Here is a 112,804-nt window from a genome sequence, read left to right as displayed (position 1 = left end):
GCAGGGCGCAGGATTGATCCTGCGCTTGGCTGGCTGCTGGTGCTGGCGCTGGCCTTCCGCATCCCGATTTCGCTGTTCACGGTCTATCACCACGCTGACGAGATCTGGCAGTACATCGAGCCCGCCTATGGTCTGATCACGGGCGACTGGATCCGCACCTGGGATATCCGGCTCGGGATCCGCAGCTGGCTGATCCCGCTGGTCATGGTGGGGCCTGTCTGGCTGGGCCATGCGCTCGACCCGGTGGGCGAGCTGCATCTTGTGCTGCCGCGCATGGGGATGGCGCTGGCCTCGCTGGGGTCCGTCTGGGCGGGGTGGTCGTTAGGGGGACGTATCAGTCGGTCTCATGCGATTGTGGCGGCGTTCGTGGCCGCAACGTGGGTCGACTTTGCCTATTTTGCTCCGCGCACTTCAAGCGACACCTTTTCCGTTCTGGCGATTCTTCCGGGGCTCGCACTGCTGGTGAAGTTCCGTGACAGCGGGCGCTGGGGCACGGCGCTGGCGGCCGGTTTTCTGCTGGGGCTGGGCTTCATCACGCGTTTTCCGCTGGGTCCTGCGCTGGCGATACCGTTCCTGTGGGCGGGGCGACTGGACGTTCGCAAGGCATGGGTGCCGCTGCTGGCAGGTGCATCGGCGGGCGTGCTCTGCGACGTGCTCGCCAACCTCGTCATGGGCCAACCGCCACTGCTGTGGATATACAACAACGTTCTGGCCAATGTCGTCGCCAACCGCAGTCATGCCTATGGCGTGGAGACAGCTGACTGGTACCTGCGGGTGCTGGCGTGGGAGTGGCAGTACATTGCCATCGCGCTGCTGCCTGCCATGTGGCTGGGCGCGCGTCGTTATCCGATGCTGGCGGCAACCGCGCTTGCGGTCATCGCCATCCACTCCGCTATTGGCCACAAGGAGTACCGCTTCATACTGCTTGGGGTACTGTTGCTGTTGCTTCTGGCTGCGATCGGCTCGGTCGATCTGGCCCAGCGGATTGCCGCGTGGCGGGGTAGGTCTTTCGGACGTGGATGGCTGGGCGCGCTCTTGGCCATGTGGTTGCTGGGGTCGGTTCAGGTTGCTGCTACCGAACCTTTTGTGATCAACTGGGGCGTAGGCAAATCGCCGTTGCGCGCGATGCGCACGGTGCGCGCGCAGCTTGGCTTCTGTGGCCTTGCGACCTATCGCATTCACGACGTGCCGTTTGTTTCGCGTGCGGTCCTGAACCGCAAGGCGCAGACCTTGTTGATCGACGGTCCCAATGCAACGGCGGCAGCGGATATTGCTCAGGCGCGCTACAATGTGGCGGTTGCTCCGGCCGAGCACATGGGCGAACTGCCTTCGGCCTATCGCTTCATTGGGTGCATGTCGCCGACCAAGCCGCTTTTCGAGCAGCAGTACTGCGTCATGGCGCGGCAAGGGCCTTGCACCGAGAAAGCCGGAAAGCTGGATTACAACGAAGCTCTTATCCGGATGGACAAGTAACCCCGGTCAGACGCCTTCCAGTGCGTATCCTGCCGAGCGGACGGTTCGCACCGGATCAGCCGCGCCGGGAATGGCGACGGCTTGCCGCAAGCGCCGGATGTGCACGTCGACCGTGCGCAGTTCGATATCGCTGCCGCTGCCCCAGACCGCATCGAGCAGTTGCCCGCGCGAGAACACTCGGCCGGGATGCTCCATGAAGTGTTTGAGCAGGCGAAACTCGGTTGGCCCGACCTTCATCGGCGTGCCGCGACGGGTAACGCGGTGTGCGGTGGGATCTAGCGAAAGGTCACCCACGACGATTGTCTCGCCAGCCAGCGCAGGGCGCACCCGGCGGAGCACTGCGCCAACGCGGGCAATCAATTCGCGGGGCGAGAACGGCTTGGTCACATAATCGTCCGCGCCGATCTCGAGCCCGCGAATGCGGTCGTCCTCGTCCGAGCGGGCAGTCAGCATGATGATCGGAACGTGCGCGGTTTCCTTGTTGCGGCGAAGGCGGCGGCAGACCTCAATGCCGCTGGTCCCACCGATCATCCAGTCCAGCAGGACGAGATCGGGCGCGTCCTCGGCTGCAAGCAGCAGCGCTTCGTCACCATCATCGGTGGTGCGGACATCGTAGCCTTCGCCGCGGAACCGGTACTCGACCAGTTCGGCAAGGGCAGTGTCGTCTTCAACCAGCAGCAACTTTGGAGCAGGCACGCAAACCTCCTTGACGGTGAGCTTGCCAAAGCACGTCTAATGTTACCACCGTATGACGGCGACGCGAAAAGGCCTGTCAGGCAGGTGGCAGGACTTCTTCACGCTCGGGCAGATTGGCACCGGTGGAGGCGTAGTACACCATTTCCGCGATGTTCGTCGCATGATCACCGATCCGCTCGATGTTGCGCGCAACAAAGAGGAGCTGGGCGGCGCTGCTGATCGTCGCTGGATTCTCGACCATGAACGAGACGAGATTGCGGAAGATCGAATCGTAGAAGGCATCGACCTTGGCATCGCGTTGGACGATCTCGGCAGCAGCCACCGGATCGCGCGCCGCAAATGCGGTCAGCACGTCGTGAACCATCTCGGCTGCGAGGTCGTTCATTGCCGGGATCAGCGTCAACGGTTCGAACCGCTTGCGGCCTTCGATAATACCGACGCGCTTGGCGATGTTCTTGGCATAGTCACCGATGCGTTCGATCACGCCGGCGATCTTGAGCGCCGCAATGACTTCGCGCAGGTCGTCGGCCATCGGTGCGCGCAGGGCAAGCACCCGGATGGCAAGCTTGTCTACTTCAGCTTCGAGCTGGTCGATGCGCTTGTCGCGCGCGATGACACCTGCGGCAAGGTCGTGGTCGCCGCGAAGAAGGGCATCCATCGCCTCCGAGACGGAAAGCTCGGCAAGTCCGCCCATCTCCGCGACCAGACCGCGCAGCCGGGTGATGTCGTCGTCGAAAGCCTTGACGGTATGTTCGGCCACCAGTTCGTCCTTCTCGTCGCGTTGCCGTGGCTCAGCCGTAGCGGCCGGTGATGTAATCCTTGGTCCGTTCTTCACGCGGATTGGTGAAGATATCGGAAGTCTTGCCGTATTCGACGACCTTGCCAAGATGGAAGAACGCCGTACGCTGAGATACGCGTGCGGCCTGCTGCATCGAGTGGGTGACGATGACGATGGCAAAGCGTCCGCGCAACTCGTCGATCAGTTCCTCGATGCGTGCGGTAGCAATGGGGTCGAGAGCGGAGCAGGGCTCGTCCATCAGGATCACTTCGGGGTCGACCGCAATGGCGCGGGCAATGCACAGGCGCTGTTGCTGGCCACCCGACAGCGCGGTGCCACTGTCGGCGAGCCTGTCCTTCACTTCGTCCCAGAGACCCGCGCGGCGCAGCGATTGCTCTACGATTTCGTCAAGTTCCGCCTTGCTGCCGGTCAATCCGTGGATCTTCGGACCATATGCGATGTTGTCGTAGATCGACTTGGGGAAGGGGTTCGGCTTCTGGAACACCATGCCGACGCGAGCGCGCAGCTGCACCACGTCCATGCCCGACTTGTAGATGTCCTCGCCATCGAGCAGGATTTCCCCTTCGACGCGGGCATTGGCGATGGTGTCGTTCATGCGGTTGAGAGAGCGCAGGAACGTCGACTTACCGCAGCCCGAGGGGCCGATGAACGCGGTGACATAGCGCTGCGGGATCTCGATCGAGACATCGTCGATCGCGCGCTTGTCGCCATAGAACACCGAAACGTTCTTCGCGCTCATCTTCGAGGGCGCGTCGAAGTAGGGCCTGTCGTCAGCCTTCACTTCAGTCTTGATCGCTTCAGCGTTCATTTTACCACCGTTTTTCGAAGCGGTTGCGCAGGTAGATCGCAAGGCCGTTCATCAGGAGAAGGAAGACGAGCAGGACGACAATCGCAGCGCTGGTGCGCTCGACAAAGCCGCGGTCGATCTCGTCGGACCACAGGAATATCTGCACCGGCAGCACGCTCGACGGTGCGGTAAAGCCAGAAGGCGGACTTGCGACAAACGCGCGCATGCCGATCATCAGCAGCGGTGCAGTCTCGCCCAGCGCGCGGGCCATGCCAATGATCGTGCCGGTGAGGATGCCGGGGAGCGCCAGCGGCAGAACGTGGTTGAACACCACCTGCACCTTGCTGGCGCCAATCGCCAAGGCAGCGTCGCGGATCGAAGGTGGCACGGCCTTGATCGCGTTGCGGCCCGAAATCACGATGACCGGCATCGTCATCAGCGCAAGCGTCATGCCGCCGATAAGCGGAGCCGAGCGATAGTTTGGAAAGAGGCCGAGGAACACCGCCAGACCGAGCAGGCCGAAGATGATCGAAGGAACTGCGGCAAGATTGTTGATCGAGATTTCGATCCATTCGGTCCAGCGGTTCTTGGGCGCGTATTCCTCAAGATATAGTGCCGACAGCACGCCGACCGGGAAGGCCAGGACAAGCGTGATGAACATCGTCAGCATCGAACCCTTGAGCGCGCCCCAGATGCCTACCGATTGCGGGCTGGTTGCGTCCGAGCGGCTGAGAAAGCCCTTGTCGAAGGTGCGGACAAGCTTGCCTTCCCTCACCAGTTTCTTCGCGACCTGCTGCATTGCCGCATCGCCTTCGCCGCGCTGGGCGCTGGCAAGGTCGTCGCTGGCGGGAAGCGAGGCGTGGTAGGTGCCGTTGAGCAGCGAGGGATCATCGATGAGGGCAGACGCCACTTCGCGCCATGCCCCTTGGGCGACAAGATCGTCCGCGTCAGGACCGAACGCTTTTTTTGCGGCGCCTTCGACGACCTTTTCCAGCCCAGCCAGTTCCAGTCCGCCCATGGGATCGGACTGGGTCAGCCGACGCGAATCGATCTGCATCGATCCGGCCAGCGGAATGTCGAAGCGCACTTCGCTGCGCTGGAACCCGGCGACACCCGCCGAGCTCATGTTGACGAGCAGGAAGGCCAGCATCAGCGCGGAGAACGCTACGGCGATGAAGCCAAGCCAGCGGAAGCGGCGGTCGGCAGCGCGGCGGCGGGCAAGAACGCCCGCCATCCGTGTGCGGCGTTGCGCCTGCACTTCGGTAAGCTGCGTGGTGGGAACCGTCTCGGTCATCGCAGGGCTCACTCGTAAGCTTCGCGGTAACGCTTCACCACGCGCAGGGCGATGAAGTTCAGCGTCAGGGTGACAAGGAACAGGACCATGCCCAGCGCGAACGCGGAGAGCGTGGCGGGATGATCGAAGCTGCCTTCGCCGGTCAGCATGGCGACAATCTGGAAGGTGACCGTAGTCATGCTCTCGAACGGATTGGCGGTAAGGTTGGCCGAAGCACCAGCGGCCATGACGACAATCATCGTCTCGCCGATGGCGCGGCTGATGGCCAGCATTACGCCCGCGACGATGCCGGGCAGGGCGGCAGGGACGAGGACCTTGGTGATCGTCTCGGCGGTGGTCGCGCCCATGGCTAAGCTTCCGTCGCGCATCGCTTGCGGCACGGCGGCAATCGAATCGTCAGCCATCGACGAGACGAACGGGATGATCATGATGCCCATGACGAGCCCCGCTGCCACTGCGCTCTCGGTCGATGCGCTGGAGATTCCGATGGCCTGCGCCGCATCGCGCACCATCGGGGCGACGGTCAGTGCGGCGAAATAGCCATAGACCACGGTGGGTACGCCCGCGAGGATTTCGAGCAGCGGCTTCATCACCTTGCGCACGCCGCTGCTGGCGTATTGCGTGAGAAAGATCGCGCTCATCAGGCCGAGCGGAATAGCCACGATCATGGCGATGATCGCGCCGATGTAGATCGTGCCCCAGAACAGCGGAATAGCGCCGTAGTCCTTGCCGTTCGGCGCACCTGAGCTCATCGGGTCGGGTGACCAGTGGGTGCCGAAAAGGAAATCGATTGGCGAGACCATGCCGAAGAAGCGCACAGTCTCGAACACCAAGCTGGCAATGATACCGATGGTGGTGAGGATCGCGACGAGCGAAGCGATCAGCAGCAGCGCCATGACCGCGCGTTCCACGCGGGTGCGGGCGGTGAAATCAGGCTTCAAGCGCAGGAACGCGAAAGCGCCGCCTGCAAAGCCGACGAGGATCGTCACGATCAGCCCGATGGAATCATAGAGCGTGATTGCGGTGCGGTAGGGCGCGATCAGCCCTTGCGCTTCCTCGTTGAACACCCCGAACGCCTTGCCTTCGGCGACGGCACGGGCTTCGGCCAGCATGGTCTCGCGCTCAAACCCGAAGCCGGGCAGGAGCGATGCAGCCGGATCTGCCATGACGTGGGCGGTGATCAGCGTCGAGCTGATGGTATTCCACAGAACTGCAAAGAGCAGCGCAGGCACGCCGATCCACAACGCGACATACCAGCCGTGGAAATTGGGCAATGAGTGCAGCCGGACCCCCGATGCCGACTTGCGGAAGGCCCAGGCACGGGAGCGTGCCGCCAGCCAACCGAAAAGGCTCAGCCCGAAGGCGAGCAGAAGCAGGATGGCTGGCGACATGACTTCGGTATTACCCCCAGTTTTACTTCAGCTGCGAACCGTCAAGGACCGGGAGGTCGTTAACAGCCTTCGCGCTGCCTGCAAGCACATCGTCAGGTGCGACCACCATGCCGAGCTTCGCGAGCGCGCCATCCTTGCCCCAAAGCTTTGACCATTCAGTGACAAATGCCTGCAAGCCAGGAATTGCCTTAAGGTGCGCCTTCTTCACATAGATGTAGAGCGGGCGCGCGCCGGGATAGGTAAAGTCCGAAATGGTGGCGTAGGTTGGCTCCACGCCCTTCATCGTCAGGCCCTTGATGCGGCCCTTGTTCTCTTCGAGGTAGGAATAACCGAAGATGCCGATGGCCTTCGGGTTCGCCTCGATCTTCTGGACGATCAGGTTGTCGTTTTCGCCAGCATCAACATATGCGCCATCATCGCGCACTTCGCCGCAGACCTTGTCGTGTTTGTCCTTGTCGCTGTCCTTGAGCGCCTTCATCTCGGCGTTCTCGTCGCAACCCTTGGTCAGAATCAGTTCCTTGAGCGCGTCACGGGTGCCTGAGGTCGACGGCGGGCCGTAGACGAGGATCGGTTCGGCCGGGAGCGACGGATTGACGTCCTTCCAGGTCTTGGCGGTGTTGGGCTTGCCATAGGGGTTCTTGGCCAGTGCCTTGTAGACGTCTTCCGGCGTCAGCGCGATGCCGGGGCCGCCCTGTGCTTCGGCAAAGGCTACGCCATCGAGACCGACCTGGATCTCGACGATGTCCTTCACGCCGTTCTTGGCGCAATCTTCGAACTCCGACTTCTTCATCCGACGCGAGGCGTTTTCGATATCGGGGAACTGTGCACCGACGCCTGCGCAGAACAGCTTCATGCCCGCACCGGTGCCGGTCGATTCGATGATCGGCGACTTGAGCGAGGGATCAGCCTTGGCGAGCGATTCCGCGACCGCCTTGGCGAAAGGATAGACGGTGGACGAACCTACCGCGCGGACCTGGTCGCGGGTGCCCGCTTCCTGGCTGCCGCAACCGGCAAGAGCGAGAGCACCGAGAGCGGCGGCGGACAGCGAAATCGTACGAATCATCGACATGGGTTCAAGCCTTCATCCCGTTGGCAGGGACGCCAATGCGACGATTACGTGACAGGTTTATGACAGCGATCTGCCGTGTGTGTCAGTCTTCAGCAACATTTGTCTGCGGCGCGAGCGGAATGCGCACGGTAACCGTGGTTCCTACACCCAGCGTGCTGGCGATATCCAGCTTTCCCCGGTGACGTTCGACGATGTGCTTCACGATCGCAAGGCCGAGCCCGGTGCCGCCAGCGGCACGGCTGCGGCCAGGGTCGGTGCGATAGAAGCGGCGGGTGAGGTAGGGAAGGTGATCAGGATGGATACCTTCTCCCTTGTCGGTTACCACCAATTCCGCCTCGCCATTGCGGGCGATCAGGCCGACACGGACCGGTTGCGTCGGATCACCATACTTGAAGGCATTGTCGATCAGGTTTCGCACCAGCTGGTCGAGTTGCTGACGATCGCCCAGCACGATGGCTTCCCCGGCATTCGCTTCCAGCCTTCCTTCGCCCGCAGTAATTTCCGTCTCGCTGGCAATGCTGCCAACCATCTGGCCAAGGTCGATCCTGTCGCGCGGCAGTTCGTGCTTTTCCGCTTCGATGCGTGACAGCGACATGAGATCCTCGACCAGGCTCTGCAGGCGGCGAGATTCGCGCAGGACCGTGGCATGGAACTTCGCGGCAGTGACTTCGTCCACTTTCGCGTCCGGATCAGCCAGAGTTTCGATATAGCCAATGATCGAGGCAAGAGGTGTGCGCAACTCATGGCTGGCGTTGGCGACGAAATCTGTGTGCGCGCGGCTGATGTCGGCCTCGGCAGTGCGATTGACCATTTCGATCAGCGAGAAGCGTTCATCGATGGGGACGCGGCTGACCTGCCAGATTGATCGGGCACCGGTAAGTCCGCGGACCAATGCGCGCCCTTCGGGCTTCTGCAACAGGCGGATCGCTTCGGGGTGTCGCAGCGCGACGCGGGCATCCTGTCCGATGATATGCGTGCCCAGCTCCTCACGCGCGGCGGCGTTGGCGGCGGCGATCCGCTGGCCGTCGAGCATGAGCACGGGTAAGCCGAAGGGTTCTACCAGTTCGATCATGGCTTGGCGTGATACGCTGCCATCGACGCGGTTGAGCGTTTCGACCATGGGTTCGGGACGCGCCAGCCACAAGGTAGCCAGCCAGACGAGGAGGATGGCCAGTGCCATCCAGAAGCCGGAGCCTCCGAGATACATCACGATCGCTGCGCATGCGGCAACGACGATGCTGGGAAGTGGCAGCGACAAACCCTTCATCGAATCACGCCGTGTGGATTGCTCGTGCCTGCGAATCGCCGAACGATGTGTCGGCTTCGTTGCAACGCGGATAGGCGAGAGCAGGCTGGTAACGCAAGCGAACGGCGCGCGTTGTCACATTCGGAGTCCGGCATGTCGCTGAAAAGCCTCACGATGATGCTGGAACTGCCCTTGGTGACCCCTACGGGAATCGAACCCGTGTTTCAGCCGTGAAAGGGCCGCGTCCTAACCGCTAGACGAAGGGGCCACTGGGCTTGCGCCGCTGGGCAGGTCCGCGCCTCTAAGGGGATGATCGCGGGGCGTCAAGCTGCGAATTGCAGAAAAATCTCAGTCGGCGAAAGCGGCGTCCTCGACGTGGAGTTCGGCGGCGGGTCGGCTGCCCCAATCGTCGATCTTGGCGCGACCTGCGAGCCAGAACTGGCGGCCGCGCGCGCCGTGTAGCAGGACCTGCCCCATCTCGCTCTGCGCCGCCCGGAACGCGATGGCCTTGAACGAACGGCCATCGGACCCTGCTGCGATCATCCGCACGTGGTCGGTGCCGACAAGGTCGCACTTCACCAGACGCACGGGCCCCACTGCCACGCGCGGCCCTGGCCAGCCGACGCCGAAGGGGCCTGCCGATTCCAGCGTCTCGACCAGCGCAGGCGTAAGGCCGCCGGGTGCCAGCGACAAATCCAACTGCAGCGACAGCGACGAGCGCGCGCCCACGACTTCGCGGGCAAGGCGCTCATCCAGCCAATCCGCCAGCCGGTTGAGGTGGGCAGGGTCGATGGTCAGTCCACAAGCCATGGCGTGGCCGCCGCCTGCAATCAACAAGCCCGCCTCGCGCGCGGCGATTATCGCGGCACCCAGATCTACACCGGCAATAGATCGGCCAGAACCCTTGCCCTGTCCCGCTTCGTCGGCACCAAGCGCGATGACCAGCGAGGGCTTGCCCGTTTTCTCCTTGATGCGCCCAGCGACGATGCCGATCACGCCGGGATGCCAGCCGTGCCCTGCAAGCACCATCACCGAGCGATTGTGTTGCGCGGCAATCTGGGCCTCGGCTTCTTCCTGTACCACCTGCTCAATTGCCCGGCGCTCTTCGTTGAGGCGGGAAAGCTGGGCTGAAATGTCGCGGGCTTCGTCAGGATCCTGCGTCGTCAGAAGGCGGACGCCGAGCGTTGCCTCACCAACGCGGCCGCCTGCGTTGATCCGTGGCCCGAGTGCAAAGCCGAGATCGCTGCACGTCGGCGCGCGGCTGAGGCGGCTGGCATCGATCAGGGCGGAGAGTCCGATATTCTCGCGCCGGGCCATGATCTTGAGGCCTTGCGATACAAGCGCGCGGTTCAGGCCCTTCAACTGCGCCACGTCTGCCACTGTGCCTAGCGCCACCAGATCGAGCAGGCGCATCAGGTCTGGTGCCTTCCGCGCGTCAAAGTAGCCACGCCCCCGCAATTCGCGCACCGTAGCCACGGCCAGCAGAAAGGCGACGCCGACCGCGGCCAGATGCCCGTGTGCCGCCGCTTCATCGCATTCGTCGAGGCGGTTCGGGTTGATTAGCGCAGCGGCGCGGGGAAGCTCGGGCGAGCACTTGTGGTGATCGACCACGATCACGTCGACCCCGACATCGGCTGCGGCGGCCAGCGCCTCATGGGCCATCGCCCCGCAGTCGACTGTGACGATCAGGTTCGACCCTTCCTGCGCCAGCTTGACCAACGCTTCGCCCGAGGGGCCATAGCCTTCAAGCAGGCGGTCGGGAATGTAATGCCCGGCGCTGACACCAAGATCGCGCAGCAGCAGGATCAGCAGCGCCGCGCTGGTTGCGCCGTCGACATCGTAGTCGCCGTAGATCGTGATCTGTTCGCCGGAGAGCACGGCATCCGCAAGGCGGCATGCTGCCTTGTCCATGTCGCGGAACAGCGAGGGATCGGGCAGGAAGTCGCGCAAGGTCGGTCGACGGTGGCGTTCGAGGTCCTCCGGGCCAACTCCGCGCGAGAGCAGGAGTTGGGTCACGATCGCATCGTCCACGCCGCTGCCACCCTGGGCCGAGCCGGAAAAACCGAGGTCCATGTTCCCGCCGCGCCAGCGCCAGGCCTGTCCTGAAAGGGATTGCGTAATAGCCGTGACCGGAATCATCGCTTTGCGCTATACCATGGCGCAGGCTGCGGAAAGGGCAGGCGGGTGTGCTGTTGCTCACCGCGCAAGAATTGTCCCCCGCGCATAGGGTCGCATCGGTTCCGTAATCCTTGAGGAGGATGCTGAAATGCGCGCGAACGTGGGACATTACCTTGTCGGCGGTTTGATTCTGGCCGGAGCGGGAGCGGGCGTTGTCGCCCAGCAGGCCAGCGCTCCAGTTGCCCGTTATGAAATGCGCGCCGAGACGATGTCAGGGTTCGGTGCCGGCGGGCAGGGCGGTATGGGCGCCACAATGGCCATGGCGATGGGTGGTACGCCAAAGGCGCAGCATACGCTGTGGCTTGACCTTGGCTCTTCTCGCCTAGCCGCTGACGGCAAACCCAAGGCCGAGCACTTCATGCCCGCTGGAGCGAGGCTCGGAAAGTCCGTACTTCTGAAAACACCTGCAAAGCTGCCCGCAGAACCCGGCATGACGGAGTTCCAGAGGCCCAAGGGGCGCATGCTCATATTCTGGGGCTGCGGAGAACATGCGCCCAAGGGTCAGCCGGTAGTCATCGACTTCAGCAAACTGGCAGCGGGGCAAGTGCCGCCCGGACTGTTCACCAGCGCGGTTCCGGTGGATCGTTGGGTTTCTCCATCCTCAAGCCGTACTTACGGGACTTGGCCGAGCGATGATGGCAAGTCGGCCAAGCCCGATTCGTCTCTCATCGGTGCTCACCGCGTGGCGGGCAATTACTCGCCGGACATAGCTTTCAGTCTGGCCAAAGACTTCATGGGGCCGCTCAATGCCTCGAATAGTTCGCAGCCCAGTGGCGCTACTCTGCTGCGATGGGGGGCGGTGCCCGATGCGACCGGTTATTACGCCATGATCATTGGCGGAAAGCAGGCGCCGAAGGGGCAGGATATGCTCGATATCGTCTGGTGGTCGTCCAGCGCATCGCGCCAGTTCGGTGGCGGGCTCTCTGATTGGCTCGCTCCGGCCACGGTGGCGAAGCTGGTCACCGAAAAGACCGTTATGTCGCCCCAGACGACGACTTGCACTGTCCCGGCCGAGGTCAAGGCCGCCGCGCCCGACTACATGTTCGGCACGCTCCACGCCTACGGCCCGGAAGAGTCATTCGCCTATCCCCCGCGACCTGCAGACTCCAAGGTGAAGTGGGCGCCCGAATGGACCGCTCGCATCCGTCACCGCTCCACGACCGGGTTCCTGGTCGGGATCGAAGGCTTCGGCGGGGCTGCCAGTGCGGAGACCCAGGCACCCAAGCCGCAGTGCAAGCCCAAGAAGAAGGGGCTTGGTGGCCTGCTTGGCGGAGCCGTTGGCGGCGCCCTTGGCATTCCGGGAGCAGGCGGGGACGGTTGCTGAAGATATGGCGAGCGGGCTTCTGATTGTCTGGCACAGCCGCACCGGGGCAGCAGAAGCGATGGCTCTCGCTGCGGCAGAAGGGGCAAGAGCCGAGAGAAGTACTGAAGTCTGCAGACTTATCGGTGCGGAGCAGGCGTCTGTGCAGGACCTGTTGGAAGCTGCCGGATACCTGTTCTGCTGCCCCGAAAACCTTGGCAGCATGACCGGGGAAATGAAGGCGTTCTTCGACAGGACCTATTATCCCCTGCTCGGTCAGATCGAGGGCCGACCTTATGCAACGATGATTGCTGCAGGATCTGATGGCACCGGCGCGGAGCGGCAGATCGACCGCATCGTGACCGGGTGGCGGCTGCGCCGGGTCGCGGAGCCCATGATTGCCTGCACTGAGGCGCAGACGTCGGAAGCCATACTTGCACGCAAGAACCTTGGCCAAAACACTCTGGAGAATTGTCGCGCTTTGGGACAGGCAATCGCCGTTGGCCTCGCGCTAGGGGTTTTCTAAGCAATCCTCCGTTATGGTCCGGATCGGGACGTTCGGCACGTCGGGGTGACTCGACGCTTTTCGAACGGTGTGCAACGCTGAGTGATTGCTGAGAGGTGGGCGAGTGGACGCTAGTGACCGGTCTGCAGATTGTGCGCCAGTCGCCGCGTTGCTGCATGAGGCTGAAGGCCTGCCTGCCTTGAAAGATATCCTGCTGGGCCCGGAGCAGGGCCTGCAATACTTCGTCTCGCATGCCCCGGAAGCGACGGAAGGCTGGGCAGAGGTTCTCAGCAACGGATTGACCTTCGACCTTCGCGGCTTGCGCGAGGGGCAAGCCATTTCCGCACCGGACATCGCGAGCGCGGTCGGACTTGCATTGCCCGGACCTGCTCAATCTCGTTGGCTCACAGTTGCTCCGGGACCTCATCTGGCCGGAGCGGAGCACCTGCTTCCGGTGATTCGCGTCGTGTCTACGCTGCTGATGGAGCTTGCCAAAGTCGGTCCGGCAAAGGGAATCGCCTGGCTTCCGGCCCGCCTGATTATTAAAACCGAGCTGTTCGAGCGCGCTGTCCGCCCATGGCTCGAAGGTGGCGCTTTCCCCGCGCCAGCCTTTGTCGCGATGCACCGCGAAACGGACGGTTCACTAAGGACCGAGGGGCTCAATTTCCTGATAGGGCAGGAGTTTTTGCTTCGTCCGGGCGCATCCGGGGATCTGAAGCAGCTACCTTTTGTTGCACTGCGCCTTGTCGATTGGTTGATTGCAAACGGCCCAGTGATGGAATCGGCTAGAGCAGTTCTTGCCGGAACGGGCGCAGTCTCGCTTGAGGCTCAAGGGGGCGAACGTATCCTTGCCCGGTGCGACTGAAACTGGACCATTTCCGATCTGATAGAGGGTGCCTGCCTTTCGGCAGTGTCAATGTGCCCGGCCAATCGGGATACCTGCCGGACCAGCAGCGCCATCACCTGATACCAAGGCAGGTGCTGAACTTCGCGCCGCTGCAGCGGATGATCGGTTCGCTTGGAGCGGACCGTCTTGGCATTCACGACTTCCGTCGCAATGGCCAACTGCTTCCCGCGTCGGAGAGCGCTGCGCTGCGTGCAGGGCTGCCGCTCCATCGCGGACCTCACCGTGCCTACAACGAGATGGTCATCGAGCGGATCGGGCAGATAGAGGCTGATTGGTCACGGGATCGGGAGAAAGGGCGGGGGGCTGACTATGTGGCGCTGATGCGCTTCGACCTGTTGCAGCGAGCCCTGCGTCGAAGGCTGCTCGATCCAAGAAACTGGTCGCGAACGCCGTTAAACGCTCGCGACCCTGCGCTTGATTTCGGTCATCTCGACGAGATGGTCGACTTGTTCTGGTCTGACACGGCTTCTGTCGGCCTCATCGCGAACGCTATTTGAGAAACGGCGCCGAACAGCCCGAAAGAGTTGCAGCGGCCTCGCGGTACTGTGCTTCTAGGCGGTCAACACGCGCCGCAACAGGTTCGACAGCCTTGACCGCGCCAATGCCCTGGCCTGACCCCCAGATGTCCTTCCACGCCTTTACCTCGGTGTTCCCGCCCGAGCCGAAGTTCATCTTGCTGGGATCGCTTTCGGGCAGATTGTCGGGATCAAGGCCGGAACTGACAATCGAGGAGCGCAGGTAGTTGCCGTGGACGCCCGTGAACAGGTTGGAATAGACGATGTCACCTGCACGGCTGTCGACGATAGCCTGCTTGTATGCCTGTTCGGCCCGGGCTTCCTCGGTTGCGATCCAGGCAGATCCGATATAGGCGAAGTCTGCGCCGAGCGCTTGCGCCGCCAGGATTGAACGGCCGTGGGCGATTGCGCCTGAAAGTGCGACCAAGCCGTCGAACCATTCGCGGATTTCCTGCATCAGCGCGAAAGGCGATTGCGCACCGGCGTGGCCACCGGCTCCTGCCGCGACTGGGATGAGGCCGTCGGCGCCCTTTTCGATGGCCTTTCGCGCGAAGCGATCGTCGATCACGTCATGCAGCACAATACCGCCCCAGCTGTGTGCTGCGTTGTAGACGTCCTCGCGCGCGCCGAGCGAGGTGATCAGCATCGGCACCTGCCACTTTGCGCACATAGCCATGTCTTCATCGAGGCGGTTGTTGGTCTTGTGGACGATCTGGTTGACCGCGAAGGGGGCTGCCGGACGATCCGGGTTGTCGCGATTATGGGCTGCCAGTTCCTCGGTGATCTGGTGCAGCCATTCGTCGAGCTGGCTGATCGGACGGGCGTTGAGCGATGGAAACGAACCGACGATCCCAGCCTTGCACTGCGCGATGACCAGTTCCGGACAGGAGATGATGAACAGCGGTGAGGCGATTACGGGCAGGCGCAGGTTGGCGAACAGGGCGGGAAGTGGCATCCGGTTCCAATCCTTCTCGAATGACGGTTAATCGACCAATTAAATGTGCGCTAAGTCAAGCCGCGGCGCTTGTCAAAGGGGATGAGGCCAGCATGTCCTCGATACCGTAGAAGCGCGCGGCGGTGCCTGCAAAGAGCGCTCGCTTTTCGGTCTCGGATGCGCCGTGGGCCAACCGTTTGAACGCATTCCACAGCACGTTGTAGCTCGCGCCCCACTTGTCGACAGGGTAGTTGCTTTCGAACATCGCCCGCTCAGGCCCGAAAGCGTCGATGCAGGTTTCGATATAGGGCCGCCACATTGCGGCCAGCGTTTCCGATGGGAGACCTGCCATCGGTCCCTGCTCAGGTAATCCGCAGAACGACATGGCAAGGCCACCCAGCTTGATCGTGACGTTGGGGCACCGCGCCAGAGTGAAAATGTTCTCCCGCCACACATCGAAACGCTCGTGCAGCTTGCCATGATAGCTTGCGGTTCCGAGCGGTGTGCCGCAGTGGTCGAGGCAGATTGGTTGGTCCGGAAATGCGCGGGCGAGATCGACCGCGTCGGACAGTTGTGGCTCGAGCAGCCATGCGTCGAACGTCAGCCCCAATTCACCAAGGTGCCTGAAGCCCTGCCGGAAGGCGTGCGAGCGATAGAGTTCCGGCGGGGCATGGAATGGGGGGCCAAGCACATCGGGATTTGCATCCCAAGCGCCCTGCTGGCGGATTCCTCGAAAACGTCCGTTGCCCGCTAGGGACAGCGCCTCCAGCACCGGTCGGACACCCTCACCAAGAGTAAGATCCGCATGGCCGATGATCGCGGCGCAGGGGCGGAAATCGCCATAAAGGCCGCTGGCACCCTGCGCCGCTATGCCGTTCACGAATTCGACTTCGCCAACCGGCTTCATCGCAGCGTCTGCCCCTGCGCGATAGAAGGCACCGCATTCCATGTAGACCGTCGCGATCACATTGTGGCCACCCCGTGCGTCGGCCAGAAGTTGGTCGAAGGTGTAATAGGCGGAGTGGGAAAGCGTCTCGACGAACGGATGGCGCGGTTGCGGAAAAGCCGCGATCAGCGGGCGCAAGTCCCACAAGTGGTGGTGCGGATCGATGATCGGCAGATCGGGTTCGAGAATCGCTTCTTGCGCCATAAGTCCTGTCCCGTTGCGTGCCACTTGCGGGCATCAGTTGGACTATGGCGGATCGCCAGACAGCGACAAGGAGGATTTAACTGGCCAATTGAACAGGTGGCCCCGAAGGGCCACCTGCAATGCGATCAGCCGACGGCGTTTGCGGCGCTCAGAACGGCGCGCACGCTGGCTGTGGCAACATCTTCGTCGATACCCACGCCCCAGATGGTACGGCCATCTGCGGTCTTGCATTCGACATATGCTGCAGCCCGGGCATTGCTGCCGGCGCCCATCGCGTGCTCCGAATAGTCGGTAATGTCGATTTCGACACCGAAGCCATCCTTGAGCGTGGCGACGACGGACGAGATCAGCCCGTTACCGCGTCCAGAGACCGACTGGACCTTGCCGTCGACTTCGATCTTGCCAGCAAAGATGCGCGTGCCATCGGGGCCGCGGGCCTCTTCATAGTCGACCAGTTGCAGGTGCTGCGGCGCATCAAGGCGATAGGCCTTGCGGAACACGCCCCAGATGTCGGCGGCCTGCAGTTCCCGGCCAAGCTCGTCGGCCAGTTCTTGCACGTGGCGCGAGAAGTGCGCCTGCATCTTCTTGGGCAGCTTCAGGCCCTGGTCCTGCTCGAGCACCCAGGCGAAGCCGCCCTTGCCGGACTGTGAGTTGACGCGGATCACCGCTTCGTAGCTGCGGCCCAGATCGGCGGGATCAATCGGCAGGTAGGGGATCGCCCAGAGTTCGTCGTTGCGCGTTTCCTGCGCTGCAAAACCCTTCTTGATCGCGTCCTGATGGCTTCCCGAAAACGCGGTGAACACCAGTTCGCCGCCATAGGGATGGCGCGGGTGGACCGGCAGCTGGTTGCAATATTCGACGGTCTGGATGACCTCGTCGATGTCGGAGAAGTCCAGCTCGGGGTCGACGCCCTGGGTGTAGAGGTTGAGGCCAACGGTCACCAGGCAGCAGTTGCCGGTACGCTCGCCATTGCCGAACAGGCAGCCTTCGACGCGGTCAGCACCAGCCATCAGGCCGAGCTCTGCCGCAGCAACGCCGGTACCGCGGTCATTGTGCGTATGCAGCGAAATCACCGCGCGATCACGGTTCGGCAGGTTGCGGCAGAAGTACTCGATCTGGTCGGCGTAGATGTTGGGCGTCGCCGCCTCGACAGTTGCCGGCAGGTTGAGGATGATCGGTTTTTCGACCGTCGGCTGGAGAATCTCCATCACCGCCTCGCAACATTCGATGCTGAAATCGACTTCAGCGGTCGAGAAGGTCTCGGGGCTGTATTCGAAGTGCCAGTCGGTCTGCGGAAAGCGGGCGGCCTGATCCCGCAGGAATTTGGCGCCGTCCTGCGCGATCTTGCGCACGTCGGCCTTGTCCATGCCGAATACGACCTGCCGCCACAGCGGCGAAACCGCATTGTAGACGTGGACGATGGCCTGCTTGGCCCCGGCCAGACTTTCGAAGCTGGTCTTGATCAAGTCTTCGCGCGACTGGGTCAGAACCTGCACGAATACGTCATCTGGAATACGCCCGGCATCGACGAGGCCGCGGATGAAATCGTACTCGGTTGCGCCCGCAGAGGGGAAGCCGACCTCGATTTCCTTGAGGCCCACCTTGAGCAGCAGGTCGAAGAACCGGCTCTTCTTTTCCGCATCCATCGGATCGATCAGCGACTGGTTGCCATCGCGCATGTCGGTGGAGAGCCAACGCGGGGCTTTGGTTATCGTGCGGCTGGGCCACTGGCGATCCGGCAGGTCGATCTGCGGGAAAGGGCGATACTTGGCCGAGGGATTCTTGAGCATGGTCATAGGAGTGCACTCGAATTGTCTGGATTCTGCCGGTTCTGCTTTTCATCCCCTGGGCGCCGTGCGCGCCGGGATGGACCGACGCGTCAGCTCACGCCCAAGGGCGGATAAGTCGCAGGGTAAGGTCCAGTCGAGCGGTCATGCGAGAACCCTATGGTGAATCGCTGCGCGCTTGTCCAGAATGAATGCGAACGGATCGGGAGAGACCGGGCATGAATATTGCGCCTTTCATCGTCGACATACCGCAAAGTGATATCGCGGATCTGCATCGGCGCATCGACATGACTCGCTGGCCGGAAAAGGAAACGGTCGACGACTGGTCGCAAGGGGCACCGCTTGCGGCGCTGCAGGACTTCGTCGCGCACTGGCGCAGCGGCTATGACTGGTACGCCTGTCAGACCATGCTCAACGAGTGGGGCATGTTCGAGACCGAGATCGACGGCGTGATCATCCGGTTCCTTCATGTGCGCTCACCGCACGAGGATGCTCGACCGCTTTTGATGACGCATGGCTGGCCCGGCTCGATCCTCGAGTTCCGCCGCTGCATCGCGCCGCTGACCCGACCGGAGGAGCATGGTGGCAGCGCGTCAGAGGCGTTCCATCTCGTGATCCCTTGCCTGCCGGGTTATGGCTTTTCGGGAAAGCCAAAGGCCAGCGGCTGGGGAGTTCAGAAAATCGCTCAGGCTTGGGGCGTGCTGATGGAGCGGCTCGGTTACCGCACCTGGTTGGCACAGGGCGGAGACTGGGGGTCGATCGTGACGACGATGATCGGCGCGATGAAGGTACCTGGCTGCAAAGGTATCCATCTAAACATGCCGATGGCTGCTCCTTCGGCAGAGGATATGGCCGCGCCGCAACCCGCCGATCTCAGGGCTATGGCGGCGTTGAAGCATTACCAGGACTGGGATTCGGGATATTCGAAGCAGCAATCCACGCGACCGCAGACCGTCGGATATGGACTGGTTGATTCGCCCGTAGGGCTCGCGGGATGGATCTATGAGAAGATGTGGGCCTGGACCGATAACGGCGGCGCGCCGGAAGATGTGCTGAGCCGCGACGATATGCTCGACAACATCATGCTCTATTGGCTGACCGCATCGGGTGCGTCTTCGGCGCGACTCTATTGGGAGAGTTTCGGGGCCATAAGCGGCGTGCAGATCGACATACCGGTGGCGGCAAGCGCTTTCCCGAAGGAGATCATTCCGTCGCCGCGCAAGTGGTTCGAGCGTACCTGCTCACAACTGGTTTACTGGGGCGAGCTGGACAAGGGCGGCCACTTTGCCGCGTGGGAGCAGCCCGAAGCCTTTGTGAAGGAACTCCGGGCCGCCTTTTCCCTGATGCCCTAGAGGCTCACTTCTTCTCGAAGGCCGCGGTGATGTCGAGCTTCACTTCGTCCGACACGAAGGGAATGCCGTACTTCACGTTGAAGTCCGAGCGCTTGATCGTGGCCTTGCCGTGGAAACCGAGTGTTGCGGCCTTGGTGAACGGGTTGGTGCCGGCACCGGCAAAGGTCGCGTCGAGCGTAACCGGCTTGGTCACGCCGTTGAGCGTCAGGTCACCGGTGATCTTGGCGCTCATGCCATCTGCGCCTGGCGCAACGCTGGTCGAGACGAAAGTAGCATCGGCGGGGGTGGCACCGAAGAAGTCGGCAGGCTTGCCGTCAGCGCCGGGCTTGAGGAGGTGGGCGGTGAGGCCAGCATTCGCCGTGACAACCTTGCTGACCGGGATCTTGACCGAAACCTTGGCGGCAGCTGGATTGGCCGGGTCTATGTCGAGGGTGCCCGATACATCGCCGAACAGGCCGAAGTAATCGTTGAAGCCGAAGTGATTGACACGCCAGCCGATCAGCGAGTGGCTGGCGTCGGCTGTGTAGGAACCGGCAACAACGCGAGCCTTGTCGGCCTTGCCCGGCGCTTCCGGCATCTGAGCAACCATTGGAGCGGCGGCGGCGGCGAGGGCAAGCGGCAGGGCAAACATCAGCGCGCGCGGCATGCGGGAAAACTTCTGCATGGGGATCTCCTTGGGGAGGTAAGGAGCGCACTGGATGCCAAAGTGCTGAAAGCGGCACAAGGTGAAACTCCCGCCATACCGGCAGATCGACCACTGTATCGATGCCAGCGATCAGCCGCAGCGCGCGGTCAGAAGCTTACCGTTCTCGTCAATAATGAGATTGAGGCGGTCGTTGCGCAGGTCCTGCGTAATGACGCCACCGGGGCGTATCACCCGAAAACGGTCGTGGCCGACTTCACGGGTCAGTCTGGCGCGAGCTTGTGGCGTCAGGATGGTTCCGGGGAGGCGCAATGCCATGCGCTGGCCACAGGGGTCCGGCGCGGTCTGCTCGGCTCCGGTCCCTGACGCACGTGGGCCTTGAGGAGTGGTACGAGGTGACATCTCTTCGCGCGCCGCGAGGGATTGCCCGGCAAGCAGGCTCAGCGCGGCGACGCAGAAGGGCAACCTTGGCAAGGGACGGCCTCTTGTGATCAATAACTCCGTTATGGAGTGATATAGATCACACTTCTGGCGTCCACTGCATTCGTCGATGCAGACGCGTTGTTAATGGAAAAACCGGTCAATCGAGCCCGGAGCCACGCCAAAGAAAAGGGCGGCCGAAACCGCCCTTTCCGGATAACTGCCCTGATCGGGAGAGATCAGTTCTTCGACTGGTCGACCAGCTTGTTCGCGCCAATCCACGGCATCATCGCGCGCAGCTTGGCACCGGTTTCTTCGATCGGATGACGCTTGGCAAGGCCGCGGGCCGCCTTGAGTTCCGGCTGTCCTGCGCGGTTGTCGAGCACGAAGTTCTTCACGAAGCGGCCGGACTGGATGTCTTCCAGCACGCGCTTCATTTCCTTCTTGGTTTCGTCGGTGATGATGCGCGGGCCGGTGGTGATGTCACCGTACTCAGCGGTGTTCGAGATCGAGTAGCGCATGTTGGCGATGCCGCCTTCATACATCAGGTCGACGATGAGCTTGAGCTCATGAAGGCACTCGAAGTAGGCCATTTCCGGAGCATATCCTGCTTCGACCAGAGTTTCGAAGCCAGCCTGGACGAGGTGTGTCGCGCCGCCGCAAAGCACGGCCTGCTCACCGAACAGGTCGGTTTCGCATTCTTCGCGGAAGTTGGTTTCGATGATGCCCGAGCGGCCACCGCCAACGCCCGAGGCGTAGGCAAGGGCGACGTCATGAGCGTTGCCGGTCACGTTCTGGTGAACCGCGATCAGGCAGGGCACGCCGCCGCCACGCTGGTATTCGCTGCGCACGGTGTGGCCCGGGCCCTTGGGTGCGATCATGATCACGTCGATGTCGGCACGAGCCTCGATCAGGCCAAAGTGGATGTTCAGGCCATGAGCGAAAGCAAGCGCGGCGCCCGGCTTCATGTTGGCGTGGAGGTCATCGGCGTAGATTGCCGCCTGATGCTCGTCAGGCGCGAGAATCATGAGGACGTCGGCCCATGCAGCGGCATCGGCGTTGGCGAGGACCTTGAAGCCTGCAGCTTCGGCCTTCTTGGCGCTGGCCGAACCCGGACGAAGCGCAATCGCCACGTCCTTGACGCCCGAATCGCGCAGGTTCTGCGCATGGGCGTGGCCCTGCGAACCGTAGCCGAGGATGGCGATCTTCTTGTCCGTGATGAGGTTCAGATCGCAGTCTGCGTCGTAATAGACCTTCATGTCGTTCCCAATCTGTTTTGAATCAATGGAATGGCGGGTGAATGGTTCAGGCGGCGGTGGCGCCGCGGATCATGCCGACGATGCCGGTGCGACCGACTTCGACGAGGCCGAGCTCCTTCATCAGGGAGACGAAGCTGTCGATCTTGTCCGGCGCGCCGGTCAGTTCGAAGACGAAGCTCGATGTCGTGGTGTCGACGACCTTGGCGCGGAACACATCAGCAAGACGCAGGGCCTCGACGCGGTTCTCGCCCTTGCCGGAAACTTTCACCAGTGCCAACTCGCGTTCCACGAACGGGCCGACTTCGGTGAGGTCGGTCACTTTGTGCACAGGCACGAGTCGCTCGAGCTGCGCACGGATCTGGTCGATCACGGGCGGCGGGCCGTGCGTGACGATAGTGATCCGGCTGACGTCGTGGCCATCGGTAATGTCGGCCACGGTCAGGCTGTCGATGTTGTAGCCGCGCGCGGTGAACAGCCCTGCGATCTTGGCGAGGATGCCCGCCTCGTTGTCGACAGTGATGGTAAGGACGTGGCGCTCTTGCGCCTCCTGAGCAATGTGCATCATGTCCGGGGTCCTCAAACCAGTGCCTTGGCTTCGTCGTCCATCGTGCCGGCAACTTCGTCGCCGTAGAGGATCATTTCGGTATGCGCAGCGCCGGATGGGATCATCGGGAAGCAGTTGGCTTCCTTGGCAACCAGGCAGTCGACGAAGACGGGGCCATCATGGTCGATCATCGCCTGGATTCCGGCATCCAACTCGCTTTCATCGGTGATGCGAATGCCCTTCCAGCCATAGGCTTCGGCCAGACGGACGAAATCGGGCAGGCTGTCGGAGTACGAGTTCGAATAGCGGCTTTCGTAGGTCAGTTCCTGCCACTGGCGAACCATGCCCATCCATTCATTGTTGAGCACGAAGACTTTCACCGGCAGACGATACTGCGTGGCCGTGCCCATCTCCTGGATGTTCATCTGGATCGAGGCATCGCCTGCGATGTCGATAACCAGTGCGTCGGGGAAGCCCGCTTGCGCGCCGATCGCGGCGGGAAGGCCATAACCCATAGTGCCGAGGCCGCCCGAGGTAAGCCACTTGTTGGGCTTCATGAAGTGGAAGTACTGCGCTGCCCACATCTGATGCTGGCCGACTTCGGTGCTGATGATCGGGTCATGCGCCTTGGTCAGCTCGTAAAGCCGCTCGACCGCGTACTGCGGCATGATCAACTTGGACTTGCGCGGGTAGGCAAGGCTCTTCTTGCCGCGCCAGCCATCGATGCGGGCGTACCAGCCGGAAAGGTCCTGCGCCTTGTAGCCGCGCTCAAGCCAGGCTTCGATCAATTGCGCCAGAACCTTGCCGCAATCGCCGATAACCGGCAGGTCGACACGCACTGTCTTGTTGATCGAAGCACGGTCGATGTCGATGTGGATCTTCTTCGAGTTGGGCGCGAAGGCGTCGAGGCGACCAGTCACGCGGTCATCGAAGCGGGCCCCGACACAGACGATCAGGTCGGCCTGATTCATCGTCAGATTGGCTTCATATGTGCCGTGCATGCCGAGCATGCCAAGCCACGCCGGGTGGTCTGCCGGAAACGCGCCCAGTCCCATCAGGGTCGAAGTGACCGGCGCGCCGGTCAGCGACTGCAGTTCGCGCAGCAGGCGGGTGGCTTCGGGGCCTGCATTGATCACGCCGCCGCCGGTGTAGAACACCGGAGCCTTGGCATTGGCAATCATCTCGATCGCTTCGGCGATCTCGGCCGCACCGCCTTCGGTTTGCGGGGTGTAGCGGTTGCGCTGCTGCGGGGCAGCGCCCGACCATGTCGCCAGCGCGATCTGGACGTCCTTGGGGATGTCGATCACGACAGGGCCGGGGCGGCCCTCGGTGGCAATGCGGAACGCCTCGTCGATCGTCGCAGCGAGCTGCGAAGGGTCCTTCACCAGATAGTTGTGCTTGGTGCAGTGGCGGGTGATCCCGACCGTGTCGCACTCCTGGAACGCGTCCGACCCGATCAGGCCGGTTGGCACCTGGCCAGTCAGCACGACGAGCGGGATCGAATCCATGAAGGCATCGGCAATGCCAGTGACCGCATTGGTTGCACCGGGACCCGAGGTTACGAGAACCACGCCGGGCTTGCCCGTCGCCCGCGCATAGCCTTCCGCTGCATGCGCTGCACCGGCTTCGTGGCGGACGAGAATATGGCGGATGCGCTCGTCGCCGAACAGCGCGTCGTAGATCGGCAGGACCGCGCCACCCGGATAGCCGAACACGAACTCGACGCCCTTGGCGACGAGGCTTTCGACCAGGATTTCGGCGCCGCTGCGCTCGCTTGTCACGTTACTTCATCCTTCTTCGCGTGGGCGGGCCGATAGACCCGTTGCAACGCCGGAAAAACATAAATTTCGGCCCGGCTGCAGCTTTCGCCGCGCCGGGCCGTCTCTCCCTTTCGGGTGCTTGATCGACATGCGAGATGGATCAGGCAATTGACGGCCTGCTACTTGACATAAAAGGTGGTGTCAAGCGGCTATATGCGCAATAAACTTGCTACATGATCGATGTCAATGGAATTTTCGTACGTGACCCTTGCCCAATCGCCCGGATTCTGGTTTCTCAGCCAGGTGTACTGCCGCTTGGCATAATTGCGCGTGGCCTGTTGTCCGAGCGCAATGGCTTCTTCGCGGGGCAGTTCGCCACGCAAAAAGGCTGCAGTTTCCGGTACGCCGATGGCCCGCATCACCGGCAGTGATTCGGGGAGCCTGCGGGTCAGCAGCGCTTCCACTTCCCCAAGTGCGCCGCCTTCCCACATCAGGTCAAAGCGCAGGTTGCAGCGGCGATAGAGCCACGTCCGATCGGGCATCAGCACCACCGGGGCGAGGTCGATGCTTCGGCCAATCCCGCCACTGCGCTGCTGTTGCCAGTGGGTGAGGGGGTGGCCGGTCGAGCGGACCACTTCCAATGCTCGCGTGATGCGCTGAAAGTCGGCCGGACCGAGCCTTGTCGCGCGCTCTGGATCTTCCTTTTGCAGCGCGACGAAGGCATCCTCGACAGACAGAGCCCGCACAACTGCGCGGACCTGCGGATCGATATCTGGCACGGGCGCGATGCCATCGAGCAGGGTGTTGATGTAGAGCCCGGTGCCGCCGACAAGGATCGGCAGTGCGTTGCGAGCATGGGCAGACGCTATTTCCGCGCGGGCAGCATTTGCCCAGTCGGCAGCAGAACAGGGGGTGGCCCCGTCCCAGGCACCAAACAGGACATGCGGTATCCCGCGCATCTCTTCGTCCGATGGGCGCGCACTCAGGACGCGCAGATCGGCATAGACTTGCGCGCTGTCTGCATTGATCACCACAGCGTCGCGGCCTTGCGCTTTCAGCCGCAAGGCGAGATTGACCGCCAGATCGCTCTTGCCGCTGGCCGTCGGCCCTGCGATTAGCGCCACGCGCGGCTTGCCCGCCGTATCTATCGAAAAGGATTCCCCGTTGATCATCGCGCGCCTGATAGCAGACCCGGAGACGCTTGGTGATAATCTCTCGCTCGCGATGGAGATGATCGAGGCGCGCGATTGGGAAGTGGCCGGGGCAGGGATGCTCGACACTTGCGACGAGGTGCTCGAACTCGAAGTGGTGGAGGGCAATCCGGTCGGCATCCGCAAGATTCTCGACCAGTGCTTTCCCGATAGCGACCTTCTACTGTCAAACGGCCTGATTGAAGTGCCTAACCTGTTCGTCTCCGACATGGATTCGACGATGATCGGGCAGGAGTGCATCGACGAACTGGCCGATTTTGCCGGGCTCAAGGACCGTATCGCGGCGATTACTGAACGCGCGATGCAGGGCGAACTCGATTTCGAATCCGCGCTGCGCGAACGTGTAGGCCTGCTCAAGGACCTGCCAGAAGCGGCGATCAAGCAGTGCCTCGATGAACGCATCCGGCCTATGGACGGCGCTCGTACACTGGTTTCCACGCTCAAGGCGCGCGGATGCCACACCGTGCTGGTGACCGGCGGCTTCCATTCCTTCGCCGATCCGGTCGCCGAATTGCTCGGCTTTGACCGCGTGGTGGGCAATCGTCTTGGCCTGCATGAGGGCGTCCTTACCGGTGGACTCGTCGGCGGGATCGTCGACAGCTCGGTCAAGAAGAAGGTGCTTTTCGAAGAAACTGAGCGCCTTGGTGGCGAAGTCTTCAGCCTTGCGACGGGCGATGGCGCCAACGACATTCCGATGATCGAAGCCGCCAGCTATGGCATAGCCTATCGCGCCAAGCCAAAGGCGCGCTCTGCCGCCGATGGCTGGATCGACCGGGGCGACCTTACGGCGATCCTCTCGCTCCTCGGCGTGCCTCGCGACCAGTGGGTCTTCGACTGATCAGGCAAAGCTTGGCTTGCGGTACCGTCGGCGCGCCAGAACGCGCAGGAGCAGGGCAGCAAGAGCAAGCGTCGTCATCGTCATGCCGATCGCGCGCGTTTCCGGTGCTGGAATGCGTTTGGCATAGGCGAGTGTGAAGATCAGCCAGATTACATGAATGCCCACCGTGTGCAGCCGCTTCCAGTTGCGGCCCAGCGCACGCATCGCCGCGTCGCTCGACGTAAGCGCCATTGCCAGAATGAAGATGTAGGCCGTGCCACCGGGGACGAGGGAAGCCAGGGTTCGCGGCTCCGGATCGAAGCGTATCGCAGCGACGAGCGCGACGAGATGGATCGTGTGGCTCGCCGCAAAGCCAAGTCCCCATGAGCGGCGGTCACGCGCCAGCGCCCGACTCCAGGGGGCAGGGGAAAGACGGACCAGCGATGACGCGAGGTAGGTCAGGAGAAAGACGGGAAAGCCGACGCGCGCCGTCCAGCGGGCCGCGAGGTGCCAGCTTTCTTGCGGTGTCGCTCCGACCGTCAGGCCTGCGCCCAGCGCAAGCAGCGAAAGCACTATCCCGAATGCGATCGGCCATTTGCGTGCCATGATCCCGTTCCCCCAAGGTTATTCGCCAAGTTTGCCTTCGCACTTTGTTGCTGGCAAGCACCACCCCGAAGCGGACAATTGACGATCTATTTACAGTACTGTTAGTATGTGGCGGACAAGACAAACGGGAGAAACGCCGTGAATGCCATGACCGGCGCGTTGAGTGCTGAACTGCCAATCTATGACGAGCGGCGTCCCGAAATGCGGATGCAGCCGCTCAAGGCTTGGCATCACTTCCAGAACCTCCTGAAGGACAAGGAAAATACTGAGGAGGTGTTCTACATCTTCGAGGCTCTTCCCTGGCGCAACCTGCGCGGTCGGGCCGAGGCGTTCCTGCGCAGCGAGCGTGGACAGGCCTTGCGGGCGACCGAACCCTACCTCCCGGCGATTCTCGACGATCACGAAGCCTTGCGCCGAACTCCCAAGGGCTCGCTCGCACACGCCTATTGCGATTTCATGGAAGGCGAAGGGCTCACTGCCCAGGGGCTTGTCGACGAGTTCGACCGCTTTGCCGCCAAGCGCGAGCGTTTCGAGGACCAGTTCCTGTGGTATCTCAACCGCATGCGCGATGTGCACGACATGCTTCACGTGCTGACCGGCTATGGTCGTGATGCCTTGGGTGAGGCCTGCGTTCTCGCCTTTACCTACAGCCAACAGCCAAGCCCGGCGCACCTGTTCATCGGCTACATGGCAGGCCTGAATATCAACCGCCAGACCAGGCGCAGTGCCCCGGTTCTGCGCGCGGTGCGTGAAGGGCAGCGCCTCGGCAAGGCTTGCCCGCGTCTGTGCGAACAGTCGATCACCGAACTGCTGCCGCTGCCGGTCGAAGAGGTGCGTGCGCGCCTGAACATAACGCCCGCAGTGCGCTACAAGGAAGCCCACGCCACGTGGAAGGGCATGGGGATCGATCCCTACGACCTTCTCGGCAAGAACGCGGCGAAGCTGGCAGCCTGACGATTTTTGGACCAGTGCCCTGTTTCGAACAGGGGCGCCGGTCCAAAAATCAGCCTTCCATCCAGTCGCGGAAGAACGCTTCGTTAGCCTCGCGCAAAGTCGCAAGTTCGATGCCCGCCACCTGCGATCCGCCAACGGTGCCAAGCTTCGTTGCGCCTTCCAGCACTTCGCCAGCCTTGGTCGTGACGACATAGCGCGACTGATCTTCGCCGAACGCAGTGGCCGTGTTCAGAGCGACGTCCAGCGCACAGCCCTTGCCACCGGCCAACGCCATCTCGGCTAGCGCGACCAGCAGGCCGCCATCGGAAATGTCGTGGACGGCGGTCAGCTTGCCCGCAGCAATCCATTCGCGGACCTGTTCGCCATTGTTGCGCTCCACCGTCAGATCGACCGCCGGCGCATCGCCATCTTCGCGGCCATGGATCTCGCGCAGGTAAAGCGACTGGCCGAGATGCGAACCTTCTCCGCCCACCAGCCAGATCACGTCGCCCTCGTCCTTGAACGCGACCGTGGTCATAACTTCATGGTCGAGCATCAGGCCGACGCCGCCAATCGCAGGCGTGGGCAGGATCGCCGACCCGCCGCCAGTGGCCTTCGATTCGTTGTAGAGCGAGACGTTGCCCGACACGATCGGGTAATCCAGCGCGCGGCAGGCGTCGCCCATGCCGTTCAGCGCCTGGACGATCTGCGCCATGATCTCGGGGCGCTGCGGATTGGCGAAGTTGAGGCAGTTGGTGATCGCCAGCGGACGCGCACCCACCGCGCAGATGTTGCGCCAAGTCTCGGCCACGGCCTGCTTGCCGCCTTCGTAAGGGTCGGCATAGCAATAGCGCGGAGTGCAGTCGGTGCTGATCGCCAGCGCCTTCTTTGACCCATGAATGCGCACCACGGCAGCATCGCCGCCAGACTTCTGCAGCGTATCTGCGCCAACCTGCGAATCGTACTGTTCAAAGATCCAGCGGCGATTGGCGAGGTCCGGGCAGCCGATCAGCTTGACGAGGTCCGCGCCAAGGTCCGCGCTCTCCGGCACCGAACCCAGCGGAGCTACATTTGCCCACTTCTTGTAGTCCGCCAGCGAAAGGGCGGGGCGGTCATAGAGCGGCGCGTCTTCGGCGAGCGGACCGAGCGGAATGTCGCAGACCGTCTCGCCCTTGAACTTCAACACCATGTGGCCGGTGTCGGTCACTTCGCCGATCACGGCAAAGTCCAGTTCCCACTTGCGGAAGATGGCTTCGGCCATGGCTTCCTTGCCGGGCTTCAGCACCATGAGCATGCGCTCCTGGCTTTCCGAGAGCATCATCTCGTAAGGTGTCATGCCCTCTTCGCGGCACGGCACCTTGTCCATGTCGAGGATGATGCCGGCCTTGCCGTTGGTCGCCATTTCAACCGACGATGATGTCAGACCCGCCGCGCCCATGTCCTGAATCGCGACGATTGCATCGGTCGCCATCAGTTCGAGGCAGGCCTCGATCAGCAGCTTCTCGGTGAAGGGATCGCCAACCTGCACGGTCGGGCGCTTCTCGTCCGACTTCTCGTCGAAATCAGCCGAGGCCATGGTCGCGCCGTGGATGCCGTCGCGCCCGGTCTTCGAACCGACATAGACGATCGGATTGCCGAGGCCCGTGGCCGCCGAATAGAAGATCTTGTCGGTATCAGCCACGCCAACAGTCATCGCGTTGACGAGGATGTTGCCGTCATAGGCCTTGTGGAAGTTGGTCTCGCCGCCCACCGTCGGCACGCCTACGCAGTTGCCGTAGCCGCCAATACCCGCGACGACGCCCTGCACGAGGTGCTTCATCTTGGGGTGATCGGGACGACCGAAGCGCAGCGCATTCATGTTTGCCACCGGGCGAGCGCCCATCGTGAAAACGTCGCGCAGAATGCCGCCAACGCCCGTCGCCGCACCCTGATAGGGTTCGATGTACGATGGGTGGTTGTGGCTTTCCATCTTGAAGATGGCGGCCTGTCCATCTCCGATGTCGATGACGCCTGCGTTCTCGCCGGGGCCGCAGATCACCCAGGGCGCCGAAGTCGGCAGCTTCTTCAGGTGGATGCGGCTCGACTTGTAGGAGCAGTGCTCCGACCACATGACCGAGAAGATGCCGAGCTCGACAAGGTTCGGCTCGCGCCCGAGCGCGTTCAGGACGCGCTGGTACTCTTCCTCGGACAGCCCGTGGGCGGCGACGACATCTGGCGTGATTTCGGACATGGCGCGCGCCTTAGCGATGTGACGCGCGCTAGGCTAGTCCTGTCAGGCAAACTTGAGCGCGATCCATGTGGCGGCGGTGGCAGCTACAGTGGTGGCAAACGTGCCCCAGATCACGTCGATCACGGTCACGTGAACAGGCCAGCGCGCCAGCACGGCCTGGCTCGTCAGGTCATAAGTCATGTAGCACATCGCGCCAAGGATCGCGCCGTTCAGCGCAGCTGCGCCCAGTCCCTGCGACAGGCCCGGCCGCACCGCAAACCACAGCATCCCGGCAAGGTAGAGCACATAGAACACCAGCGCCGGAGCCGCGCGGAACTGGGGGGCAAGCAGATCGCCAAGTGCAGGCCGGTAGAGCTTGGATCCAGCCCAGCCGAGCCATAAGGCATCGAGCGCGCCGAACACGACGGCAGCCGCTACATAGGCGATCACGTATTGCATGGGCCTGCTCTCCCGGATTGCTGTTGATCGAAGCTTGACCACGCGCCAACGCCCCGTCAATGCTGCCCCTATGGGAACCGGACCTGAAATCGCGAGCCTGAGCTTTGAAGAGGCGCTGAAGGAACTCGAGAACGTCGTCAGGCGGCTCGAGAGCGGGGATGCGCCGCTGGATGAATCAATCGATCTCTATGCCCGTGGCGACGCTCTAAGGGCGCACTGCCAGGCTAGGCTTGATGCGGCGCAAGCGCGAATCGAGGCTATCGTGGCCGATCGTGACGGCAAGCCACAGGCCTTGCGCGCCTTTGACGAAGCCCAGGGTTGAGCGAGGCAGACATGGCGGCTGACACCGGTCTGCTGAAGCCCGCGCTCAAGGCCATTGCAGAGGACATTGACCAGAGCTTCGACCTGCTCCTACCGCTTCCCGGAGACCCGCGTGACCGGCTGGTGGAAGCCATGCGCTATGCCACCATCGGCGGAGGCAAGCGGGTAAGGCCGCTGCTGGTCTGCGCCACGGCCAGCCTATTCGGCGTTTCGCGCGAAGCTGCCATCCGCGTCGGCACGGCAATCGAAGCAATCCACGTCTATTCGCTGATTCACGACGATCTGCCCTGCATGGACAATGATGCGCTGCGCCACGGCAAGCCCACCGTGCATCTGGCGTTCGACGATGCCGCAGCGGTCCTTGCAGGCGACGCGCTGCATGATTTCGCATTCGAGATTCTGTCCGATCCGGCCACCAGCGGTGATCCGTTCACCCGCATCGAACTAATCCGCACGCTTGCCACGGCCAGCGGCATGAACGGAATGTGCGGCGGGCAGATGATGGATATCGTCGCCGAGACTTCGAGCTTTGATCTGCCGACGGTGACCCGTCTCCAGCAGCTGAAGACCGGCGCGCTGCTTTCGGCTTCGGTCGAGATGGGCGCGATCCTTGGCAAGGTTCCGCCAGAAGGCCGCACGCATCTGCGAGGATATGCGCGCGATATCGGCCTTGCCTTCCAGATTGCCGACGACCTGCTCGATGCCGAAGGGGACGAGGCTGCTGCCGGCAAGGCGCTGCGCAAGGACGAAGCTCAGGGCAAGGAAACCTTCCTGTCGCTGCTCGGCCCGGAACGTGCGCGCGAACAGGCAAGAATGCTGATCGATCAGGCCATAGAACTTCTTGCCAGCTACGGTCCCGAGGCCGAACTACTCCGCGAACTGGCGCGCTTCATTGTCGAGAGGAACCACTGATGGCGCAGCGCATCGGCGTCTACCCGGGCACGTTCGATCCGATCACGCTCGGTCACCTCGACATCATCCGGCGCGGGGCAAAGCTGGTCGACAAGCTGATCATCGGCGTGACCACCAATCCCTCGAAGAATCCCATGTTCACGCCCGACGAGCGCATGGCAATGGTCGTGCGTGAAGTGGCAGACCAGGGCATCGACAATGTTGAAGTTGTCGGTTTCAACGCTCTTCTCATGAAGTTCGCGCGGGCCCAGGGCGCAAGCGTCATCGTGCGCGGCCTTCGCGCCGTCGCCGACTTTGAATACGAGTACCAGATGGCGGGCATGAACCAGAAGCTCGACGCCGAAATCGAGACAGTGTTCCTCATGGCCGATGTCAGCCTGCAGCCGATTGCCTCAAAGCTGGTCAAGGAAATCGCGCTGTTCGGCGGCGAGATTGCCGACTTTGTTACCCCCGCGATCCGCGAGGAGGTTGCAGCCCGGGTTGAGAAGATCGGCCGAATGGGCGATTACTGAGCAGGCCTTGCTGACACACAGTGGCAATCGTTCATTGCAGCGACAGCGCGAGACGCCTATCGGCGATCAAGATTATCCGGAGTTCTTAAGGTCCATGGTTTCGCGCTTTCTCACCGCCTTTGCGCTTGGCGCTGCCCTGATCGTGTCGCCCGCCGTGGCGAAGGACAAGAAGGAAGAGGCTCCGGCCCCGGCCCCAAAGGTCCTCACCTATTCCGTAAACGCCGACCAGTCGGTCGATCGCGAGAACATTCTTTATCTCGATCTGTCGAACGGCGGACGCGTGGCGATTCGGCTCGTGCCGGAATGGGCGCCTGCACATATCGAGCGGATCAAGACCTTGACGCGCGAAGGCTTCTACAACGGAGTGATCTTTCACCGTGTGATCGATGGCTTCATGGCGCAAACCGGCGACCCGACTGGTACGGGGCAGGGAGGTTCGAAGCTTCCAGACCTGACCGCAGAGTTCAATGCCGTCCCGCACGTGCGCGGTTCGGTCTCGATGGCGCGAACCAACGAGCCCAACACCGCCAACAGCCAGTTCTTTATCGTGTTCTATCCGCGCTTCGCGCTGGATCACAAGTATACGAACTTCGGCCGCGTCATTGCGGGCATGGACTATGTCGATGCGGTTGTACGCGGCGAGCCGCCAGCAAACCCGACCAAGATCGTCCAAGCGTCGATCGCGGCTGACAACAAGCCGGTGCCGGCCATGGAAGCGCCTGCCGCTCCCAAGGCGATCACCGCGGACATGCTCAGCAATTCTTCGTCAAACTGAAGGGGTCGAACCTCGCCGCTTTTGCGGCTAGGGCGCAGCCATGCGCGTTGACCTTTTCGATTTCGAACTTCCCCAGGAAAACATCGCCCTGCGCCCCGCAAGGCCGCGTGATTCGGCGCGCCTGCTTGGTGTCGGGCATGAGGGTCCGTTTCGGGACCTGACGGTGCTGGACCTGCCTTCGTTGCTCAACCCGGGCGACGTTCTGGTTTTCAACGACACCCGAGTCATCCCGGCCCAGCTCGAAGGCCAACGCGGCCAGGCGCGGATCGGCGCGACGCTGCACAAGCGCATCGACCTGCGCCGCTGGCAGGCCTTTGTCCGCAACGGCAAGCGCCTCCGCCAAGATGACGAGATCCGCTTCGGCGCTGGCGTTACCGCCTATGCCGAAACCCGACATACCGATGGCAGCTGGACGCTGTTCTTCCCTGGCGAGGAGCCAGTCGAGGTCCTGCTGGAGCGTGCGGGACAGATGCCGCTACCGCCCTATATCGCGGGCAAGCGACCAACCGACGCGCAGGACCGCGAAGACTACCAGACCATGTTCGCTGCCAAGGATGGCGCAGTTGCCGCGCCCACCGCTGCGCTACACTTCACCCCGCGTCTGATGGAGGCACTTTCTGCGCGTGGCATCCTCACCGAAACGCTCACCCTGCATGTCGGTGCGGGCACGTTTCTGCCAGTAAAGGCCGAGGACACGCAGGACCATCAGATGCATGCCGAGTGGGGTACGATCGATGCCGCTACTGCAGACCGGCTCAACGCCGCCCGTGCCGCCGGCAATCGCGTCATCGCGGTCGGCACCACCTCTCTGCGCCTCCTTGAAAGCGCAGCAGGCGACGACAAGGTGATTCGACCATTCGAGGGCGATACCGCGATATTCATCACCCCTGGCTACACCTTCCGCGCCATCGATGGGCTGATGACCAATTTCCACCTGCCCAAGTCGACACTGTTCATGCTGGTCTCGGCGCTGATGGGCCTCGATCGCATGCAGGAAGCCTACGCCCACGCCATAGGGGCAGGCTATCGCTTCTACTCCTACGGGGATTCGAGCCTGCTCCTGCCATAAAGCGCAGTTTCGGTATCGCCTGTGCCCGGTAGCCTTCTCCCAAATACATCTGGGAGCAGGACATGACACCGGCACACGTTCCGTCCGACCGCGTGGTCAACTTCGACATCTTCAATCCGCCGGGCGTCGAGAGCGACTACTTCGCGGCATGGAAGACCCTGCTCGATGGGCCGGGGCTGGTCTGGACGACGGCCAACGGCGGGCACTGGATTGCAGCGCGCGGTGATGTGGTGCGCGAACTTTGGGGCGATGCCGAACGGCTTTCCAATCAGTGCCTTGCGGTCACCCCCGGCCTCGGCGAAGTCATGCAGTTCATTCCGCTCCAGCAGGACGGCGCGGAGCATAAGGCCTTCCGCACCCCTGTGATGAAAGGCCTCGCCTCACGCTTCGTCGTCGCGCTCGAACCCAAGGTGCGCGAGGTCGCGCGCGAACTGATCGAAGGCCTGCGCCCGCTGGGCAAGTGTGATTTCGTCAGCGACTTCGCGGAAATCCTGCCGCTGAACATCTTCCTCACCCTGATCGACGTCCCCCTCGAAGACCGCCCACGTTTGCGTAAATTGGGCGTCCAGTTGACGCGCCCCGATGGCTCGATGACGGTCGAGCAACTCAAGCAGGCCGCCGACGACTACCTCTGGCCCTTCATCGAAAGGCGCATGGCCGAGCCGGGCGACGACCTGTTCAGCCGCATCCTGTCAGAGCCAGTGGACGGTCGACCTTGGACCGAGGATGAGGCGCGCCGCATGTGTCGCAATCTCCTGTTCGGGGGACTCGATACTGTTGCGGCGATGATCGGGATGGTCGCGCTGCATCTCGCGAGGCATCCCGACGACCAGAAATGGCTGCGCGATCACCCCCGGGAGTTGCCCGAAGTTGCCGATGAGTTGATGCGGAGATACCCGACAGTTGCCGTGAGTCGCAATGCAGTTGGAGATATCCATATTGACGGCGTCACCATCCGCAGTGGAGACCTCGTCTATCTCCCCAGCGTGCTGCACAACCTTGATCCGAAAAGCTTTTCTGCCCCCGAAGAGGTCCGCTTCGACCGCGGCCTGACGCCGATCCGCCACACCACCATGGGTGTCGGGGCGCATCGCTGCGTCGGGGCGGGGCTGGCCCGCATGGAAGTGATTGTCTTTCTTGAGGAATGGCTGGCTAGGATGCCGGAAGTCAGCCTTGATCCCGAACGGCCCGTGACCATGAAAGGCGGCAATGTCGGTGCCTGCACTTCAGTGCCACTGGTCTGGAATCCCTAGGAAAACCAGCCCCAAATCAACCGCACCGTCAGCCCGATACTCACCACCACGAGCAGCGGGCGGATCACCTTGGCGCCAAACTTGGTGGCGTAGTGCGAGCCGATCCATGCTCCCGTCATAGCGCCTGCGCCCATGCACAGGCCGAGAATCCACATTGCCTGTCCGCCAATGGTGAAAACGATGACGCTGGCTATGTTACTGGTGACATTGAGATATTTGGTCAGGCCCGTGGCTCGCGTCAGGCCCATGCCGCGAAAGCCGACCAACGTGGTCGCGAAGAACTGCCCAGCGCCAGGCCCGAAGAAACCGTCGTAGAAGGCAACGCCCGCGCCCACGGGCATGTAGCCGCGCTCGGACAGGTGGCCATGGCGGTCCTCGTCGGTCATGCCCGGTGAAAGCACGGTGTAAAGGGCGACTGCGATCAGGAGCACCGGGACGACCAGCTTCAGCACGTCGGCGCTCAGATGCTGGATCGCCAGTGATCCACTGAGCGCCCCAACAAAGACCACGGCAGCCGTCGGTGCGCTCTTGCGGAAGCTGAACAGTCCAGCCCTGTGATAGCGCCACGTGGCCATCGAGGTGCCGCACATCGACTGGATCTTGTTGGTGCCCAGAACCACATGCGGGGGCAGGGGCGTGGAAAGGAGGACCGGCATCATCACCAGTCCACCGCCGCCTGCGACCGCATCGATGAAGCCCGAAAGGACCGCCACGCAGGTGAGCGCAGGATAGAACCAGAGATCAAGGTGTACGGGGTCAAGCATTTGCGCGCTTTGGCGATTGCGCCTAAGGGCCGCAACATTCTTTTTTGCCGAGATTGCCGCACAATGACCCGTTTCGCCTTTGATATTCACGCAACCGACGGAAAGGCGCGCACCGGCACGATCCGCATGATGCGCGGCGACATCCGCACGCCGGCGTTCATGCCGGTCGGTACGGCCGCTACGGTCAAGGCTATGAAGATGGAGGACGTGCGCGCCTCGGGCGCCGACATCATCCTCGGCAATACCTATCACCTGATGCTGCGCCCCGGCGCGGAACGTGTGGCGCGTCTGGGCGGTTTGCACAAGTTCGGCGGGTGGGACCGTCCAATCCTGACCGACAGCGGCGGTTATCAGGTGATGAGCCTGTCAGATTTGCGCAAGATCACCGAGGAAGGCGTGACCTTCGCCAGCCACCTCGATGGTTCGCGCCACCTGCTCAGCCCCGAGCGCTCGATGGAAATCCAGCGGCTGCTCGGGTCCGACATCGTGATGTGCTTCGACGAATGCCCGCGTGCGGACCAATCGCGTGACGTCATCGCCAAGTCCATGGAAATGTCGATGCGCTGGGCCAAACGCAGCCGCGATGCTTTCGACGCTGGTGGTGAACATGCCGAGCGATCGGCGCTGTTCGGCATCCAGCAGGGCGCTCTGGACGAGGGCCTGCGCAAGTACAGTGCCGATGCCCTGACCGAGATCGGGTTCGACGGGTATGCCATTGGCGGCCTTGCGGTTGGCGAAGGGCAGGAGGCGATGTTCGCCACACTCGACTTCGCTCCGCAACAACTGCCTGCGGACCGTCCGCGCTACTTGATGGGGGTCGGCAAGCCCGACGATCTTGTTGGCGCAGTGGAGCGTGGAGTCGACATGTTTGATTGCGTCCTGCCGACGCGTTCGGGGCGCAACGGGCAGGCCTTCACCTGGAACGGCCCGCTCAACATGCGCAACGCGCGCCACGCGGAGGATACCGGGCCGCTGGACGAACGGTGCCCGTGTCCGACCTGCACCAAGTACAGCCGCGCCTATCTCCACCACTTGCACAAGGCGGGCGAAATGCTTGGCGCTATGCTGCTCACCGAACACAACCTGTGGTTCTACCAACGACTGATGGCAGGAATGCGCGCTGCGATCAGCGAAGGCCGGTTTGCAGCGTTTGCCGCCGATTTCCGGCGGGATTACTTCGCGCGCTAGGCGGCGAGATCCTCAGTACCTGAAGGCATGACAGCTTCCTGCGTCTCCATTCGCGTGTGTTTATATGCGTAGAAAACGCCGGTACGCTCATCCAGAAATCCAGCGCCGATGGCGAATGCCTGCCGTTGCGCAGTCAGGAGATCGGGATACCATTTTCCGGTGCGATGCGGGGTGACGAAGCGATAGAGGCACATGCCGTTTCAATGGCCATGTCGTGTGTCGGTTCCCTGACAAGTGAGAGATTTTGGCGCGAGAACGAAACGTAACGCCCTGTTTGCAAATGCGAAAAAGGCGGAGCTTGCGCCCCGCCTCTTCCTTGATCTGCAGTGGTTGGATAACCGATCAGCGCGAATAGAATTCGACGACCAGGTTCGGTTCCATCTTCACCGGATAAGGCACTTCATCAAGCGTCGGCACGCGGGTGAAGGTGACCTTGTCGCCATCGGCGGCGACGTAGTCAGGCACTTCACGCTCGGGCAGGGTCTGCGCTTCGGCGATGAGGGCCATTTCCTTGGCCTTCTTGCCGAGGCTGATCACGTCGCCGGGGCGAACGCGACGCGAGGCGATGTTGCACTTCACGCCGTTGACGTAGATGTGACCGTGCGAAACGACCTGACGGGCCGAGAAGATGGTCGGCGCGAACTTGGCGCGGTACACGACCATGTCGAGGCGCTGTTCGAGCAGGCCGATCAGGTTCTGACCGGTATCGCCCTTCATCTTCGACGCTTCCTGGTAGGTGCGCTTGAACTGCTTCTCGGTCACGTCGCCGTAGTAGCCCTTGAGCTTCTGCTTGGCGCGGAGCTGGATGCCGAAGTCCGAGACCTTGCTCTTGCGGCGCTGGCCGTGCTGGCCCGGACCATAGGAGCGACGGTTCACCGACGACTTGGGACGACCCCAGATGTTCTCGCCGAGACGACGGTCAATTTTGTACTTTGATGCCTTGCGCTTGGACATGCGCTGCCTTTCAATCTGCATTGCACCGGCAAACGCGCCGATGCTTCAAGTCCCGGACCCGCACCATTCTGCCATTTGCAGAATGCGGCCACCGCTTCACCGGGAGTGCGAGGCCAATTGCGAAGCGCGGCCAAGAACAGACAATTAGGGCTTTGTCAAGGGCACCGGCCATAGACAGGCCGACGAAACTGGAGTGCTATCGCCAATGATGCACGAGAGGCCGCCTCGTCCCGAGCAATGCGAGTCGCTGGAAAGCCTTTCCAGCGGGGTGGAGGCGATCGACCTGCAGATACTTGCGCTGCTTTCTCAACGGTTTGGCATGTCACGCGATACAGCCGATCCGCTCGTTGTCGGAGATGAGGAAGAACGCAAGGCGCAACTCTCGGTGATTCGCCGCAAAGCTTTCGAGCTTGGCATCCCAGTCGGGCTGGTGACCGATTTCTGGGACCGCTTGCTCGATGCCTCCGAAGCAATGCAGGCACAGCGCGGCAATCGCGCCATCAACGAATAGCTGATCAGTTGCGCGGCTCGTCGCCGGGTTTCGATCCCGGCTTGCGCCGCAGCGCGCTCAACACGCCACGCATCGTGCGTACCTCGAGATGGTTCCAGCCCGGCTTGGTCATCATCGTGCGCAAGGTGCGGCGGGTGGCCGCAGCACGTGCCTCTGGCTCGAAGTAGCCACGTGGCTCAAGCAGGGTGCAGAGCTGTTCGAACATGCCTTCGAACTCTTCCTGCGGCGCTGGGGGCAAGAGGTCCTCGACTGTAGGCTGCACCAGGTCGACGTGCTTCGACCATTCGTAGGCACACAGGATCACCGCCTGGGCAAGGTTCAGTGAACCGAATTCCGGATTGATCGGCACGGTAATGATGGCGCGGGCGAGGGCAACGTCATCGGTCTCGAGGCCGGAGCGTTCAGGCCCGAAGATGATGGCGCTGCGACCTGGTGCAACGATGATGTCCCTGGCGGCCTGTTCGGGCGTCAGCACGGGCTTGGTCACTCCACGCTTGCGCACGGTGGTGGCATAGACGTGGCTGCAGTCGCTTACAGCGTCAGCGAGCGTTTCGAAGACCTGTGCCTTTTCAAGCACGATGTCGGCACCGGCCGCAGCGGGGCCCGCCGAAGGATTGGGCCAGCCATCGCGTGGCGAGACCAGCCGCATTTCGGTCAGCCCGAAATTGAGCATGGCGCGCGCTGCCTTGCCGATGTTCTCGCCCAATTGCGGGCGCACCAGCACGACGACCGGCTGCCGCTGGGCATTGTCGCTGGAGCTCACGTCAGGCCGCTCATTTCCTGAACGCTTGAGGCGAATTCCTCGAAGTCCCGCGCTTCGGTGAAGTCGCGATAGACGCTGGCGAAGCGGATGTAGGCGACGCTGTCGAGCTGGCGCAGGCCTTCCATGACCATTTCGCCGATCATCTTTGACGGCACTTCTGCATCGCCCATCGTTTCGATCTGGCGCTGGATGCCTGACACCAATTGATCGAGGCGTTCCTGAGACACCGGTCGCTTGCGGCATGCGAGGGAGACCGACTGTTCAATCTTGGAGCGGTCAAACGGCTCGCGGCGTTCACCACTCTTGACCACGACGACCTCGCGCAATTGGACGCGTTCGAACGTGGTAAATCTCGCCCCGCAGCCTTCGCACTGACGGCGCCGGCGGATCGAGGTGTTATCCTCGCTCGGCCGGCTGTCCTTTACCTGGCTATTGTCGTGGGCGCAGAACGGGCATCTCATGCTGTCAGCGCTTGATCCGCTGCCAGAATGCGAAGCCCGCACCAACGGCAAGGCCGAGCGGAAGTGAGACGACAGGGAGGAGCGCGCCCGCAACAGCACCAATCGCGGCGCCGGTCAGTACCGGCTTGGTCGACGGGTGGGCAAGGCCCTGCTTTGCCATGCCGGAGATCTCCTCCTTGGCGCGGGCGGCAATATCGTCCTGGTCGTTCATTGGCTTAAAGCTCCGGATAGATCGGGAACTGAGCGCAAAGCTCCGCGACGCGATCGCGCACGCGCTGTTCGATCTGACCATCGCCCTCTTCGCCATTGCGCGCAAGGCCGTCGACCACTTCGACGATCAGCTTGCCGATGGTGCGGAACTCTTCCTCGCGGAAACCCCGGGTCGTGCCGGCAGGTGTGCCGAGGCGGATGCCCGAGGTGACGAAGGGTGAGCGCTTGTCGAAGGGAACGCCGTTCTTGTTGCAGGTGAGCCAGGCGCGATCGAGCCCCTTTTCGGCGGCCTTGCCGGTCACGTCCTTGGGCGTGAGGTCAACCAGCATGAGGTGGTTGTCGGTGCCGCCCGAAACGATTCCGAGCCCTGCATCCTTGATGCTTTCGGCCAGAGCCTTGGCATTGCTGACGATCTGGTGAGCATAGGCCTTGAATTCGGGGCGCAGCGCTTCACCAAAGGCGACGGCCTTGCCCGCGATCACATGGACCAGCGGCCCACCCTGCATGCCGGGGAACACGGCCGTGTTGAACTTCTTGGCCAGATCCTCGTCGTTGGTGAGGATCACGCCCGAGCGGGGGCCGCGCAGCGACTTGTGCGTGGTGGTGGTGACCACGTGGGCGTGCGGGAAGGGCGAGGGGTGCGCGCCGCCGGCGACGAGGCCAGAGATGTGCGACATGTCGACCAGCAGCCATGCGCCGATTTCGTCAGCAATGGCGCGGAAAGCGGCCCAGTCCCAGGTGCGCGAATAGGCGGTGCCGCCGGCGATGATCAGCTTGGGCTTGTGCTCGCGCGCTAGGCGGGCAACTTCGTCCATGTCGATCAGGTGATCGTCGGGGCGAACGCCATAAGGGATGACGTTGAACCACTTGCCGCTCATGTTGACTGGCGAGCCGTGGGTAAGGTGGCCGCCCGAATTGAGGTCAAGGCCCATGAAGCTGTCGCCCGGCTGAAGCAGGGCGAGGAACACGGCCTGGTTCATCTGGCTGCCCGAATTGGGCTGGACGTTGGCGAAGTTGCAGCCGAACAGCTTCTTGGCGCGATCGATCGCGAGGTTCTCGACGATGTCGGCGTATTCGCAGCCGCCATAGTAGCGCTTGCCGGGATAGCCTTCGGCGTACTTGTTGGTGAAGACCGAACCGGTGGCTTCGAGCACGGCGCGGCTGGTGATGTTTTCCGACGCGATCAGCTCGATCTTGGTCTGCTGTCGGTGCAGTTCACCTTTGACCGCTGCGAAAACTTCGGCGTCTGCCGTTTCCAGATGCTCTGTGAAGAAGCCGGCTTTGCGGATTTCCTGCGCTGCTGTGGCGGTGGTCATCTCTGGGGGCTCCTTCAAACGGTAGGGTTGGAAAGCTTCTCGACGCGGCCGGCATGGCGGCCTCCGCCGAAATCGGTGGCGAGAAACGCGTCGAGGCAGGCCTTGGCCATGTCGACGCCAGTCAGGCGTGCACCCATCGCGATCACGTTGGCATCGTTGTGCTCGCGGGCGAGCGATGCCGAAAGCGGCTCGGAAACAAGCGCGCAGCGGCAGGCTGCGTTGCGGTTGACGGCGATGGAAATGCCGATGCCCGAGCCGCACAAGGCGACGCCATAGTCGGCAATGCCCTCGGCGACGACACCGGCCAGTTTGTAGCCATAGTCCGGGTAATCGACGCGGTCGGCAGTCTCGGGACCGAGGTCGGCAACTTCATGGCCGAGGCCGATCAGATACTCGCGCAATTCGGCCTTGAGGTCGACGGCGGCATGATCGGAAGCGATGGCGATACGCATGGGGGATCGTGTCTCGACAGCGGTTTTACGGGATTCGTTGGCGCGCCCATAAGCGCTTGCAGCGCAACAAGCCACCGCAAATCGATCTGCGAAATCTGCCCTATGGGGCTCATCCTAACAGCTGTGATTGTCAATGCGGTTGCGGCACAAGTTCCCCGCGCGTAAGGGCGCGGCGTTTGATACAGGACGGGACGGACTAGGAATGCCGCAGGAACACGTGCTCATTGCCGGTGGCGGCATTGGCGGTCTGGTACTCGCGCTGACGCTCCACCAGATCGGCGTTTCCTGCACGGTGTTCGAATCCGTGCGTGAACTGAAGCCGCTTGGCGTAGGCATAAACCTTCAGCCCAATGCCGTGCGCGAACTCGAAGACCTCGGCATCGGGGAGGACGAGATGGACGCTGTCGGCATCCCTGCGCGCGAATGGGCATTGGTCGGGCTGAACGGCCGCGAGATATATGCCGAGCCACGCGGAAAGCTGGCAGGCTACAAATGGCACCAGTACGCTGTCCATCGCGGCGAGTTTCACATGCTGCTCTATCGCAAGGTGATCGAGCGGCTGGGGCCTCAAGCGGTTCGATTGGGCAGCAGGGTCACCGGGTATCGCAAGGAAGCCGATGGCACCGTGACCGCGCTTGTCGAGGACCGGGCAGGTATGGTCGAGGAAGTGGCCGGAACCTTGCTGTTCGGAGCCGACGGCATTCATTCGGCCATCCGTGCCCAGATGCATCCAGACCAGCCGCCGATCCACTGGGGCGGCACGATCATGTGGCGGGGGACGGCCAAGGGCGTGCCGATCCGCAGCGGGTCCTCGTTCGTTGGCCTCGGCACGAGCCGTCATCGCGTCGTGATCTACCCGATCTCGCACCCGGATGCAGACGGCCTGGCGGACATCAACTGGATCGCCGAGCAGACTTACGACACCGACCATGACTGGACGAAGTCCGGCTGGTTCCGTCCGGTCGAACTCTCGGAGTTCGCGCGCGAGTTCGACGGTTTCGTCTACGACTGGCTGAATCTGCCGGAACTTCTGGCCAAGTCCGACATCGCCTACGAGAACCCGATGATCGACCGCGATCCGCTGCCGACCTGGGCTGATGGACCAGTCGCCCTGATCGGCGATGCGGCGCATCCGATGTATCCGACCGGTTCGAACGGGGCATCGCAAGCGATTGTCGATGCGCGCCAGATCGGCCGGATCATGCTCGAAAGCGGGGTCACGGCCGATGCGCTCGCCCGTTTCGACGCCGAGTTCTGTGGCCCCATTGGCCAGGTCGCCATGCGCAACCGTGGGGCAGGGCCGTTCGGACTGCTCAATATGGTGGACGAGCGCTGCGGCGGGCAGTTCGACAATATCGACGATGTCATCCCGGCGCAGGAGCGCAGCGCATTTATGCTGGCATACCAGCAGGCGGCAGGCTTTGCGAAGGACAAGCTCAACGCCGCGCCGCGTACCATTCCAGCGGGCGCCAGGGTGCAGAAGGTTCCGGCATGACCATCGCGCTGACCCACGCAACCGATCTCGTCGTCGAGCTGTCGCGACCGCACGAGATGGGCGACTGCCCAGCAGGCACGCGGCGGATCATTCCGATCGTGGGTGGCACCGCGCAGGGACCGCTGCTCACCGGACGCATCTTGCCCATCGGGGCGGACTGGCAGACAGTGCTGGCGGGCGGCATTGCCGATCTGGACGCGCGCTACGCGATCGAGACAGACGATGGTGCAGTCATCGAAGTGCTGAGCCAGGGCATCCGTCATGCCTCTGCCGAAGTCCATGCGCGGATTGCGGGTGGAGAACAGGTGGACCCGGCCGAATACTACATGCGCACCGCGATCCGGCTGGAAAGCGGCCACCCTTCCTACGATTGGGTCAACCGCGCCCTGTTCATCGCGCGCGGCGGCAAGGTCGGGAGTACGGTGCGGTTGTCAGTCTGGCGAGTGGACTGAGCGAACCTCTCAACTCCCGGACGAGGCTTTGGGTGGGTGCTTCGCGAAGTAATCGGTAAGATCGCGAACGATCGTTTCCCGCATCTTATCGATCGTGGGCATGAGATCACGCATGTACGCTTCGTTAGCTGCGCGAAAGCTCGGATCACTGAGGACAGCGGAATTGCGAAGGAAAAAATGCTGGCCCGTCGGTGTATTTGCGAAAGTGTTGAGTTCGGAGAGTTCTGCTAGAGAGAATTCGCGGGAATAGGCCTCAGCCATTGCATCCATGAGCGAGGGAATGTGGCCGTTCAGGATGCGCTTGCTCTCGGAAATGAAACTTTCGAGCTTGCCGTTTACAAGTTTTTCGGCGCCGGGGTCATTCTTCAGCGAAGACATCATCGTTGAGCGCATCTGCACGACCATAGCGTCAATTGCGTTGCTGAAGATCGCTTCGCGCTTCTCTAACGGATACCCGGTTTCGATTATCTGCCGCGCGACCGCAACCTTGGCCGGATCGAGTTGATCCGACGATGGCGCAGTTGATGCAACAGGCTCGGCTCTTGCAGGAGCACAAACGACAATGGCCGACAGCATCAAGCTGCCGACCATCGAAAAAGCTTTGAACAAGGTCATCGCCGAAGCTGGATCACTGATCCAGGAACGAGCGCATTTTCCGCGACCGGCTCGGGTGCTTGAGCTTCCTCAACGCCTTGGCTTCGATCTGACGGATACGTTCGCGCGTCACCGAGAACTGCTGACCGACTTCTTCCAGCGTGTGATCGGTATTCATGCCGATGCCGAAGCGCATGCGCAGCACGCGTTCTTCGCGCGGCGTAAGGCTGGCAAGGACACGGGTGACCGTTTCCTTGAGGTTCGCCTGGATCGCCGCGTCGACCGGGATGATCGCGTTCTTGTCCTCGATGAAATCGCCGAGATGCGAATCTTCCTCGTCACCGATCGGGGTTTCGAGGGAAATCGGCTCCTTGGCGATCTTCATCACCTTGCGAACCTTTTCGAGCGGCATCGAAAGACGCTCGGCCATCTCTTCCGGCGTCGGTTCGCGGCCCTGCTCGTGCAGGAACTGGCGGCTGGTGCGGACCAGCTTGTTGATCGTCTCGATCATGTGGACCGGGATGCGGATCGTGCGGGCCTGATCCGCGATCGAGCGGGTTATCGCCTGCCTGATCCACCAAGTAGCGTAAGTCGAGAACTTGTAGCCGCGGCGGTACTCGAACTTGTCGACCGCTTTCATCAGGCCGATGTTGCCTTCCTGAATGAGGTCGAGGAACTGGAGCCCACGGTTGGTGTACTTCTTGGCAATCGAGATCACGAGACGCAGGTTGGCCTCGACCATTTCCTTCTTGGCGATACGCGCTTCACGCTCGCCCTTCTGGACCATGTTCACGATACGGCGGAATTCGCCCAGTGACATGCCGGTAGCGGAGGCGATGTCTGAAATCTCGGCGCGGATGCGTTCGACTGGCACGGATTCGTTGGCGGCAAAGGCAGCCCAGCGCTTGTCGCGCGTGGCAAGAGCCTGAAGCCAGCCATCGTCCAGTTCGTGCCCGACATACATGTCGAGGAAGTCCTTGCGCGGCACCTTGTGGCGCTCTGCAAGACGCAGCATCTGGCCGCCAAGTGTCGTCAGGCGACGGTTGAAGGCATAGAGGTTGTCGACGAGGTATTCGATCTTCGACGCGTGGAACTGCACCGATTCCACCTGCGCCGTCAGGTCTTCGCGCAGCTTCTGGTACTGCGCTTCCTTGGCCGGCGGGAAGTCGTTGCCCATGCCAAGCGAATCCAGGCGCTCGGCCTGAATTTTCTCGAAGGCCCGGAAAAGCGAGGTGATCTCGGCAAACCGCTCGAGCGCGGCTGGCTTCAACTGGGCTTCCATCTGGGCGAGGCTGAGGGTGTTGTCCTCTTCCTCTTCCTCAGCCGGACGCGCGCGGCGCTCGCGCAGTTCGTCGTCCTCGTCATCAGAAGCGACTTCTTCCTCGACGTCCTCTTCTTCCTTGAAGGTCGGACCTGCAGTGGCTTCGCTGATTTCCGGCTCGCCGGTTTCCTCGCCGTCTTCCGAGAGGTTCTCGGGCTGCGGTTCCTTCGAAAGCATCGCGTCGAGATCGAGGATTTCGCGCAGCTGCATTTCGCCGGCGTTGAGCGCGTCAGACCACTGGATGATCGCGTGGAAGGTGATCGGGCTTTCGCACAGCCCCATGATCATCGTGTCGCGACCGGCCTCGATGCGCTTGGCGATGGCAATTTCGCCTTCGCGGCTGAGCAGTTCGACTGCACCCATTTCGCGCAGGTACATGCGCACGGGGTCGTCGGTCCGCTCGACCGTTTCCTTGCGCTTGATGATGTCGGGCCGGTCCTCGGTGGCTTCTGCCTCGTCGAGTTCGTCGTCCTGCGCCTTTTCCTCAGGATCTACCGCGTCTTCGTCACTCTCGACGATGTTGACGCCCATTTCCGAGATCGCGGCCATGATGTCCTCGATCTGGTCGGCAGACATCTGGTCCTGGGGCAGCGCTTCGTTAAGCTCGTCAACCGTGATGATGCCACGGCGCTTTGCGCGGGCAATCAGCTTCCGGATTGAAGCATCATTGAGATCAATGAGCGGAGCGTCGCCATTGTCGGTCTTGTCGTTCGAAGCCATTTAACCCAGGTACCACCATCTGAGAGCCGGGCCTTGGCAGACCCGGGTGCGCCTATTGCTATAATTATAACGCAGCACGAGCACGGCCCATTTGCCCCAAACGGGCAAGCAATGCCAGCCTTCGCTGCAACAATCTCTGTTGTTCGGCGAAGCTTTCGTCGGAAAACTCCGTTTCGTGGCGTTTGGTAGCCTCACCAAGCGCCTCTTCAACGGCCGGTAGCTCGACCAGCAGGGCAACTGCCTCGGAAAGCTCGTCGCCCGCCGAATCACCACCGCTGGCAAGAAAGCCGAATCGCATTCCGGCGTAATCCTGCGCCGACGGGAGCCGAAGCCCTCGTTCAAGCAATATGGTGGCAAGACCTGCGCTTTCAAGCGGTTGCCCGGCATCGGCGACCACCAGCAGCGCGTCGATCAGCGCCGAGGCATCGGGATCGTCCGGTTGAAGCCGCGCCAGCGAATCAGCATGGCGGCCAATGTGCTGCGGATGACCGACCAGCCCGGTCAGCACGGCGGCCAGCAGAGCGGTGCTTGGTCCGGTGCCGATCCGCAGCATTTTCGCGCGATCCTGGTCAGCCAGCGGGGCTGGTGCAGGCTTCCACGGCTGCCCCTTGCCGCGCTGCCCGCCACCGCCCTGCCGAGGCTGGAATGGCGCGCGCTCCTTGCGAGCGAAAGCCAGTTCGCCGAACCGCTCAGTCAGCTCGCGGCGATAAAGCGATTTGATGTCAGGGTGCTGGATCGTCTCGCAATGCGCGAGCAGCCGCGCCTTGAGTCCCGCCTTGTCCTCGGGCGTGGCGAGTGGGGCGGCATCGCGCTCGGCTTCCCACAACACCTCGACAAGACTGCGTGCGCCCTGCAGCAGGCTTTCCATCGCCGCCGGGCCCTGCTTCTTGACCACGTCATCGGGGTCCATGCCCGCGGGCAGGGTAGTGATGCGCAGGGAATGGCCGGGGCGGAGCAGGGGCAGGGCGCGGGTGATCGCCCGCATCGCGGCGCGCTGGCCAGCGGTATCGCCATCGAAGCATAGAGTCGGCGTCTCGACCAACCGCCACAGCCGCTCGATCTGGTGCTCGGTCAGCGCGGTGCCAAGCGGAGCCACTGCCTCGCCGATGCCAGCCGCTGCCAGTGCCACCACGTCCATGTAGCCCTCGACAACGACCACGCGCCCGTTCTGCCGTGATGCGGGGCCTGCGCGGTGCAGATTGTAAACCGTGCGGCCCTTGTCGAACAATGGTGAGTCGGGCGAATTCAGGTATTTCGGAGCATCGGTCTTCTCGGCGCTCAGGATTCGCCCGCCGAATGCGATGACACGGCCTCTGGGGTCGAGAATCGGCAGCATCAGGCGGCCCCGGAAGCGATCGTAGGGTTCCTTGCCTTCGACAACGATCCGAAGGCCTGCCTCGATCAGCATCTCATCCGGAAAGCTGGATAGCGCCTCTTTCAGGGCGGTCCGGCTATCCGGCGCGAAGCCGAAACCGAATTCGCGGACGATATTGGCCGGAAACCCGCGCGAGGCGAGATAGCGCCGTGCCTCGCTCCCGCGCTCCTCGCCAAGGCAGCGCACGAAGAAGTCCTGCGCCGCCTGCATCACGTCGTGGAGCGACTTCTGCTGCTCGGCCTTCTGCGCGGCGCGCGGATCGGGGGCAGGAACTTCCATCCCCGCCTGCAGCGCCAGTTCCTTGACCGCATCCATGAACGGCAGGCCCTGATGGTCGGTCATCCAGCGGATGACGTCGCCATGCGCGCCACAGCCGAAGCAGTGGTAGAAGCCCTTTTCGTCGTTGATGGTGAAGCTGGGCGTCTTTTCGTTGTGGAACGGGCAGCACGCCTTGAATTCCCGCCCCGCCTTGGTCACACGAACGCTCCGCCCGATCACGCCCGAAAGCGAGATGCGGGTGCGGAGTTCGTCCAGCCACTGCGGGGTGAGGGCCATCGTCCGATCAGGCCGAAAGCGCCGCCTTCACCAGCCCGCTCGCCTTGCTCATGTCGAGCTGGGTGCCGTGCTTCGCCTTCAGCGCCGCCACGACTCGGCCCATGTCCTTCATCCCCGCAGCGCCGGTTTCGGCGATAAGCGCGGCGATGGCGGCCTTAACGTCATCTTCGCCCATCTGTTGTGGCAGGAATTCCTCGATCACGGCGAGCTCGGCTTTCTCGACGTCGGCCAGTTCCTGCCTGCCGCCCTGTTCGTAGAGCGTGATCGATTCGCGGCGCTGCTTGGCCATCTTCTGCAGCACGTCGGTGACGAGCACGTCGTCGTCCGGCACGGCCGAGGCGGTGCGCAACTCGATATCCTTGTCCTTCAGCTTGGCGAGGATAAGGCGGACGGCGGCGAGGCGGGGCTTGTCGCCCGCCTTCATGGCAGAAATCTGCGCGGCCTTGATGGTGTCGCGGATCATGTAATCGTATTTCCTGTGAGGTTGTCCGCGGGAAAAAGCGGAAGGCCGCCAATGTAGGCCAAACTTTCAGACTTCGCTAGGTTGACGCTGCGGCAATGCAGGTCTAACCGCCGCCCCTTAGCAACATCGCCAGAACCCCTGCCAACGGAGCGCCCCATATCATGGCCGACCCCGCACTTTCGCACGCGCCTCAACCAGACGGCGCGACGGGAGTCCTCGTACTTGCCGATGGGTCTGTTGCCTGGGGACGTGGTTTCGGTGCTGCCGGTCTGGCCGTGGGCGAGGTGTGCTTCAACACCGCGATGACCGGCTATCAGGAAGTGATGACCGATCCGTCCTACGCGGCGCAGATCGTCACCTTCACTTTCCCGCACATCGGCAACGTCGGCACCAACCCGGAAGACATGGAAAGCCATGATACGCCCGGTGCCGTCGGCTGCGTGGTGCGTGAGGATGTGACCGCGCCTGCCAACTTCCGCAGCGCCGGCACCTTCCAGCAGTGGATGGAAAAGCAGGGCAAGATCGGCATTTCGGGGCTTGATACCCGCGCGCTGACCCGCCGCATCCGCATGAGCGGTGCGCCCAATGCGGTAATCGCCCACGATCCCAAGGGCGAATTCGACATTCCCGCGCTGCTTGAGCGGGCGCGCAACTGGCCCGGCCTTGAAGGCATGGACCTCGCCCGCGTCGTCACGCGTGACGGGCAAGAGGCTTGGGAAGGCTCGGTCTGGCATCTCGGCAAGGGCTATGGCCGCTCTCCCCATGACAAGCGCCCGCATGTTGTCGCCATGGATTTCGGCGCGAAGGACAACATCTTCCGCAACCTCGTGGCGGCAGGCGCGGCGGTGACGGTGGTTCCGGCCGAGACCTCGCTGGAAACAATCCTCGCCCTCAAGCCCGATGGCGTGTTCCTGTCGAACGGCCCGGGCGATCCGGCGGCGACCGGTGCCTATGCCGTGCCAGTGATCCAGAAGTTGCTTGAGATGGACAAGCCGGTGTTCGGCATCTGCCTCGGCCACCAGATGCTGGCGCTGGCTGCTGGTGCCCGCACTACCAAGATGCACCAGGGCCACCGTGGCGCGAACCACCCGGTCAAGCGCATGGAAGACGGCGTGGTCGAGATCACCTCGATGAACCACGGCTTCGCGGTCGACAACGCCCCCGGCGCGCTGGGCGAGAACGTGATAGAAACCCACGTCTCGCTGTTCGACGGCTCGAACTGCGGTATCGCGGTCAAGGGCAAGCGCGCGTTCGGCGTGCAGTATCACCCTGAGGCATCGCCGGGACCGCAGGACAGTTTTTATCTGTTCGAGAAGTTTGTGGGGATGTTGGGGTGAACAATCAGCAGGTCATCCTGACGACGGTGCTCACAGCTATTCTGTCAGGATATACCGGCTGGTTGTACGCGCGGAAAGTGGATCCTTATTCCCATGGCACGATCCAAATTCACGGCCTTGCACGAATGGAAGTGCCACCCAGTCCCGACGGTACTGAACTGGAGCAACAAACTCCAACCATGGCTGTTGCGAAGTGCAAATTAAAGAGATTTCAGATCGATTCAGCGACGGATGGAATGGAGCAGGCGGTCGTCCGACTTTCGGACATATCGGCTCGCGAATTTCAATGTTTGCTCGACGAAGCACAGGTTGAAGTAAGCGGTGAACCTCAACCAAACCCGCTTTCGAATAGGGCTTCCGGGCCTTCGTACCGCCCACTTTATATGACTTTTGAGCCGGTGAACCAAAATGCCCAAACGCACTGACATCTCCTCGATCCTGATCATCGGCGCTGGGCCGATCATCATCGGCCAGGCTTGCGAGTTCGATTATTCGGGCACGCAGGCGGTGAAGGCGCTCAAGGAAGAGGGCTATCGCATCATCCTGGTCAACTCGAACCCCGCGACGATCATGACCGATCCGGACATGGCGCACGCGACTTATGTCGAGCCGATCACGCCCGAAATCGTCGCCAAGATCATCGAGAAGGAGCGCCCCGATGCGCTTCTTCCGACGATGGGCGGGCAGACTGCGCTCAACACCGCGCTGGCCCTGTTCAACGATGGCACGCTGGAAAAGTACGGCGTCCAGATGATCGGCGCCAATGCCGATGCGATCGACAAGGCCGAAGACCGCCAGCGCTTCCGCGAGGCGATGGACAAGATCGGCCTCGAATCCGCGCGCTCGGGCGTTGCCCACACCATCGATGAAGCGCTGGCGATCCTCGAACGCACCGGCCTGCCTTCGATCATCCGCCCCAGCTTCACGATGGGCGGCACCGGCGGCGGCATTGCCTACAACAAGGACGAATTCGTCAAGATCGTGAAGGGCGGTCTTGAAGCGTCGCCCACCACCGAAGTCCTGATCGAGGAATCGCTCCTCGGCTGGAAGGAATACGAGATGGAGGTCGTTCGCGACAAGAACGACAACTGCATCATCATCTGCTCGATCGAGAACGTCGATCCGATGGGCGTCCACACCGGGGACTCGATCACTGTCGCGCCAGCGCTCACGCTGACCGACAAGGAATACCAGATCATGCGCAATGCATCGATCGCGGTGTTGCGCGAGATCGGCGTCGAAACCGGCGGCTCGAACGTCCAGTTCGCGGTGAATCCCGCCGACGGTCGCTTGATCGTGATCGAGATGAACCCGCGCGTGTCGCGCTCGTCGGCACTGGCATCGAAGGCCACCGGCTTCCCGATTGCCAAGGTCGCGGCCAAGCTGGCCGTTGGCTACACGCTCGACGAGATCATGAACGACATCACCGGGGCCACCCCGGCGGCGTTCGAGCCGACCATTGACTACGTCGTCACCAAGATCCCGCGCTTCGCCTTCGAGAAGTTCAAGGGCGCAGAACCGCTGCTTGGCACCGCGATGAAGTCGGTCGGCGAAGTCATGGCGATTGGCCGCAACATCAAGGAATCGATGCAGAAGGCCCTGCGCGGGCTGGAAACCGGCCTCGATGGTTTCAACCGCGTCGTCGGCCTCGAAGGCGCCAGCCGCGACGAGATCACCGCCGCGCTCGCCCGCGCCACACCCGATCGCCTGCTGGTGATCGCACAGGCGCTGCGCGAGGGCCTCTCGGTCGACGAAGTCCACGCCGTCACCAAGTACGAACCCTGGTTCCTGCGCCACATCGCCGAGATCGTGGCCGAGGAACAGAAGATCCAGCAGGATGGCCTGCCCAACGACGCTGCCGGGCTGCGCCGCCTCAAGGCGATGGGCTTCTCGGACAAGCGCCTCGCCACGCTCGCCGTTCGCGGCATCGGCGTTGCGGGCGGCATGGGTGAGACCCAGGCCAAGCGCTCGGGCCTGCTCCACGATGCCTTGCGCGCGATGGCTGGTGCCACCAGTGAGGCAGAGGTTCGCGCCCTGCGTCACAAGCTCGGCGTGCGCCCGGTGTTCAAGCGCATCGACAGTTGCGCCGCCGAGTTCGAGGCCGTCACGCCCTACATGTACTCAACCTATGAAGGCACGCTGTTCGGCGAACCCGAGAACGAATCTGCGCCGACAGACGCTAAGAAGATCGTCATTCTCGGCGGCGGCCCGAACCGCATCGGGCAGGGCATCGAGTTCGACTATTGCTGCTGCCACGCCTGCTATGCGTTGGGCGATGCCGGGTTCGAGACCATCATGGTCAACTGCAACCCGGAAACCGTATCCACCGATTACGACACCTCGGATCGCCTCTACTTCGAGCCGCTGACGGCCGAAGACGTGCTGGAAATCCTCGCAGTCGAACAGTCGAGGGGCGAACTGGTTGGCGTGATCGTGCAGTTCGGCGGGCAGACCCCGCTGAAGCTGGCGCAGGCGCTGCAGGATGCAGGTATTCCGATCCTCGGCACCTCGCCGGACTCGATCGACCTTGCCGAAGACCGCGAGCGCTTTGCCGCGCTGGTCGCCAAGCTTGGCCTCAAGCAGCCGATGAACGGCATTGCCCGCAGCCGTGACGAGGCCGTCGCGGTCGCCAGCCGCATCGGCTACCCCGTGTTGATCCGTCCAAGCTATGTGCTTGGTGGCCGCGCGATGGAAATCGTCGACAGTCAGGCCCAGCTTGACGACTACATCGCCACCGCCGTGCAGGTCTCGGGCGACAGCCCGGTGCTGATCGACCAGTACCTGCGCGATGCGATCGAATGCGACGTCGATGCGTTGGCAGACGGCACCGACGTGACCGTCGCGGGCGTCATGCAGCACATCGAGGAAGCGGGCATCCACTCGGGCGACAGCGCCTGCACGATCCCGCCCTATAGCCTCTCGGCCGAGATCATCGCCGAGATGGAGCGGCAGGCAGTTCTGCTGGCGCGCGGCCTTGACGTGCGCGGCCTCATGAACATCCAGTTCGCAATCAAGGATGGCGAGGTTTACCTCATCGAGGTGAATCCCCGCGCCAGCCGCACAGTGCCCTTCGTTGCCAAGGCCGTTGGCACGCCCATCGCCAAGTTCGCCGCGCGTGTCATGGCAGGCGAGAAGCTGGCCGATCTCCCGCCGATCAAGCGCGAGATCGACTACATGGCGGTCAAGGAAGCGGTGTTCCCGTTCGCACGCTTCCCCGGCATCGACCCGGTTCTTTCGCCGGAAATGAAGTCGACCGGCGAAGTCATGGGCATCGATAGCACCTTCGCCGTGGCATTCGCCAAGTCGCAGCTCGGCGCAGGGACGAAGCTTCCGCAGGGTGGGACGGTGTTCGTATCGGTCAAGGATTCGGACAAGCCGGTAATCCTGCCGGCCGTGCGCAAGCTGACCGGGCTTGGTTTCAAGATCGTCGCCACGGGCGGCACGGCACGCTATCTCAAGGATGTGGGCGTGATCGTCGAGCGTGTGAACAAGGTGGCCGAGGGCCGTCCGCACATCGTCGACCGCATCATCGATGGCGATATGGCCTTGATCTTCAACACGACCGAGGGCTGGCAGAGCCACAAGGACTCGCAATCGATCCGCGCCTCGGCGCTCAACTCGCGCGTTCCGTACTTCACCACGGCAGCCGCCTCGGTCGCCGCCGTCGAGGCCATCGAAGCTCTGCGTTCGGCCGAACTTGAAGTGCGTTCGTTGCAGGACTATTATGGTTGAACCTAGGTAGTCCCCCGGCCTCGTGAATATGGTGGTCCGGCCCTGTGCATTCGGTGCAGGACCGGCGGGGACAGGTTTTCCCGTGGATGCCGTAGCGGCAAGACGGGCGTGTGACAGGAAAGAGGCTTAACGGATGGCGAGTGTCGAAAAGCTGCCGATGCTTGCGGGGGGCTACGAAAGGCTTGTCGCTGAGCTGAAGGCACTGCGCGAGGAGCGCCCCCTGATCGTTGACGCGATCGAGGAAGCGCGCGCGCATGGGGATCTTTCGGAAAACGCCGAATACCACGCCGCCAAGGAGCGTCAGGGCCAGGTCGAGGCGACGATTGCCGATCTCGAAGATCGCATGAGCCGCGCCCAGATCATCGATCCCTCCACATTATCGGGCGACAAGATCATCTTCGGCGCAACGGTGACGCTGCTCGACGAAGACGACAAGCCGGTCAAATACCAGATCGTCGGCCCCTATGAGGCTGACGCAAAGAACGGCATGATCAGCTACAACTCACCGTTGGGCAAGGCGCTGATCGGCCGCAAGGTGGATGAGGAGATCGAAGTGACGGTTCCCTCGGGCGACAAGTTCTATCTGGTCCAGAAGATCGAATTCATCTGATCTGACGCCAAGCACCAACAAAAAAGGCCCCGGAGCGATCCGGGGCCTTTTTGTTTTCCTGCGGGCTCAGGCCTTGGGCAGCTCCGGCTCGAGCAGGCGGTGCAGATGCACGATCACGTAACGCATTTCCGCGTCATCGACCGTGCGCTGCGCCGCACCGCGCCATGCTTCTTCGGCGCTGGTGTAATCGGGATAAACGCCCACGACATCGATTGCCTTGAGGTCGACGAATTCGAGGCCCTGCGGGTCCTTGACCCGCCCGCCCATAACGAGGTGCAGCTTTTGCATTGGCGACTATTCCTTTGGGGAGGATTCGTAAGCGCCACTGACAAAAAGCACGGGTCCGCGCAAGTGAGCGATAGTCGTATTCGGCAAGCTTATCGCGGTTTGTGCTTCAATGCTTCATGCGCGAGGTCAGTTCATTGACCTTGCGCAGGGCGGCCTCGCTCGCTTCCATCGCGGCGGAACGGACGATCTCTGAAAGGTCGATAGCCTTGCGACGGGCATCTTCGGTGCTGCCGGCAATCTTGCCGCCAACGGTTTCCGACACTTCCTCAACCTTGTGCAGGCCATCACGGCCAGCTTCGCGAGCCCGTGTGGCGTAGTCGATTGCCAGCTTTCCTGCCACGGAAGCCAACCCTGCTGCGCTCTTGCGCAGGCCGGCAGCGGAATCCTTCGCCGTTTCGCTCTTCCCGCCGATCCGAGGCAGGGCACGTGCCACCAGCGCGCCGAGCAGGATGCCCGCGGCGACCGAGGCAACCGGATGCTCTTCGATCAGGCCCTTAACTGCCTGTACCGACTTGGAACTTTCCGTACGTGCGGCGAGCCGGGCCTTTGCGGCGTCAACCTTGTCGCGCAGGGTTTCGGCTTCGGGCGGGGTCAGGTCGTCTTGCATGTCAATCTCCAGGTCGGACCAGATCGGCTCCGCGCTTCACCAACTGCTGCAACGGTTCGCGCAGGAACCATGCGAGCAGTGCGGTCAGCGTCGCGCCGATCACGGCCTTGTTCTCGCCCGCAATTGCGCGGGCTGTGTCAATCATCTCAACGGCTTCACCCAGCGCCCGTTCCTTGACGCGGCTTGGGGATACCTCAAGTTTGGCCATGTCGAGATCGCCCTTGAACACCGCGAGGGCGTCATCACGCAGAGCACGGGCTGCCTTTAGGGTTTGCGGATCGCTCATGGCTGCGAAGCGCCGCCAAGCGCTTGTTTGGCCAAGCTCATTCGCTTGACTGCCCGCATGAGGCAGACAGCTGCCAGAATTCCCAACACTCCCCCAACTATCCCTAGCGAAGCCCAGACTCCCACGTAACTCGCGAGGGCCAGGAGCAAACCCACGACCAGCGCGAGCAGCGTGAAAAAGGCAAAGGCGAGGCCCAGCAGAAGCAGCACGACGATCGACTTCGCTTCGCCCAGACCATAACTGGCCTGCGCCTTGCGATAGGCAATCTCCGCTTCGACAAGCGTCTGCCCGTCCTCGATCAGCGCCTTGATCGCGCCGCCGATGCCTTCATCGGCGGCGCTTTCGGGTGTGGTTTCGATGGTTTCCGTCTCGCTCATCGGACGCGGGCCTTCCGGGCCAACGCCGTCAGTCGTCCGATCCGCCCGAGAGCAGGCGCGCGATGGCGAAGCCTGCGATAGCGGCAACGCCGATGGCGACGCCGGGGCTCTTGCGAACGAATTCCTTCACGTCGTCGCCCAGCTCGCCAAGATCCTTGGCTTCGAGCTTCGCGGCGGTTTCCTGGATCGAGCGGGCGGCGCTGCGGGCATAGTCGCCGTATTGCACGCCGAGCTTTTCATCGATGGTGGCGGCCGTTTCCGAAATGGTCTTGCCGAGCGTGCCCAAGGCATCGCTGGCGCGGGTCTTGCCTTCAACGGCAAGGGCTGCGCCCTTTTCCTTGGCCTGGCCCGCATAGACCTTGGCTTCGTCGACCCAGTCAGAGGTCGTGCCGCTGACTTTCGCCTTGTACGCCGCGCCCTTTTCGAGCGCCTCGCCCTTCAGCGCCTCGGCCCCTGCCTTGGCATCTTCGATCGCCTTGCTGAAACGACCCTTGGCCGTTTCCGCCGCCGTCTCGGCAGAGGCCGTTGCCGCCATCACCGCGTCGTCGATCTTCTTTTTGGTGCTGCGCTTCTTGGGAGCGTCTGCGGGGGTCATCGTGGTCTCGGCCATGTCTCGTATCCCTTCGGCTGTTCGCGCGGGTTGTGAACCCTCGATATGGGCGGTCTTCGCCATCTTGCTAGACCCTTGGCGATCATTGCAAGAGCCTAGCTCTCAATGATCGCCCCGGATAGGTATGTTGCACTGCAAACGCGGCTTGCCTGCCACGGTTCCAGCCGATAGGAGCCGCGCCAAACCTTGGCGCCTCATTATCGCCAGCCAGCAGGGAGCAGACCATGACTGCGATCATCGACATCCATGCACGTGAAATTCTCGACAGCCGTGGCAATCCCACGGTCGAAGTCGACGTTCTGCTGGAAGACGGCAGCTTCGGCCGCGCCGCCGTTCCTTCGGGTGCCTCGACCGGCGCTCACGAAGCGGTGGAACTGCGCGATGGCGACAAGTCGCGCTATCTCGGCAAGGGTGTCACCAAGGCCGTCACCGCGGTGAACTCCGACATCGCCGAATGCATTCTCGGCCTCGATGCTGAAGACCAGCGCGACATCGACCTTGCCATGATCGAACTCGACGGCACCGAGAACAAGAGCCGTCTCGGCGCAAACGCGATCCTCGGCACCAGCCTGGCCGTGGCCAAGGCCGCAGCCGATGCGCGCGGGTTGCCGCTCTACAGCTATGTCGGCGGCGTTGCTGCCCACGTTCTTCCGGTGCCGATGATGAACATCATCAACGGTGGCGAGCATGCCGACAATCCGATCGACTTCCAGGAATTCATGATCATGCCGGTCGGCGCGCCCTCGCTCGCCGAGGCCGTGCGCTGGGGCGCGGAAGTATTCCACACGCTCAAGAAGGGCCTGCACGAAAAGGGTCTCGCCACTGCCGTGGGTGACGAAGGCGGCTTTGCCCCGAACCTTGCCAGCACGCGCGATGCGCTCGATTTCGTGATGGCCTCGATCGAGAAGGCCGGGTTCAAGCCGGGCGAGGACATGATGCTCGCGCTTGATTGCGCCGCGACCGAGTTCTTCAAGAACGGCAAGTACGAGATCAGCGGCGAAGGCCTCTCGCTCTCGCCCGATGCCATGGCCGATTACCTCGCTGCACTGTGCGATGCCTATCCGATCATCTCGATTGAGGACGGCATGGGCGAAGACGACTTCGAAGGCTGGGCAGCGCTCACCGCGAAGGTTGGCAAGCGTGTGCAGCTGGTCGGTGACGACCTGTTCGTTACCAACCCGAAGCGCCTCGAAATGGGTATCGGCAAGGGCCTGGCGAACTCGCTGCTGGTCAAGGTCAACCAGATCGGCTCGCTGACCGAAACGCTCGAGGCCGTCTCGATCGCGCAGCGCAACGGCTATACCGCCGTGATGTCGCACCGTTCGGGCGAAACCGAGGACGCGACAATCGCCGACCTCGCGGTTGCCACGAACTGTGGCCAGATCAAGACCGGCTCGCTTGCCCGTTCCGACCGTCTTGCCAAGTACAACCAGCTCATCCGCATCGAGGAAGAGCTTGGCGTCTCGGCGCGCTACGCCGGCAAGGCCGCGTTTGGTCGCCTCGGCGCCTGAGAATTCGCGTTATGTGAAAAGGGGCGGCTTCCTTTAGGAGGCTGCCCCTTTTTTGCGTGCCCTTCGTACGTTGAGGGCTTTGACCAAATTGGTATTACTGTGCGACCCTCAGGGAAGGTGACTCCACATCTTCTTCGCTGCGCATGTCCCCGGCGACATCCGAGAAGTACGCGACCATCTTTTCGTATCCATCGGAGGAAAGGCGCACGAAGACTCGCCGCGCGTCGCTCATGTCGTTCTCGCGCACGATGAGCCCCTTGTCCTCGAGCACCGTAAGCCAGCGAAGCGCCGTGGTGGCAGGTACCGCCGCGCCGATGCAGGCGCTTGTCACTGGAAGACGCTTGCGTTCCTTGGCCGCGATGAACAGATCGAGCAGCATGTCCCAGGCCGGTTCGCCGAACAGTGTCGCATCGCGAAAGATGTTCGCCCGCCTGCGTCTGTCACGATAGGCGGTACGGGCAACCTCCGCCCAGACCGGACTGTCCTTGACGCTGTGCGAGCTCGCCACTTCGTCCACGCGCCCGTCGCCCTCGGTGAGTTCGAGTTCATGTGCGATGGCCAGAAGTTCATTGGCTGTTGCAATGAGCCGCCGTGCCTTTGATCTCAGTTGTTCCTTGCCCATTTCTGCACCCCTATCGCGCAACCCCTATTGCGCTGTCTTGACCGGCCGCAGATCGGTCATGACGGGAAAAGCATCGGCCAGGCTTAGGGCAATAGCCATCCGGGATTACCCTTAGTGATCTATCCTATTTCAGTTTTGGGGGTGTAAAAAATTCAATGAAAGCAGTGCCTTGGGTTGCATTAGACTGTTGTTTTGTCTGACTATTGCGCCGTTGCGGAGCAGTTTTGTTGTTTCATGGATGAAGTTCACTCCAATCTGGATTTAACAGCTGTCGTTGGAAATCTTGGTGATTGATTGCCAGGAGGCTGCTGTTCCGGATCGTTGGCGACATTGTCGGACTCTGCGCGCCACAGTGACCCAGGAATTGAAATCTGCCGTGAACAGGTAGGATCCCCGTCCCGACCAACAAGGCACCATTTTTGCTGCTATCCCTGCGCCAGCGATGATCGAGCCGAATGCCGCGATCCACGAAGTCGGCCTGTTGATTCCGATGAATCTTCTCGCTGAATCTGATCCGAACCGATCGCTCGCGCTGCCCTTTGTTCCGGCGCCTGTTGAGTTAATCGGTCATTTGAATTCCTCTTCCAATGGCCTGCCGTCTCTGTCAGCCTAGGCACGGGAGACAAGAGATGGCTGATTTTCCGACGCGGCCGGACGAGGTCGATGCGGCGTGGCTGGAGGCGCAATTCGCCCGTGGAGGGCTGCTCGGTGATGCCCGGATCCGGCACATGGAGTGGACTTCGATCGGGACTGGACAAGTCGGTGATACGGCGCGCTTTACTTTGACTTACGATGGCAAGACGAGCGGAGCACCGGCGTCGGTCGCCGCCAAGTTCCCCTCAAGCGATCCCACCAGCCGCCAGACGGCTGCCGCCTTCTCGCTCTATTCGCGCGAGGTGATGTTCTATCGCGAGGTCGCCTCTCTCACTGGCATGCGCGTGCCGAAGGTCCATGCGGCCGAGCTCGACGCCAACGGGTGCGATTTCGTGCTGCTGTTCGAAGACCTGGGGCCGTGTGCGGCCGGAAACCAGCTGGCAGGCTGCACCCTTGCCGAGGCCGAACAGGCCATACGCCAGGCCGCTGCCCTCCATGCTCCAACCCGCGATCATCCGGTGCTGGACGCCAAATGGCTGCAACTCGATACGCAGGCCAGCTCTTCGCTGCGGGCGCTCTATCCCCAGGCCCAGGCCATCTTTCGCGAACGGTACGCCGAGGCGCTCGAGCCCGAACTCATGGGCGTTTGCGAGGCGCTGAACGACAATCTCGACCTCTGGTTCGACCGCAGGCAATCCAGCCGCTGCTTCCTGCATGGTGACTTTCGGCTCGACAACATGCTGTTCGGGATCAGGGGAGGGTCAGAGCCGATCGCTCTGGTCGACTGGCAGACGTCGGCCGTTGGCTGCGGGCTGACCGACATTGGCTATTTTCTCGGCTGCGGCATCGGCTCGGAATTGCGCCGCCCCAATGAAGCGCCTTTGCTGGACCTCTATTGCGCCGAGATGACGAGGCTTGGCGCCCCGCTCACGCGAGAGGACGTGTGGGACGATTACCGGATCGGTGCGCTGCACGGCGTTTCCACCGCAGTATTCAGCGCTGCTTTCGTGGTGCGAACCGAGCGTGGCGATGCGAACTTCCTGTCAATGGCGCGTGGTGCCTGCGAACTGGCGCTCGAACATGACAGCCTTGGTGCCTTGAGGCGCCGGATGGAGCACGTCTGATGTTGACCAAAGGTGACGATTTTCCGCTGCATCAGACACCCGAACCGGTCGCCTATGCCGGAACCGACCGGAACTTCTACGACCGGTATTTCTTCAACGGCTATGCGCCTGATGGCTCGGGCTTCTTTGCAGTTGCCTTCGGAATCTACCCGCACCTGAACGTCGCCGATGCGCATTTCTCGTGCATTCGTAATGGTGTGCAGCACAATCTTCATACCTCGCGCGAACTCAACATGGAGCGCTTTGACCTGACCGTGGGGCCGATCAGCATCGAGGTAGTAGAGCCGCTGAAGGTCTTGCGGGTAAAAGTGTGTGGGGAAGGGCTCAGCGCCGAACTGACCTTCACCGGTCGTGCCTTCCCGATCGAGGAGCCGCGCTTTACCTACCGGATCGGACCGCGCACGTTCATGGATTACACGCGCCTCACCCAGAACGGACACTATACCGGCTGGATCGAGATCGACGGTCAGCGCATCGACCTTGCCCCCGGCACCTGCGGGACGCGCGATCGCAGTTGGGGCGTGCGTCCGGTCGGCACGTCCGATACCCAACCGCACGGGCACGGTGTGGTCAGCAGTTTCTTCTGGCAGTGGACACCGGTCAACCTGCCCACGCGCAGCCTGTTCTTTCACATCAATGCGGACCGGCATGGTGCACCTTGGAACACGCGGGCCGTGATTGCGCCGGATGGAGCAGGGCACGATGGTTTTTACGAGACGCCGTCATGCGCGATGACATCTCCGATGCAGCCAGGCACGCGCTGGCCCGCGAGCGGGACGCTGACCGTGCAGCGACCGGAGGGGCCGCTCGAACTGACGTTCGAACCGATGCTCCGTTTCCAGATGCGCGGGCTGGGGTACACCAGCCCGAAATGGGGCCACGGGTTGCACCACGGTGCGCTGGCCGTTGAGCGAGAGGATTTCCTTCTCGCCACGCTCGATCCGATGGCGCCGGGCCTCGAGAATCTGCACGTACAGATGATCTCGCGCGTTACCACCAGCGATGGCGAGACAGGCATTGGCGGTTTCGAGCAACTGGTGATCGGCCCGTATGAACCATGGGGGCTCAAGGAATACTTCGATGCCGGTTAGTAGCAGGTATTCCGCAATCAAGCTGGCAGGCGTCGTCACGCTGGGCCTGATGGCGGGCGTGGCATCTGCTTTCGTTTCGATGAAACACCTCGGCATGGGCAGTGAGGAGCACATGGGCTGGTCAGGCAGTCGCGTTACGGGGTCAACCGAGGCTGGCCCACTGTTGCGCGCACGCGTGGCGTTGACGGGGCTGCTTGCGCTAAATCGCAGCCAGGCGATCTACTTTACCCGCAAGGTCGACGATCTGGGCGAGCCCTTGCGTGAGGGGTGCCACTATCGCCTCTCGGGTGGGCAGCTTCCGGGGCGATGGTGGTCGATCACGGCCTATGCTGCGGACGATTACCTGCCACAGAACAACGACGATGCATTGTCGGTCGATGCGTCGGAAGTCCGTCCGGATGCGACCGGTGCTTGGCAGGCCCAGGCTGGACCGAGTGGCGATCCGGCGATGCCCTGGCTTTCCACACGCAATGCCGGCGAGTTTGACCTGACCTTGCGCATCTATAACCCCACACCCCATGCACAGGGTGATTTCGGCTCAATCCCGTTCCCGCGGGTAGAGCGCGTCTCTTGCGGAGATCCGCAATGAAGCCTGCGCTGCGCTACATCCTCGTTTTCGTCGCAGCGGTCGGGATCGGGCATGTGGGGACGATTTTCCTCGCACCGCATGCGATCATGCATCTGGCCATGACGAGGCTCTCCGAAGGCGGGAAGCTGGTCAACGCCTTCCGCTTTTCCGATCGCACGACGTCTGCGTCGCGCTGGGTGGTGCGGCCTTCGCCGGACCTGGCCTATGCCAGCTGTGTCTATGATCTGTCGAAGGGGCCGATAATGGTCGACGTTCCCGCCACTCCTGGCGGTGGATACGTTTCGGTCTCGGTCTTTGCCGGGAACACCGACAACGTTGCCGTGATGGATTCCCTCCGCAGTCCCGCGGGAATACGCTTCATCCTTCAGAAAGAACGCAAGCTGGTGCATCCCGGCAACGAGCCCGTGATCTACACTCCGACGACCCGTGGCATCATCCTCGACCGTCGCCTCGCGCCGACTGAAGCGGCGTTCGACGCGGCGGACAAGGCGCGCCGGGGGGATACCTGCGCGCCTTTGGGCTAGGCGATCAGCCCCAGCGTTCGCGCAGGGCGAGGAGAGCCATCGCCGCCTTCGCCGCTTCGCCGCCCTTGTCCTTCTGCGCCGGGTCTGCGCGGACCAGCGCCTGAGCTTCGTTCTCGACCGTGAGAATGCCGTTGCCGATGGCCAGGCCGTCCATGGTCAGCGCCATGATGCCCCGCGCGCTTTCGCCGGCGACGATTTCGAAGTGGTAGGTCTCACCCCGGATCACCACGCCGATGGCGACGAAGCCGTCATAATCTTCAGACTGGTCTGCCATCGCGATAGCGCCGGGGATTTCGAGCGCTCCGGGGACGGTTACGACCTCGACCTTGTGGCCGGCTGCCTTCAGCGCCGCCTTCGCGCCTGCCACCAGCATGTCGTTGAGGTGGTCATAGAAGCGGGCTTCGACGATCAGGAACTTGGCCATGGAAAACGGTCCTCGGGAAAAACTTGGGAAGCGCGGTGCGCGCGGGGGAGCCTTACAACTCTGCCCGCCCGATTGCTACGGCGGAGCACGCTGTTTTGGCCGGTGAATGGTGTCGGTTGCAGAAATGATTCGGACATGGATCCGGCGTGATGGTGAGCTGATTCGTCATTTATCACATCATGATGTGCCCGGCGAGCCACCTAACTCATCACGATGTTGTAAATTTTTATGCAATCGTTGCGCAATTGGTCACTTCTGCAACGACCTTCCCTTACGGAAACCCGCACTTTTAATTATCCGGTTGACAAAGAATCGCTGAAGTTATGTCCTGTCCTTCAGGCAACCCGCGGTCAATGACGGGTGCCGCTGGAGAGAGAGGTCTGACTATGAGGGGCAAGCTTTCCCTGCTTGCGGGCGTGTGCGCTGCAGCCGTCGCTACACCGGTTTTCGCCCAGAGTGCGTCGCAATCGGCCGACGATAATGTTGGTCTTGAAGAAATCATCGTTACCGCGCAGCGCCAGGCACAGTCGCTGCAGGACGTGCCAATCGCTGTCTCGGCATTCTCTGCTGAAAACCTGACCAAGCAGCAGATCCAGAACTCCTCCGACCTTCAGCTCTCGCTGCCGAACGTCACGTTCACTAAGACGAACTTCACCTCTTCGAGCTTCACCATCCGCGGCATCGGTGACCTTTGCGTCGGCGTGTCGTGCGACGCGGCCACCGGCATCCATCTCAACGATATGCCGATGGTGTCGAGCCGTCTGTTCGAAACCGAATTCTTCGATCTCGAACGCATCGAAGTGCTGCGCGGACCGCAGGGCACCCTGTTCGGACGCAACGCGACCTCGGGCGTTGTCAACATCATCACCGCCAAGCCCGATCTTTCCGGCTTCGGTGCGGCTGGCGAAGCCGATTACGGCAAATTCAACTCGGTCCGTCTCAAGGGCATGGTCAACATCCCGCTGGGCGAGACGCTCGGCGTACGCGTTGCAGGCATGTACAACCGCCGCGACGGCTACACCTACAACATCGGCAGCAACAGCCGGATCGACGGTCGCGACATGTACGCGTTCCGAGGATCGCTGCGCTGGGAGCCAAGCCCTGACACCACGATCGATCTCTCGGCTTACTATTTCCGCGAGAACGACAATCGCAGCCGTATCCAGAAGCAGCTCTGCCATCGCGACCCTACCGGCGTGCTTGGCTGCTTGCCCGACAAGCTCGCCAACGAAACGACGAATGCGGACTCGACGCTGGCTTCGCTGCTTTCCTCGCGTGAATTCTTCGGCGTCGCCGTGTCGCCCACCTTTGCCGCGCTCGGCCTCGGCAGCATCTATGGCAATGACGGCGACGCCAATACGGGCGTCGTGAATCCGGCGGACGTGCGTACTGTCAACATCGACTTTCTCCCGACCTACTTCGCGCAGGAAGAAGTCTATCAGGGCAAGCTGCAGCAAAGCCTCGGAACCGGCCTGACGTTGAACGTCACAGCGGGGTTCTCGCGCAACTCGGTACGTAGTCGGTCCGACTACAATCTCGCCACGCAGCGCAGCCTGGTTGGTAATGCTGGTCTGGCCGCTCTTGCCGCCTTCGCTCAAAGCCCGACGCTCGGTTTTGCCTTCGCGCCGATTGCCGCGCGGTTGATCCCTAACGGTCCTACCGGCAAGGTCTGCCAGTCTGACATTGATCCGAACAATGTCGGCGTCTATGGTGCGGGCAACAAGGCGATCTGTGCGAACACCTCTCTCGACTTTGATGAATCGAGCCAGGAGTACAAGCAGTACGCTGCCGAAGCGCACATCGACTCCGATTTTGACGGGATGTTCAACTTCCTGATCGGCGCCAATTATCTGCGCGGCGTGACGACGAACAACAACTACTACGTCAATTCGTTCGGCCTCGATTACGCTTCCGGTATACTTGGTGCGGCAGCAGCGGCGTCCGGGGCATTCGGTCCGCAGGCCGTTTTCCGTCCTTCGCCGTTCTTCCGAAGCAACACGGCACGGGGTACGCTCGACAGCTACGGCATCTTCGGCGAATCCTACTTCAAGTTCAACGACCAGGTTAAGCTGACCCTCGGCCTGCGCTACAACCACGACAAGAAGTTCACGCGTGCACGCACAACGCTGCTCAGCAACGGCCTGTCCAGCGAGTTTGCCGGCGGTGGCGCGCTCTACGCTGTCGTGGGTGCACAGGCGCTCGAGAACGCCCTGAACTACGCGACGGCTGGCGATTTCGACAAGGGAACGGCAGGCGTCCAGCCATTCCAGGAACGTTCCGTAAGCTTCGGTCGCTTCACGGGCCGTGCGGTGCTCGATTACCAGATCACGCCGGACAACTTGGTCTACTTGTCCTATTCGCGTGGCTACAAGTCGGGCGGCATCAACCCGCCGCTTTCGGTTGGCTCCGTGAATGACTCGTTCAAGCCGGAATCAGTCGATGCGTTCGAAATCGGCTCGAAGAACCGGTTCGGTGCACTGCAGCTCAACCTTTCGGCGTTTTACTATCGCTACAAGGACTTGCAGCTCAGCCGCATCACGGCGCGCACGTCGGTCAACGACAACATCGATGCCAATATCTACGGTCTCGAAGCCGAAGCGATCATGGCGCCGACCCGCAACCTCCTTGTCAATCTGTCGGCCAGCTACCTGAAAACCAAGGTTGTCGGCGACCAGTTCTTCGTCGACACACGCGATGTTTCTGCGGGCCGTTCGGACACGGTCATCATCAAGGACATTACGCTCGGCTCGAACTGCGCCGTGACTGGTGTCAGCGCGGCTGCTGCAAACGGGTTCGTCAATGCCGTAAATGCTGGTGTTGGGTTGCGACCGACAACTCCAATTCCGGGTACCAACACGACTGGCGCCTTCTCAATTTGTGGTGCTCTCGCGGGCGCTGCAGCTGGGCCAGCAGGCACCGCCTTTGGCGGCATTCGCGTCAGCTCGGGCATCGAGAAGAACGTCCGTGGAAATCAGCTGCCGCAGGCGCCTGAGTTCAAGTGGTCGGCCGGCATCCAGTACACCCTGGAAATGGGCGACATGACCATCGTGCCGCGCTTCGACATCAACTACACCGGCGAAAGCTACGGCACGATCTTCAATGGCAACATCAACCGGATCAGGGGCTATGAGGTCATGAACGCCCAGATCCAGCTGAACGGGAAGGATGACCGCTGGTATGTGCGCGGCTACATCCAGAACATCGGCAACAACAACGCGACGACCGGCCTCTACGTGACCGACCAGTCGTCGGGCCTGTTCACCAACATCTTCACGCTGGAACCGCGCCGCTACGGCGTGGCTGCTGGCTTCAAGTTCTAAGCTTCGACGTCGAACCAGACGCGAAAACCTTGCGCCGGGACCCTTGGGGTTCCGGCGTTTTTTCTTGGCTCAATCGAATTCGGCGCGAGGAACGCCACTACCATCATAGACCGGCTGCTTCTGCACGACCCGATACTTGTCGACCTCCGCGCCTGTCATCCCGGCTTCGGCAAGGTATCCGGCCATGGCGCGGTACAGCGGTCCTTCCAGGTGATCGGCCAGCGCGTCGACGCTATCCCATTCCTCGAACACCCAGATCCGGTCAGGCTTGAGCGGATCGGCGTTCCACACATAATGGACGCAGCCGCGTTCCTCGTAGGTCGGCAGTATGAACTGCGCGCCGCCACGGACGATGGCAGCCGCATCCTTGCCTTCGAAGTCGATCCAGCCCCAAAGTGTCACCCGCTCCATGCCCGTTCTCCTTGTTCGCGCTGGCAAGGAACTAGGCGCATGAAAGCTGTGCCGGAATTGGCGTTTCCATTAGGTCTGGAAAATGAGGGGTGGTGGACGCACTAGGGCTCGAACCTAGGACCCGCTGATTAAGAGCCATGATCAGAGGGTCCTAGCGCGTCCGCATGGGTCCAAGAATGGCGGAAATCTGCGATTCATAGTCCGCATTGTTCTTGAAATGTTCGCCAGTATCCACTACAAAAAGCTACCTAAGGTAGCAGGTGCATATGGCGAACAAAGTAGGTTTGACGGATGCGAAGATCGCAGGGCTGAAGGCGCCGACTGCGGGTCAGGTTGAGCTCGCCGATGGTATCGTACCCGGCCTTAGGCTCCGCATGGGTGCCAGTGGTATCAAGACGTACATTCTGCGCAAGCGGGTTCAGGGCAAATGGTTGAATGTGACAATCGGACGCCATGGGCCAAGCTTTACACTGGCCCATGCCCGAAAGAAGGCGCGCGATCTGCTTGTCGATGTCGAGCAGGGCAAGAGCATCGCCAGAAAGGCGGGGGCAAAGAGAAAGGGATCAAAAGGGGTCGGGACAGTCGCGGAACTCTACGAGACGTACCTTGCTCAGCAGATCGAGGGCAAAAAGCGGAGCGCGAGGGAGTTCGATCGAGTGTTCCGAAAATACATCGAGCCCGAGATTGGAGACCGGCTCGCGGACTCCATTACCCGAAGTGACGTGAGCCGCTTCGTTGAGAAAATTGCGTTCGAGCGGGGCAAGGAAACCCTGACGATGGCGCGCATCGTGTATCGCCATCTTTCGACCTTCTACACGTGGGCGCTCACCAGACTTGAGCATATGCCAGCCAACCCCTGCCGGGATGCGTGGCGCCCGAAGCGGAATGAGCCTCGCGACCGTGTACTCAGCGACCGTGAGCTTGCTGCGCTGTGGCAATCTGCGGTCGAGGATGGCTATCCGTTCGGCTATCTCGTGCAGATGCTTATTCTTACGGCTCAACGCAGAGGTGAAGTGCTTGATGCGGCGTGCGATGAGTTCGACTTCAAGGCGAAAGTCTGGACAGTTCCGGGCGACCGAGCGAAAAACGGCAAAGCGAATGTGGTGCCGCTATCCGCCCAGGCCCTGGCAGTCATCACCGAGATATTCATGGCGGCTGGCATCGACCCTGACGAGGCCCACAAGCAATCCCAGATCCTGTTGGCATCGAAGGTCACCAATACGAACAGCGTCAGCGGACTATCGAAGGCCTGGAAGCGCATCAGGGCAAGCGTGGACGAAAAGCTCGGCTATGAGGCCGGTCACTTCACAATGCATGATATTCGACGGACGGTGGCAACTGGTCTCCAGCGTCTTGGCATACCCTTGGTGGTTTCTGAGGCGGTGCTCAATCACCAGTCAGGATCAGCTATGGCTGGCGTCGCTGGCGTCTATCACCGTCACCAGTATACCAACGAGAAACGGGAGGCGTTGGCGCTGTGGGGTAAGGAGGTAATGCAGATTGCAGCCAAGTATCCAGTCGAAGTCAAAGTCGGCTAATCTCACAGGGGTTCGCAACCGCAACGAAACCGCCCAGCTAGAAACCGCAGGATGATGGGCCGTGCTATGGCCATCGTGGGTCGATCTTTAGAAACGCCATTGTCGAAGGACCTCTTGGACATATCCGGGCGTCTCGCCATTCCGGGGAATGCCGCCTGCGCGTTCCACTGCGCCGGGACCCGCATTGTAGGCAGCCACCGCGAGGTGAACCACGCCGAACCTGTCGAGCATCTGCCGCAGATACCGCGCCGCGCCGAAGATGTTGGCCATAGGATCGAAGCGATTGAAGACCCCGAGTTCTTTTGCCGTGGCTGGCATCAGCTGTCCAAGACCTGCTGCGCCTGCAGGGCTGACGGCGAAGGGGTTATATCGAGATTCTGTCCATACGAGCGCATCGAGCAGGCCCGCGGGCAATGAGTACTTCGCTTCCGCCGCATAGATGTGGGGAAGGTAGCTTGCTCGCCTGAAGTCGGAGGGGCCAGGTTTGGCCTTGGGTTCGTATCTGTATGGCAGGTTCACCCGGCCATTTTGTGGTACAATGAGACCCGATGCCGGGCCGGCCTGACGGGATGACCACAGCCCATGCTCGACCAGCTGGAAGCCGTTCGATGTTTCAGCAATCCGGATGCCTTCGGAGTGACTCGCGGGGGCTTCGATTGTGGCTGGCGCGGACAAATCTTGGGCTCTGGCGGATGTAGCAGAGGTGATCGCGAAGCCTGCGACCAAGATAGCTTTCATTGTCATTTCTCGATCCTTCTATAGCCGAATCGAGTGAGAACATATATAGAACAAGTGGCGTAGGAAATTGGTTTGGCGCGAGTGCAGAGTGGAGGCTGCACGGGGAGGGCACCTCAACCGGAGAAGGTCGATGCCCCCGTTAGACAAACCTCATCAACTCGAACGCCGCGCCCGCGCGATCGTCGAAAGCCTTCGGGGTACATGGAGTCGGGGCAAAGGCATGTGCTGCTGCCCGGCGCATGATGACCGAACTCCCTCTTTGAGCGTGACACTGGGAAGAAAGGCGATCCTGTTTCATTGCTTCGCGGGATGCTCGAACGAGGAGGTCATAGCAGCACTGGACCGCCAGGGTGTTCGCAGCCGTGACCTGTTCGATGGCTCTAGTGCCGTGGTCGCTGATCGACAGGAAAATAGGGCCTTCGATTCCAACGCGCGGCGTTTGTGGCAATCGGCGACGGCGATCTCCGACAGCCCTGCCGAAGGATACCTCGCGCAGCGCGGGATCCTGCGTGCCTCTGATCAGCTCCGTTACCTCGAGCGCACGCCGCTCGGACCACGTGGCGCGGTCCAGTTCCTCCCTGCAATGTTGGCGAACGTCACGACTGACATCGGCACAATAGCGGTGCACAGGACGTTTATCGATACTGCGAGCGGCAAGTTGGCGGGTTTCGAGCGTCCCAAGCGTGCGCTGGGAAGCCTCAGCTGTGGTGCTGTCAGACTTGCCCCGCCAGCCGCGGGCCGGTTGGGCCTTGCCGAAGGTATCGAAAGCGCCCTGTCAGCCATGCAGCTGTTTGGGATTCCTTGCTGGGCAACGCTCGGGAACGAGCGGTTCGGCCTCGTCGCGATTCCCGAGAGTGTGCGCGAGCTCCACTTGTTCATCGACAATGATCCGGGAGGCGAGCTCGCGGATCAGCGCGCACGAAAGGCCTATTCTACATCAGGCCGTGTGATCCACTCGCGAGCACCAGCGTCGACCGGTCTCGACTGGAACGATGAACTCAAGGCAAGGCTCGCTCGGCAAACCTGATCAGCGAGCCAGAGGGGAGGGGGCCTTCGGCTGATTGAGGCCTGCGAGGCGCAGGACCTCGTCAGGAGGTTTCCCATGTCCAACACTTCCCTCGCCTTCGCATTCGATCCACCATCTCCGCCGCTTGTCGTGACGGCAGCCAAAGCAATGGCGTTGCAATTGGCAGCAGGCAGCGCGCTTTCGCGCGGCGACATCAACCGCATCATGACGGACCACTTCGGCGGAACCGATGCACTCGGGGCATGGTCAGTCCGTGATGCTCACGCTGCGCTCGAGCTGGCGCAGGTTCAACATCTGCAAGCATCAGATCAAGTCCAGCCCACGAGCCCGATCGACGAGGCGGAACAGTTCTTCTGCGGTCTCGATGCCCGAGTTCCGACCCAAACCAATCGCAGCGACGAGCAGATCGAATGGCAGCAGTTTGCAACGCCGCCGCGGTTGGCCTGGCTTGCCGCACGGGCCTGCGGACTGATGCTCAACGAGCTCGTGCTCGAGCCCTCGGCCGGAACGGGGATGCTTGCGGTCTGGGCCGCCAAAGCCGGCGCCCGCCTAGTCCTGAACGAAATTTCACCGCTGCGCCGCGACTGCCTGACTGCGGTATTCCCGGAAGCCCGCGTGACTGGACATGATGCCGAGCTGATCGACGAATTGCTCGATCCGGCCATCAGCCCCAGCGTCGTGCTGATGAACCCGCCCTATTCTCACGGGATCGAGCGGGGCCACGATGGCCGCACCGGGGCGAGGCATCTGCGATCGGCCTGGAACCGGCTTGCGCCCGGCGGGCGGCTTGTCGCGATCATGCCTGAATGGTTCGACTGCGGGAGGTTTCTAGCCGGCGTGAAGGGGCCAGTTGCGCTGCGGCTCAATGCCGCAGTCGAACGCGCATTTATCAAGAGCGGCACCGGGATCACCACGCGGCTGCTGGTACTTGATAAGGTGGAAAGCTCCAACGAGCCTGTCGCGATCCGCACAAACGACTTTCGCCAGTTGGCCGATCTTGTCGATGCCTTGCCGGCTCGCGCCACCCTCGAGGCCGCTCCCGAGAAATCTAGCCTTCCGGCTCGCGCTCCATTTCGTCTGGTCACCGCGCCGCGCAGGCCGATGCCGACACCAGCAAGGATCACTCCTGCAGCCGCCGCCATCAAGCCGCTCACCTACCAGTCGCTTGAAACCCCGGCGCCGGTCGCCCCTCAGGTCGGCCACTATCTGCCCTATCGCCCGAGCAGAATCGTCATCGATGGCGCAACCGGGCATCCGACGCCGCTCGTCGAGTCCGTCGCCATGGGGTCGATCTCGGCACCCAAGCCCGACACAGTGCCGCAGCTGCCTGACGGGCTTATCGCCAAGGGACTGCTGTCGGCCGCCCAAGCAGAGACCCTGATCTATGCTGCAAGCGCCCATGCCCGCGACTTACCCGGCCGGTTCGAGCCAGACGACAAGGGCTGTTCACTCAAGGCATCCGCAGAAGGCCAGACCTACCGGCAAGGCTATTTCCTTGGGGACGGAACAGGTGCCGGGAAGGGCCGTCAGGTTGCGAGCGTCATTCTTGATCGATGGGTGCGTGGGGAACGCCGCCATCTCTGGATATCGAAGAACGAGGCGCTGCTGGAAGACGCCCGCCGCGACTGGGCCGCCCTTGGCGGCCTCTCGATCGACATCCAGCCGCTGGCATCCTGGAAGCTGGGCACCGCCATCGCCATGCGCGACGGGATCCTTTTCGTCACCTATCCGACCCTGCGTTCGGGTCGAAACGACGCAACGCGCCTTGACCAGATACTCGCCTGGGCCGGCGAAGATTTCGAAGGCGTGATCGTGTTCGACGAAGCGCACGCCATGGCCAACGCTGCTGGTGGCGAAGGCTCTCGCGGCAAGGTCAAAGGATCGGAGCAAGGCATTGCCGGGGTGCGCCTGCAAATCCTCCTCCCCCGGGCAAGGGTGCTCTACGCTTCGGCAACTGGTGCGTCCGACGTCAACAACCTCGCCTATGCGACGCGCCTCGGGCTCTGGGGGCCGGAGACTGCCTTCGCCAATCGCGAGGCTTTCGTGGCAGACATTCGCGATGGCGGCATCGCCGCGATGGAGTTGGTGGCGCGGGACCTCAAGTCGCTCGGACTCTACACAGCCCGGGCCCTTTCATTTGCCGGTGTCGAATATGAGATCCTTGAGCATTGCCTGACCGAGGATCAGATCGCGATCTACGATGCCTACGCCGAAGCCTGGGCGATCATTCACGCCAACCTGCGCGACGCGCTGGAGGCGACGCGGATCGTCGACTGCGAAACCGGAGGGACGCTCAACTCTGGTGCCAAGTCGGCAGCGCTGTCGATTTTCGAGGGAACGAAGCAGCGCTTCTTCGCGCAGCTGCTTCTGTCTATGAAGCTCCCCAGCTTGCTGCCCGCGATCAATACGGCGATTGCCGATGGTCACGCTGTGGTCGTCCAGCTGGTCTCGACGGCAGAAGCCATGCTCGACCGGCGGCTTGCCGACCTCTCCGACGAGGAGCGCGAAGCGCTGGAGATCGACCTCTCCCCACGGGAATATGTGATCGACTATCTCGCCAAGAGCTTTCCTGTTCGCCTGATGGCGGTGTTCACCGACGAAAACGGCAATCCGCGCTCTGAGCCGATGAGCGACGAGCATGGCGCACCGGTGCTGTGCCGCTCAGCGCTCGCCGCGCGCGACCGGATGATCGAGCAGCTCTGTGCCTTGCCGCCCATCGCGACCGCGCTCGATGCCATCATCGAACGCTTCGGCGTCGACCAGGTTGCGGAAGTCACCGGTCGCACGCGTCGGCTCATCGTTGGCCGCGATGGTCGTCAGAAGCTCCAATCCCGCTCGCCGCGCGCCAACGTCGCTGAGACCCAGGCCTTCATGGACGGCGCCAAGCGCATCCTGGTGTTTTCTGACGCTGGGGGAACGGGGCGCAGCTACCATGCCGATCTCGCGGCCAGGAACCAGGCTCGCCGCGTCCACTTCCTGCTCGAGCCGGGCTGGCGGGCCGATGCCGCAATCCAGGGACTTGGTCGGACCAATCGAACCAACCAGGCATCGGCCCCGCTGTTCCGGCCCGTGACCACCGATGTGCGTGGCGAGCGGCGGTTCATTTCGACGATTGCGCGGCGTCTGGACAGCCTGGGAGCTCTGACGCGCGGGCAGCGCCAGACCGGCGGGCAGAACCTCTTCGATCCCGCCGACAATCTCGAGAGCATCTACGCCAAGGAGGCGCTCGACCGCTGGTTCGGTTTATTGTTCACGGCAAAGCTCGAAGCGGTCAGTCTCGGGCGCTTCCAGGAGTTGACAGGCCTTCAGATCGAAGGGCCCGACGGGTCGATGGTCGATGACCTGCCATCAATCCAGCGCTGGCTCAATCGCATCCTGGCGCTACCCATTGCCCTGCAGAACGCGATCTTCGATGAGTTCATCGGGCTGGTCGAAGCGCGCATTGATGCCGCCCGTCAGGCCGGCACACTCGATCTCGGCCTCGAGACCATCGTAGTCGAGGACTTCACGGTTCTGTCCGACACGCTGCTGCGCACCGATCCGGCATCGGGCGCGACTACCCATCTGCTGGAGCTGGAAATCGCCAGAGCCCTGAAGCCGCTGACGCTGAAGCGGCTCGAGGAGCTTCACTGCCTCGCTGGGCAGCGGCAACGGCCGGTTCGAAATGCTCGCTCAGGCCGGGTTGCCTTGCTCGTGCCTGCCCGCAGTATTCTTGCCGATGACGGAACGCGGGTGGCCCGCTTCGAATTGCTGCGGCCCTTGAAGCGCAGCCACATCACCGAGGATCAGTTGGCAGAAAGCGGGTGGAAGGACATCTCAGTCGATGCTTTCCGCGATGCCTGGTCAACCGAGGTCGAGGAAGCGCGGACCAGCCACAAGCGCGAGCGCCTCTATCTTGCGACGGGCCTCCTGCTGCCGGTCTGGGACAAGCTCCCTTCGGATTTCGTGAGGGTGAGCCGCATCTCGGCGGCGGATGGCCGTTCGCTCCTCGGCCGCGAGGTTCCCGTTCATTCTGTTCCGGAGCTGTGCCGGGCGCTGGGTCTCGAGCGCGAGCTGACGCTGTCCGCCGATGAAATCGTGCGGACCGCTCTTGCGACTGGCCGGGCCATGGAATTTGCGGGCCGCGAGCAGCTCATGGTCAAACGCAGCCTAGTCAATGGTTCGCAGCGACTTGAACTCACGGGATGGAGCGCTGCTCGGCTCAACTGGTACAAGGCGCAAGGCTGCTTTACCGAGATCATCCGCTACCAGACCCGGCTCTTCGTGCCGATCGAGGGCGCAGCGAGCGTGATTGCCACATTGGCAGCGTAGGCACAACTTATTGCCAAATGGCATTATTGAGCGTATATGATGCCATATGGAGAACTGCCATGCTGGCTCTGCAACCCGTTGATACTGCCGTTACCGCATTCCGTCCCGATCCGATTACCCAGGTCGAGGCCGCTGCCATGTTCCGGGCGGCCCTCAATCTGTTCGGCAAATGGGAACTGACCGACGAGCAGGCGGCAACCCTGCTCGACATGCCGGTTCGTTCCTATCGGCGCTGGAAAGCGGAAGGCCCCGGGCGCATCTCGCGCGATGGGCGTGCGCGCCTCTCCAACCTCATGGGCATCCATAAGGCGCTCAGGATCATTTTCTCGGAGGCGACCCGCGGCTATGTCTGGATCAGGGCGGCGAACGATGCGTTCGGCGGATCCAGCGCGCTCGAGGTGATGATGGGAGGCGAGCTCACCGACATCATGCGGGTGCGTCGCTATCTCGACGCCGAGCGCGGTGGCTGGTGAGCGGAGCGGCAGATATCCCAGTTTCTCGAGTTGAGTGGAAGGGCGCTGTCAGGATCATCCGCAGTGCTTTTCCACCGATCGACCTGTTCGAGGACATCGCTGATCCAGCTGACTGGCCTCTGTTGATCTCGGCCGAGCAGAAGACCAATCCTCGCATCATGGCGACGATTGGCAATCTCGACCTCGTTCCAGTCGATCGGCGCGTCGGCGGCAACGGCGCCTCCTACCTCATGGCGCCATTCACCCACGTCAGCACCGACCGGCCAAGCCGATTTACCGATGGCAGCTACGGCGTGCTCTATGTTGGCGACCGGTTCGAAACCGCGTTGTTCGAGACGATCCACCATAATGCCCGCTTCATGGCGCGAACGAGGGAGGCGCCCGGCTGGACCTCGCAGTTCCGGGAGATCGTCATGTCGGTCGATGCAGACCTGCATGATCTCCGACCTCAGGCAGGGGAGCCGGTTCCGGCGCTCGATCCCGACAGCTATGCAGCATCTCAGGCGCTCGCGCAGTCCCTCAGGACCGCAGGATCGGACGGGATTGCCTACCCGAGCACCCGGCATACGGGTGGGGAATGCGTTGCGCTCTTCTACCCAGACTGCGCGTCAAGCCCCTTGCAGGGGCGCCACCTCGATTATCACTGGGATGGGGAGCGCGTTGACCTTGTCCGTGATGCCGGCTCAGGGGCTGTTTTCCGGATCGTCGACTTACCCGCCGCTCCTGTCAGACCGCCGAACTGAGTGGCAGGCCGGCAAGATTATCTCTGCACACTCGCTCTGACGAGTTCTTGAACAACTTTGTCTCGCGAAATCAGGGCTTTGTACAGCGGGCCACATGGTGTCTCTGCTACCCGAAGATGACTGCTAACAGCATGCGCTGATCGCTTGCGGAGTCAGTAAACTGGTTTCAATCGGTTCGTCGACGAGGGCGCCCCAGCCAGTCCGCATCTTTGCGGGTTTTGGCTGACTTCTCGCCACGGGCATTTTTACTCTCAACATATTCACGACCCAGCCAATCCTCGGCCTTGCGGCTGGTAGACTTCACATTTCCCGTGGTATCGCGAGTTTCTTTGTACTCGCGGCCCAGCCAATCTTCACGATCACGCGTAAATCCCGTGGTAACACCTTGGCTGCTTTTGTGGCGTCTGCGATCCCGACCGAGCCAATCTTCTTCATCGCGGGACTCGCTGAGCAGGTCGCCTCGGCTGTTGTAGGTGCGAAAAACTCTTCTACCGAGCCAGTCCTCTTCGGTTTTTGTATAGAATGGCTTATGCTTGAAAAGCTCCCGGCACGCATGGCATTTGTTGGGTAGTTCCCAGCCTCTTTCGGCGCACTGAATTTGCGTACCAGTTGAAACTTCGAAATGCTTAGAACAGTGAGTGCAAGTCTCCGATCTGGCACTAAACCGGGACTTACAGCCGTCGCAGAATTTGGGTGGATTTTGCCATGATCTGTGCGCCCGAATTCCGGTTCCGCAGTGGCTACAAGCCACCGTCGTCCAAGTGCAGTCCTTGTGATAATCGGGAATTTTTTTCCAGTCGGCATGATATTTGAGATCTTTGCCACAATGAGCGCAAGGCTTAACTTGCCATTCAGCCTTTCTCTTTTCGATACACTCTCTGTGCGCACTTGGAGGATTGTCCCACCCACGGTGGACACTCATTGATCGCCCGCAGATATCGCACTTCGCATCGTACCAAGCGCAGTCCTTGTGATAGTCTGGCACTTGTTCCCAGTCTTGATGATACTTTAACTCGCGCCCGCAATGGCGGCAGGCTTTGGCATGCCACTTCGCTGCCTGTTCGGCTTTGCATTCTTTGTGCGCAGTTGGCGGATTATCCCAGGCGCGGTGAATTCGCATGGAGCGTCCACAGATGTTGCAATTCGCTTCATACCATGCGCAATCCTTATGGTAGTCGGGTATTTCCTCCCAGTCTTCATGGTACTTCAGTTCGCCGCCGCAGTGGTTGCATGACTTGGCATGCCATTTGGCAGATCTCTCCGCCTTACACTCTTTGTGCGCTGTGGGTGGATTGTCCCAAGCGCGGTGGATTTGCATGGAGCGACCGCAGATATCGCAGTCGCTTTCATACCATGCACATTCTTTGTGATACTCAGGCGGGTCGCTCCAGTCTTCATGGACTGGCAAGTCGTCGCCGCAGTAGCGGCACGCCGTCACTGTCCAGCCAGACATAAGCCCTCCCTGGAAACAACCTCATTCTCTGCCAATATATGGACGCGCGCAGCGTTTTCAAACCCTACGTAGTGCGACGCTTTGAGCAAAAAATTGCTTGAAACGGCCATCACCTAAAGCAGGTCGATAAGACCCATTTCAGCACGCAAGGAAGTTAAGCGACTTATTCCTTTCCCCTGGCCGCTAGATGCTCGCATCACGGAGCGATGGCATCCACGGTCAGAGTGTGTCCAAGATGTGTGCGGACAGTTTCGGCTGCAATCGCCGGTGGAAGATGGCCAATCTGGTTGGCGTGGACTTCGATAGGGTCAACGAAACCGGCTCCCAATAGGACCTCCTCGAGCGATACCCAATCATAGATCATCTTATGGTCGAACATGACGGAGACGCCGAGTCGGCGGCTCCACGTTTTTGCACGCGAGAACCAAGGTTTGGCGTATCCGTATTCGGTGTAGAACGATCGGGGGTCATCGAGGTAAATGCGCGCGATCTTTGTGAAGTCGGGCACTGCAACCCTAAGGACTCCCCTGCTCCGCAGGACGCGAAGGCATTCCGCGAGGAACTGTTCGCACTCGTCGAAAGGGTCGAGGTGTTCTAAGAAGTGGCTCGTATACGCCCAGTCGACACTCGCGTCAGGCAGGGGAATGCCATCACGGAGGTCGACCACTATATTTTTAAGCGCCAGTGAATCCGGCTCAGGTTCCAACTTGTCCAGATTCGTCCAGCCATGGCCAAAGCGAACAGGACCGCATCCAAGGTTTATCTTCATCTGAACCATTCCAAAAGTTTTGGCGGCGGTCCCTCTACCAAAAGCGGGATCTCGACAATCCGGCGCTTGAGTGTGATCAACCACGGCGCGCTTATCATTCCGGCACCCTCCTGTAGTTGTCTGTCCGACGGGACGGGGCGCCGAAAGTCAAATCGCGTCGCGCCAAGGGTCAGGCGTTCTGGCAATTCGGAAAGCGGGCGACGAAACGAAAGCGCCTCGGCACGGTGTTTGAACTGTTCCTCAATGATCAGTATTTTCACGATGTCGAGTAGCGCCACCTCAACTGCCTCCTCACAGGCCGATGCGGCCGCCGAAGCCGCATAGAAGCAACCTTCTGACGCTCTGATTGCGATGACCACGACCGCCTGCGGAGCAAGCTCTTCGGCTGTCCACGACACGAGGATTTCCAGGGGAAATGAGGAAAGGAACTCCTTAACGCCAGACCTCTCCAGATCTGCGGGGAGCAGGCGGTGCACAGTCAGCGCGCCGCCAAGTTCGCACTTGGTGCCCCACAGCCAGAGGTGTCGGCGTTCTACTGCCTCATTGGATGCGGCGCGAACGGCGCTTTCAAGATCAATATGGCATGCGGATGCAGTCCAGCCCTTTTCTGCCCTCAGAGGCCGTACACTTTCGATCACTTTAACGACTGGTGACGTCAGCGTGCCGGAAATGCTTATTGGTGTCGCATTGGCCATTGAACGGGCCGGTGTGGAGAGGGTGAGTCTCTCGATGGCCTCGGAGACCGCCTTCGCCTGAGCGATTTCCGGCACCGGAGAGATCCCAGCTCCCAAGGCAACGATCGGATCTTCACCGTTTTCGAGGATAGCCCGAACGCGACACAAGAATAGTCCGGTGCCGGACGGGAGTTCTCTTAGCAGTTCAATGCGCAGTGTCGATGTCAACACGGCGGTCCAACGTGCGGCGCCAAGGCCATCTCCAAGAAGCCTTGCTTGACCAGCCACGAGACGCAAAACCGGGTGTCCGCCATTGGACCAAGGTGGGCTAGGGACCCGACCGAGTTAGGAGCGGTGCGGAATGCCTCGAGCACAGCCATTAACAGGTCGACCGGCAGCATATCCTTAAGATCCGCGAGCAATGGCAGCACCAAGCCGCCTGCCGCTATTCTCCGACCAGATGGGGTCAGTTGGTAGGGTGCCTCGTCCGAGAAAATCGATGTCGCATAGTGACTGAACGTTGCAAAATAATCAAACGAGGTTTGTATCGACTTCTCTGTTAAAAAGCTCGTTTCCGTGACGTCTTGCCAAGCGATCTCATACTTTTCGATTACTTTCTGCCAGCCGAACTGCTCAACGGCGAGCTTCCTCGCAGCTGTTGCCATTCTTCGACCCAAGTTCGGGGATCCGGCAACTTGGCGGCAGATCCTTAGGACTTCGAACGCGTCAATAGATACACTTTGCGATAGAGCGAGGTGAGACTTTCGGAAGTCCGAGTGCCAACGAAACCTATCCCACACGGCGCTGTTGTTTGAGAAGGTGGTTGGTATGCGATAGCCGGTGAGTTCGTTCACAACAGTCTCTCGGTATCCGTTCCAATCCGAGACGATAGCCGGCAGCCCGCAGGCCATGGCTTCAATTGGCGTGATTCCGAATGTCTCTTGGACGCTGTCGGCGGGCGAAACGAAGAGATCGGCGCAACGCAGGATTTGAACGATTCGATCACGGTCATTCACGACCTTGACCTGGACTATTTCACAGAGTCCAAGCTCGGCAATATACCGCTTGAGCAAGCGCACGTAGCCCTTGGCGCCCCTGTAATCGTCGCCTCCGAGTAGCACGAATCGAAGCTTGCCACCGTCATGCGACGCCGCGCAAGCAAGCAGGAGCGGGATGAGGTCCGCCTTGTCGGACGGCGAGAAGCGAGTGAGTACGACTGCGATGTAAGAATCGGCTGGCAAATTCTCAGCGGCGCGGATTCTAGACCTATCGGCACTGGAGCAGGGAGTGAAGCGGTTGATGTCAACACCCACCGGTATGACTAGTTCTCTGGTCCTGCCGTTCGGTCGTAGGCCTCCGGCCTCAAGCTGCTCGCGTATCGATTGGCTGGCTTGGCGGCTGCACTCGGATGGGTAAACATCGGTGTCATGGGTAGTCTTCTGTACCATAACTTCGAGCGCGTGTTGGCCCATCTGATCTTCGTAGCTGAGCGCAGGGAATACTGAGGTGAAGATCGGGGACGCAATTGAGCCGCGCGCTGGAGCCAATTTGGCGGGTCCCAATCCGACATGGTGAAGTAGCGTGATCTCACCAGCCTGCACGTCTCGCGCCAGAGACGTGGGGCTTCGCCATTCGACGCGTTCAAGGTTTATGGTCGGAGGAAGATCAGTTTCGCTCCAAACGATTATCCTGTCCCAGCTGCTCTGAGTGGAAATAGCCTCTAGCAGCCCAGAAGCGGCCTCGATGACTCCATAGCGGCCGCCTCCGCGACTGGCCGGTGAGAGAAAGCCGAGAGTCCTAGGTCCGTCAGAATAGCGCGCAGGCATAGATCGGGACTTGGTGTGTACGCAGGTTGCAGGCTTCGCACACTTTAGGATGTGATAGGCTCCCTATACACCGGGATCCAATTCCGAGGGCCGTCGCCGCTAGTGTGAGGTTCTGTGCTGCGTGCCCCGCTTCGAGAAGCGCGAAATCCAACCCGCGAGCGCCGTATTTCGGGGAGTTCGTCCTCGTGTCGTACACAAATGTTACTTGCGCACGGGCGTCGCGGACGGTGGCCTGGTCATTGCATAGATCGGCAATTGTCGCTCGTTGACGGGAAACGCCGTCGAGAAAATCGTCGTCTTCGCAATATTTGTATGTTTGAAGCGACGTCGACTCGGCTAAGTGCACGAATAGCTGTAGGCTCCGCAAGCCGCCGGCTGCGGGAGCCGGTCTTCTGTCTTTAGTCTTGAAACCTGACCATGGTCCGTAGGCATGGCGAAGCAAGGTCCGCAGACTTTGTTCGTCAAATGCGACGGACGCTTGGCGATCAGCCGAGGATCGTGCGAGCAGCAAATCCGTTAGCCCGCCTGCCAAATTGTCTGGTGGGCCGAGCGCCTCGCCTTCGGGCGGGTCGAGCGCTGAGGTGAAAGCAGATTGCGAGTAAGGTCGCCGATGACGCGCAGAGAACGCAGCGACCGTGTCAGACTCACTTTCGAACCGAGCAAGAAATCCCCTTTCTAGCATCAGTCCGAGGAGTTCGGAGGCATCCTGTCGCAGTCCGTCTCGGATACTTTCAAACCGGTCCTGCCTGACGGGCGTACGCAGGCATTCGAGCAAGGCTTTCAACCACGTGGGAGGCGAGTTGATCTCCACCGCCATTCCGCATCTCGCGACGCGAAGCGTCATTGACGATTCGGTTAGCGCGACATCAGTTTCAAGACAGAGATAGGAGTGCGGCGACCCTCATCTCCCCACCATTGCACGCGCCTTAAGCACCGAGTCAACCGTTTGAGCAATTCCTGGCCATGGCCAGTTCGCCCTCGCTGTCGTCGTAAATCTCTACGAATTCTACCTTCAACGGTGCATCTTGATTGCTCGTATCGGCGTTGGTCTCGATGGCTTCGGCATGAAAATCAACCTGCATGGTTCTTCTCCTTGCGCTCCAAGAGCGGCAGGCAGGTTATACGGCCAAAATGAAATTGCAATCGATCTCTTAATGGGACCGTGTTTTGATGGGAAGCCTTGCATAGCATCGAAGGCGCCAGACGCATGATGACAGTCTTCGAGGCATCGATCAGTTAACGGCAGATTTTGGCCTTCAGGCAGGTTCGCCGGCACAGCTATGGCCACGATGTCCGCCATCCTGATCGTCGCTCGTGAAAGGAACCGTGTCGGATTGTCCAACGCCTTAGTCATTCGTCCTCAACCGGGGCTGTCGGGCGAATTGCTGCGAACGGATCAGAGGGGAGTGGGCTTTGCCCTAATTGAGCCATCAGGGCGTCGATGGTCGATGCGCCGGGCTCACAATCAGGAGTGCTGTCCCATGATCAAATCGATCCCGCTGAACAAGCTCGTTCAATCTCCTCGCAATGTCCGCCGTCACAGTGATCCGGCAGCAGATGCTGAGCTTAAGGCCAGCATTGCAGCCCATGGGCTGCTGCAGAACCTCATTGTTCGGCCTGCCGCAAAGGGCAAGTTCGAGGTCGAAGCCGGCGAGCGCCGCCGCCGCGCGATGCTTGCGCTCGCGGACGACAAGATCCTCGCGCGTGATCACGAAGTCACGTGCCTCGTGCTCGAGAACAGTGCTGAAGCGGCGGTCGAGACCAGTCTCGCGGAGAACTTCCACCGCCTCGCCATGAACCCAGCCGATGAAGCCCAGGCCTTTGCCGCGCTCGTGGTAGGCGGTGCGACCGTCGAAGATGTTGCGCGCCGCTTTGGCCTGACGGTGCGTTTCGTCGAGGGGCGTCTGCGTCTCGCGACTCTTGCGCCCGTCGTGTTTGAGGCACTGGCCTCAGGCCAGATCACTCTCGACATCGCCAAAGCCTTCGGCGCGACCTCTGACCAGGACATCCAGGCCCGCGTCTTCGAGCAGGTTTCCTCAGCCTACTATGCGCCCAATCCCGACAGCATCCGGCGCATGGTCCTCTCCGGGACCGTCCGGGGCAGCGATCCGCGCGCCCGCCTTGTCGGTCGCGACGCCTACATCGCTGCCGGCGGCCAGATCGAGCGCGAACTGTTCGACGACGACGACAGCGAATCCTGGGTCGATGTCGCCTTGCTCGAAAGCCTCGCCGCCACGAAAATGGAAGCGCAGGCCAAAGCTCTCGCCACCGAGCAGGGGCTCGCCTGGGTCAAGCCAACGCTTGATCCCTATGCCAGCCACGATCTGGTCGAGGGGCTGGTCCGGCTTCCCGCCGAACCGGCGCCGCTCACCGAAGCCGAATTGGCGAGGCTCGACGAACTCGATGCCTCCTATGACGAGCATGCGGCGATCCTCGAGGATGAGGACAGTGCCGAGGAAGCCGTGGCGGCAGCCGAAGCGGCTATCGAGGCCATTGAACGCGAATGCCAGGAAATCCGGGCCCGCCCGCCGGTGATCGCGCCGGAACTGAAGGCCGAAGCGGGCATGGTTTTGGTGCTTTCGCGTGACGGCACGCCGGTTCTCCAGCCGGTTTTCTACGGCGAGCGTCAGGCTGAACCCGTCGAAGCCGACGATGGGATCGAAGTCGTTGCTGGCGAGGAAGGTTCTGACAAGCGCCGGACCACCTTGTCCAAGCGTCTGGTCGACGAGCTCGCGATGCAGCGCCGCGATGTTTTGGCCCTGCACGTTGCATCCGACCCCGGGCTGGCGCTCGACATCATGGTCTTCACGCTCGCCGATGCCGACACCCACGACTGGCGGGCGCGGTCTGCCTCCACGCTGCGTGCACCTGTTCCGGCCGGCCCGATCATCGGCTTCGAAGCCAAGGATGCGCCTGCGAGCAGCGCGCTTGCCGAACTCAGGTCCAGTCTCGACGAAAGCTGGCGCACTGGAGATGATGCGACGTCCCGCTTCGATCTGTTTCGGGCGCTGCCCGATGAAAGCCGCGCCGCCTGGCTCGGCTATGTTGTAGCCCGGTCCCTTGAGGCGAGCCTCAACATGGCCGGTGAGCGCCAGCTGCCATTTCAGGATCATCTCGGCAGCCTGATCGGCATCGACATGGCGCAGTGGTGGCGGCCGACGGCGGCCAACTACTTTGACCGGGTATCGAAGCAGGTGATCCTTGACGCGCTGACCGATGTCGGCGGTCTCGAGCTTTCCTCGCGCTTTGCCTCGGTCAAGAAGGGTGACCTCGCGATGAGCGCCGAACGCGTCTTCGCTGGTACCTACATCACCGAAGTTCAAGTGCGCGATAAGGCTCTGACCTGGGTGCCTGAGGTCATGCGCTTCACTTCCGCTGCGCCAGAGGCTGGCCAGCCGGAGATTGACGCAGCTGACGCTGAGCCTGGTGTCGACGGCGAAATTCATACCCCCCGCGAGCTGGCCGCCTGACCTCCTCCTGACAGGCAAGGCCACTCGTACCTCGAGAAGCGGTCCTTCGGCTCACGCCGGAGGGCCGCTTCCTTTTTGGGAGAAGAGCAGAGGGGGCTCGGGACCCTGTGGCACTGACCGGCGAACCCGTCGCCGATTGTCCAGATGCCGCAATCAGGAGAACCATCATGGCCTATCGCAAGGAGCAGGGCGGCGGCCTGTCGCCCGCCACCCGTATTACCCAGGAAATCATCGCCCGTCTGGAAGCTGGCACAAAGCCGTGGATCAAGCCGTGGCGCGGTGTCCCGGTCTCCCAGCCCTTGCGGGCCTGCGGGATCCCGTACCGCGGCATGAATGTCTTCTGGCTCTGGATGGTCGCCGACATGTGCGGATACGCCTCGCCATTCTGGATGACCTACAACCAGGCAAAATCGCTCGGAGCCCAAGTCCGCAAGGGCGAGAAGTCGACCATCGCGATCTTCTACAAGAGCTACACCAAAGAGGTGGAAGCCCCCGATACCGGCGAAAAGACCGACGAGGCCCGCCGGGTACTGAAGGCCTATCCGGTCTTCAATGCCGACCAGGTCGAGGGTCTGCCCGAGCGCTTTCATCCGGCCGCAACGCTGGAACTGATCGAGCCGGAAGGCCGCGAGGCTGACCTCGACGCCTTCTTCGCCGCCATCCCCGTCAACCTGCGCCATCAGGGCTGCGAGGCCTATTACGAGCCGACTGCGGATCGCGTGACGATGCCGCCGGTCAGCCTGTTTGGCGGTTTCGATCACTATTACGCCACGCTTGCCCACGAGCTATCGCACTGGACCGGCCATGCCAGCCGCTTGGGACGGGATCTCAAGAACCGTTTCGGAACGGCAGCCTATGCCGCCGAGGAACTTGTCGCCTTATCTGGACAGTCTGCACCGTGCCTGACGCACCATCGAACGGTATGTTCTTGGCACAACGCAGGGGGCCATCAGGCCGGATGAAGCGCTATCCATAAGCTGGCGTAGTCCGGCCTGATGGCCACCGTCCCGCAGCCGCGCAACGTGCGCGATCTGGAGTCGGGAGGGGGTCCGGGGGAGGGACTGGCAAGCTGTGGATACTTCAGACACGTCGATCGTCATTCATGAACGCCGGGCGGCGGATGGCTTGGATTCCTACGTCCCGGTGATCCTGCGAGGTGGAGAGATCTACGATCCAGACCTCGACCGCTACTTTCTTGATCTGCCGTTGAGCGGGGCGCGGTCTCGCCATTCGCTACGCGCCCACGGCTATGATGTCCTGGTCTGGGTTCGCTTCCTCGCCTCAGTCTGTGGCAAGTCTGTCTGGCAAGCCGATACCGATGATGTCAGTGCTTATCATCGGGCACGTCGGCGTAGTGACGCTGAGTTCCGGGTTTCGACGTCGACGTGGAACCGGGCGATTGCCTCGCTCGACAAGCTTTATCGATGGGCCGAGCGGGAGGGCCTGATCGAGCGCACCCCATTTACCCACCGTCAGGTCTGGCGAAGTTCGCACGGAGGGCGTCGAGCGGCCGTCACGGGCCGCAACGACGCCTATGAACGCGCGGCCCGTCGGTCAGATGTCCGCTTCATCGATCTCACCGATTACCACGCCTTTCGCGAGGTTGGCCTGCGCGGCCTGACCGTAGAGGGAACAGAGCGTCCTGGAGCACGTGACCGCAATGGCGCGCGCAACGCGCTGTTCGCCGATCTGTTGGTCACCACTGGCCTGCGCCTGGAAGAGGCATCTCACCTGCTCACTGCCGAGATTCCGGTTGGCGGCGCCCGCGCGGAACGGCAGCGGCGGGTCGAACTTCCGGCGGCACTTACCAAGGGGGATAGGGGGCGTGGCATATTGCTGCCGCGCCGTTTGTTGCCGATGTTTGACGCCTATATCGCCGTGGAGCGAGCCGCAGCCGTCGCCAAGTTCGCAAGGCGCCGTGGCTGGGAAGCCATTGACCGCCCGATCTTCATACACCGCCCCTCATTCAGGCTGCGCGCATTGCAGCTGGTTGGCGGTGGCACGATGGATATGGAGGTCGTCACACCGGATGAACGCGCAAGGCTTGTAATTTGCGCCGACGATGGAACGCCTGGCGAAGCGGCGGTGCTCTGGCTGACCGAGGTCGGGCATCCGGTGCTCCCCAACTCGTGGGAAGCGATCTTCGCGCGGGCGAGCCGCCGTTGCACGGATGCCGGCATCCCGGTCCGGGTCAGCCCCCATCAACTCAGGCATTCCTTTGCGGTCCACATGCTGGCGATGCTGATCCAGCGCCGCCTTGCCGAGGCGGCGGCACCGGTGGGTGCCATGGAAGGGTATCGCCAGTTGGTCGGCGATCCGCTTCAACAGGTTCAGCGATTGCTTGGCCATTCAAGCCTCGCCACGACCTCGATCTATCTCGATCACCTCGCCACGCGTGCCGATACCGTCGATGCGGCGGTCGAAGAGCTGTTGGCACTCGTACCGGACTATCTTCCATCATGACCGCTGCTCCACGCAAAGGGCGCAAGGTCAGTTTCGAGGCCGCCGCGACTGCGCCCGAGGCCGATCCATGGTCGCAGATCAGCACGCTGCGCTTCATGATCGATCCGCCATACGGCGGCGAGTTGCTCGTGGATTTCACCAGCTTGCGGCCACGAGGCCTGGCTCTCGCCTTTGCACGGGGCCTGTTCATGCTGGTTGCCCCGCGCGGCCCCATTTTGGTGCGTTCGTCGATCAAGACATACGTGACGCAGTTACCGAGCTTCTTTGCCTATCTTGCCGGGACAGGCGACCGGATCAACGGGCCGGCAGACCTTCGCACCGACCATATCGACGGGTTCGAGAGGTGGCTCGCCGCGCAGGGCAAGTCGCGGACACACGCGCCGACCTATGTCGCCAAGGTCGTCTCGGTCCTTCGCCGCATTGCGGCCGATGGTCCCGAGCTTGTCGATCCTGGCTTGCGGGAACGGCTGCGCTACGTCAGCTCGCACCCCCACGTTCGCCCCCGTCCACGCGATGCCTACAGTCCGTATGTCGCTCGCCAACTCCGCGATGCGGCCCGCGCCGATCTTGTTGCGATCGAGGCGCGCTTGCGGTCGGGGCCGCGTTTCGATGAGGTGCCGGAGACAGAAGGTGCTTACCGCGAAGCCCACGCTGCGATCGACGCGCGCGGTGTGCTGCACTACCGTGACCCCGCATATCAGAGCCTGTATAAGCTGCGGTGGATTCGCGAACTGAGCGGCGCAAGGTTCAACCTGAGCCTCCATGCTGCCCACTACCTTACTGCACACGACGTCGTGCCGCTTCTCGTTCTGCTCTCGCTGGAGACGGGGCTCGAGCTGGAGTGTTGCAAGTCGCTCACCATCGATTGTTTGCGCAATGCTTCGGGCGGTACCGTCGATGTCGCCTATACCAAGCTTCGCGCCCACGGCGCCGAGCACAAGACCATCCGGGTCCGTGATGGCGGCTCATCGACACCGGGCGGCCTGATCCGGCGGATCATCGCACTCTCCGCCAAGGCCAGGGTGCATAATTCCAGCGACAACCTCTGGGTCTATTATCAGACCAACGAGATCACCGCTGGTATCCGCCAACCGCGCATGACGATCGACGCCTGGACGCAGCGTCACGGCATTGTCGATGACGCCGGTCGACCGCTATTCCTGCGCCTCTCGCAGCTACGCAAGACGCACAAGGCCTTGTGGTACCTTAAGACCGAAGGGCACATGGCCCGCTTCGCCGTCGGCCATACCGCCGAGATCGCGGCACGGCACTACGCCGATATTCCGGCACTCAGACCGCTGCACGAGCAGGCCGTGGCGGATGCCCTCGAAGAAGCGCTGACCGGTCCAAGGATACTTCCTCCCTCGGACGAGGAGCGGCTGCGCAGGGAGTTGGCGAGCCCCGCTCCGGATGTTGAAGGCGTCTCGCGCGCACTTCTCGACGGCGAACAGGACGTCTGGCTTGCCAACTGCGGTAACTTCTATTCCAGTCCCTTTGCATCTGCCGGTACCGCGTGCCCCACGCCGTTCTGGGGTTGCCTCGATTGTCGCAACGCGGTCATCACCGCGCGCAAGCTGCCCGCCATCCTCGCGTTCCTCACCTTCGTCGATGATCAGCGAGCCGGTTTGAGCGCGGCCGAGTGGGCAGCCAAGTTCGGCCATGCCCGTGACCGCATTGTTCAGCAGATCCTGCCCGCCTTCGGCGACGACGTCGTGGCAAAGGCCCGGGCGCAGGTCGCGGTCGAACCTCCCACGGTCTATCTGCCACCCGAGGCCCGCGCATGACCCCTCTCCAGCTGCTCGCCGACAGCTGCAATGAACGTGACGCCCTCCCGGTGCTCATCTCCGCACCGCTCCGCCCTGGGGTCGATCGCGCGCATATCTCGCGATACGGCGATCCGGTCTGGGATCTGGCTCCCGGCGTGTTTCGCGACAACGCCCGGCGCTGCCATATCACGGTACATTTCGATGGTATCGACGACCCATCCATCGCCGATGCCCTGCGCCAGATTCTTCATGCGCGTCTCAATGTCGATCTACCCGGGCACCGTTCACGGCTTGAGCCGGCGGGGGTGCGCGGTGAGGCCAACCGGACCTTGCGCTTTTTCGACTTCGTGAAGGCTCAGCTGGGTCGTTTCGATCTCGGCCGGGTCGATCAGTCGTTGGCTGATCGCTACGCCCGCTCTTTGCGCCTTGCCGGACTGCGTCCGGTTGCGGCGGCAGCGCTGCTGCGGATAATCTTCGACCTGCATGAGTTGCGGCACCATCTGCCGACTGCGCGCCTGTCCTTTGAACCGTGGCCGGGGCGCAGCCCTTTCTCGGTTGCGGGAGCAAAGTACGTCGCCGGAGAGAACCGGACGCCGCGCATTCCGGAAGCGATCATCACCCCGCTGCTCGCCTGGTCGCTGCGCTACGTGACCTGCTATGCAGATGACATCCTCGCCGCGCGGGCGGAACTCGACCGCCTCGAAGCAACGCGCAACTGTCTGATCACCGCTGAGGAAGGGCTTGATCCCGCTGCTCGCCGTTTTCGGCAACGCCAACGCCTCATCGCCTATGTGGCAGCTTTGCAGCGACAAGGTCGCGGGATTCCGATCTGGACCACCCCACACAACGGCACAACGCGGACAGATCCGCACACCGGGGAAGTCACGCCGCCCATCAACTACCACCTGATCCACCTCCATGCCGGCATCGACGCGCAGGCCGAACCGGCCATGCACCTTGGCCTGACCACCGGCGCGCCGGACCTCATCGCCGCCGCCGTAGCAGAACTCGGCACCGAGATTGGCGGGATGGATACGGCCATTTCGGCCGATCCCGATACCGGCCTGCTCTGGCGTACCCGCTTCGATGCCAAGGTCCTGGCTCTCGAAGAGGTCATGCTGCAGTCGGCAGCCTACGTCGTCTGCGCCTACCTCTCAGGCATGCGGGACAGCGAGATCCAGGCGATGAAGCAGGGATGCCTGTCCATCACCAGATCAGAAGACGGTGCGATCTTGCGGCATGGCATCAAGTCCACCGCTTACAAGGGCAAGCGCGGCGGCGGCGAGGAGACCGAGTGGGTCACGATCGCGCCGGTCGCCGAAGCCATCGCTGTCCTCGAACGCCTGTCCGCGCGGGCGGGGCAAGCGCGCGGGACAACGACTTTGTGGCCGGTCCTCGCGCTTCGGGCCAACACCAAGACGCACATTTCTGCCGAGATCGTCCGGCAACTCAACCGGTTTCGCGATCATCTCAACGACCGGTTCGGAACGGCTGAGGCACCGATCATTCCTGCCGGACCCAATGGCGCGCCCTGGCGGCTGACCACACGCCAGTTTCGCCGGACCATTGCCTGGCACATCGCCAACCGGCCCTTTGGGACGATTGCCGGCATGATCCAGTACAAGCACGCCAGCGTTGCGGCGTTTGAAGGCTATGCCGGCAGCAGCCGGTCCGGATTTCGCGGAGAGATCGAAGCCCAGCGCGCGCTTGGCCAGATCGACGATATCCTCGTCTACTTCGACGAGCGGCAAGGTGGTGCGCGCCTTGGCGGACCTGCCGCGAACAGGATCGGAGCCGCACTCGATACTGTTGGCCACGAGTTGGCGCCGCTACCTGCCATGATTGCCGACCGGCCCCGCCTGCGCACGATGCTCGGCAGTCTCGCGCGGACATTGCATGTCGGCCCGCTGGCCGATTGCTTCTTTGATCCGGCAACTGCCCTGTGCCTCAACCGCATTTCGGAACCGGGTGCCACCGGACCAATGATCGCCATGTGCGAGCCGGTCCGCTGCCCCAATGCCTGTATTGTCGAACGGCATCGCCCGGCCTGGCAGTGCGGAGCTGACGAGGCGCGGCTGTTGCTGCGCGAGAAGCGGCTTCCAGAACCGCAACGGGTGACGCTTCAGGCCGAGGTGGCAAGGATCGAGAGGATCCTGTCGCAGATCGGTCCCGAAGCGAAGTAAGGCTGATAATCCCCCGCAAGCGTCCAGGGGAAGCCGTCCTGGTCTTGCGGCGTCGACATTCCAGCTGGCGGCCGCAGCCAGCGTGAAGGCTACAGATTGGCGGACATGGTGGCCAGAAGTCGCTTGAACACGGCAACTTCATCGCCCGATATGCCGGCGAGCAACCGTTCATAGACCACATCGGCTTCCGCTCTGAGCGCGGGCAGGATGCCGATCGCCTTAGGACGCAGGTGCAAGGTCCACACCCGCCGATTGCCTTCCACAGCCCGGCGCTCGACGTAATCCGCCTTTTCGAGTTGGTCGATGACGTGACCGACGCTGGCGCGTTCCAGTTCGAGGCATTTGGCCAGCTCGGTCTGGGTCAGACCGGGCGTGCGGAAGATATAGGCGAGAGCGCGCCATTGGGTTCGGGTCAGCCCGAACTTCGCGGTCGAGGAATCGAACACGCGGCGCAGCTTGCGCGGAACCTCCTCAACCAGGAACACCAGCCCATCGGCCTCGGTGAGGTAGCTCTGCTGGTCGGACGTGTTCGCCATGCCACAGCTCATAGCTTCCGATTGACCAAAAGGACAGCCTTTACTGTAAGGCATCATACAGTAAGATAAAAGCATGTCGAATCCGCCCGTCACGCTCTCCGGCCATTCCGGCCATGCTATCGCCGCCCTGATCGAAGGCCCTGAGCAGGGTATGCCGGTGCTGCTCGCCCACGGCGGCGGGCAGACCAAGCGGGCGTGGAAGCGGGTGACGGCGATGCTGGCCGACTGCGGCTTTCGCGCTATCGCGCTCGATTTGCGCGGTCATGGCGACAGCGCTTGGGCCGATGACGGAGCCTATGACATTGTCGATTTCGCGGGCGACCTGATCGCGATTGCCGGGTCGCTCGACCGCAAGCCCGCACTGATCGGGGCGTCGTTAGGCGGACTTGCCGGGATCATGGCCGAAGGCGAGGTCGCTCCCGGCAGCTTCGCCTCGCTGACCTTGGTGGACATCACACCGCAAATGGAGGCGGGCGGTGTTACGCGCGTAGTCGGGTTCATGGCTGCCCATGCCCGCGAAGGCTTTGCCTCGCCCGAGGAAGCGGCGCGCGTGATCTCCGAGTATCTCCCCCATCGTCCAAGCCGCAAGGCGTCGTCCGGCCTCGCCCACTATCTGCGGCAGAAGGGCGACGGGCGCTATTACTGGCATTGGGACCCGGCATTCATCGACGGCATCATGCGGCGCCATGCCGAGCGCGGCGACAGCAGCGACTTTGGGCGCACAGAATTGGGCGAAGCCGCATCGCGGCTTGCGCTTCCGGTCCACCTGATCAGGGGCGGATCGAGCGATCTGGTGTCACCGGAAGCCGTGGCGCATTTCCGCGCGCTCGTGCCGCATGCCGCTTACAGTGACATCGCCGATGCGACGCATATGGTGGTCGGCGACCAGAACGATGCCTTTGGCGACGCGATCCTCGATTTCCTTGTCCGCACGCACGGAAAGGCGGTCGCGGCATGAACGATCCGGCAGCAAGCATGGACCTCGACCAGCTCCGTTCGATGTTGCTCATTGCGCCGTTCCACCAATGGCTGGGGCTGGATATCGCCGAACTGACAGACGACGCGCTGATCCTTGAAATGCCGTGGCGCGACGAGATCGTCTCCAACCCGATGATCGGATCGGCGCATGGCGGCATCCTCTCGGCGCTGATCGACCTGACCGGGCTTTACACGATCAACGCGCTCGGCGGATCGGCGCGCGCCACCGCCGATATGCGGGTCGATTTCCATCGCCCTGCGACCTCAGGTCCGCTGCGCGCGATTGGGCGGGTGGTCAAGCTGGGCAAGCAGATCAGTGTCGCGGAGACCCGCATCGAGGATGCCGAAGGGCGATTGCTGGCCAGCGGGCGGGGTGCCTATGTCGGCTAGGTTCCGAATCTACGGCGGCGCAGCGTTGGTGCTGGCTCTGGCCGCGTGCGTCCCGGTTTCCCATCCCGGAGCACGGCCCGCGTTGCGCACTGCCGAGACGACCGAGGCGGGGCAGACCCTCGCCGCGCGCGGCAACACGGCCTGGCCGCCGGACCAATGGTGGCGCTTGGCGGGCGATCCGCAACTGACCGCGCTGATCGAGGAAGGCCTCGCCAATTCACCGCAGGTCGCGGTGGCGGTGGCGCGGGTCAGGCGCGCGGAAGCCGAGGCGCAGCGGGTCGGGGCCGCACGGCTCCCCTCGATTGGGGCCGAGGCCGAAGGCGGCCTGCGCCGCCAGAGCGGCAACAACGGCATTCCCGCGCAGTTTCTGCCCGATGGCTGGAAGGATTACGGGCAAACTTCGCTGAGCTTCGGCTTCGACCTCGACCTGTGGGGGCGCAACCGGGCGGCCCTTGCGGCAGCGACTTCGGATGCCCGAGCGGCGGCGGTCGATGCGGCGCAGGCCCGCCTGGTGCTGTCGGTTGCGATAACCGCCGCTTATGCCGAACTCGGTCGCCATTATCGCGAGCGCGACAACGCCGCAGCCATGCTCGCCAACCGCCAGGCGATGCGCGACATTGTCGCCCAGCGCCAGCGCAACGGGCTCGACAACCTCGCCAGTCTGCGCCGCGCCGATGCCGAGGTCGCCGGAGCAGAGCAGGATCTAGCCGCAGTTGACGAGAACATCGGCATCCGGCGCAATCAGCTGGCCGCGCTCCTGGGTGCTGGCCCCGATCGGGGGCAGTCGATCACCCGTCCGCCACTGGCGCCTTCAACGCCCGGCGGGGTTCCCGCTGGTGTCACCACCGACCTGCTCGGCCGGCGTCCCGATATCGTCGCCGCGCGCGAGCGGGTCGAAGCGGCGGCAAGCCGGGTCAAGGTCGCGCGGGCCGGGTTCTTTCCCTCGATCAACCTCAGGGCGCTGATTGGCCTGCAGGCCCTGGGTCTCGGCAATCTTGTCGATTCCGGCTCGCTGTTTGGAAGCGTCGGCCCGGCAATCAGTCTGCCGATCTTTCAGGGCGGCGCGCTCAAGGCGCAATATGGCAGCGCCGAGGCAGCCTATGACGAGGCCGTCGCAAACTACAACCAGACTGTGGTCACCGCCTACCAGCAAGTTGCCGACGCGGTGACCCAACGCGACGCGGCGGACAAGCGGCTTCGCGCGGCCCGCACCGCACTGGCCGCCAACGAAGATGCACTCGGTCTGGTGCGCACACGCTACGAGGCCGGGCTTGCCAGCTATCTCGACGTGCTCGCGAGCGAACGCGGCGTGCAGGACCTTCGCCTCGCCGTTATCGGCCTTGAGACATATCAGCGCGGCGCGACGCTGGCGTTGATCCGCGCGCTGGGCGGCGGGTTCGACGCGGCCACTACCCAACCATCAGGACAGACCGACCAATGAGCGATACCGCGACACAAGCTGCCGAAGTCGATCCGGAACTGTCCGCCTTTCGCAAGACCCGCCGGACGATGTGGCTCAAGCGCCTGGCCATCGCGCTGGCAATCGCGGCGCTTGCCTGGGGTGCGTGGTATGTGCTGGTCGCTCGCAACTATGTCAGCACCGACAACGCCTATGTGAACGCGCGTATGGCGCAGGTCACCCCGCTGATTGCAGGATCGGCCATCGAGGTGCTCGTCGAAGATACGCAGCAGGTGAAGGCCGGGGACGTCCTGGTCAGGCTCGATCACGCCAACGCCAGGATCGCCGTCGCGCAGGCCGAGGCCGATCTTGCCGCTGCTCGCCGCAAATTCGGCCAGACCGTTGCGACCAACAGCGCGCTATCGGCCCAGATCGATACCTCAAGCGCCGGTCTCGTCCAGGCCCAGGCGCGGCTTCGCACCGCGCAGGCGGAATTCGAAAAGGCAAGGATCGATTTGCAGCGCCGGGAGGCAGTCATTGCCAGCGGCGCGATCTCGGGCGAGGAACTGACACAGGCGCGCAAAGCCTATTCCGCGGCAAGTTCTGCGCTCGAAGCAGCACGTGGCGGCATCTCGGAAGTCGCTTCAGCCCGCCGGGTTGCGCAAGGGCAACTCGCGGCCAACGATGCCCTGGTGCGCGGCTCCAGCGTGGACACCGATCCAGCGGTTCAGGCGGCCAGGGCCCGGCTTGACGCGGCCTTGCTCGATCTCCAGCGTACCGAGATCCGAGCACCGGTCTCCGGGGTGGTGAGCCGCCTGCAAATCCAGGTCGGCCAGCGCCTGAGCCCCGGCCAGACGATCATGACCATCGTTCCGATCGACAAGCTCTACGTCGATGCTAACTTCAAAGAAGTTCAACTGGGGCGCGTTCGCCCCGGCATGGCTGTGACCCTCAAGTCCGATCTCTACGGCGGCGATGTCGTCTATCACGGCAAGGTCACCGGCCTCGCCGGCGGGACCGGCTCGTCGATGGCGATCATTCCCGCGCAGAACGCGACCGGGAACTGGATCAAGACCGTTCAGCGCCTGCCGGTGCGGATCGAACTCGATCCTGCCGAACTGCGTCAGCACCCTTTGCGCGTCGGGCTGTCGGTGGAAGTCGAGATCGATGTCTCGGGCCAGTGACCTGCAATGAGCGAACCCTCACCCCCAAGCGCGGGGATCTCCCCGTCGCGGCAAATGGTCGCAGGCCTGGTGCTGGCTTTGGCCAATTTCATGGTCATCCTCGACCTGACCATCGCCAACGTCTCGATTCCGCACGTCGCGGGCAATCTCGGTATCACGCTCGAACAAGGCGCCTGGATCATCACCTCCTATGCGGTCGCCGAGGCGATCTGCGTCCCCTTGACCGGATGGATCGCCGGTCGCTTCGGGTCGGTGCGCACCTTCCTGTTCAGCATGGTCGGGTTTGGCATCTGCTCCTTTCTCTGCGGCATTTCGGTGACCTTGGGCATGCTCGTGGCAAGCCGGATCGGTCAGGGAATCTTCGGCGCTTTCTTGATGCCGATGTCGCAAACCCTGCTGCTCAGCGTGTTCCCGCCCGAGAAGCGCAATATGGCGATGGGACTATGGGCTGTTACACTGCTGATGGGACCTGCTCTTGGCCCGATGATCGGCGGCTATCTCACCGAAAATTATTCCTGGCATTGGATATTCCTGATCAACATCCCTGTTGCAATTTTGTGCATCGTCGTAGGATTTTCTCTGCTCAGGCCGATCGAGACCGAGCGGCAGATACTACCCATCGACTTTGTCGGCCTCGCCTTGCTGATACTCTGGGTCGGCTGCCTGCAACTGGTGCTCGACCTTGGTCGCAACCACGACTGGTTTGCCGACCCGATGATCGTGGCGCTGTCGATTGCATCATGTGTCGGCTTCGTTGTGTTCGTGATCTGGGAGTTGGGCGAGGATCACCCGATCGTCGATCTTCGAGTCCTCAGGCACCGGGGGTTCAGCGTTGCCCTAACGGTGCTGTCGCTCGCCTTCGCAGGATACTTTGCGGGATTTGTCATTGTTCCCCAATGGCAGCAGGCCTGGCTCGGATTTCCGGCGACCGCCGCCGGTCTGTCCTCATCGTTTTCGGCCATGGGCGGACTGATCACCGCGCCGCTTGTGGCCTATCTGATGAGCCGTCACGACCCGCGCCTCCTCGTTTCAGGCGGCGTTGCCTGGATCGCAGCGATGGCCCTTCTGCGCACGACCTGGACGACGGATTCGGACTTCTGGACCCTCAGTCTGCCGCAGTTCGTTCAGGGACTCGGCGTCACCTTCATGATGCTCCCGCTCATGACCTTGACGCTCAACACGGTTGATGAGAACGAGGTGGCATCGGCTGCCGGCCTTCAAAGCTTCATGCGCACGATTGCGACCGCCGTGGCGACCTCGATCACACTTTCCTACTGGGGTGATACCCAGCGCCTCGCGCGTAGCGACGCGGTCGCAGTCCTGCAGCCGGAAGCGGCGCAGGCAAGCCTTGCGGGACTCGGCTTCCCGCCTGACCAGGTGCGGCAGGTGCTCAGCAATATGGTTGACCTGGAAGCGACAACCATGGCGCTCATCCACACTTTTTGGGCGACCACCGCAATCCTTATCTTTGCCGCGTGTCTTATCTGGCTTGCCCCGCGGCCCGCGAAGACTGGCGGGATGCCGATCGGGCATTGACGCGCCGCCATTCATGAGCGCTGGTTCATCCAAGCAGCATTCGCCCCGCCTCAGGCGGGGCGGGAGAGGTAGAGGAGGCGTGTAGCGGGTGACGGGCTGAAGGAGCGGAAGAGAGTTTCCCTCCGCCCGCCATGGAGACCCGCCATGTCCCGATCCCACCCTGCGACGCCGCGAGCCGACGTCTATTCGCGCATCACCACCGAGATTGTCTCTGCCATCGAAGCCGGTGCCGGCGACTGGCGCATGCCTTGGCACCATGATGGCGCTGCCACGACGAGGCCGCAGAACGTCACCTCCCGCCGTCGCTATCGCGGTGTCAATGTGCTGGCGCTCTGGATTGCCGCTGAAGCCAGCAGCTATTCCAGTGGTCTTTGGGGGACCTATCGCCAGTGGGCAGCTCTTGGCGGACAGGTCCGCAAGGGTGAGCGCGGAACCACCGTCGTGTTCTGGAAGCAGGCCGCATCGCGCGCCGATGACGATCATGACGACGGCGAAGCCGGCCCCGGCCGCATGTTCGCCCGGGCCTTCACCGTGTTCAACCTCGCACAGGTCGAGGGCTATGAGCCCGCTCCTGTCGCGGTATTGCCCGAGAGCGAGCGGTTCGAACATGCCGAGGCATTCGTCGCGGCTCTGAAGATTCCGATCACCGAAGGCGCCTACGATGCGCACTACCGGATCGATCTTGATCACATCTTCATGCCGATCTTTGCCTCGTTTCGGGATCCATCGGCGCAGATGGGCACCCTTCTGCACGAAGCCGGCCACGCTACGGGCGCAAAGCACAGGCTCGACCGCAATTTTGCCGAGAGGTTCAAGCGCGACAGTCTGGCGATCGAGGAGATCTGCGCCGAACTGACAGCTTCGTTCGTGCTCGCCGACCTCGGGATCGCCCACCATCCGCGCGCCGATCATGCCGCATACGTGGCATCGTGGTTGCGCGTGCTGAAGGACGACCCTCGCGCCATCTTCACCGCCGCCAGCAAGGCACAGGCCGCAGCCGACTGGATGCACGCCCAGCAACCCCAGCCCGAGGAGCTGGCGGCATGACGCGCGTCCGGAAAATTGGCGTCGGAAGTCAGATTGGGGCTGGACTGTCAGGATATGTAGCCGAACTTTCGAGCGCCATGCTCGGCGCCGAGCTGGGGCTGCCGGTCACGCACCTCGACAGCCACGCAAGCTATATCGAGCATTGGCTCAAGCTTCTGAAAGACGATGACCGCGCCATCCTGACCGCTGCAGCCAAGGCCGAAGAAGCCGCGAGCCTGCTGCTGAAGCTCGGCGGCAGGGTCACCCTCGCGCAGTTCGACGACGCGTCAGACGACGCTGCGCTCGCGGCCTGAGGGAGGATATCATGGGCCGATCGGTCAGCTATCCCAGCGGCGCAATCGTCGCCTTCACAGTGCTTGAGGTCGAAGCCGAAGACGATTGGGAATTCGAGTATGAATGGCTGCGTGACCATCTGTGCGAGCGGGCCGCCAAAGCCTTCCCTTCGCTGATCCCGCATGACGGCTGGCGAGGAAGGGAGGACCGGATCCTCATGCGCAATGCCTACGCAGATTTCGGTGTATCGGTCTACGGCGGGCTGGTGGCCGTCTGGATCGCCCAACGCGATGACGGGGCCTATTGGGACGCCGATTGGCGCACGGCCCGCTCACCGCGGGCACAGCGCTGGCTGTCCCCGATCGCATCCCGTTTCGATGCCTTGTTTGGCGACTACGATTGCCTCGGGCACATGTCGAACGGCGAGGGGATCTACACCAAGCGCGCAGCTTGAGGCCTGCGAGTTGGTTCGTCGCGGCGCTGGGTGGCCATCCCTGACTGCACTTTGCCAGCCGCTCATGGTCTGTCGCCATGCGAGAGAGGCCCTGGGCCAGCCGCCAGTCTTGCGCAACCCGGCTTGGGCGGGCCCGTGTTGGCCTTGGCCCTTCGGGCTCAAGGCCTGCCCGCGCCAGCCCGCCAAGACGGGTTCCCCCTTACGGGTGCACAATCCTGCCTGAAGCTGGCCCTGACGGGCTCTCGCTGGCGCAGCCATGAACGGGTGCGTCGGCCTCACGCCAGTCAGGAGGACTTCCCCATGCACACGTCATTTGCCGATCAACTCGCCGGGCTCGATCTTGCCGGCTTCTCGATTGGACCCGCTCCCCTATCGACCAACGATTTCCCGGTCCGGGAGGCGGTCGTCCAAACTCTCGAAGCGGTCTGGTCCGATCTTTTCGCCATGGTGTCCGGGACCGCGCTTGAAGCCGACGCCGAAGATCTTGGCTGGGCCTTCGTCAACATCTTTCACCGCTCCGCCGAACGCAAATCGACGGCCCTTGACCGGGCGACCGACGAGGTCCGCGCGCTGATTGCTACGGTCGATGGATCCGAGGTCCACACCCATGACCTGGAGACCCAGGTCGAGCGGGCGCAATGCGCCGAAAGTGCGATGCTGGCGCTCGAGGAGATGCGCGAAGTGGCGGCAGCCCTTTACCTCAACGAGTTCGGTTCCTCCTGGAAGCCGGTCTCCAGTTCTCGCTTCAATCACAGCGTCATGCTGACTTCCGCACTCGTCGAAGGGCGCGACTTCCTGCGCGCCCGTGCCGAGGCCAAGCGCCGTGCGGCGGTGCCCGAAGGAACCCCTGTCGTTTTCGCTGGCGGGCGCACCCGTCATGCGACCGAGGACGATGCACTGACCTTCGGCAACAACGTCTGGGCAACGCTCGACAAGGTCCGCGACCGCGTACCCGACATGGTGCTCATCCATGGCGGCGACACCAAGGGCGTCGACCGCCTGGCATCGAGCTGGGCCGAACGGCGCGGCATCCCGCAGGTCACGTTCTCGCTCGACATGCGGCTGGGCGCTCGTGCTGGGTTCAAGCGCAACGAGCGTATGCTCTCCCTCGATCCGCGCTACGTCATCGCCTTTCCAGGCAATGGCGTGCTCGAACGTCTGGTCATCGAAGCCAAGGCCCGGCGGATCACCGTGGTCGATCGGCGCGGGCCCCTCGGCACCAATCCGAAGAGCACTTCGGCAGGCACTGACTGAGGTCATGCCGGTCCTCGCGCCAGCGCCGGGTCGGCGCTGGCGTCGTCCGTCAGTGGAAAGGCGCGCGCCTGTGGTTTGGAGCCAGCGAATGGTCGATGGCTCCTTTCTACAGGAGGTATTCCATGATCGATATCGAGGCCGTGATGGCCGACTTTGCCGTTCGCCAGGCCGAGCGGCAGATGCAGGTTGCGGAAGAGGTTCAGCAGCTCAAGGTCGCCATTCTTCCGCGCTTGCAGGATGCCGGCATCGCCCGTGTCGAGATCCGCTTTGATGGCTGCGGCGACAGCGGTGCCGTTGAAGAATGTGCATGCCTCGATGCAGCCGGCGCGGGGATCCCGTGCCCGGATGTGACCCTCTTGGAAGGCGAAGCAGACAGCGTTGATCGTACCGGTTCCAGAGAGCCGCAATCACTCGGGCGGGCACTCGAACAGCTGACCTACCTGGCGCTCGAACGTCACCATCCTGGCTGGGAGATCAACGACGGTGCCTGCGGCGAACTGGTGATTGATGTGGCTGAGGCGACTTTCGTGCTCGACTGCAGTCTGCGCTTCATCGCCACCGATGATCATTCGACCGAGCTCTAGGAGATCAAGCATGGCGCACTGCTACTACCACGCTCTCTCGTCGGTCCGGAAATGGGGCGGCACGGTCGATGACTATCTCCCGCTTCACCAGTGGTTCGACCAGTCCAAGGCAATCCTGGCAGACCAACGGCACCGCGCGCTGCGGCACCATGCCGAGGGGATATTCATGCTCGAAACCCTGTTCGGCGAGACCCTCGTCAATGCCGATGGCCGGGTCGTTCCGGTGCGTCTGGTCGGCGAACAGCACGTACGCGAAGACCTGGGCTCGATCCCCTCCTTTGCGGACTGGGCGCGCTTGATCACGCCGCAGACCTGGATGCTTCGAGGCAACCCTCTGGACGGCGCTGAAGGGGTGACGATCGATATGCCTCTCCCCGGCGAAGCAGTTTCGTCCAGGAATGAGCCATCGGTTGGAGGAGCGGTTAGTACCGTGATCTAGAATGGGGTTCTCCGGTGGAAGGTCGGGCATGGATGATCCGGCCAGGACCGGAGGGAAACGGGGCAGGGCAAACCTGTTCAAGGCATCCAGCTCCACCCGGCTTCGATGCAAACCTGTCCCTGAATCACCCCCCGTCGAGACGCGCAACCCGGATCAGGTCCGACCGAGTTGCCGGGCACGATTTTGCGCATCGCTGGTGCCGAAAACCGGTTCCCACTTTTCGGCGCGATGCTGCGTGCCCGACTGCCCGCACCACCCGAACCAGTTCCGGGTTTCCCTTCGGTGCGCTTCGCCGCGGGGCGCTTCTGCTCGGGTTTTGCAGCCGGGATGGCCCCGGATTGCTCGATCAGGAGAAAGCCCATGACCAATCTCGTTATCCTCGTTGGCCGCATCGCTCGCGACCCCGAAACCCGCACCACCCAGGGTGGAACCAGCATCACATCGATCTCGGTCGTGACCGACCGTCCCGCCCGCAAGGATGGCAAGACCTACAAGGACGAAAACGGCTACACCGCCAAGGACAGCGAATTCCATCGCATCACCTGCTTCAACGGCCTGGGCCAGAATGTCGCCAAGTATTGCACCAAGGGCCAGCTCGTGACGGTCGAAGGTCGCATCCACTACACCCAGTGGGAGGATCAGAGCGGCACCAAGCGCTACGGCTGCGAGATCATCGCCGACAAGGTCGACTTCCTCACCAAAGGCCGTTCGGGCAGCAACGAGGGCGCTCCCGATATCGATGAGGACTGAATGTCCTTGCCTCATGAGAAGGCCCCGGTGGCACACGCCATCGGGGCCTTTTCTTTTGCTCTGGGGCTATGCGGCGGCGCGGGGCATCGAACCCCTTGCCGCCGCGGAGCGGACTTTACGCGGGAGCAATTCGCTTCAGTGTTTCCTCGATCCCGAGCGCCATCGATGCGCGAACGATCTGGCGCAACTGTGCCGGTTCGATCGTCTCCGCGCCGCACTCGATCAGCAGCTTTCCGAGTTCGGTCGCTGCTTCTTCGCGGAGACGTGCCTCCTCGTTCTCGAGTTGGGCACGCTGTTCACGCAACTTCTTCAAGGCATCTCGTGCAGTAGGCTTGGACCTGGCCATAGTGCTTCCTTCTTGCTGGCCGTTGGTCCCCTCCGCTCCCGATCTTGGCACTGCGGGCGCATGTAGGAAAATGGTTTGTGGGGCAGGCGTTGCGCTACTGCGCAGGCGTTGGAGAGGTCTCTCTCGCAGAAAGACCAAGTGTGATGCGGGCTTTGGGGCTGCGTCAAGGACGACGGGGCCCCACCATTTTTACCGGGCAAGCCCGGCAAAAATCGTTGCCCCCATCGCCGCTTCGCGGCCGCTATCGCGGTCCCTGACCCAGCCCGTCACCCACATCCTTCGCAGCTCCTGATGCGACGCATCGAACATCAGGAGGAAAGATCATGTACGCTTCACTGAACATTGCCGCTGCTGGTCCCGCCGCCGATCAGGCAGCCTTCGTTGCTGCCCTGGATCAGGCCCATGCCCGGTCCCTTCACAGCTACTTCACACAGTACGTCCTGCCCGATGACGAGGCAGGCTATATCGCGGTCGATGAAGGAGATTACGGCGCCTTGCCCAAGGCCATGCTGGACCGTGTCATCGACACCGTGCCGGGCCGTCTCAGCGATGAATTCTGACCCGCCGGTTTGGGAGGAAGTCCGTCAGGGCTTCCTCCTTTCTTTTTGCTCGCAGACCGTTCCGGCATCCCTCGGCCGGTACGGGGAGGCGGGTCGACGGCGTCAGTCGGGGGTATCGGGACGGTCGAGATCGGCGAGCCGCTCCGGCATACCCAGAACCTTCAACGCCGCGGCCTCAATGGCTTCTGCCTGTGTCGGGAAAGCCTCGGAGGAACTGATCGACACCCCGTTCGGGTAAGTGACCGTTGCCTGGAAACCATTGCGCTTCGGTGTCGCACTCAATGTGACCTGGCCAATGCCGCGCTTCCTTGCTGCCCGCATTTGTGCCTGCATCATAGGCATAGATACCGTCTGTGCCTATCGGGATCCGAGGGCCCGGCAACCTGCCCGGCGCCCCATAGAATGGGGATGGCAAACTGCATCATCCGTTACAGGCTCAATGGCTGGTTCTTGTCCTCGCAGCTGGGGACTTAGGAGCACACCCTACGCGACTGGTCGCTGTAAAGACGGGCAGAAAAAATACTCAGTTTCAGAGGAATAGATCGAATTTTGTGAAATGGCAGCTTCTCCGTCAAAAGTGACGGGGGCCAGGGGAGTTACGTGGATTTGACCAAGGCGAGGCCGAGAATGGCGGAATTCCGCAGTCCTATATGTTCTTGACATGTTCTTAAATCTGACTTAGCTTCACTTCCGCCTTTCGCAGTGTGAACCGGGCTCCTGACCAAAAGGAGTCCGTGCATGACACGGCCAATCTGTCTCCAGGTTTACATCTCCAGCGAGCTCAGCTCGCTGATCCGCAGGGCTGCCAAGGCCAAGGGGATCAGCATGAGCGAGTGGGTTCGCGCCTTGCTCGCCAATGCCTGCACCGAGGACGAGCTTGCCTCGCGGCTCGACGCTTCCATTGAACGCATTTCCCGTCGCTCGGTGTTCCTCATGGTCGGGGTTGATGCGCTGCTGGCGGGCCACCCCGACCACGCGCTGCGCGGTCGGGCTCACCAGGCTTACGTGCGCAAATGCAAGGAACTCGGTCTTTCCACAGCTGCTGGCGAAGGAGGCTCCGATGAAGCGTAATCTCGTCAACTTCACGCGTGGCAGCCAGCTGCTCGGACACTTCAGCTTCATGTTCGCGGCGGGTCTCAAGGGCCCATTGATTGTCGCCGCGCTCGTGATCTCATGGACCTCATGGTGGACCATTTCGGCAGGCCTCACCGATCACGAAGTCTATCTCGTTTGGATGCGGATCTACGCTGCCATCTACGGCTTCATGGAGTTCGACCCCGCCAAACGGATCACCTTGGAAACCGCCTTTGGCGCGACCATCCAGTTTCCGATTGCCCAGCTCGACCACTACCCCCCGGTGGACGATGCGTGGGAGAAGCTGATGGCGCTTCTGACCAGTGCCTTGTGGCGGTCCGGTTTCCTGCTGGTCCCCGCTTTTGCCATCTTCTACTGGTTCGCCGAGCGGTTCGGTGGCCGCTCCAAAGAGCGCAAGCATGAGCGCGGCGCGATGCTCGTTACGCTCCCCGAACTCGTCGATGAATTGACCGCACACAACCGGCGCGAGCGCACCCGTGAGCTTGATACCGCGCTGGGCTGGAAATGGCGCCTCAGTCTGCCGCGAGAGATCGCCCGGGTCTTTCCGTATCGGCCATCGCACATCGCAACGGTCTCCTATCCCTGGCGGCTCGAACAAAGCCATGCGATGCTCATTGGCACTACCGGTATGGGCAAGACCGTGGCGATCTCCGACATGATCGCGGAAGCAAGAGCCAAGGGTCAGCGCTGCGTGGTCTTCGATCTGACCGGGGCCTTTATCGAGCACTTCCATGCTGCCCATTGCGACATCATTCTGAACCCGCTCGATGCGCGCTGCCCCCAGTGGAGCCTGTTTGACGAATGCCGCTCCGAAGGTGAGTTCTGGGCCGCCGCGGACGCCCTCGTCCCCCATGACGGGGGCGGAGAAGCCCAGTTCTGGGTGATCGCTGCCCGCGCGCTGTTCGTCGAATTCTGCCTCAAACTTGTGGCCGAAGGCAGAGCGACCAACGACGCCCTGGCGCGGGAGCTGATGACCGCGGACCTCTCGCGCGTTCATGCCATGATGCGCGGAACGATCGCCGATCCGCTGACCGCGCCGGAAGCCGCACGCATGGCGGAATCGATCCGTGCCGTCTTCAACGTGAACGCCAAGGCGCTCAAGCTGCTGCCCACTGCCGGACCTCGTTTCTCGGTTCGCCAATGGATCGAGGACGGGACCGCTAGCGCCAGAGGCGAATGCTCGATCCTGTTCATTTCGGCTCGCTATGTCGACATGAGCGTCTGCGCGCAGCTGCTCACGCTCTGGCTCGATACCGCCATGAATACGCTGATGACGATGCCTCGCACCCGCGATCTCAAGTGCTGGTTCTTCGTCGATGAGCTGGGTGCATTGCACCGCCTGCCGGCGCTCGAGAAAGGCTTGCAGACAGCGCGCAATTTCGGCGGCGCGATTGTCCTTGGCCTTCACGCCTATGCCAAGCTCAAGGAGGTCTACGGCGAGAACATGGCAATGACGCTGGCATCGCTCGCCCGGACCAAACTGATCCTTGGAACCGCCGACCGCGAGACGGCCACCTGGTGTTCCGACTTCATCGGCCATCGCCAGGTCAGGGACATGGAAGAGGGCTACACCTATGGCTACAACAATGCCCGCGATGCGGTCAGCCTCACCCCGCGCAAGCACATCGAGCCGCTCTTGCTGCCCGACCAGCTGATGAACCTTCCGCGCCTGTCGGGGTACATCAAGTTCCCTGATGGCTTTCCCGCCGCACCGATCAAGCTGAAGCCCGTCGACCGACCCAAGCGGGCGGAAACCTTCATCGCCAGGGTCAAGGACAGCCCGAAGGCAAGGGTCACGGAGATCCATCCGGCGGCGGAGCAGGCAGAGCAGAAGGCAGCGCCGAAAGGCGGCGAGCATCCCTCGTCGAACGACGACGGCGCCGGCAAGCCGGTCGTCCCGAAGCAGGGCGAGCTCGCCTTCGACCAGGGTGCGCGAGCTGCCTCGAAAAAGGAGCCTGAAGCGCCTGCCAAGGATCTTGGGCGAGCAGTGGAACGCACACCCGGCAAGACGTCGAAGGAGCGAGAACCGGCAACTCGTTCCGGGCAAGACAAGTCGGGCAAGGCCAAGACGGACCGGTCGAATACCAGAACCGATGCTCCGCCGCGAAAGGCTGGACCTTCCGCCCGCCCACTTCTCCCGACAGGCGAAGCCGCAGCGGCGCGGGATCAGTCGGCTGCTGCAAAGGGCGCTGCTCGGCCCGGCACGCCCGACGCGAAGGCGCTGCAAGAGGGCAAGCCGGGCAACCCGAAGAGCCAAGGCTCCAGCGATGCCGCCGCGCGCAAGCTGATGATCGAGGATGGTTTGCGGGAGCACGAGCCTCCGCCGATCACTGGTCCCGATCTTGGTGACATGGAGATGTGAGCATGTCGCTGACTGCCTTGGCGTGGGGGACCGATCGATGCTGTCGGTAGCCAATGTCCGCACCGCCGGCGGCGCGGCCAACTACTTCGCTGCCGACAATTACTACACGCGAGCGGATGCCGATCGCTCGGGTGAATGGCTGGGGAAGGGCGCTGCCGCGCTCGGGCTTACTGGTTCCGTCGACGCACGGCAATTCGAGGCGGTCCTTAAGGGACTGCTGCCCGATGGTAGCCGCGTCGGCAGTGACAACCGGGCGCACCGGGCGGGGACCGACCTCACCTTTTCGATGCCGAAAAGCTGGTCGGTCCTTGCTCTGGTCGGCGGCGACAAACGGATCCTCGATGCCTATGCGTCGGCCGTCCGGGAAACCCTGCGCTGGGCCGAAACGAACCTTGCCGAGACCCGGATGGAGGTTCGCGGAAAGGAGCGTACCGTCCAGACCGGCAACCTTGCGATCGCGCTGTTCCAGCACGATACCAATCGCAACCAGGAGCCCAACGCCCACTTCCATGCCGTCATTGCCAATGTGACTAGAGGGGCCGACGGCAAATGGCGGGCGCTGCGCAATGACAAGCTCTGGCAGCACAATACCTTGCTCAATGCCATGACGATGGCGCGGTTTCGTCTGAGTGTCGAGAAGCTCGGCTACGAGGTCGGTGAGTTCGGCAAGCACGGCAATTTCGAGGCCGTCGGTGTGCCCAAGGCGGTCCGGGATGCCTTCAGTTCCCGGCGAGCGGAAATCCTGGAAGCGGCCGCCCAGATGAACTTCTCAGGGCCAGGCGTTCTTGATGCTGCAACCTTGATGACCCGGGCCGACAAGGGGCGGATCGAAGATCGCGATGCGCTGACGCAGCAGTGGCAGGAAGCGTCCGCGAGGCTGGGCTTTGATCCCGCCACGGTGATTGCCAGAGCCAATGCTCGCAGTGCGCAGGAACTTGGCAATGTGACCGGCTTGAGGCCAACCATGCGCGCGCTTGTCCGCAATGTTCAGGACCTTGCAACCTCCTTTGCCGAGCGCCTTGGCCTGCGCGAAGGTGACCCACTGATACCTGCCCGGCTGAGCAATCACAGTGTCGAGCAGGTCGCCGCAATTCATGCAGTCGCCTCGGCTGTGCGGCATCTGGGCGAGCGGGAGGCGGCCTTCAGCCGGGCCGAAATCTACCGTGCAGCGCTTGGCTTTGCGCTCCCGACTTCGCTCGCTGACATCGAGCACCGCGTCGACCAGCTTCTCCGCCAAGGGCATCTGGAGAAGGGCAGGGGCGCCGACCGGGAACTGCTGACGACACGCGATGCCATCAGTCTCGAACAACGCATCATCGCCGGGGTTGAAGACGGGCGCGGCGCTGCGCCGGCGATTGTTTCTCCCGACCTTGCCGGGTCCCGTCTGCAGGCCCTGTCCCAGATCAAATACGGGCTGACCTTGAACGCCGGACAGGAAGGGGCAGGGCGTTTGCTGCTTGGCTCGAACAACCGCATCGTCGCGATCCAGGGCGTCGCGGGCGCAGGCAAGAGCACGGTCCTCAAACCCGTCGCCGATATCCTGCGCGAGGAGGGCAGAGCCGTGCTCGGGCTCGCGGTGCAGAACACGCTGGTCCAGATGCTCGAGCGCGACACGGGTATTGCCTCGATGACAGTGTCGCGGTTCCTCGCCCGGCACCGCGATCTCCTTGAAGGGGCCGATGCGGACCGTCTCGCCGAGGCGCGGGCCGACATGCGCGGCACCGTCGTGCTGCTCGATGAGGCATCAATGGTCGGCAATGCCGACAAGGAGAAGCTTGTTCGGCTGGCAAACCTGCTGGAACTCGGCCGCTTTGCTAGCATCGGGGACCGCAAGCAGCTCGGTGCAGTCGATGCTGGAAAGCCGTTCGATGTGATGCAGCAGGCCGGGATTGAGACGGCCGTCATGAACACTAATCTCCGCGCACGGGCAGAAGGCCTTCGAATGGCACAGCAAGCGGCGCAAGAAGGGCGCATCGACGATGCCATGCGCCATTTGGCACCGCAGGTGATTGAGGTTGGGAATGATGCTGCTGTCGAAGCTGCCGCAGCCTGGCTGTCCCTGTCGACAGCCGAGCGCGAGGCAACCGCAATCTATGCCTCAGGCCGAAACCTGCGCAGCGCCGTGAACGATGCGGTGCAGACCGGCCTCAAATCCAGCGGCGAGCTTGGTCCTGACACCATGCGGCTCCAAACCCAGTCCCGCGTCAATGTAACCCGCGAGGAGCTGCGCTATGCGAGCACTTATGCCCCCGGCATGGTGGTCGATGTCGCGCGGCGTCAGCGCAGCCAGGGCCTTGCAGCAGGCGAATACCGGGTGGTCGGAACCGATGTGGCGCGCGAGCGGGTCACGCTGGAGAACGCGCGTGGCCGCCAGTTCGAGTTTCGTCCCGGTCAGATCAGGCCGCAAGGTGAGCAGGATCCGCTGCGTCTGTTCGAAGTCCGCGCCCTCGACATTTACACCGGTGACAAGATCCGGTGGACCGAGACCGATCACCAGCGGGGCCTGCTCAATGCCGACCAGGCCCGGATTGTCGCAGTCGACAAAGACGCTGTCGTGGTGAAGACATCCTTGGGCGCAGAGCACAGGCTCGAGCAGGGCGACCCGATGCTGCGACGTCTCGATCTTGCTTATGCGCTCAATGCCCATATGGCGCAGGGGCTGACCTCCGATCGCGGCATTGCGGTGATGGACAGCCGCGAGCGTTATCTGGCCAACCAGCAGACGTTCCTGGTGACAGTCACACGGCTGCGCGATGGCCTGACCCTCTATGTCGACAATGCTGGCAAGCTTGAAGCGGCGGTCGAACGCAATGCCGGCATGAAGCGCTCGGCGTTGGAAACGGTCGATCTCCTCCGCGATGCGGCAGCCAAAGGGCAGGCCAAAGATCGTGTCGATCCTGCACCGGAACGCACGCCGCCAGAACTTGACCGGTCGATCACCAAGCCGTTCGAGATCGGCATCTAGCGTCCCACTGTCCTCATGCGTCCGCACATGGCCGGTTGACGCGAAGTTCTTTATTTGTTCTCATTGACCCATGCCCCGAATCTCCGATGATATCCTCCTTACCCATCTCGAAGTCGCACTGGCCGTTGCGCCGGAGCACACGCTTGTCCGTCTCAATTCCGATGATCCGCGCGCCCAGCGCAGCGCCAGGGTCGATCTGGCTCGCCATTTGGTCGAACGCATGCGCGGCTTCACCATCGAAGGCGACAGCCATGGCGGCCCGGGCGCGCAATCGTGTCTGTTTACGGGCGATCTGTCGCCGATCAGATGAACTGGTAGTCTTATCGAGGAGGGTTACTGTAGTGGCCGGTCCGGGGCGTTGGAGCTCAGCTGGATAATCCGCTCGGCGATAGCCTGCCATGTCCGAATGCCCGCCTCGTCGCCAGCAAGTGCGAGCGCCCCAATCTGCTCGGCGACGTACAAGGGTGCCTTGTCGCCATGAGTTTGCAGGACATGGTTGGCGCAGGCCCAGAGCTCCCAATCGCTGAGCATCAGCCGAGCGCGCTGATGGCCGCGCCGACCGTCGCGTAGAGACCATAGGCGACGAAGGCAGCGGCAAGGAGGAATTCGAGCCGGAGTTTGAATGCAGTCGGTCGAGGCTTTCCAGCAGGCCATATCTGGTCGCAGGCAAATCCGTTGAACCCTGAACGCTCCCCGACCACTTCGACGCGGGCGCCGATGAATTTCCGTACCTGGCGGGTGTTGTCGAGTTCCCAAGTCCCGCCACCGTCAGTTCGCAGCACCGGTCCGTTGGCCGACCATTCGACGAAGCCGGTCAGATGCGTGGTGCTGCTCACCGGCAAGCCGGGCCTTTCCAGTAGCGATCCCAGCGCAGGACCGTGCCGGTCTTGATCATGGCGCATGACAGATCAGCACCTGACGGCAGACGGCACCAGGCAGCGGTCCTGTTTCCGCCAGCGGCCCCCTCGGATCGGCATGTCAGCCGCGGACCTCTGACCACCACATGACCGGTCGAAATTGTTCCCTTCGCGCCGCCCATCAGCCGTACCAGCGCATCGCGCGCCTCAATTGCGGTGGCATCGGGGCAAGGCTGATTGGTGCGGCAGGTGCCGTCCATTTCCCGGGCCGCGATGCCCGCGATCCTCAGGTGAGGGCCTTCCGCACACCAGACTGGACCATCACCATCCCAGACATGAGTGGGCGTGCAGTTAAATGTCTGCCCGGAAGCGACGATCGAAGCGGCAAGGAGGCCAAGCATCAGAGGACCACCTTAGAGCGCCCGTCCGAACCAGAGAACCCGTCCGACGATATTGAGCGTGCGTTTCTCGAGGCCGCGCCAGCTTGGATAGGCAGGGTTGTCGCTCAGGACCGACGCGCGCTTGCCCTGCGGTTCGAGGGCAATGCGCTTTACGCTCAGCATGTCGTCCATCCGCAGGACATAGATCCCATCTCTCAGCCGCGACTGGCCATCCCCGAGATCGACCATAACCTCGTCGCCATCATGCAGGGTGGGCTCCATGGAGTCCCCATGGACCGCGATAATCGAGAGGCTCGATGCCTTGCTCGCGGTCAGTCGGCGAAGCCACTTCTCGTCGAAGCCGAACTGCGCGGATTTGGCTTCCATTTCGGCCAGAGCGCCATGGCCGGCTGATGCCTCGACATTGAGCAAAGGTACATGGACCAACTCTACCACCGGGCCTGAGCGGCGGGCAGGGGCTCCAAGGACCTTCTCATCGACTCCGAAAAATCGCGCCAGGACCGAGCGATCCTGCTCGTCCAACTGCCGCGGACTGCCGCGCCGAATATACTGCTGGATGTAAGCGGCATTGCGCCCCAGCAGGCGCGAAACCGAGGAGTAATTCACCCCTCGTTGCTGGATCAGTTCGTCCAGGGCTCTGCGTGCGTCGTCCATGACTGCCAGTCCTATCGCGGGCACCTAGGAAAATCGATCCTAGACTCTAGGAAGCCTTCCTAGTAAGAACATAACAAGAACGCAAGCTTAAAGCGAGTCTATGGCGATGGAGCTATTGGAGCAGATCGAGGCATATCTGGCGCAAACACGGACGTCGCCGAGCACCTTCGGTCGGCACGTCGTGGCAGATCCTCGCTTCGTTCAGGACCTTCGGGATGGGCGCAGGCCGCGCCGCAAGACCTGCCAGAAAGTGTCGGAATTTCTTGCGAGCTCAGAGGCAGTTAGCCGCAGGTAAATTAGCGAAATCCGGGCAAGCAGCTTTCCGAATCTCGTTGCCTCGCCATCAAGCATCCACTACGCTTACCCATACAGAAACTGGTTTAGCCCAGTTTCTTGGGGGATCTGGCGATGGACAGCGATTCGGGATTGCGACGCGGGGTTGAGAGCCGCCTCGAGTTCATCGAATTCAGGCTCTTCTGGGAAGGGCATGTCAACCGGAGTGACCTGATCGAAGTTTTCGGCGTTTCGATCAACCAAGCTTCGACGGATCTGAACAGATATCTCGGCCTGGCTGAAGCCAACATGGTCTACGACAAGAGCGCCAGGACTTATGTTCGTAGCTCGACATTCACGCCCGTATTTCACCAGCCCGACGCATCCCAATATCTCTCCCAGCTCAGATCGCTCTCGGATGGGATCATTGCCGCCGACGACAGCTGGATCGGAGGTTTGCCGAGTTTCGCCTGTGTCCCGACTCCCGCCCGCGGTGTCTCGTCCAAAATTCTGAGGGCCATCGTAACGGCGATCAAGCGGCACGAGGCGATCGAGGTTTTCTACCAATCGATGTCATCCCCTGAGCCCGCTTGGCGGTGGATCGAACCTCATGCCTTGGTGTTTGACGGCTTCAGATGGCATGCTCGGGCGCATTGCCCACGCAGTAGCGCCTTCAAGGATTTTGTTCTCTCGCGCATCACCGATACGCGTTCATCAAAGCCGGCAGAAGCTAGGCCTTCCGGCGATCGCGAATGGGAGGAGCATGTTGAGCTGCAGATCGCGCCTCATCCCGCGCTGAGCGCTGGTCAGCGCAAGGCGATCGAGCTCGATTACGGAATGGAAAGGGGCGTGACGACCATCCCGGTGCGGCGGGCTCTCCTCTACTACGCATTGAAGCGCCTTGGATTGGATACCGATCCGGCAGCACGTAGCCCCCAGGACCAGCAGATTGTTCTATTGAACTGCCGCGACATCGACATCGGTTCGAAGGGTGTCATCGAATAGTGCTATACATCGGATTTTTGTTTCGGATTTCTATTAAGTTTCCGCCATTCTAATCTGTGTCTGGTTCGAGTTTGTGTAAAGCTGCCTCGCATCGGTTTGAAGTTGGACAGTTAGGCTTTGGAGAGCTGCAGATGAGTATGGGTTACAATATTCCTTTGGTCACCTCTCTCTGCGACATCAGCCCGGACGTGTTCTCGATGAGCCGATCCGAGCAAGTGGAGCACCTCTCATCGATTGGCGACGCTGATATTTCGACTGCGCGTGCCTTCTACGCTCGCAACCACGTTACAAGCGGAATGTCCGAGTTCCTGCGTGGCGCTATGCGGCGCCTGTCCGGTCAAAGCCAACAGGCGGTCTTCGAGCTTCGTCAGGCGATGGGCGGCGGTAAGACCCACAACATGATCGCCCTCGGCCTCTTGGCTCGGTTTCCGGAGTTAAAGGATCAACTTCCAGACACGATCACGGCCGGGATGGGTGACGAGCCTGCTGTAATCGCCACCGTCAACGGGCGGGACGTTCAGAACTTCATTTGGGGGGACATCGCCGAGCAGCTTGGTCGGGCGGAGGCGTTCCGGGACCACTGGGTCAACGGGCCGAAGGAGATGAACGAGGGGGATTGGATCCGGCTCATAGGGGACCGGCCCACCCTGATCATGCTCGACGAGCTCCCCCCGTACCTCGCCATGGCGCACACAAAAACGGTCGGTCAGGGGACCCTGCTGGACCTTCTAAAATACTCAATCGCAAACCTTTTCTCCGCCGCGATGAAGCTCAAACGCTGCGTGGTCGTGGTCGCCTCCCTCGACGCCGCCTATGACGAGGCGCGCCGGATCTTAGGCGGGCAGCTCGCGGACCTCCAGAAGGAGACGAGCCGCGGCGCGAAGTCGATCACCCCGGTCGACCTGAACACGGGCGAGATCTACGACATCCTGCGCAAACGCCTCTTCACCCGACTCCCGGACCCGGACGGGGCAGAGGTGGACAGAGTGGCGCAGGCCTATCTTGCCACCTACCAGGAGGCGATTCGGGGCCGGGCGCTAGCGAAATCTGCCGAGCAGATGGCTGACGAGATCGTCGCCTCCTACCCGTTCCACCCGAGCTACAAGGACATTCTCTCCCTTTTCAAGGAGAACGAGAAGTTCCGTCAGACCCGGGGCTTAATCCAGTTCACCGCGAACCTGATGCGCGGGGTCTGGGGGAGAAAGGACCAAGAGGAAGTGTTCCTGATCGGGGCGCAGTTCCTCGACTTCTCCGACCAGGAGACCCGAGATCAGGTAAAGGAGATCGAGCG

Annotated in this window: 112 protein-coding genes and 1 tRNA gene (2 of these 113 cut by a window edge); 58 read left to right on the top strand and 55 right to left on the bottom strand. The window is 62.2% G+C overall.

The features are described 5' to 3' along the window. Positions 1-1,473, top strand: the 3' portion of a protein-coding gene (locus IQ25_RS00830; RefSeq protein WP_158637642.1) for a glycosyltransferase family 39 protein. It extends 33 nt beyond the left edge of the window; 1,473 of the gene's 1,506 nt are visible here — the last part of the coding sequence; the start codon falls outside the window, past its left edge; its stop codon occupies positions 1,471-1,473. Between the two features lie 6 nt (positions 1,474-1,479). Here the strand turns inward: IQ25_RS00830 and phoB are convergent, their stop codons facing one another. From phoB to recJ, 9 genes are all read right to left on the bottom strand, one after another. After that, positions 1,480-2,169 carry a phosphate regulon transcriptional regulator PhoB gene (phoB, locus tag IQ25_RS00825; RefSeq protein ID WP_144901307.1) on the bottom strand — a complete coding sequence of 230 codons (690 nt, stop codon included), beginning with the start codon at positions 2,167-2,169 and terminating at the stop codon, positions 1,480-1,482. Between the two features lie 76 nt (positions 2,170-2,245). Beyond that, positions 2,246-2,932, bottom strand: a complete 687-nt coding sequence (phoU, locus tag IQ25_RS00820; protein WP_144903028.1) for a phosphate signaling complex protein PhoU — start codon at positions 2,930-2,932, stop codon at positions 2,246-2,248. Positions 2,933-2,960: 28 nt separating this feature from the next. Next, positions 2,961-3,776, bottom strand: a complete 816-nt coding sequence (pstB, locus tag IQ25_RS00815) for a phosphate ABC transporter ATP-binding protein PstB (protein WP_144901304.1) — start codon at positions 3,774-3,776, stop codon at positions 2,961-2,963. Position 3,777: 1 nt separating this feature from the next. Further along, complete coding sequence (gene pstA, locus IQ25_RS00810; RefSeq protein ID WP_407070575.1) at positions 3,778-5,049, bottom strand: phosphate ABC transporter permease PstA; 1,272 nt, start codon at positions 5,047-5,049, stop codon at positions 3,778-3,780. Positions 5,050-5,057: 8 nt separating this feature from the next. Next, the gene (gene pstC / locus IQ25_RS00805) at positions 5,058-6,440 is read right to left on the bottom strand and encodes a phosphate ABC transporter permease subunit PstC (protein WP_144901302.1); all 1,383 of its coding nucleotides are present in this window, start codon (positions 6,438-6,440) and stop codon (positions 5,058-5,060) included. Positions 6,441-6,462: 22 nt separating this feature from the next. Beyond that, positions 6,463-7,503, bottom strand: a complete 1,041-nt coding sequence (locus IQ25_RS00800; protein ID WP_144903022.1) for a substrate-binding domain-containing protein — start codon at positions 7,501-7,503, stop codon at positions 6,463-6,465. An 88-nt stretch (positions 7,504-7,591) separates the two neighbouring features. After that, positions 7,592-8,776: a sensor histidine kinase gene (locus IQ25_RS00795; RefSeq protein ID WP_144901300.1), complete on the bottom strand. Its 1,185-nt coding sequence runs from the start codon at positions 8,774-8,776 to the stop codon at positions 7,592-7,594. A 172-nt stretch (positions 8,777-8,948) separates the two neighbouring features. Then, positions 8,949-9,023 (bottom strand) — tRNA-Glu (locus tag IQ25_RS00790). Between the two features lie 80 nt (positions 9,024-9,103). Beyond that, positions 9,104-10,894, bottom strand: a complete 1,791-nt coding sequence (recJ, locus tag IQ25_RS00785) for a single-stranded-DNA-specific exonuclease RecJ (protein ID WP_144901298.1) — start codon at positions 10,892-10,894, stop codon at positions 9,104-9,106. Positions 10,895-11,021: 127 nt separating this feature from the next. Between recJ and IQ25_RS00780 the strand changes: the two genes are divergently transcribed. The 4 genes from IQ25_RS00780 to IQ25_RS00765 all read left to right on the top strand — a co-directional run bounded on the left by IQ25_RS00780 (position 11,022) and on the right by IQ25_RS00765 (position 14,142). Further along, positions 11,022-12,257, top strand: a complete 1,236-nt coding sequence (locus IQ25_RS00780; RefSeq protein WP_246415410.1) for a hypothetical protein — start codon at positions 11,022-11,024, stop codon at positions 12,255-12,257. Between the two features lie 4 nt (positions 12,258-12,261). Further along, complete coding sequence (locus IQ25_RS00775; RefSeq protein WP_144901296.1) at positions 12,262-12,759, top strand: flavodoxin family protein; 498 nt, start codon at positions 12,262-12,264, stop codon at positions 12,757-12,759. Between the two features lie 103 nt (positions 12,760-12,862). After that, the gene (locus IQ25_RS00770; RefSeq protein ID WP_144901294.1) at positions 12,863-13,603 is read left to right on the top strand and encodes a hypothetical protein; all 741 of its coding nucleotides are present in this window, start codon (positions 12,863-12,865) and stop codon (positions 13,601-13,603) included. A gap of 53 nt (positions 13,604-13,656) precedes the next feature. Continuing rightward, positions 13,657-14,142 carry an AHH domain-containing protein gene (locus tag IQ25_RS00765; RefSeq protein ID WP_258536917.1) on the top strand — a complete coding sequence of 162 codons (486 nt, stop codon included), beginning with the start codon at positions 13,657-13,659 and terminating at the stop codon, positions 14,140-14,142. On the opposite strand, the gene IQ25_RS00760 is transcribed toward IQ25_RS00765, so the two are convergent. The 3 genes from IQ25_RS00760 to leuA all read right to left on the bottom strand — a co-directional run bounded on the left by IQ25_RS00760 (position 14,135) and on the right by leuA (position 18,040). After that, a complete protein-coding gene (locus tag IQ25_RS00760) occupies positions 14,135-15,115 on the bottom strand; it encodes an NAD(P)H-dependent flavin oxidoreductase (protein ID WP_144901292.1) in 981 nt (326 codons plus the stop codon). The two genes, IQ25_RS00765 and IQ25_RS00760, sit on opposite strands and share 8 nt — an antisense overlap. A 55-nt stretch (positions 15,116-15,170) precedes the next feature. Next, positions 15,171-16,244: an amidohydrolase family protein gene (locus tag IQ25_RS00755; RefSeq protein ID WP_144901290.1), complete on the bottom strand. Its 1,074-nt coding sequence runs from the start codon at positions 16,242-16,244 to the stop codon at positions 15,171-15,173. A 125-nt stretch (positions 16,245-16,369) separates the two neighbouring features. After that, on the bottom strand, positions 16,370-18,040 hold the full coding sequence (gene leuA / locus IQ25_RS00750) for a 2-isopropylmalate synthase (protein ID WP_144901288.1): 1,671 nt from the start codon (positions 18,038-18,040) through the stop codon (positions 16,370-16,372). A 209-nt stretch (positions 18,041-18,249) separates the two neighbouring features. On the opposite strand from leuA, the gene IQ25_RS00745 reads away from it, so the two are divergent. Then, the gene (locus IQ25_RS00745) at positions 18,250-19,383 is read left to right on the top strand and encodes an epoxide hydrolase family protein (protein WP_144901287.1); all 1,134 of its coding nucleotides are present in this window, start codon (positions 18,250-18,252) and stop codon (positions 19,381-19,383) included. 4 nt (positions 19,384-19,387) lie between these two features. On the opposite strand, the gene IQ25_RS00740 is transcribed toward IQ25_RS00745, so the two are convergent. The 6 genes from IQ25_RS00740 to miaA all read right to left on the bottom strand — a co-directional run bounded on the left by IQ25_RS00740 (position 19,388) and on the right by miaA (position 25,181). Next, a complete protein-coding gene (locus IQ25_RS00740; RefSeq protein ID WP_144901285.1) occupies positions 19,388-20,047 on the bottom strand; it encodes a YceI family protein in 660 nt (219 codons plus the stop codon). 111 nt (positions 20,048-20,158) lie between these two features. Next, on the bottom strand, positions 20,159-20,500 hold the full coding sequence (locus IQ25_RS00735; protein WP_144901282.1) for an I78 family peptidase inhibitor: 342 nt from the start codon (positions 20,498-20,500) through the stop codon (positions 20,159-20,161). Between the two features lie 185 nt (positions 20,501-20,685). Next, positions 20,686-21,705, bottom strand: coding sequence for a ketol-acid reductoisomerase (ilvC, locus tag IQ25_RS00730; RefSeq protein WP_144901280.1), 1,020 nt, complete (start codon positions 21,703-21,705; stop codon positions 20,686-20,688). 46 nt (positions 21,706-21,751) lie between these two features. Beyond that, entirely contained in the window at positions 21,752-22,267 is a 516-nt protein-coding gene (gene ilvN / locus IQ25_RS00725) for an acetolactate synthase small subunit (RefSeq protein ID WP_144903013.1), read from the bottom strand. 14 nt (positions 22,268-22,281) lie between these two features. After that, positions 22,282-24,030 carry an acetolactate synthase 3 large subunit gene (locus IQ25_RS00720; RefSeq protein WP_144901278.1) on the bottom strand — a complete coding sequence of 583 codons (1,749 nt, stop codon included), beginning with the start codon at positions 24,028-24,030 and terminating at the stop codon, positions 22,282-22,284. Between the two features lie 188 nt (positions 24,031-24,218). Further along, a complete protein-coding gene (gene miaA, locus IQ25_RS00715; RefSeq protein ID WP_144901276.1) occupies positions 24,219-25,181 on the bottom strand; it encodes a tRNA (adenosine(37)-N6)-dimethylallyltransferase MiaA in 963 nt (320 codons plus the stop codon). On the opposite strand from miaA, the gene serB reads away from it, so the two are divergent. After that, entirely contained in the window at positions 25,174-26,058 is an 885-nt protein-coding gene (gene serB, locus IQ25_RS00710) for a phosphoserine phosphatase SerB (RefSeq protein WP_144901274.1), read from the top strand. The genes miaA and serB overlap by 8 nt on opposite strands. Here serB and IQ25_RS00705 read toward each other — a convergent pair whose 3' ends face one another. Then, positions 26,059-26,643 (bottom strand): hypothetical protein, encoded by a 585-nt coding sequence (locus IQ25_RS00705; protein ID WP_144901272.1) that lies wholly within the window; start codon positions 26,641-26,643, stop codon positions 26,059-26,061. A 147-nt stretch (positions 26,644-26,790) separates the two neighbouring features. Between IQ25_RS00705 and IQ25_RS00700 the strand changes: the two genes are divergently transcribed. Continuing rightward, positions 26,791-27,597, top strand: coding sequence for a Coq4 family protein (locus IQ25_RS00700; RefSeq protein ID WP_144903011.1), 807 nt, complete (start codon positions 26,791-26,793; stop codon positions 27,595-27,597). 49 nt (positions 27,598-27,646) lie between these two features. On the opposite strand, the gene purL is transcribed toward IQ25_RS00700, so the two are convergent. After that, positions 27,647-29,806: a phosphoribosylformylglycinamidine synthase subunit PurL gene (gene purL / locus IQ25_RS00695; protein WP_144901270.1), complete on the bottom strand. Its 2,160-nt coding sequence runs from the start codon at positions 29,804-29,806 to the stop codon at positions 27,647-27,649. A 42-nt stretch (positions 29,807-29,848) separates the two neighbouring features. Further along, the gene (locus tag IQ25_RS00690; protein ID WP_144901269.1) at positions 29,849-30,244 is read right to left on the bottom strand and encodes a DUF2177 family protein; all 396 of its coding nucleotides are present in this window, start codon (positions 30,242-30,244) and stop codon (positions 29,849-29,851) included. 70 nt (positions 30,245-30,314) lie between these two features. On the opposite strand from IQ25_RS00690, the gene IQ25_RS00685 reads away from it, so the two are divergent. The 6 genes from IQ25_RS00685 to IQ25_RS00660 all read left to right on the top strand — a co-directional run bounded on the left by IQ25_RS00685 (position 30,315) and on the right by IQ25_RS00660 (position 35,086). Then, the gene (locus tag IQ25_RS00685; protein ID WP_144901267.1) at positions 30,315-30,566 is read left to right on the top strand and encodes an exodeoxyribonuclease VII small subunit; all 252 of its coding nucleotides are present in this window, start codon (positions 30,315-30,317) and stop codon (positions 30,564-30,566) included. Between the two features lie 11 nt (positions 30,567-30,577). Continuing rightward, entirely contained in the window at positions 30,578-31,477 is a 900-nt protein-coding gene (locus IQ25_RS00680) for a polyprenyl synthetase family protein (RefSeq protein WP_144901265.1), read from the top strand. Continuing rightward, a complete protein-coding gene (gene coaD / locus IQ25_RS00675) occupies positions 31,477-31,989 on the top strand; it encodes a pantetheine-phosphate adenylyltransferase (protein WP_144901263.1) in 513 nt (170 codons plus the stop codon). The genes IQ25_RS00680 and coaD overlap by 1 nt, the downstream gene beginning before the upstream one ends. 94 nt (positions 31,990-32,083) lie before the next feature. Next, entirely contained in the window at positions 32,084-32,764 is a 681-nt protein-coding gene (locus tag IQ25_RS00670) for a peptidylprolyl isomerase (protein ID WP_144901261.1), read from the top strand. Positions 32,765-32,804: 40 nt separating this feature from the next. Beyond that, entirely contained in the window at positions 32,805-33,833 is a 1,029-nt protein-coding gene (gene queA / locus IQ25_RS00665; protein ID WP_144901259.1) for a tRNA preQ1(34) S-adenosylmethionine ribosyltransferase-isomerase QueA, read from the top strand. A 62-nt stretch (positions 33,834-33,895) separates the two neighbouring features. Further along, positions 33,896-35,086, top strand: a complete 1,191-nt coding sequence (locus IQ25_RS00660) for a cytochrome P450 (protein ID WP_144901258.1) — start codon at positions 33,896-33,898, stop codon at positions 35,084-35,086. Here IQ25_RS00660 and IQ25_RS00655 read toward each other — a convergent pair. Continuing rightward, positions 35,083-35,850 (bottom strand): TSUP family transporter, encoded by a 768-nt coding sequence (locus IQ25_RS00655; protein ID WP_144901256.1) that lies wholly within the window; start codon positions 35,848-35,850, stop codon positions 35,083-35,085. The two genes, IQ25_RS00660 and IQ25_RS00655, sit on opposite strands and share 4 nt — an antisense overlap. A gap of 63 nt (positions 35,851-35,913) precedes the next feature. Between IQ25_RS00655 and tgt the strand changes: the two genes are divergently transcribed. After that, the gene (gene tgt, locus IQ25_RS00650; protein ID WP_144901254.1) at positions 35,914-37,038 is read left to right on the top strand and encodes a tRNA guanosine(34) transglycosylase Tgt; all 1,125 of its coding nucleotides are present in this window, start codon (positions 35,914-35,916) and stop codon (positions 37,036-37,038) included. Here tgt and IQ25_RS00645 read toward each other — a convergent pair. Continuing rightward, positions 37,035-37,232 carry a hypothetical protein gene (locus IQ25_RS00645; protein WP_144901252.1) on the bottom strand — a complete coding sequence of 66 codons (198 nt, stop codon included), beginning with the start codon at positions 37,230-37,232 and terminating at the stop codon, positions 37,035-37,037. The two genes, tgt and IQ25_RS00645, sit on opposite strands and share 4 nt — an antisense overlap. A gap of 148 nt (positions 37,233-37,380) precedes the next feature. Continuing rightward, positions 37,381-37,992, bottom strand: coding sequence for a 30S ribosomal protein S4 (gene rpsD, locus IQ25_RS00640; protein ID WP_144901250.1), 612 nt, complete (start codon positions 37,990-37,992; stop codon positions 37,381-37,383). A 205-nt stretch (positions 37,993-38,197) separates the two neighbouring features. Here rpsD and IQ25_RS00635 point away from each other — a divergent pair, with 205 nt between their 5' ends. Beyond that, positions 38,198-38,503 (top strand): chorismate mutase family protein, encoded by a 306-nt coding sequence (locus tag IQ25_RS00635; RefSeq protein ID WP_144901248.1) that lies wholly within the window; start codon positions 38,198-38,200, stop codon positions 38,501-38,503. A 4-nt stretch (positions 38,504-38,507) separates the two neighbouring features. On the opposite strand, the gene IQ25_RS00630 is transcribed toward IQ25_RS00635, so the two are convergent. The 5 genes from IQ25_RS00630 to rpiB form a co-directional block, all read right to left on the bottom strand. After that, complete coding sequence (locus IQ25_RS00630) at positions 38,508-39,176, bottom strand: RNA methyltransferase (protein WP_246415450.1); 669 nt, start codon at positions 39,174-39,176, stop codon at positions 38,508-38,510. An 86-nt stretch (positions 39,177-39,262) separates the two neighbouring features. Then, on the bottom strand, positions 39,263-39,727 hold the full coding sequence (gene nrdR / locus IQ25_RS00625) for a transcriptional regulator NrdR (RefSeq protein WP_144901244.1): 465 nt from the start codon (positions 39,725-39,727) through the stop codon (positions 39,263-39,265). Positions 39,728-39,731: 4 nt separating this feature from the next. Further along, positions 39,732-39,938, bottom strand: coding sequence for a hypothetical protein (locus IQ25_RS00620; RefSeq protein WP_144901242.1), 207 nt, complete (start codon positions 39,936-39,938; stop codon positions 39,732-39,734). A 4-nt stretch (positions 39,939-39,942) separates the two neighbouring features. After that, entirely contained in the window at positions 39,943-41,253 is a 1,311-nt protein-coding gene (gene glyA / locus IQ25_RS00615; protein WP_144901240.1) for a serine hydroxymethyltransferase, read from the bottom strand. Between the two features lie 14 nt (positions 41,254-41,267). Continuing rightward, positions 41,268-41,705 (bottom strand): ribose 5-phosphate isomerase B, encoded by a 438-nt coding sequence (gene rpiB / locus IQ25_RS00610; RefSeq protein WP_144901238.1) that lies wholly within the window; start codon positions 41,703-41,705, stop codon positions 41,268-41,270. A gap of 202 nt (positions 41,706-41,907) precedes the next feature. On the opposite strand from rpiB, the gene IQ25_RS00605 reads away from it, so the two are divergent. After that, positions 41,908-43,200 carry a flavin-dependent oxidoreductase gene (locus tag IQ25_RS00605; RefSeq protein WP_144901236.1) on the top strand — a complete coding sequence of 431 codons (1,293 nt, stop codon included), beginning with the start codon at positions 41,908-41,910 and terminating at the stop codon, positions 43,198-43,200. Beyond that, on the top strand, positions 43,197-43,652 hold the full coding sequence (locus IQ25_RS00600) for a DUF3237 domain-containing protein (RefSeq protein ID WP_144901234.1): 456 nt from the start codon (positions 43,197-43,199) through the stop codon (positions 43,650-43,652). The genes IQ25_RS00605 and IQ25_RS00600 overlap by 4 nt, the downstream gene beginning before the upstream one ends. A 9-nt stretch (positions 43,653-43,661) precedes the next feature. Here the strand turns inward: IQ25_RS00600 and IQ25_RS00595 are convergent, their stop codons facing one another. From IQ25_RS00595 to IQ25_RS00580, 4 genes are all read right to left on the bottom strand, one after another. Further along, complete coding sequence (locus IQ25_RS00595; RefSeq protein ID WP_144901232.1) at positions 43,662-44,267, bottom strand: DUF2059 domain-containing protein; 606 nt, start codon at positions 44,265-44,267, stop codon at positions 43,662-43,664. 13 nt (positions 44,268-44,280) lie between these two features. Next, positions 44,281-46,287, bottom strand: coding sequence for an RNA polymerase sigma factor RpoD (gene rpoD / locus IQ25_RS00590; RefSeq protein WP_144901230.1), 2,007 nt, complete (start codon positions 46,285-46,287; stop codon positions 44,281-44,283). A 64-nt stretch (positions 46,288-46,351) separates the two neighbouring features. Further along, complete coding sequence (gene dnaG / locus IQ25_RS00585) at positions 46,352-48,217, bottom strand: DNA primase (protein WP_144901228.1); 1,866 nt, start codon at positions 48,215-48,217, stop codon at positions 46,352-46,354. A gap of 7 nt (positions 48,218-48,224) precedes the next feature. Continuing rightward, complete coding sequence (locus IQ25_RS00580; RefSeq protein ID WP_144901226.1) at positions 48,225-48,680, bottom strand: GatB/YqeY domain-containing protein; 456 nt, start codon at positions 48,678-48,680, stop codon at positions 48,225-48,227. A gap of 161 nt (positions 48,681-48,841) precedes the next feature. On the opposite strand from IQ25_RS00580, the gene carA reads away from it, so the two are divergent. From carA to greA, 4 genes are all read left to right on the top strand, one after another. Next, entirely contained in the window at positions 48,842-50,017 is a 1,176-nt protein-coding gene (carA, locus tag IQ25_RS00575; RefSeq protein ID WP_144901223.1) for a glutamine-hydrolyzing carbamoyl-phosphate synthase small subunit, read from the top strand. Beyond that, complete coding sequence (locus IQ25_RS00570) at positions 50,014-50,442, top strand: hypothetical protein (protein ID WP_144901221.1); 429 nt, start codon at positions 50,014-50,016, stop codon at positions 50,440-50,442. The genes carA and IQ25_RS00570 overlap by 4 nt, the downstream gene beginning before the upstream one ends. Further along, a complete protein-coding gene (carB, locus tag IQ25_RS00565) occupies positions 50,426-53,749 on the top strand; it encodes a carbamoyl-phosphate synthase large subunit (protein ID WP_144901219.1) in 3,324 nt (1,107 codons plus the stop codon). Before IQ25_RS00570 ends, carB begins: the two co-directional genes overlap by 17 nt. Before the next feature lie 133 nt (positions 53,750-53,882). After that, the gene (gene greA / locus IQ25_RS00560; protein ID WP_144901217.1) at positions 53,883-54,359 is read left to right on the top strand and encodes a transcription elongation factor GreA; all 477 of its coding nucleotides are present in this window, start codon (positions 53,883-53,885) and stop codon (positions 54,357-54,359) included. 66 nt (positions 54,360-54,425) lie between these two features. On the opposite strand, the gene IQ25_RS00555 is transcribed toward greA, so the two are convergent. From IQ25_RS00555 to IQ25_RS00535, 5 genes are all read right to left on the bottom strand, one after another. Then, positions 54,426-54,647, bottom strand: coding sequence for a DUF4170 domain-containing protein (locus tag IQ25_RS00555; RefSeq protein ID WP_144901215.1), 222 nt, complete (start codon positions 54,645-54,647; stop codon positions 54,426-54,428). 106 nt (positions 54,648-54,753) lie between these two features. Beyond that, entirely contained in the window at positions 54,754-55,254 is a 501-nt protein-coding gene (locus tag IQ25_RS00550) for a hypothetical protein (protein ID WP_144901213.1), read from the bottom strand. 1 nt (position 55,255) lies between these two features. Continuing rightward, on the bottom strand, positions 55,256-55,540 hold the full coding sequence (locus tag IQ25_RS00545; protein WP_144901211.1) for a hypothetical protein: 285 nt from the start codon (positions 55,538-55,540) through the stop codon (positions 55,256-55,258). Next, entirely contained in the window at positions 55,537-55,917 is a 381-nt protein-coding gene (locus IQ25_RS00540) for a phage holin family protein (RefSeq protein ID WP_144901209.1), read from the bottom strand. Before IQ25_RS00540 ends, IQ25_RS00545 begins: the two co-directional genes overlap by 4 nt. 28 nt (positions 55,918-55,945) lie before the next feature. Then, positions 55,946-56,527 (bottom strand): hypothetical protein, encoded by a 582-nt coding sequence (locus IQ25_RS00535; RefSeq protein WP_144901207.1) that lies wholly within the window; start codon positions 56,525-56,527, stop codon positions 55,946-55,948. 224 nt (positions 56,528-56,751) lie between these two features. On the opposite strand from IQ25_RS00535, the gene eno reads away from it, so the two are divergent. Beyond that, a complete protein-coding gene (gene eno / locus IQ25_RS00530; protein ID WP_144901205.1) occupies positions 56,752-58,038 on the top strand; it encodes a phosphopyruvate hydratase in 1,287 nt (428 codons plus the stop codon). A 94-nt stretch (positions 58,039-58,132) separates the two neighbouring features. Here eno and IQ25_RS00525 read toward each other — a convergent pair whose 3' ends face one another. Then, a complete protein-coding gene (locus IQ25_RS00525; protein ID WP_144901203.1) occupies positions 58,133-58,660 on the bottom strand; it encodes a helix-turn-helix domain-containing protein in 528 nt (175 codons plus the stop codon). 442 nt (positions 58,661-59,102) lie between these two features. Here IQ25_RS00525 and IQ25_RS20975 point away from each other — a divergent pair, with 442 nt between their 5' ends. The 5 genes from IQ25_RS20975 to IQ25_RS00505 are packed head-to-tail and all read left to right on the top strand — an operon-like array spanning position 59,103 to position 62,582. Continuing rightward, entirely contained in the window at positions 59,103-59,273 is a 171-nt protein-coding gene (locus IQ25_RS20975) for a hypothetical protein (protein ID WP_158637641.1), read from the top strand. 16 nt (positions 59,274-59,289) lie between these two features. Next, positions 59,290-60,378, top strand: a complete 1,089-nt coding sequence (locus tag IQ25_RS00520) for a phosphotransferase family protein (protein ID WP_144901201.1) — start codon at positions 59,290-59,292, stop codon at positions 60,376-60,378. Continuing rightward, positions 60,378-61,469 carry a hypothetical protein gene (locus tag IQ25_RS00515; RefSeq protein ID WP_144901199.1) on the top strand — a complete coding sequence of 364 codons (1,092 nt, stop codon included), beginning with the start codon at positions 60,378-60,380 and terminating at the stop codon, positions 61,467-61,469. The genes IQ25_RS00520 and IQ25_RS00515 overlap by 1 nt, the downstream gene beginning before the upstream one ends. Beyond that, positions 61,459-62,058, top strand: a complete 600-nt coding sequence (locus tag IQ25_RS00510; protein ID WP_158637640.1) for a DUF1214 domain-containing protein — start codon at positions 61,459-61,461, stop codon at positions 62,056-62,058. Before IQ25_RS00515 ends, IQ25_RS00510 begins: the two co-directional genes overlap by 11 nt. Further along, entirely contained in the window at positions 62,055-62,582 is a 528-nt protein-coding gene (locus tag IQ25_RS00505) for a DUF1254 domain-containing protein (RefSeq protein ID WP_144901195.1), read from the top strand. Before IQ25_RS00510 ends, IQ25_RS00505 begins: the two co-directional genes overlap by 4 nt. A gap of 4 nt (positions 62,583-62,586) precedes the next feature. Here the strand turns inward: IQ25_RS00505 and ribH are convergent, their stop codons facing one another. Continuing rightward, positions 62,587-63,006, bottom strand: coding sequence for a 6,7-dimethyl-8-ribityllumazine synthase (gene ribH / locus IQ25_RS00500; RefSeq protein ID WP_144901193.1), 420 nt, complete (start codon positions 63,004-63,006; stop codon positions 62,587-62,589). Positions 63,007-63,392: 386 nt separating this feature from the next. Between ribH and IQ25_RS00495 the strand changes: the two genes are divergently transcribed. Next, on the top strand, positions 63,393-66,326 hold the full coding sequence (locus IQ25_RS00495) for a TonB-dependent receptor (RefSeq protein WP_144901191.1): 2,934 nt from the start codon (positions 63,393-63,395) through the stop codon (positions 66,324-66,326). A gap of 69 nt (positions 66,327-66,395) precedes the next feature. On the opposite strand, the gene IQ25_RS00490 is transcribed toward IQ25_RS00495, so the two are convergent. Continuing rightward, entirely contained in the window at positions 66,396-66,737 is a 342-nt protein-coding gene (locus IQ25_RS00490; RefSeq protein ID WP_144901189.1) for a putative quinol monooxygenase, read from the bottom strand. 266 nt (positions 66,738-67,003) lie between these two features. On the opposite strand from IQ25_RS00490, the gene IQ25_RS00485 reads away from it, so the two are divergent. Further along, a complete protein-coding gene (locus IQ25_RS00485) occupies positions 67,004-68,275 on the top strand; it encodes a tyrosine-type recombinase/integrase (protein WP_144901186.1) in 1,272 nt (423 codons plus the stop codon). Between the two features lie 87 nt (positions 68,276-68,362). On the opposite strand, the gene IQ25_RS00480 is transcribed toward IQ25_RS00485, so the two are convergent. Continuing rightward, on the bottom strand, positions 68,363-69,019 hold the full coding sequence (locus tag IQ25_RS00480; protein ID WP_101794850.1) for a lytic transglycosylase domain-containing protein: 657 nt from the start codon (positions 69,017-69,019) through the stop codon (positions 68,363-68,365). Between the two features lie 124 nt (positions 69,020-69,143). Here IQ25_RS00480 and IQ25_RS00475 point away from each other — a divergent pair, with 124 nt between their 5' ends. From IQ25_RS00475 to IQ25_RS00460, 4 genes are all read left to right on the top strand, one after another. Next, positions 69,144-70,040 carry a DUF7146 domain-containing protein gene (locus IQ25_RS00475; protein ID WP_144901184.1) on the top strand — a complete coding sequence of 299 codons (897 nt, stop codon included), beginning with the start codon at positions 69,144-69,146 and terminating at the stop codon, positions 70,038-70,040. A gap of 75 nt (positions 70,041-70,115) precedes the next feature. Next, positions 70,116-74,351, top strand: coding sequence for a bifunctional class I SAM-dependent methyltransferase/DEAD/DEAH box helicase (locus IQ25_RS00470; protein ID WP_144901182.1), 4,236 nt, complete (start codon positions 70,116-70,118; stop codon positions 74,349-74,351). 59 nt (positions 74,352-74,410) lie between these two features. Continuing rightward, complete coding sequence (locus tag IQ25_RS00465; RefSeq protein WP_144901180.1) at positions 74,411-74,824, top strand: MbcA/ParS/Xre antitoxin family protein; 414 nt, start codon at positions 74,411-74,413, stop codon at positions 74,822-74,824. Continuing rightward, entirely contained in the window at positions 74,821-75,567 is a 747-nt protein-coding gene (locus tag IQ25_RS00460; protein WP_144901178.1) for an RES family NAD+ phosphorylase, read from the top strand. The genes IQ25_RS00465 and IQ25_RS00460 overlap by 4 nt, the downstream gene beginning before the upstream one ends. Before the next feature lie 166 nt (positions 75,568-75,733). Here the strand turns inward: IQ25_RS00460 and IQ25_RS00455 are convergent, their stop codons facing one another. The 6 genes from IQ25_RS00455 to IQ25_RS20970 form a co-directional block, all read right to left on the bottom strand. Further along, on the bottom strand, positions 75,734-77,020 hold the full coding sequence (locus IQ25_RS00455; RefSeq protein WP_144901176.1) for a hypothetical protein: 1,287 nt from the start codon (positions 77,018-77,020) through the stop codon (positions 75,734-75,736). A gap of 196 nt (positions 77,021-77,216) precedes the next feature. After that, positions 77,217-77,789 (bottom strand): class I SAM-dependent methyltransferase, encoded by a 573-nt coding sequence (locus IQ25_RS00450; RefSeq protein ID WP_158637639.1) that lies wholly within the window; start codon positions 77,787-77,789, stop codon positions 77,217-77,219. Then, on the bottom strand, positions 77,786-78,691 hold the full coding sequence (locus IQ25_RS00445) for a hypothetical protein (protein WP_144901172.1): 906 nt from the start codon (positions 78,689-78,691) through the stop codon (positions 77,786-77,788). Before IQ25_RS00445 ends, IQ25_RS00450 begins: the two co-directional genes overlap by 4 nt. Further along, on the bottom strand, positions 78,688-79,776 hold the full coding sequence (locus IQ25_RS00440; RefSeq protein ID WP_158637638.1) for a glycosyltransferase: 1,089 nt from the start codon (positions 79,774-79,776) through the stop codon (positions 78,688-78,690). The genes IQ25_RS00445 and IQ25_RS00440 overlap by 4 nt, the downstream gene beginning before the upstream one ends. Positions 79,777-80,269: 493 nt before the next feature. Beyond that, on the bottom strand, positions 80,270-80,971 hold the full coding sequence (locus IQ25_RS21455; protein WP_407070582.1) for a SagB/ThcOx family dehydrogenase: 702 nt from the start codon (positions 80,969-80,971) through the stop codon (positions 80,270-80,272). Positions 80,972-81,227: 256 nt separating this feature from the next. Beyond that, the gene (locus IQ25_RS20970) at positions 81,228-81,371 is read right to left on the bottom strand and encodes a hypothetical protein (protein ID WP_158637636.1); all 144 of its coding nucleotides are present in this window, start codon (positions 81,369-81,371) and stop codon (positions 81,228-81,230) included. A 399-nt stretch (positions 81,372-81,770) separates the two neighbouring features. Between IQ25_RS20970 and IQ25_RS00430 the strand changes: the two genes are divergently transcribed. From IQ25_RS00430 to IQ25_RS00410, 5 genes are all read left to right on the top strand, one after another. Beyond that, a complete protein-coding gene (locus IQ25_RS00430; protein ID WP_144901166.1) occupies positions 81,771-83,759 on the top strand; it encodes a ParB/RepB/Spo0J family partition protein in 1,989 nt (662 codons plus the stop codon). A 167-nt stretch (positions 83,760-83,926) separates the two neighbouring features. Beyond that, on the top strand, positions 83,927-84,721 hold the full coding sequence (locus IQ25_RS00425) for an ArdC family protein (RefSeq protein WP_246415411.1): 795 nt from the start codon (positions 83,927-83,929) through the stop codon (positions 84,719-84,721). Between the two features lie 109 nt (positions 84,722-84,830). Beyond that, the gene (locus IQ25_RS00420; protein WP_073974081.1) at positions 84,831-86,222 is read left to right on the top strand and encodes a tyrosine-type recombinase/integrase; all 1,392 of its coding nucleotides are present in this window, start codon (positions 84,831-84,833) and stop codon (positions 86,220-86,222) included. Next, positions 86,219-88,006 (top strand): hypothetical protein, encoded by a 1,788-nt coding sequence (locus tag IQ25_RS00415; RefSeq protein WP_073974080.1) that lies wholly within the window; start codon positions 86,219-86,221, stop codon positions 88,004-88,006. The genes IQ25_RS00420 and IQ25_RS00415 overlap by 4 nt, the downstream gene beginning before the upstream one ends. Further along, a complete protein-coding gene (locus IQ25_RS00410; protein WP_073974079.1) occupies positions 88,003-90,171 on the top strand; it encodes a site-specific integrase in 2,169 nt (722 codons plus the stop codon). The genes IQ25_RS00415 and IQ25_RS00410 overlap by 4 nt, the downstream gene beginning before the upstream one ends. Before the next feature lie 89 nt (positions 90,172-90,260). Here IQ25_RS00410 and IQ25_RS00405 read toward each other — a convergent pair whose 3' ends face one another. After that, complete coding sequence (locus tag IQ25_RS00405) at positions 90,261-90,707, bottom strand: MarR family winged helix-turn-helix transcriptional regulator (protein ID WP_073974078.1); 447 nt, start codon at positions 90,705-90,707, stop codon at positions 90,261-90,263. A gap of 73 nt (positions 90,708-90,780) precedes the next feature. On the opposite strand from IQ25_RS00405, the gene IQ25_RS00400 reads away from it, so the two are divergent. From IQ25_RS00400 to IQ25_RS00345, 12 genes are all read left to right on the top strand, one after another. Further along, entirely contained in the window at positions 90,781-91,665 is an 885-nt protein-coding gene (locus IQ25_RS00400) for an alpha/beta fold hydrolase (RefSeq protein ID WP_073974077.1), read from the top strand. Next, the gene (locus IQ25_RS00395; protein WP_073974076.1) at positions 91,662-92,075 is read left to right on the top strand and encodes a hotdog fold thioesterase; all 414 of its coding nucleotides are present in this window, start codon (positions 91,662-91,664) and stop codon (positions 92,073-92,075) included. The genes IQ25_RS00400 and IQ25_RS00395 overlap by 4 nt, the downstream gene beginning before the upstream one ends. Further along, positions 92,065-93,516 carry an efflux transporter outer membrane subunit gene (locus IQ25_RS00390; RefSeq protein ID WP_073974075.1) on the top strand — a complete coding sequence of 484 codons (1,452 nt, stop codon included), beginning with the start codon at positions 92,065-92,067 and terminating at the stop codon, positions 93,514-93,516. The genes IQ25_RS00395 and IQ25_RS00390 overlap by 11 nt, the downstream gene beginning before the upstream one ends. Next, positions 93,513-94,658 (top strand): EmrA/EmrK family multidrug efflux transporter periplasmic adaptor subunit, encoded by a 1,146-nt coding sequence (locus IQ25_RS00385; protein ID WP_073974074.1) that lies wholly within the window; start codon positions 93,513-93,515, stop codon positions 94,656-94,658. Before IQ25_RS00390 ends, IQ25_RS00385 begins: the two co-directional genes overlap by 4 nt. A 6-nt stretch (positions 94,659-94,664) precedes the next feature. Further along, entirely contained in the window at positions 94,665-96,194 is a 1,530-nt protein-coding gene (locus tag IQ25_RS00380) for a DHA2 family efflux MFS transporter permease subunit (protein WP_073974073.1), read from the top strand. A 144-nt stretch (positions 96,195-96,338) separates the two neighbouring features. Continuing rightward, positions 96,339-97,241: an ArdC family protein gene (locus IQ25_RS00375; RefSeq protein WP_079731419.1), complete on the top strand. Its 903-nt coding sequence runs from the start codon at positions 96,339-96,341 to the stop codon at positions 97,239-97,241. Beyond that, entirely contained in the window at positions 97,238-97,534 is a 297-nt protein-coding gene (locus tag IQ25_RS00370) for a zincin-like metallopeptidase domain-containing protein (RefSeq protein ID WP_144901164.1), read from the top strand. The genes IQ25_RS00375 and IQ25_RS00370 overlap by 4 nt, the downstream gene beginning before the upstream one ends. 11 nt (positions 97,535-97,545) lie before the next feature. Next, on the top strand, positions 97,546-97,968 hold the full coding sequence (locus IQ25_RS00365; RefSeq protein ID WP_144901162.1) for a hypothetical protein: 423 nt from the start codon (positions 97,546-97,548) through the stop codon (positions 97,966-97,968). 300 nt (positions 97,969-98,268) lie between these two features. Further along, positions 98,269-99,222, top strand: coding sequence for a DUF2493 domain-containing protein (locus tag IQ25_RS00360; protein ID WP_144901160.1), 954 nt, complete (start codon positions 98,269-98,271; stop codon positions 99,220-99,222). Between the two features lie 122 nt (positions 99,223-99,344). After that, a complete protein-coding gene (locus IQ25_RS00355; RefSeq protein ID WP_144901158.1) occupies positions 99,345-99,806 on the top strand; it encodes a DUF6878 family protein in 462 nt (153 codons plus the stop codon). Between the two features lie 10 nt (positions 99,807-99,816). Further along, on the top strand, positions 99,817-100,245 hold the full coding sequence (locus IQ25_RS00350) for a DUF6915 family protein (RefSeq protein ID WP_144901156.1): 429 nt from the start codon (positions 99,817-99,819) through the stop codon (positions 100,243-100,245). Between the two features lie 360 nt (positions 100,246-100,605). Continuing rightward, complete coding sequence (locus tag IQ25_RS00345) at positions 100,606-100,995, top strand: single-stranded DNA-binding protein (RefSeq protein ID WP_007688363.1); 390 nt, start codon at positions 100,606-100,608, stop codon at positions 100,993-100,995. Positions 100,996-101,110: 115 nt separating this feature from the next. On the opposite strand, the gene IQ25_RS21280 is transcribed toward IQ25_RS00345, so the two are convergent. Further along, on the bottom strand, positions 101,111-101,341 hold the full coding sequence (locus tag IQ25_RS21280; RefSeq protein ID WP_007688360.1) for a DUF6437 family protein: 231 nt from the start codon (positions 101,339-101,341) through the stop codon (positions 101,111-101,113). A gap of 323 nt (positions 101,342-101,664) precedes the next feature. On the opposite strand from IQ25_RS21280, the gene IQ25_RS00335 reads away from it, so the two are divergent. Beyond that, positions 101,665-101,901, top strand: coding sequence for a hypothetical protein (locus IQ25_RS00335; protein WP_144901152.1), 237 nt, complete (start codon positions 101,665-101,667; stop codon positions 101,899-101,901). Between the two features lie 102 nt (positions 101,902-102,003). On the opposite strand, the gene IQ25_RS00330 is transcribed toward IQ25_RS00335, so the two are convergent. Next, positions 102,004-102,198, bottom strand: coding sequence for a hypothetical protein (locus IQ25_RS00330; RefSeq protein ID WP_144903008.1), 195 nt, complete (start codon positions 102,196-102,198; stop codon positions 102,004-102,006). Positions 102,199-102,639: 441 nt separating this feature from the next. Here IQ25_RS00330 and IQ25_RS00325 point away from each other — a divergent pair, with 441 nt between their 5' ends. The 4 genes from IQ25_RS00325 (at position 102,640) to IQ25_RS00310 (ending at position 108,633) form a co-directional block, all read left to right on the top strand. Then, positions 102,640-102,972 (top strand): hypothetical protein, encoded by a 333-nt coding sequence (locus IQ25_RS00325; RefSeq protein WP_066554166.1) that lies wholly within the window; start codon positions 102,640-102,642, stop codon positions 102,970-102,972. After that, complete coding sequence (locus tag IQ25_RS00320; protein ID WP_144901150.1) at positions 102,962-105,358, top strand: type IV secretion system DNA-binding domain-containing protein; 2,397 nt, start codon at positions 102,962-102,964, stop codon at positions 105,356-105,358. Before IQ25_RS00325 ends, IQ25_RS00320 begins: the two co-directional genes overlap by 11 nt. A gap of 37 nt (positions 105,359-105,395) precedes the next feature. Beyond that, complete coding sequence (gene mobF / locus IQ25_RS00315; RefSeq protein WP_144901148.1) at positions 105,396-108,323, top strand: MobF family relaxase; 2,928 nt, start codon at positions 105,396-105,398, stop codon at positions 108,321-108,323. Between the two features lie 70 nt (positions 108,324-108,393). Next, positions 108,394-108,633, top strand: a complete 240-nt coding sequence (locus IQ25_RS00310; protein ID WP_144901146.1) for a hypothetical protein — start codon at positions 108,394-108,396, stop codon at positions 108,631-108,633. Positions 108,634-108,656: 23 nt separating this feature from the next. Here IQ25_RS00310 and IQ25_RS21275 read toward each other — a convergent pair whose 3' ends face one another. From IQ25_RS21275 to IQ25_RS00290, 4 genes are read right to left on the bottom strand one after another with little or no spacing between them, the layout of a single operon-like run. After that, a complete protein-coding gene (locus tag IQ25_RS21275; RefSeq protein ID WP_144901144.1) occupies positions 108,657-108,854 on the bottom strand; it encodes a DUF6961 family protein in 198 nt (65 codons plus the stop codon). Next, positions 108,854-109,159 (bottom strand): DUF5818 domain-containing protein, encoded by a 306-nt coding sequence (locus tag IQ25_RS00300; RefSeq protein ID WP_144901142.1) that lies wholly within the window; start codon positions 109,157-109,159, stop codon positions 108,854-108,856. The genes IQ25_RS21275 and IQ25_RS00300 overlap by 1 nt, the downstream gene beginning before the upstream one ends. Then, positions 109,156-109,581: a thermonuclease family protein gene (locus IQ25_RS00295; RefSeq protein ID WP_144901140.1), complete on the bottom strand. Its 426-nt coding sequence runs from the start codon at positions 109,579-109,581 to the stop codon at positions 109,156-109,158. The genes IQ25_RS00300 and IQ25_RS00295 overlap by 4 nt, the downstream gene beginning before the upstream one ends. Positions 109,582-109,593: 12 nt before the next feature. Then, a complete protein-coding gene (locus IQ25_RS00290; protein ID WP_007688341.1) occupies positions 109,594-110,235 on the bottom strand; it encodes a S24 family peptidase in 642 nt (213 codons plus the stop codon). A gap of 408 nt (positions 110,236-110,643) precedes the next feature. Between IQ25_RS00290 and IQ25_RS00280 the strand changes: the two genes are divergently transcribed. Together IQ25_RS00280 and IQ25_RS00275 are read left to right on the top strand one after the other, a co-directional pair. Further along, complete coding sequence (locus IQ25_RS00280; RefSeq protein ID WP_144901138.1) at positions 110,644-111,513, top strand: WYL domain-containing protein; 870 nt, start codon at positions 110,644-110,646, stop codon at positions 111,511-111,513. Between the two features lie 131 nt (positions 111,514-111,644). Then, positions 111,645-112,804 carry the 5' portion of an anti-phage-associated DUF499 domain-containing protein gene (locus tag IQ25_RS00275; RefSeq protein ID WP_144901136.1) on the top strand. Its footprint extends 1,945 nt past the window's final position, so only the first 1,160 of its 3,105 coding nucleotides appear in the window; it begins with the start codon at positions 111,645-111,647; the stop codon falls past the right edge of the window.

The sequence above is a fragment of the Novosphingobium taihuense genome, assembly GCF_007830315.1.
GTDB classification, from domain to species: Bacteria; Pseudomonadota; Alphaproteobacteria; order Sphingomonadales; family Sphingomonadaceae; genus Novosphingobium; species Novosphingobium taihuense.
Note: the sequence above shows the minus strand (reverse complement) of the source record. Positions and strands in the feature narration are given on the sequence as shown.

Coding starts and splice junctions, on each gene's coding strand:
- IQ25_RS00345 (WP_007688363.1), top strand. CDS start 100,606: ATGACCAATCTCGTTATCCTCGTTGGCCGCATCGCTCGCGACCCCGAA.
- IQ25_RS00430 (WP_144901166.1), top strand. CDS start 81,771: ATGATCAAATCGATCCCGCTGAACAAGCTCGTTCAATCTCCTCGCAAT.
- IQ25_RS00775 (WP_144901296.1), top strand. CDS start 12,262: ATGGCGAGCGGGCTTCTGATTGTCTGGCACAGCCGCACCGGGGCAGCA.
- IQ25_RS00630 (WP_246415450.1), bottom strand. CDS start 39,176: ATGCTCAATTTCGGGCTGACCGAAATGCGGCTGGTCTCGCCACGCGAT.
- IQ25_RS00365 (WP_144901162.1), top strand. CDS start 97,546: ATGGGCCGATCGGTCAGCTATCCCAGCGGCGCAATCGTCGCCTTCACA.
- recJ (WP_144901298.1), bottom strand. CDS start 10,894: ATGATTCCGGTCACGGCTATTACGCAATCCCTTTCAGGACAGGCCTGG.
- IQ25_RS00325 (WP_066554166.1), top strand. CDS start 102,640: ATGACACGGCCAATCTGTCTCCAGGTTTACATCTCCAGCGAGCTCAGC.
- IQ25_RS00740 (WP_144901285.1), bottom strand. CDS start 20,047: ATGCAGAAGTTTTCCCGCATGCCGCGCGCGCTGATGTTTGCCCTGCCG.
- IQ25_RS00290 (WP_007688341.1), bottom strand. CDS start 110,235: ATGGACGACGCACGCAGAGCCCTGGACGAACTGATCCAGCAACGAGGG.
- IQ25_RS00490 (WP_144901189.1), bottom strand. CDS start 66,737: ATGGAGCGGGTGACACTTTGGGGCTGGATCGACTTCGAAGGCAAGGAT.
- IQ25_RS00700 (WP_144903011.1), top strand. CDS start 26,791: ATGACCGGCGCGTTGAGTGCTGAACTGCCAATCTATGACGAGCGGCGT.
- IQ25_RS00350 (WP_144901156.1), top strand. CDS start 99,817: ATGGCGCACTGCTACTACCACGCTCTCTCGTCGGTCCGGAAATGGGGC.
- IQ25_RS00800 (WP_144903022.1), bottom strand. CDS start 7,503: ATGATTCGTACGATTTCGCTGTCCGCCGCCGCTCTCGGTGCTCTCGCT.
- purL (WP_144901270.1), bottom strand. CDS start 29,806: ATGTCCGAAATCACGCCAGATGTCGTCGCCGCCCACGGGCTGTCCGAG.
- IQ25_RS00535 (WP_144901207.1), bottom strand. CDS start 56,527: ATGGCCGAGACCACGATGACCCCCGCAGACGCTCCCAAGAAGCGCAGC.
- IQ25_RS00555 (WP_144901215.1), bottom strand. CDS start 54,647: ATGCAAAAGCTGCACCTCGTTATGGGCGGGCGGGTCAAGGACCCGCAG.
- IQ25_RS00385 (WP_073974074.1), top strand. CDS start 93,513: ATGAGCGATACCGCGACACAAGCTGCCGAAGTCGATCCGGAACTGTCC.
- IQ25_RS00595 (WP_144901232.1), bottom strand. CDS start 44,267: ATGACCTTGTTCAAAGCTTTTTCGATGGTCGGCAGCTTGATGCTGTCG.
- IQ25_RS00295 (WP_144901140.1), bottom strand. CDS start 109,581: ATGCTTGGCCTCCTTGCCGCTTCGATCGTCGCTTCCGGGCAGACATTT.
- IQ25_RS00475 (WP_144901184.1), top strand. CDS start 69,144: ATGCCCCCGTTAGACAAACCTCATCAACTCGAACGCCGCGCCCGCGCG.
- IQ25_RS00655 (WP_144901256.1), bottom strand. CDS start 35,850: ATGCTTGACCCCGTACACCTTGATCTCTGGTTCTATCCTGCGCTCACC.
- tgt (WP_144901254.1), top strand. CDS start 35,914: ATGACCCGTTTCGCCTTTGATATTCACGCAACCGACGGAAAGGCGCGC.
- pstB (WP_144901304.1), bottom strand. CDS start 3,776: ATGAACGCTGAAGCGATCAAGACTGAAGTGAAGGCTGACGACAGGCCC.
- IQ25_RS21280 (WP_007688360.1), bottom strand. CDS start 101,341: ATGGCCAGGTCCAAGCCTACTGCACGAGATGCCTTGAAGAAGTTGCGT.
- IQ25_RS00690 (WP_144901269.1), bottom strand. CDS start 30,244: ATGCAATACGTGATCGCCTATGTAGCGGCTGCCGTCGTGTTCGGCGCG.
- IQ25_RS00425 (WP_246415411.1), top strand. CDS start 83,927: ATGGCCTATCGCAAGGAGCAGGGCGGCGGCCTGTCGCCCGCCACCCGT.
- carA (WP_144901223.1), top strand. CDS start 48,842: ATGGCCGACCCCGCACTTTCGCACGCGCCTCAACCAGACGGCGCGACG.
- IQ25_RS00405 (WP_073974078.1), bottom strand. CDS start 90,707: ATGGCGAACACGTCCGACCAGCAGAGCTACCTCACCGAGGCCGATGGG.
- IQ25_RS00685 (WP_144901267.1), top strand. CDS start 30,315: ATGGGAACCGGACCTGAAATCGCGAGCCTGAGCTTTGAAGAGGCGCTG.
- IQ25_RS00780 (WP_246415410.1), top strand. CDS start 11,022: ATGCGCGCGAACGTGGGACATTACCTTGTCGGCGGTTTGATTCTGGCC.
- IQ25_RS00545 (WP_144901211.1), bottom strand. CDS start 55,540: ATGAGCGATCCGCAAACCCTAAAGGCAGCCCGTGCTCTGCGTGATGAC.
- IQ25_RS00355 (WP_144901158.1), top strand. CDS start 99,345: ATGATCGATATCGAGGCCGTGATGGCCGACTTTGCCGTTCGCCAGGCC.
- ilvN (WP_144903013.1), bottom strand. CDS start 22,267: ATGCACATTGCTCAGGAGGCGCAAGAGCGCCACGTCCTTACCATCACT.
- IQ25_RS00450 (WP_158637639.1), bottom strand. CDS start 77,789: ATGAAGATAAACCTTGGATGCGGTCCTGTTCGCTTTGGCCATGGCTGG.
- greA (WP_144901217.1), top strand. CDS start 53,883: ATGGCGAGTGTCGAAAAGCTGCCGATGCTTGCGGGGGGCTACGAAAGG.
- IQ25_RS00465 (WP_144901180.1), top strand. CDS start 74,411: ATGCTGGCTCTGCAACCCGTTGATACTGCCGTTACCGCATTCCGTCCC.
- IQ25_RS00680 (WP_144901265.1), top strand. CDS start 30,578: ATGGCGGCTGACACCGGTCTGCTGAAGCCCGCGCTCAAGGCCATTGCA.
- IQ25_RS00550 (WP_144901213.1), bottom strand. CDS start 55,254: ATGCAAGACGACCTGACCCCGCCCGAAGCCGAAACCCTGCGCGACAAG.
- eno (WP_144901205.1), top strand. CDS start 56,752: ATGACTGCGATCATCGACATCCATGCACGTGAAATTCTCGACAGCCGT.
- IQ25_RS21275 (WP_144901144.1), bottom strand. CDS start 108,854: ATGCTCAGCGATTGGGAGCTCTGGGCCTGCGCCAACCATGTCCTGCAA.
- nrdR (WP_144901244.1), bottom strand. CDS start 39,727: ATGAGATGCCCGTTCTGCGCCCACGACAATAGCCAGGTAAAGGACAGC.
- IQ25_RS20970 (WP_158637636.1), bottom strand. CDS start 81,371: ATGCAGGTTGATTTTCATGCCGAAGCCATCGAGACCAACGCCGATACG.
- IQ25_RS00635 (WP_144901248.1), top strand. CDS start 38,198: ATGATGCACGAGAGGCCGCCTCGTCCCGAGCAATGCGAGTCGCTGGAA.
- IQ25_RS00495 (WP_144901191.1), top strand. CDS start 63,393: ATGAGGGGCAAGCTTTCCCTGCTTGCGGGCGTGTGCGCTGCAGCCGTC.
- IQ25_RS20975 (WP_158637641.1), top strand. CDS start 59,103: ATGATCGAGCCGAATGCCGCGATCCACGAAGTCGGCCTGTTGATTCCG.
- IQ25_RS00670 (WP_144901261.1), top strand. CDS start 32,084: ATGGTTTCGCGCTTTCTCACCGCCTTTGCGCTTGGCGCTGCCCTGATC.
- ribH (WP_144901193.1), bottom strand. CDS start 63,006: ATGGCCAAGTTCCTGATCGTCGAAGCCCGCTTCTATGACCACCTCAAC.
- IQ25_RS00380 (WP_073974073.1), top strand. CDS start 94,665: ATGAGCGAACCCTCACCCCCAAGCGCGGGGATCTCCCCGTCGCGGCAA.
- IQ25_RS00645 (WP_144901252.1), bottom strand. CDS start 37,232: ATGTGCCTCTATCGCTTCGTCACCCCGCATCGCACCGGAAAATGGTAT.
- IQ25_RS00390 (WP_073974075.1), top strand. CDS start 92,065: ATGTCGGCTAGGTTCCGAATCTACGGCGGCGCAGCGTTGGTGCTGGCT.
- IQ25_RS00600 (WP_144901234.1), top strand. CDS start 43,197: ATGACCATCGCGCTGACCCACGCAACCGATCTCGTCGTCGAGCTGTCG.
- dnaG (WP_144901228.1), bottom strand. CDS start 48,217: ATGGCCCTCACCCCGCAGTGGCTGGACGAACTCCGCACCCGCATCTCG.
- miaA (WP_144901276.1), bottom strand. CDS start 25,181: ATGATCAACGGGGAATCCTTTTCGATAGATACGGCGGGCAAGCCGCGC.
- IQ25_RS00410 (WP_073974079.1), top strand. CDS start 88,003: ATGACCCCTCTCCAGCTGCTCGCCGACAGCTGCAATGAACGTGACGCC.
- carB (WP_144901219.1), top strand. CDS start 50,426: ATGCCCAAACGCACTGACATCTCCTCGATCCTGATCATCGGCGCTGGG.
- IQ25_RS00360 (WP_144901160.1), top strand. CDS start 98,269: ATGCACACGTCATTTGCCGATCAACTCGCCGGGCTCGATCTTGCCGGC.
- IQ25_RS00335 (WP_144901152.1), top strand. CDS start 101,665: ATGTACGCTTCACTGAACATTGCCGCTGCTGGTCCCGCCGCCGATCAG.
- ilvC (WP_144901280.1), bottom strand. CDS start 21,705: ATGAAGGTCTATTACGACGCAGACTGCGATCTGAACCTCATCACGGAC.
- rpiB (WP_144901238.1), bottom strand. CDS start 41,705: ATGCGTATCGCCATCGCTTCCGATCATGCCGCCGTCGACCTCAAGGCC.
- IQ25_RS00760 (WP_144901292.1), bottom strand. CDS start 15,115: ATGCCACTTCCCGCCCTGTTCGCCAACCTGCGCCTGCCCGTAATCGCC.
- IQ25_RS00480 (WP_101794850.1), bottom strand. CDS start 69,019: ATGACAATGAAAGCTATCTTGGTCGCAGGCTTCGCGATCACCTCTGCT.
- IQ25_RS21455 (WP_407070582.1), bottom strand. CDS start 80,971: ATGCTAGAAAGGGGATTTCTTGCTCGGTTCGAAAGTGAGTCTGACACG.
- IQ25_RS00605 (WP_144901236.1), top strand. CDS start 41,908: ATGCCGCAGGAACACGTGCTCATTGCCGGTGGCGGCATTGGCGGTCTG.
- coaD (WP_144901263.1), top strand. CDS start 31,477: ATGGCGCAGCGCATCGGCGTCTACCCGGGCACGTTCGATCCGATCACG.
- IQ25_RS00455 (WP_144901176.1), bottom strand. CDS start 77,020: ATGTCTGGCTGGACAGTGACGGCGTGCCGCTACTGCGGCGACGACTTG.
- IQ25_RS00620 (WP_144901242.1), bottom strand. CDS start 39,938: ATGAACGACCAGGACGATATTGCCGCCCGCGCCAAGGAGGAGATCTCC.
- rpsD (WP_144901250.1), bottom strand. CDS start 37,992: ATGTCCAAGCGCAAGGCATCAAAGTACAAAATTGACCGTCGTCTCGGC.
- mobF (WP_144901148.1), top strand. CDS start 105,396: ATGCTGTCGGTAGCCAATGTCCGCACCGCCGGCGGCGCGGCCAACTAC.
- IQ25_RS00525 (WP_144901203.1), bottom strand. CDS start 58,660: ATGGGCAAGGAACAACTGAGATCAAAGGCACGGCGGCTCATTGCAACA.
- IQ25_RS00310 (WP_144901146.1), top strand. CDS start 108,394: ATGCCCCGAATCTCCGATGATATCCTCCTTACCCATCTCGAAGTCGCA.
- IQ25_RS00510 (WP_158637640.1), top strand. CDS start 61,459: ATGCCGGTTAGTAGCAGGTATTCCGCAATCAAGCTGGCAGGCGTCGTC.
- pstA (WP_407070575.1), bottom strand. CDS start 5,049: ATGACCGAGACGGTTCCCACCACGCAGCTTACCGAAGTGCAGGCGCAA.
- IQ25_RS00320 (WP_144901150.1), top strand. CDS start 102,962: ATGAAGCGTAATCTCGTCAACTTCACGCGTGGCAGCCAGCTGCTCGGA.
- pstC (WP_144901302.1), bottom strand. CDS start 6,440: ATGTCGCCAGCCATCCTGCTTCTGCTCGCCTTCGGGCTGAGCCTTTTC.
- IQ25_RS00280 (WP_144901138.1), top strand. CDS start 110,644: ATGGACAGCGATTCGGGATTGCGACGCGGGGTTGAGAGCCGCCTCGAG.
- IQ25_RS00470 (WP_144901182.1), top strand. CDS start 70,116: ATGTCCAACACTTCCCTCGCCTTCGCATTCGATCCACCATCTCCGCCG.
- IQ25_RS00485 (WP_144901186.1), top strand. CDS start 67,004: ATGGCGAACAAAGTAGGTTTGACGGATGCGAAGATCGCAGGGCTGAAG.
- IQ25_RS00415 (WP_073974080.1), top strand. CDS start 86,219: ATGACCGCTGCTCCACGCAAAGGGCGCAAGGTCAGTTTCGAGGCCGCC.
- IQ25_RS00400 (WP_073974077.1), top strand. CDS start 90,781: ATGTCGAATCCGCCCGTCACGCTCTCCGGCCATTCCGGCCATGCTATC.
- IQ25_RS00540 (WP_144901209.1), bottom strand. CDS start 55,917: ATGAGCGAGACGGAAACCATCGAAACCACACCCGAAAGCGCCGCCGAT.
- IQ25_RS00370 (WP_144901164.1), top strand. CDS start 97,238: ATGACGCGCGTCCGGAAAATTGGCGTCGGAAGTCAGATTGGGGCTGGA.
- IQ25_RS00660 (WP_144901258.1), top strand. CDS start 33,896: ATGACACCGGCACACGTTCCGTCCGACCGCGTGGTCAACTTCGACATC.
- IQ25_RS00755 (WP_144901290.1), bottom strand. CDS start 16,244: ATGGCGCAAGAAGCGATTCTCGAACCCGATCTGCCGATCATCGATCCG.
- IQ25_RS00520 (WP_144901201.1), top strand. CDS start 59,290: ATGGCTGATTTTCCGACGCGGCCGGACGAGGTCGATGCGGCGTGGCTG.
- IQ25_RS00745 (WP_144901287.1), top strand. CDS start 18,250: ATGAATATTGCGCCTTTCATCGTCGACATACCGCAAAGTGATATCGCG.
- IQ25_RS00705 (WP_144901272.1), bottom strand. CDS start 26,643: ATGGCACGCAAATGGCCGATCGCATTCGGGATAGTGCTTTCGCTGCTT.
- IQ25_RS00580 (WP_144901226.1), bottom strand. CDS start 48,680: ATGATCCGCGACACCATCAAGGCCGCGCAGATTTCTGCCATGAAGGCG.
- IQ25_RS00795 (WP_144901300.1), bottom strand. CDS start 8,776: ATGAAGGGTTTGTCGCTGCCACTTCCCAGCATCGTCGTTGCCGCATGC.
- glyA (WP_144901240.1), bottom strand. CDS start 41,253: ATGACCACCGCCACAGCAGCGCAGGAAATCCGCAAAGCCGGCTTCTTC.
- IQ25_RS00395 (WP_073974076.1), top strand. CDS start 91,662: ATGAACGATCCGGCAGCAAGCATGGACCTCGACCAGCTCCGTTCGATG.
- IQ25_RS00375 (WP_079731419.1), top strand. CDS start 96,339: ATGTCCCGATCCCACCCTGCGACGCCGCGAGCCGACGTCTATTCGCGC.
- leuA (WP_144901288.1), bottom strand. CDS start 18,040: ATGACCATGCTCAAGAATCCCTCGGCCAAGTATCGCCCTTTCCCGCAG.
- IQ25_RS00515 (WP_144901199.1), top strand. CDS start 60,378: ATGTTGACCAAAGGTGACGATTTTCCGCTGCATCAGACACCCGAACCG.
- rpoD (WP_144901230.1), bottom strand. CDS start 46,287: ATGGCTTCGAACGACAAGACCGACAATGGCGACGCTCCGCTCATTGAT.
- IQ25_RS00505 (WP_144901195.1), top strand. CDS start 62,055: ATGAAGCCTGCGCTGCGCTACATCCTCGTTTTCGTCGCAGCGGTCGGG.
- queA (WP_144901259.1), top strand. CDS start 32,805: ATGCGCGTTGACCTTTTCGATTTCGAACTTCCCCAGGAAAACATCGCC.